Raw genomic sequence first — 115,343 nt, forward strand, 5'->3', positions numbered from 1 at the left:
ATGTCCCGACTCAATCCCCGGCAGCAAGAAGCCGTGAGCTACGTCGGCGGCCCTCTTTTGGTGCTCGCCGGCGCAGGCTCCGGCAAGACCAGCGTGATCACCCGCAAAATTGCTCACCTGATCCAGAACTGCGGCATCCGCGCCCAGTACATCGTCGCCATGACCTTTACCAACAAGGCCGCGCGCGAGATGAAGGAACGAGTCGGCACCCTGCTCAAGGGCGGCGAAGGCCGTGGCCTGACGGTGTGCACGTTCCACAACCTGGGCTTGAACATCATCCGCAAGGAACATGTTCGCCTGGGCTACAAGCCGGGCTTCTCGATCTTTGACGAAACCGACGTCAAAGCCTTGATGACCGACATCATGCAGAAGGAATACTCGGGCGACGACGGCGTCGACGAGATCAAGAACATGATCGGCTCGTGGAAAAACGACCTGATCCTGCCGCCCGAAGCCCTGGAAAACGCGCGCAACCCCAAGGAACAGACCGCCGCCATCGTCTACACCCACTATCAGCGCACGCTCAAGGCGTTCAACGCGGTGGACTTCGACGACCTGATCCTGCTGCCGGTGAAGCTGTTCCAGGAACACGCCGACATCCTCGAAAAATGGCAGAACAAAGTCCGCTACCTGCTGGTGGACGAATACCAGGACACCAACGCCAGCCAGTATTTGCTGGTGAAGTTGCTGATCGGCACGCGCAACCAGTTCACCGTGGTGGGCGACGATGACCAGTCGATCTACGCCTGGCGTGGCGCCCGTCCGGAAAACCTGATGCTGCTCAAGGACGATTACCCGTCGCTGAAAGTGGTGATGCTCGAGCAAAACTACCGCTCCACCAGCCGCATCCTGCGCTGCGCCAACGTGCTGATCTCGAACAACCCGCACGAATTCGAGAAGCAGCTGTGGAGTGAGATGGGCCACGGCGACGAAATCCGCGTGATCCGTTGCCGCAACGAAGACGCCGAAGCCGAGCGCGTGGCCGTGGAACTGCTGACCCTGCACTTGCGCACGGACCGGCCGTACAGCGATTTCGCGATCCTGTATCGCGGTAACTACCAGGCCAAGCTGATCGAGCTGAAGCTGCAGCACCACCAGATTCCGTATCGTTTGTCCGGCGGCAACAGTTTCTTCGGACGTCAGGAAGTGAAAGACCTGATGGCCTACTTCCGCCTGATCGTGAACCCGGATGACGACAACGCCTTCCTGCGGGTGATCAACGTGCCACGCCGGGAAATCGGTTCGACCACCCTGGAGAAGCTGGGCAACTACGCTACCGGGCGCAAAATCTCGATGTACGCCGCCACCGACGAAATCGGCCTGGGCGAGCACCTGGACGCGCGCTTCACCGATCGCCTGTCGCGCTTCAAGCGCTTCATGGACAAGGTTCGCGAGCAGTGCGCCGGCGAAGACCCGATCTCGGCGCTGCGCAGCATGGTCATGGACATCGACTACGAGAACTGGCTCCGCACCAACAGCTCCAGTGACAAGGCCGCCGACTACCGCATGGGCAACGTGTGGTTCCTGATCGAGGCGTTGAAGAACACGCTGGAGAAGGACGAAGAAGGCGAGATGACCGTGGAGGACGCCATCGGCAAACTGGTCCTGCGTGACATGCTGGAACGTCAGCAGGAAGAGGAAGATGGCGCCGAAGGCGTGCAGATGATGACCTTGCACGCCTCCAAGGGTCTGGAATTTCCCTACGTGTTCATCATGGGCATGGAAGAGGAAATCCTCCCGCACCGCTCCAGCATCGAAGCCGACACCATCGAAGAAGAACGCCGCCTGGCCTACGTCGGGATTACCCGCGCACGTCAGACCCTGGCCTTCACCTTCGCCGCCAAGCGCAAGCAATACGGCGAGATCATCGATTGCGCACCGAGCCGATTCCTTGATGAGCTGCCGCCGGACGATCTGGCGTGGGAAGGCAATGACGACACCCCTGTTGAAGTCAAAGCCGTTCGCGGCAATACCGCATTGGCCGATATACGGGCGATGTTAAAGCGCTAGAATTGAGCACTTTTTAACCGAATATTTTTTTCCCAAGCATTTTTGACAAGCTAGGCGCGTACGGCGCCAGTAGAGGAACGCTTCATGGAAGCACTGCACCAGAAAATTCGCGAACAAGGCATCGTGCTTTCCGATCAGGTCCTGAAGGTCGACGCCTTTTTGAACCACCAGATCGACCCGGCCCTGATGAAGCTGATCGGCGATGAATTCGCTGCGTTGTTCAAGGACTCGGGCATCACCAAAATCGTTACGATCGAAGCCTCGGGCATCGCTCCGGCGATCATGACCGGCCTGAACCTCGGCGTACCGGTGATCTTCGCGCGCAAGCATCAGTCCCTGACCCTGACTGAAAACCTGCTGTCGGCGACCGTTTACTCGTTCACCAAACAGACCGAAAGCACCGTGGCGATCTCCCCGCGTCACCTGACCAGCAGCGACCGCGTGCTGATCATCGATGACTTCCTGGCCAACGGTAAGGCATCGCAAGCGCTGATCTCGATCATCAAACAGGCCGGCGCCACCGTGGCCGGTTTGGGGATCGTGATCGAGAAGTCGTTCCAGGGCGGCCGTGCGGAACTGGATGCCCAGGGTTATCGCGTGGAATCGTTGGCTCGGGTGCAGTCGCTGAAGGATGGCGTTGTCACCTTCATCGAATAACCCGCAGCACCGCATTTCCCCTGTGGGAGCCAGCCTGCTGGCGATGGCGTCATGTCAGTCAACATATTCATGACTGACAGACAGCCATCGCCAGCAGGCTGGCTCCCACAGTTGTTTTGTGGTGGGCGTTATTGCGCGGTGGCTTTGAGGCCGGTGAGCAACAACCGCTGAAACAAATCCTCTTTCAGCCCTTCCGGGTTGGTCAGCTGCATCCGCTCCAGATGCTCGGGAAATTCCGAAGCCTCAGGCGCATCCAGCGCAGCCTTGCCCAACTCCAGAATCTCCGTCAGCTTGAACTTGCTCTTCAACCAGTTCAGCGCCCGCAACAAGTCCCGCTCTTCAGCCGTGAAATCACACCCCAGCGGATACTCCGGAAACAACTTCGCATGCCGCGCCTGAATCGCCTGCAAGCGCTCCGGGGTGTTGTCGGCAAAACGTGGATCGATACGGAAACCCTTCGGCAACTTGCCAACGTTTTGCGCCTGCTCGATCAGGCCGGACTGGAACCGTGAGTCGCTGATATTCAGCAACGCTTCGATCACCGCCGCATCGGTCTTGCCGCGCAGATCGGCGATGCCGTATTCGGTGACTACAATGTCCCGCAAATGCCGCGGGATCGTGCAGTGGCCGTATTCCCAGACGATGTTCGAACTGACCTCACCGCCCGCCTCACGCCAACTGCGCAGCAGCAGCACCGACCGCGCGCCCTCCAGCGCATGGCCCTGGGCGACGAAGTTGTATTGCCCGCCGACACCGCTGAGTACACGCCCGCTCTCCAACTGATCGGCCACGCCGGCACCGAGCAGGGTCATGGTGATCACGGTGTTGATGAAGCGCGCATCCAGGCGCTGCAAGCGTTTGAGTTCTTCCTGACCGTAGAGCTCGTTGATATAGCTGATGCGGGTCATGTTGAATTCGAGCCGCTTGCTTTGCGGCAACTCACGAAGGCGCTCGTAGAAACTGCGCGGCCCGAGGAAAAACCCACCATGCACGCTGATGCCGTCGGTTTGCGCAGCTTCGTCGAGGGTGCCGGCATTCGCTTGTTGCTGGGTCGGCACGTCCGGGTAGACCTTGCGCCGAATGATCCCGGCGTCGGCCAGCACCAGCAGGCCGTTGACGAACATCTCGCTGCAACCGTAAAGGCCTTTGGCGAAGGGGTCGGTGCCGCCCTCGCGGTCGATCAACTGCGCCCACTGGCTCAGGTTGATCTCCGCCAGCAATGCCTTGTAACCGGCATTGTTGGCCTGGCGCGCCAGCAACGCTGCGGTCAAGGCATCGCCCATGGCACCAATGCCGATCTGCAAGGTGCCGCCGTCGCGCACCAGTGTGCTGGCGTGCAGGCCGATGAAGTGATCCTGGAAACCCACGGGCATGTTCGGCGTGGAGAACAGCGTGGTGTTGTCCTTCTCGTCGATTAAAAAGTCGAACGCGTCGATGCCGATTTCGGCGTCACCGGGCATGTAGGGCAAATCGTTGTGGACTTGGCCCACCAGCAGGATCGTCTCCCCCGCCTCCCGGCGCTTGGCGATCATCGGAAACAGGTCGAGGGTGATGTCCGGGTTGCAGCTCAGGCTCAGGCGATCCGGGTGCTCGGAATAGCTGGCCACCAGCTGTGCAACCAGGTTCAAACCGGCGGCGTTAATGTCCCGCGCGGCGTGGCTGTAGTTGCTGCTCACGTAATCCTGCTGGGCCGACGCGCTGTGGAGCAGGCTGCCGGGCTGCATGAAAAATTGCTGGATATGAATGTTCGCCGGCAGGCTGTCTTTGTGCAGGTCGGCAAGGAAATCCAGCTCCGGATAATCGCCAAAAACCCGCTCGATAAAGGGTTCGAGAAAGCGCTTTTGCAAACCGTCGCCCAAGGCAGGACGGCCCAGGCACAGGGCGGTGTAGATTGTCAGCTGCCGTTCGGGCAATTGCGCGATGCGCTGGAACAACGCGTTGACGAAGTGGTTGGGTTTGCCCAGGCCAAGGGGTAAGCCCATGTGAATATGCGCCGGCAACCGCGCCAATACGTCATCGACCGCTTGCTCGATAGAACACAGCTGCACCATCTGATCCTCCCTTACATTCCGTGATTTGGGGTTGGACCGAGCTTGCCGGGCCTTTACTGCAAAGAATAGTCCCCAAGGCAAATCGCAGGCACAAAAAAGCCGCTCGTAAGCGGCTTTTTCGCTGTAGATGAACGCTTATTTCAAGCCGGACATCTTCTCGATGGCGCCTTTGAGATCAGCGTCTGTGCAATCGGCACAGGTGCCTTTCGGTGGCATGGCATTGATGCCGGAGATCGCCTTGGCGAGCAGACCATCAACACCCCCCTCCTTCTTGGAACGCTCGCCCCAAGCGGCGGCATCACCGACTTTCGGTGCGCCCAACAGGCCGGTACCGTGGCAAGCGTTGCAATGTTTCGCAATCACGGAGTCAGGGGTCTTGGCATCACCGCCACCCGCCGAAGCAGCGACTTCCATGCCCTTGCACTCTTGCCCCGTCACACAGACCTGGCCGACGGGCTCAAGGCGTTTTGCAATATCGTCGTTGGTCGCAGCTTGAGCGCTGACAGCCCATAGGGCCAATACGGTTGCTGGTGCAGCCAGCATTTTCATAATTAGATTCACGCGTTCACCCTCAATGGTGGCTAGTCACGCCCACGGCCACGGTTCGCAGGCGGGCGCAAGTATAACGGTAAGCCCGCCGCACTGAAACAACCCCAAAGTCGAAGGGGTCTTGTTGTGCGGCGGAAAAACGCTTCGGGTGCCTCTGCCGTGCTGGCAGGACGCCTCTTCTCTTAGAAATTCGCGGGCGTGGCTGCGCTGATTAGTCGCGCCGGCGCATCGAACGGATTACGGAAACGGTGTGGCTTGGTACTTTCAAAGTAGTAGCTGTCGCCGGCTTCGAGCACAAAAGTTTCGAGCCCGACCACCAGTTCCAGTCGCCCTTCCACCAAAATGCCGGTTTCCTCGCCCTCATGGGTGAGCATCTCGTCACCGGTGTCGGCGCCAGGCGGGTAGATTTCATTGAGGAACGCGATAGCCCGGCTCGGGTGCGCCCGGCCGACCAGTTTCATGGTCACTGCGCCATCGGAAATATCGATCAGCTCGTTGGCTTTGTAGACGATCTGCGTCGGTTTTTCCTGCAGGATTTCTTCGGAAAAGAACTCGACCATGGACATGGGAATCCCGCCCAGTACCTTCCTCAGCGAACTGATCGAGGGACTGACGCTGTTCTTCTCGATCATGGAAATCGTGCTGTTGGTGACACCCGCGCGTTTGGCGAGCTCACGCTGGGAAAGACCTTTGAGCTTACGGATGGATTGCAGTCGTTCACCGACGTCCAAGCTTGCGCCTCCAAGATTCAGGTTGTAGAAATATTGAGCGTTATCATGGCGACAGCGTTCAGTATTTACAACACTTTGGCCTGAATCCTGTTCAGCCCGGCGACTTTCGGTACGGAGCGCTGACCGTTAACCCTCGGAATAGAGCTTTGGCACCCGGCGCAGGTTGCAGAAGATCTGATAGGGAATCGTGTCTGCGGCGGCCGCCACCTCGCTGGCGAGGATGTTCTTGCCCCACAACTCGACGGTCGAGCCCAGGCCGGCCTGCGGCACATCGGTCAGATCAATGCAGAGCATGTCCATCGACACGCGGCCGATCAACTGGCTAGGCTGCCCAGCGACCAATACTGGCGTGCCGGTTGGTGCCTGACGCGGGTAACCATCGGCATAACCCATGGCCACTACGCCCACACGCATCGGCTTGGGGGTGATGAATTTGGCGCCGTAGCCGATCGGCTCACCGGCCGGCAGTTCACGCACGCAAATCACTTTCGATTCCAGGGTCATCACCGGTTGCAGACGGGAAGCCACGGCGTTGGCTTCTTCAAACGGCGTGGCACCGTAGAGCATGATGCCCGGGCGCACCCAGTCGCTCGGAATCTGCGGCCAACCGAGTACCGCCGGCGAATTGCGCAGGCTGATCTCGGCCGACAAACCTTTGCGCGCCGCTTCAAACACCGCAACTTGCTCGGCGCTGGTCTGCTCGTGCAGCTCATCGGCCCGGGCGAAGTGGCTCATCAAGACAATCTTCGAGACTTTGCCGCTGGCCAGCAGCCGTTGATAGGCCGCCTGATAATCCTTTGGATGCAAGCCAACCCGGTGCATGCCCGAATCGAGCTTGAGCCAGACCGTGAGCGGCTTGCTCAACGCGGCGTTCTCGATGGCTTCGAGCTGCCACAACGAATGCACCACGCTCCAGAAATCATGCTCGACAATCAGCGACAGCTCATCAGCTTCGAAAAAACCTTCCAGCAACAACACCGGTGCACGAATGCCAGCGGCCCGCAGCTCCAAAGCCTCTTCGATACAGGCAACGGCAAACCCGTCCGCCTCGGCTTCCAGCGCCTGGGCGCAACGCACCGCGCCATGGCCGTAGGCATCGGCCTTGATCACGGCGAGGGCTTTGGCCCCCGTGACTTCACGGGCGATCTGGTAGTTGTGACGCAGGGCTTGAAGGTCGATCAGGGCACGGGCTGGACGCATGGCGGCAGACTTCTAGGCGGTCATGGGAATAAAAACCGGCGCTGGCTGACGGCGTGAACCGCCAACAGCACCGGGAGAGGGATCTTTCTGACAGGCTTACGGCAGAGCGGCTACAACCGACAGCTCAACCAGGATTTCCGGTTCGCACAGTTTCGACTCAACGGTTGCACGGGCCGGGGCGACGCCTTTTGGCAGCCACTTGTCCCACACCGCGTTCATGCCTTCGAAATGTGCGTCGATGTCTTTCAGGTAAATCGTCACCGACAGCAAACGGCTCTTGTCGGTGCCTGCCAGATCGAGCAAACGCTCGATGTTGGCCAAGGTTTCACGAGTCTGCTGTTCAATCCCGGCACTCATGTCGTCGCCGACTTGCCCTGCCAGATAGACGGTGCCGCTGTGGACAACGATCTGGCTCATGCGCTCATTGGTGAGCTGGCGCTGGATTGACATGTTTTGCGGACTCCTGGGTTTTGTTTCCATAGCGAGAAATATCGAGGCCTTCGGCGCTGATTTGCGGCGTTTTCTTCGCCATCAGGTCAGCCAGCAAACGACCGGAGCCGCAGGCCATGGTCCAGCCGAGTGTGCCGTGACCGGTGTTCAGGAACAGGTTCTTGAACGGCGTGGCGCCAACGATCGGCGTGCCGTCCGGGGTAGTCGGACGCAGACCGGTCCAGAAACTCGCCTGGGCCAGATCGCCGCCCTGAGGATAAAGGTCGTTGACGATCATCTCCAGGGTTTCGCGCCGACGCGGGTTCAGCGACAAGTCAAAACCGGCTATCTCAGCCATGCCGCCGACGCGGATGCGGTTGTCGAAACGGGTGATCGCGACCTTGTAGGTCTCGTCGAGAATGGTCGACGTCGGGGCCATCGCCGGGTTGGTGATCGGCACGGTCAGGGAGTAACCCTTGAGCGGATACACCGGGGCCTTGATGCCCAGCGGCTTGAGCAGTTGCGGCGAGTAGCTGCCGAGTGCCAGGACGTAGCGGTCAGCGGTTTCCAGCTTGCCGTCGATCCACACACCGTTGATGCGATCACCGGCGAAGTCGAGTTTCTGAATGTCTTGACCGAAGCGGAATTCCACGCCCAGTTTCACGGCCATTTCAGCCAGTCGAACGGTGAACATCTGGCAGTCGCCGGTCTGGTCGTTCGGCAGGCGCAAGGCACCGGCGAGGATATCGGTGACGTTGGCCAGGGCCGGCTCAACACGGGCAATGCCGGCGCGGTCGAGCAGTTCGAACGGTACGCCGGACTCTTTCAATACGGAAATGTCTTTCGCGGCGCCATCCAGTTGAGCCTGGGTGCGGAACAGTTGCGTAGTACCGAGGCTGCGGCCTTCGTAAGCAATACCGGTTTCGGCGCGCAATTCGTCGAGGCAGTCACGGCTGTACTCGGACAGACGGACCATGCGTTCCTTGTTCACCGCGTAACGGCTGGCGGTGCAGTTGCGCAGCATCTGCGCCATCCACAGGTATTGGTCGATGTCGGCGGTGGCCTTGATCGCCAGCGGTGCATGGCGCTGCAACAGCCACTTGATGGCTTTCAGCGGCACGCCCGGCGCGGCCCACGGCGAGGCATAACCCGGCGATACCTGCCCGGCGTTGGCGAAACTGGTCTCCATGGCAGCGGCTGGCTGACGGTCAACCACCACCACTTCGAACCCGGCACGCGCCAGATAATAAGCACTGGTGGTACCGATGACGCCGCTACCCAAGACCATAACGCGCATTTTCATATCCCTCATCGCGGCTTGCCGCTGACGTTCGTAGTTGTAGAGCATTGATGTGCGCAGTGTAAAAAAGATTAGGCAGTGCTTTTCACTATATAACTGCCTATATTTGGCGAGAATTCTCGGCAAAAACCCTTTTCACGGAGGCGCATCCCCTATGCGTACCAACACTCAAACCAAACGTGAGCTGGACAAGATTGACCGCAACATCCTGCGGATCCTGCAAGCGGACGGGCGCATCTCTTTCACCGAGCTTGGGGAAAAGGTCGGGCTCTCGACCACGCCGTGTACCGAGCGGGTCCGGCGGCTGGAGCGCGAAGGGATCATCATGGGCTACAACGCCCGCCTCAATCCGCAGCACCTCAAGGGTAGTCTCCTGGTGTTCGTCGAGATCAGTCTCGACTACAAATCCGGCGATACTTTTGAAGAGTTCCGACGTGCGGTGCTGAAACTGCCCCACGTGCTGGAGTGCCATTTGGTGTCAGGGGATTTCGACTACCTGGTGAAGGCGCGGATTTCCGAGATGGCGTCGTACCGCAAGTTGCTGGGCGACATTTTGCTCAAGTTGCCGCATGTGCGCGAATCCAAGAGCTATATCGTGATGGAAGAGGTGAAGGAGAGTTTGTGCCTGCCAATTCCGGATTGAGGCTTTGTGGTGTCTGTTCAGACCCCATCGCTAGCAGGCTAGCTCCCACAGTTGATCTTCGGCGGACATAGATTCAGTGGGAGCTAGCCTGCTAGCGATTACAGGCGACTCGGTCTTCCCTCAGACGAGGACCTGCCGAGTAGAAGCCATGTACTCATGAATCTGCTTCTCCACCCGCGGATGGATCAGCTCCACCGGCCCCCGACCGTTCGGGCACGGCAAGGTCTTGGTGGTGCCAAACAGCCGACAGATCAGCGGCCGCTCGTCATACACCGTGCAGCCGTTGGGCCCCAAGTGCACACAGTTGAGTTCATCCATCGCCGCGTCCTGCTCGGCGCGGGTCTTGCGCGGCAGGCGGGACATTTCTTCCGGCGAGGTGGTCACCGGCCCACAGCAGTCATGGCAGCCGGGCACGCACTCGAACGAGGGGATCTGCTGGCGCAGCGTGCGGATTTTCTGACTGTTGCAGCTCATCGAAGCGGTAACCAAAAGCGGAATAGACCGGGAGTCTGACGCAAAAGCCGCGATCCAGACAGCATCAACCGACCAATGTTGCCGCTGCCGGAAGGTCCGGCTTATGCTCCGTCACATTTTCCAGACACATGAATCAGGGACGCTCACATGAATGCCCGTGCCCAGCACACCGCCTCTTACTACGCCGCCAGCAGCCTGTCGCAGCCTGATCATCCGGTGTTGCAAGGCGACTTGGTGGCGGACGTGTGCGTGGTCGGCGGCGGGTTTTCCGGGCTGAACTCGGCGCTCGAACTGGCAGAACGTGGCTTCAGCGTGGTGCTGCTGGAAGCGCACAAGATCGGCTGGGGCGCCAGCGGACGCAATGGCGGGCAGTTGATTCGCGGCGTCGGCCATGGCCTCGATCAGTTCGCCAATGCGATCGGCACCGACGGCGTGCGCCAGATGAAACTCATGGGCCTGGAAGCCGTGGAAATCGTCCGTCAGCGCGTCGAGCGTTTTCAGATCCCTTGCGACCTGACCTGGGGTTACTGCGACCTGGCAAACAAGCCCCGCGACCTCGAAGGCTTTGCCGAAGACGCCGAAGAGCTGCGCGGCCTCGGCTACCGCTACGAAACCCGGCTGCTGCAAGCTAATGAAATGCACACGGTGGTGGGTTCGGACCGCTACGTCGGCGGCCTGATCGACATGGGTTCGGGCCATCTTCACCCGCTTAACCTGGCACTGGGCGAAGCGGCCGCCGCGCTGCAGCTGGGCGCGAAGCTGTTCGAGCACTCGGCGGTGACCCGCATCGACTACGGCCCCGAAGTCACCGTCCATACCGCCCAAGGCTCGGTTCGCGCCAAGACGCTGGTGCTGGGCTGCAACGCCTACCTCAACGAACTCAACCCCGAACTCAGCGGCAAAGTGCTGCCCGCCGGCAGCTACATCATTGCCACCGAGCCCTTGAGTGAAGAATTGGCGCACTCACTACTGCCGCAGAACATGGCGGTCTGCGATCAACGGGTGGCGCTGGATTACTACCGGCTCTCGGCGGATCGACGTTTGCTGTTTGGCGGTGCTTGCCATTATTCAGGCCGCGATCCGAAGGACATCGGTGCGTACATGCGGCCGAAGATGCTGGAAGTCTTCCCGCAACTGGGCGGGGTCAAGATCGACTATCAATGGGGCGGGATGATCGGCATCGGCGCCAATCGACTGCCGCAGATCGGCCGGCTCAAGGACCAGCCGAATGTGTATTACGCCCAGGCTTACTCGGGCCATGGGGTGAATGCCACGCATTTGGCGGGCAAGTTGTTGGCTGAGGCTATTAGTGGTCAGCAGGGAGGAGGGTTTGATCTGTTTGCCAAGGTGCCGCATATCACCTTCCCGGGCGGCAAGCATTTGCGTTCGCCGTTGCTGGCGTTGGGGATGTTGTGGCATCGGCTTAAAGAGTTGGTCTGAAGGATTTCAGTGCCTGTACCGACGCCTTCGCGGGCAAGCCCGCTCCCACAGGGTTAGGTGGTGAACGCAAATTTTGTGAACAACACCAACCCTTGTGGGAGCGGGCTTGCCCGCGAAGACAGCCGCAAGAACACCGCAAAACTCAGATCCGCCAGAATGGCTTGAGCCCCTCCTCCCGCGCCTGCTCCCGACTCAAACCGACATCCCTCAGTTGCTCCGGCGTGAGCGTCAGCAACGCCTTGCGCGTGTGCAGACGATGCCAGAACAGGCCCCAGCGACTCAGGCCGGACGGCGCGTTGCGCATGACCGCCTCGCGTGCACCGTTTATTTGCCCTGCCGCCAGTTCCTGACTGTGAATCGTCAGCCGCACATCACTCAAGCCGTTCATTTTGATTACTCCTGTTTACTTGGGTAGCCAGAGCTTTCATGATGCGCGGACGGCGAAAAGCATTACAGATTCAACAAGTCTGTATTAACTCCATACAGATTTACCGATTTAGCGTCTGAATCGTATATTTTCACTCGATCTGTATTGGTTAACCGAATCACCCACACCGAGACTGCGCCATGACCCTTTACGTCAACCTCGCCGAATTGCTCGGCACACGTATTGAACAGGGCTTCTATCGCCCCGGTGACCGGCTGCCGTCGGTGCGGGCGTTGAGTGTCGAGCACGGGGTCAGCCTGAGCACGGTGCAGCAAGCGTATCGAGTGCTGGAAGACAGTGGGCTGGCAACCCCGAAACCCAAATCCGGCTACTTCGTACCGGTGGGTCGCGAACTGCCGGAGCTGCCGGCCATCGGCCGCCCGGCCCAGCGCCCGGTGGATATTTCGCAGTGGGATCAGGTGCTGGAATTGATTCGCGCGGTCCCGCGCAAAGACGTCGTGCAACTGGGCCGCGGCATGCCGGACATCACCACGCCGACCATGAAACCGCTGCTGCGCAACCTCGCGCGAATCAGCCGTCGACAGGACATGCCCGGTCTGTATTACGACAACATCTACGGCACCCTCGAACTGCGCGAACAGATCGCCCGCCTGATGCTCGATTCCGGCTGCCAGTTGACGGCCCACGACCTGGTGGTGACCACCGGTTGCCACGAAGCGCTGTCCACCAGTATTCGCGCCATCTGCGATCCGGGGGATATCGTGGCGGTGGACTCGCCGAGCTTTCACGGCGCCATGCAGACCCTCAAGGGGCTGGGCATGAAAGCCCTGGAAATCCCTACCGACCCAATCACCGGGATTAGCCTCGATGCCCTTGAACTGGCCCTGGAGCAGTGGCCAATCAAGGCCATACAGTTGACGCCCAACTGCAACAACCCGCTGGGCTACATCATGCCGGAATCGCGTAAACGCGCGTTGTTGACGCTTGCACAGCGGTTCGACGTGGCGATTGTCGAAGACGATGTGTATGGCGAGCTTTCCTACAGCTACCCGCGCCCGCGCACGATCAAATCCTTCGACGAAGACGGCCGTGTCCTGCTGTGCAGTTCGTTTTCCAAGACCCTGGCGCCTGGCTTGCGTATTGGTTGGGTTGCACCCGGCCGGTATCTGGAGCGGGTGCTGCACATGAAATACATCAGCACCGGCTCCACGGCACCACAACCGCAGATCGCGATCGCCGAATTTCTCAAGGCCGGGCATTTCGAACCGCATTTGCGGCGAATGCGCACGCAATACCAGCGCAATCGCGACCTGATGATCGACTGGGTCACGCGCTACTTCCCCGCCGGCACCCGCGCCAGTCGCCCGCAAGGCAGCTTCATGTTGTGGGTTGAACTGCCGGACGGCTTCGACACCCTGAAACTGAATCGTGCCCTGCACGATCAGGGCGTACAGATTGCCGTCGGCAGCATCTTTTCCGCCTCGGGCAAATACCGCAATTGCTTGCGGATGAACTACGCTGCCAAGCCAACACCGCAGATCGAAGAGGCTGTGCGCAAGGTCGGCGCCGCGGCGATCAAACTGCTGGCGGAAACGGATTACATCACTGACTGACCTTTCTCAGGAATCCAGCGTCCATATGCCGACATTTTCCGCCAATCGGAACGATCCCACGTGAGAGTCAGACAGCCCCTGCTCGCTCTTCTGCTACTCGCCTCGTTCCTGGGCGGTTGCGCCAGCTTCGATGTTCAGCGCGAACCGAGCCAGGCGCTGCCCGCCAGCGATTCGGCATTCGGTCGTTCAATCCAGGCCCAGGCCGCACCCCATGAGGGCCGGTCCGGCTTTCGTTTGCTGTCCAATAGCAGCGAAGCCTTCATGGCCCGCGCCGAGCTGATCCGCAACGCCCAAAGCAGCCTCGACTTGCAGTACTACATCGTGCACGACGGCATCAGCACGCGGATGCTGGTGGACGAATTGCTCAAGGCCGCCGACCGCGGCGTGCGCGTGAGAATCCTGCTTGATGACACCACCAGCGACGGCCTGGACTGGATCATCGCAACCCTCGCCGCGCATCCGCAAATTCAGATCCGCCTGTTCAACCCACTGCACCTGGGCCGCGCCACGGGCGTGACGCGCACCATGGGCCGCTTGTTCAACCTGTCGTTGCAACACCGACGCATGCACAACAAGCTGTGGCTGGCAGACAACAGCGCGGCCATCGTCGGCGGTCGCAACCTCGGCGACGAATACTTCGATGCCGAGCCCAACCTGAATTTCACTGACATCGACATGCTCGGCGTCGGGCCAGTGGCCGAGCAGCTTGGCCATAGCTTCGATCAGTACTGGAACAGCGCGCTGAGCAAACCGATCGACGAATTCCTGTCGAGCAGACCGACGCAAAAGGACCTGCAAAATACCCGCACGCGTCTGGAAGAATCGTTGGAAGAGACCCGCAAGCAGAATCATGCGCTGTATCAGCAGTTGATGACTTACACCACAAAACCACGCATGGACATCTGGCGCCGGGAGCTGATCTGGGCGTGGAACCAGGCGTTGTGGGATGCACCGAGCAAGGTCTTGTCGGACGGCGAGCCTGACCCGCACTTGCTGCTGACCACGCAACTGGCGCCTGAACTGACGGGCGTCAGCAAAGAATTGATCATGATCTCGGCTTACTTCGTACCGGGTCAGCCGGGGCTGGTGTACCTCACCGGCCGGGCCGACGCCGGGGTGTCGGTACACTTGTTGACCAACTCGCTGGAAGCCACGGATGTGCCGGCCGTGCACGGCGGTTATGCGCCTTATCGCCGGGCGCTGCTGGAACATGGTGTGAAGCTGTACGAACTGCGCCGCCAGCCCGGCGAAGGTGGCGGCAGCGGGCCGCATATTTTTTACAGCAAGTCCTTCCGGGGTTCTGATTCCAGTTTGCACAGCAAGGCGATGATCTTCGACCAGCAGAAATCCTTCATCGGCTCGTTCAACTTCGACCCGCGCTCGGTGCTGTGGAACACCGAAGTCGGGGTGCTGGTGGACAGCCCCGAACTTGCCGCGCATGTGCGCAAAGCGGCCATGGAAGGTATGGCGCCGACCTTGAGTTATCAGGTGAAACTGGAAAATGACCGGATCGTCTGGCAGACCGAAGACAACGGCAAAATGCACACGCTGACCAAGGAACCAGGAAGCTTGTGGCGCCGCTTCAATTCCTGGTTCAGCACGGCGGTCGGGCTGGAGCGGATGCTCTGACCGACGATGAACACCCCTGTGGGAGCGGGCTTGCTCGCTCCCACAGGGGTATGTGATTGGTTGGCAGTTTGGGTTTAGGCAGGCTCGACCACCGTGCCAAACGCGCCTTGACGCATCAGCAAAATCACCAACCCAAACGCCCCCGCCGCCATCAGCAACGGCAACGCATGCCCGCTGATCCACTGGCTGCCAGCACCGGCGGCCAACGGCCCGATCAGACAACCGATGCCCCACAGCTGCGCAATGTGCGCGTTGGCCCGCACCAGCGCATCGTCGCGATAGCGTTCGCCGATCAGGATCAGCGACAAGGTGAACAATCCCCCGGCGCTGGCGCCGAACAGCACCCACAACGGCCAGATCAGCAACGTGTCGATGAGCAACGGAATCGCCAGGCTCGAGACCAGCAACACCACCGCACAACCGGTGAACAGCGTGCGACGCGACAAACGATCCGCCAGCGCACCAATCGGCAGCTGCAGCAAGGCATCCCCCACCACCACGGTGCTGACCATTGCCAGCGCGATGTCTGTGCTGAAGCCCTGACGCAGGCAATACACCGGCAACAAGGTCAGGATCATCGCTTCAAACGCCGCGAACAACGACACCGCCCAGGCAATCGCCGGCAGACCTCGGCAAAAGCCCCACAAGTCGCTGAAGGTCACGCTGCAGGCTTCGCTGGTCGGTGCGCCGCTGCGGCCCAGCAACAGGAACGGCGCCGCCGTCAGCAAGCCGACGCCGACCCAGAAGCCGTAATCGTGTTCGGTGCCCAGAACCCCCAGCAGCAACGGCCCGGCGAGCTGACTCAGCGCATAACTGCTGCCGTACAGCGCCACCAATCGCCCGCGCCATTGTTCGACCACCAACTGGTTGATCCAGCTTTCGCCGAGGATGAAGACCAGGGTCAGGATCACCCCGATCATCAGGCGCAACAGCAGCCAGATCGGGTAACTCGGTAACAGCGCCAGCAAGCCGATGGACACCGCCCCGGCCCACAGGCACAGACGCATCAGATTGGCCGTGCCAAGGCGCGAGGCCAGATGGCTGGAGATCTTCGCCCCCAGCAATACGCCAATCGCCGGCATGGCGGCCATCACGCCGATGGCGAACGAACCGTAACCCCAGCCTTCCAGGCGAAACGACACCAGCGGCATGCTGACACCCAGGGCCAGGCCGACACTCAAGACAGACGCCAACACGGCGAAATAAGTCGCCCAACGCATTGCCCACGCTCCTGTGGATATTTTTTTTCACAGACGACACAAAACAAATGTGGGAGCGGGCTTGCTCGCGAAGAGGCCATCACATCCAACATCATCGTTGGCTGTTACGGCGCCTTCGCGAGCAAGCCCGCTCCCACAGGGGATCTGCGTCGCTCAGGAGCCCGGTTGATTGCCGGACTCCTTCACTGACTTACAACTTGATCCAGGTCGCCTTCAGCTCGGTGTACTTGTCGAACGCATGCAGCGACTTGTCGCGACCGTTGCCGGACTGCTTGAAGCCACCGAACGGTGCGGTCATGTCGCCGCCATCGTATTGATTGACCCAAACGCTACCGGCACGCAACGCGCGGGCGGTCAGGTGCGCCTTGGAGATGTCCTTGGTCCACACCGCTGCGGCCAGGCCGTAAGGCGTGTCGTTGGCAATCGCAACGGCCTCTTCGGCGGTGTCGAAAGTGATGACCGACAGCACTGGGCCAAAGATCTCTTCCTGAGCGATTTTCATCGCGTTGGTCACGCCGTCGAAAATCGTTGGCTCAACGTAGGTGCCACCGGATTCCTGCAGCGTACGCTTGCCGCCAGCCACCAGTTTGGCGCCATCGCTATGGCCGGATTCGATGTAGGACAGCACGGTGTTCATCTGCTGGGTATCCACCAGCGCGCCGACGTTGGTCGCCGGGTCCAGCGGGTTGCCCGGCTTCCAGGTTTTCAACGCTTCGATCACCAGCGGCAGGAAGGTGTCCTTGATCGAACGCTCGACCAGCAGACGCGAACCGGCGGTGCAGACTTCGCCCTGGTTGAAAGCGATGGCACCGGCCGCCGCTTCGGCTGCGGCTTGCAGGTCCGGGGCATCGGCGAACACGATGTTCGGGCTCTTGCCGCCGGCTTCAAGCCAGACGCGCTTCATGTTCGATTCGCCCGAGTAGATCAGCAATTGCTTGGCGATCTTGGTCGAACCGGTGAACACCAGGGTGTCCACGTCGTTGTGCAGGGCCAGGGCCTTGCCGACGGTGTGACCGTAACCCGGCAGCACGTTCAGCACACCTTTCGGGATGCCGGCTTCAACGGCCAGCGCAGCGATGCGGATGGCGGTCAGCGGGGATTTTTCGGACGGTTTGAGAATCACCGAGTTACCGGTGGACAGCGCCGGGCCGAGTTTCCAGCAGGCCATCATCAACGGGAAGTTCCACGGCACGATGGCGCCGACGACGCCAACCGGCTCGCGGGTCACCAGACCCAGCTGATCGTGCGGGGTGGCCGCGACTTCGTCGTAGATTTTGTCGATGGCTTCACCGCTCCAGCTCAGGGCTTGCGCCGCGCCGGGAACGTCGATGTACAGGGAATCGCTGATCGGCTTGCCCATGTCCAGGGTTTCAAGCAGGGCCAGCTCCTCGGCGTGCTGCTTGAGCAGGCCGGCGAAACGGATCATGGTGGCTTTGCGTTTGGTCGGCGCCAGGCGCGACCAGATGCCGGAATTGAACGTGGTACGGGCGTTTTCAACAGCGCGTTGGGCGTCGGCGGCGTCACAGCTGGCGATCTTGCCCAGCAGACGGCCATCGACCGGGCTGATGCACTCGAAGGTCTCGGCGGAGACGGCATCGGTGTATTCGCCATTGATGTAGGCGCGGCCTTCGATCTTCAGATCGAGAGCCCGTTGCTCCCAATCGGCACGAGTCAGGGTGGTCATTCGAGTGTCCTCCTCTTGGTGAATACGAGCGCCCTGCGGTCTTCGCGGGCGCTGTCAGGAATTCTGCCCAGCCAGCCTGATTTTTCGGCCAAAGGCAACCGCCACCCTAAACCAGCGGCCGGTGAAGTTTCAATATATTTGACATAAGGCCGGCAAACGGCCTTGCGATGTTCATTTTAATAAACATAGACTTTGGGTCTTTCCAGCCATCGCGCCGCAATCACGGGGACTTACAACAATGAATATCCAGGATGTCGTCGACTTCAGCCTCGCCACTACCGAGCCCGAGCGCTATAAGCCGGACCAGGCAAAAATCCTGAAGGGCGATCCCGAGCAAGTGGTCTACAACCACTACAACAGCCCTTGCGGCCAGTTGAATGCAGGCGTGTGGGAAGGTGCTGTTGGCCAGTGGCATGTGAACTTCACCGAGCATGAGTACTGCGAAATCATTCAGGGCGTTTCCGTGCTGCGCGACAACGAAGGCAACGGCAAGACCCTGCGCGCGGGCGATCGCTTCGTGATCCCGGCGGGTTTCCGCGGCACTTGGGAGGTGCTGGAAACGTGCCGCAAGATCTATGTGGCGTTTGAACAGAAGGCCTGAAGATTTTTTGCTGTTTGGGCTGGCCCCTTCGCGAGCAAGCCCGCTCCCACAGTTGACCGCATTCCGATGTGGGGGCGAGCCTGCTCGCGATGAGGCCCTGACAGGCGCTTCATAATCAGGCAACAAAAAAGGCCCGTATCTCGCGATACGGGCCTTTTTCGTAAGGAGGAAAAATCAATTACTTGATTTTGCCTTCTTTGTAGATCACGTGCTTGCGAACAACCGGATCAAATTTCTTGATCTCGATTTTGTCCGGAGTAGTACGCTTGTTCTTGTCGGTAGTGTAGAAGTGACCAGTACCGGCGCTCGAAATCAAACGAATCAATTCACGCATGATTAGCTCCCTTAGATCTTGCCGGCTTTGCGGATTTCGGCCAGCACGACAGTGATGCCACGCTTGTCGATGATACGCATGCCTTTGGCAGATACGCGCAGACGCACGAAACGTTTCTCTTCTTCAACCCAGAAGCGGTGATGCTGCAGGTTCGGCAGGAAACGACGACGGGTTTTGTTGTTTGCGTGGGAAATGTTATTCCCAGTCACCGGACCCTTACCGGTAACTTGACATACTCTCGACATGCCTCAGCCCTCTAAAACCACATGCCCAACCCGGCATGGGTTGGCCGCTTAATCTCTCAGTCATTTGGCGCCAGGCGCCGCGTTTCTTTAGAGGTCTTACCGGCTACACCTACAGTGAAGGAACCGGGCCCCTAGAAAAGAGCGCTGCTTTATACCAGAAAGACTGAAGAGCAACAACATTCCGTGTGCGCGGACTTGATAAATTCCCCATTTTTCCGGCGCCGGGCGCCTTGGATAAAGGCTGTCGTCGATTAAGACCGCTCGTCGCAGAGAATCGGCCAATCGACCGATTCCGGGTTTTCCTCGGCCCGCATCACCGAAAACAAGCGCACATAGTCCCCTTAAAATGAAAAAGGGGATAGTCATTTGCAAAAGAGCCCACTAGGGTAAGCCTTTTCCAGACTGCACTTGCAGATGGGCCTTCGATCTGTAAAGGAATCCGACCATGCGCCTCGCTGCCCTACCGCTGTTGCTCGCCCCGCTCCTGCTGAGCCCGCTGGCCCATGCCGCCGCCCTGAGCGTCTGCACCGAGGCCAGCCCGGAAGGGTTCGACGTGGTGCAATACAACTCGCTGACCACCACCAACGCCTCGGCCGACGTGCTGATGAATCGCCTGGTGGACTTCGACACGGCCAGCGGCAAAGTGGTCGCCAGCCTCGCGGACAGCTGGGAAGTCACGCCCGACGGCCTGACCTACGTGTTCAAGTTGCACCCGCAGGTGAAATTCCACCGCACCGAATATTTCAGCCCTACCCGCGAGCTGACCGCCGAAGACGTGAAGTTCAGCTTCGACCGCATGCTCGACCCGGCGAACCCGTGGCACAAAGTCGCCCAGAGCGGCTTCCCGCACGCCCAGTCGATGCAGTTGCCGGCGCTGATCAAGAAGATCGACGCACTGGACCCGCTGACCGTGCGCTTCACCCTTGATCACCCGGACTCGACCTTCCTCGCGACCCTGAGCATGGGCTTCGCCTCGATCTATTCCGCCGAATACGCCGACAAGCTGCTGAAGGCCGGCACACCCGAGAAGCTCAACAGTCAACCAATCGGCAGCGGCCCTTTCGTGTTCACGCGCTTCCAGAAAGACGCGTCGATTCGCTACAAGGCCAACCCGGACTACTTCCGTGGCAAACCATCGGTTGACCCGCTGATTTTCGCCATCACGCCGGATGCCAACGTGCGATTGCAGAAATTGCGTCGCAACGAGTGCCAGATCGCCCTGTCGCCAAAACCACTGGACGTACAGGCCGCGCTGAAAGAACCGACCCTGAAAGTCGAAAAGACTGACGCCTTCATGACCGCGTTCGTCGGCATCAACAGCCAGCATCCACCGCTGGACAAACCTGAAGTGCGCCAGGCCATCAACCTCGCGTTCGACAAAGCCAACTACGTCAAAGCCGTGTTCGAAGACACCGCCGAGGCCGCCAACGGCCCGTACCCGCCCAACACCTGGAGCTACGCCAAAGGCTTGCCGGGTTATCCGCATGACGTCGAGAAGGCCAGGGCCTTGATGGCCAAGGCCGGACTCAAGGATGGCTTCCAGACCACTATCTGGACCCGACCTTCCGGTAGCCTGCTCAACCCGAACCCGAGCCTAAGCGCGCAAATGCTGCAATCGGACCTCGCGGAAATCGGCATTCAGGCCGAGATTCGGGTGATTGAATGGGGCGAACTGATTCGCCGCGCCAAGGCCGGTGAGCACGATTTGCTGTTCATGGGCTGGGCCGGCGACAACGGTGACCCGGACAACTTCCTCACGCCGCAGTTTTCCTGCGCCGCGGTCAAGTCCGGCACCAACTTCGCCCGTTACTGCAACCAGGAGCTGGACAAGCTGATCAGCGCCGGCAAGACCACTGGCGAGCAAGGTGTGCGCACCAAGCTCTATGAACAGGCCCAGGCGCAGATTCAGCAGCAAGCGTTGTGGCTGCCGCTGGCTCACCCAACTGCCTTCGCGCTGACGCGTAAAGGCGTTGAGGGTTACTCAGTCAGCCCGTTTGGTCGCCAGGACTACTCCAAGGTCAATCTCAAATAACAGCCACACCACAAAACCCTGTCGGAGCGGGTTTGCTCGCGAAGACGGTGTATCAGGCAGCAATGATGGTGACTGACACTCCCTCTTCGCGAGCAAGCCCGCTCCCACAGGGGATTTTTGTTCGCCCCGCTACATCCACCCGTACTCAGCCATCGACAGCGGATCGCCATCCCCGATGATGAAATGGTCAAGCACTCGCACATCGATCAGATCCAACGCCTCTTTCAGGCGCTTGGTCAGCGTTCGGTCGGCTTGACTGGGATTGGTATTCCCCGACGGATGGTTGTGGCAGAGGATCAACGCTGCGGCGTTGTGGGCCAGTGCGCGCTTGACCACTTGCCTCGGATAGACACTGGTGCTGTCGATGGAGCCGCGAAACAGCACTTCAAAGGTCAGTACTTGATGCCTGGAGTCGAGAAAAAGACAGCCGAACACCTCGTGGGGTTCGTGGCGCAACATTGATTTCAGGTAATCCCGAACGGCCTGTGGATTTTCCAGCGCCGACTTCTGGCGCGCACGCTCAGCCAAATGCCGCCGGCCCATCTCCTGTGCCGCTTGCAACTGCGCAAATTTCGCGGGCCCGAGCCCCAATTGCCTGCTGAATGCTTCCTGATCGGCCTCGAGCAGTGCGCGCAGACTGCCAAACTGATTCAACAGGTGTCGCGCTAGATCTACCGCGCTTTTACCCGATACGCCGGTTCGTAAAAAAATCGCCAGCAGCTCGGCGTCCGAAAGGCTTCCCGAGCCCAACTCAAGCAACCTCTCCCGCGGCCGCTCGGCCGCCGGCCAATCACGAATACTCATAGCACCTCCCTGGAATATGGGCGCCGCTGTTCCATAGCGGTCGCTGTGATATCGTAGCCCATCTTTTTTGCGGGCGATTTCATCCCTGGGGAGGGGGTATCGCCACGCAGTCATCAACGAAATGAAAGGCAGACCTATGCAGCGGCTGTATCGGAAACGCATCGTTCTGGGCGTCGGCGGCGGTATTGCTGCCTATAAGAGCGCCGACCTGGTTCGCCGCCTGATCGACCAGGGTGCCGAAGTGCGCGTGGTCATGACCCGTGGCGGCAGCGAGTTCATCACCCCGTTGACCATGCAAGCCTTGTCCGGCCACCCGGTTCATCTCGACTTGCTGGACCCGGCGGCTGAAGCTGCCATGGGCCATATCGAGCTGGCCAAGTGGGCCGACATGGTGCTGATCGCCCCCGCTACGGCGGACCTGATCGCCCGCCTCGCCCAAGGCATTGCCGACGACTTGCTGACCACGCTGGTGCTGGCCACCGACGCTGTGGTCGCCGTTGCCCCGGCGATGAACCAGGCCATGTGGCGCGACCCGGCGACCCAGGCCAACCTGCAAATCCTCGAAAGCCGCGACATCAAAGCTTTTGGCCCGGCCTCCGGTAGCCAGGCCTGCGGTGACGTCGGCCTGGGCCGCATGCTTGAAGCCGTCGAACTCGCCCAATGCGCAGCGGACTGCTTCAAGCGCCAGGCATTGACCGGCAAACACGTGCTGATCACCGCCGGCCCGACCCAGGAAAACATCGACCCGGTGCGCTACATCACCAACCACAGCTCCGGAAAAATGGGCTTTGCCCTGGCCGAAGCGGCGGTGGAAGCCGGCGCCCGCGTCACGCTGATCACCGGCCCGGTGCACCTGCCGACCCCGGATCGCGTCACCCGCATCGACGTGGTCAGCGCTCGCGACATGCTCGCCGCCTGCGAAGCCGCAATCCCTTGCGACCTGTTTATCGCCTCGGCAGCGGTCGCGGATTACCGTCCGGAAGTCGTCGCCCCACAGAAACTAAAGAAAGACCCTACGAACGGCGACGGCTTGTTGCTACAGATGGTGCGTAACCCGGACATCCTGGCCACCATCGCCACACGCCCTGACCGTCCGTTCAGTGTCGGTTTCGCCGCCGAAACCGAGCACCTGCTCGACTACGCTGCCCGCAAGTTGAAAGACAAAAACCTCGATCTGATCGTCGCCAACGACGTCGCCAACCCGAGTATTGGCTTCAACAGCGAGGAAAACGCCTGCAGCGTGATCGACCGTGAGCTTCACGCCACACTTTTCGCCCAGACCAGCAAGAGCAAGATTGCTCGCCAGCTGATCACTTTTATCGCCGAACGTCTGAACCAGGTTTAATTTACATGCACGCTTTGCAAGCCAAGATCCTCGACCCCCGCATCGGTACCGAATTCCCGCTGCCGCAGTACGCCACGCCAGGCTCCGCCGGCCTCGACCTGCGCGCCATGCTGGAAAAAGACATTGTGATCAAGCCGGGTGAAACCGTGCTGATCCCGACCGGCCTGTCCGTCTACATTGGCGATCCAGGCCTGGCCGCGCTGATCCTGCCGCGCTCCGGCCTGGGTCATAAGCACGGCATCGTGCTGGGCAACCTGGTCGGTTTGATCGACTCCGACTACCAGGGCCCGCTGATGGTCTCGTGCTGGAACCGCGGCCAGACGGATTTCAACATGGTGGTCGGTGAGCGTCTGGCTCAACTGGTTTTGGTGCCGGTGGTTCAAGCGCACTTCGAGATGGTCGAAGAGTTCGTTGAAACCGAACGCGGCGCCGGTGGTTTCGGGCATTCCGGCAGCCATTGATCCGATAAAGAACCCTGTGGCGAGGGAGCTTGCTCCCGCTGGGCTGCGAAGCGGCCCCAAGATTTTGTGAGTGCCGCGCACCCAAGCGCAAGCAAGCCTCCTCGCCACAATTCGCACAACGTTCATCTGGAAGGTTTGCCCCCAAAATCAAGGCATTGACCGGTCATTACCCCGCAAACGCAGGTGGCATGGCCTTTACACACCACGAACTCTCAGTGGAAAACGCCGTCATACCCTTCAGTTTGCGCCTGCTGACGAGTTCTTCGCAGACAGGTCCAGCCACCTTCGAGATGGAGCATTTCCAGTAATGAGCACCCCAGCCCAAGTCGCACCCAAGTTCCCCGACAGCATTTTCCGCGCCTACGACATTCGCGGCACCGTCCCGGAATTCTTGAACGCTGAAACCGCTTATTGGCTCGGTCGCGCCATCGGTGCCCAGAGCCTGGCCCAGGACGAACCGAACGTTTCCGTTGGCCGCGACGGCCGTCTTTCCGGCCCGGAACTCGTTGAACAATTGATCAAAGGCCTGGCCGACAGCGGCTGCCACGTCAGCGACGTCGGCCTGGTGCCAACCCCGGCCCTGTACTACGCCGCCAACGTCCTGGCCGGCAAATCCGGCGTGATGCTGACCGGCAGCCACAACCCGTCGAACTACAACGGCTTCAAGATCGTGATCGCCGGCGACACCCTGGCCAACGAACAGATCCAGGCCCTGCACGACCGCCTCAAGACCAACAACCTGAGCAGCGGCAAGGGCAGCATCACCCAGGTCGAGATCCTCGATCGCTACAACACCGAAATCGTCCAGGACATCAAACTGGCTCGTCGCCTCAAAGTCGTGGTCGACTGTGGCAACGGCGCGGCCGGCGTGATCGCTCCGCAACTGATCGAAGCGTTGAACTGCGAAGTCATCCCGCTGTTTTGCGAGGTCGACGGCAACTTCCCGAACCACCACCCGGATCCGGGCAAGCCTGAAAACCTCGTCGACCTGATCGCCAAGGTCAAGGAAACCAACGCCGACATCGGCCTGGCCTTCGACGGCGACGGCGACCGTGTCGGCGTGGTGACCAACACCGGCAGCATCGTCTACCCGGACCGCTTGCTGATGCTGTTTGCCCGCGACGTACTAGCGCGCAACGCTGACGCGGAAATCATCTTCGACGTCAAATGCACCCGCCGCCTGACGCCACTGATCAAGGAATACGGCGGTCGTCCGCTAATGTGGAAGACCGGTCACTCGTTGATCAAAAAGAAAATGAAACAAACCGGCGCCCTGTTGGCCGGCGAAATGAGCGGGCACATCTTCTTCAAGGAGCGCTGGTTCGGTTTTGACGACGGCATTTACAGCGCCGCGCGTCTGCTGGAGATCCTCAGCAAGGAAAAATCCACCGCGGAAGAGCTGTTTGCGACCTTCCCGAACGATATTTCTACGCCGGAAATCAATATCCATGTGACCGAAGAGAGCAAATTCAGCATCATTGATGCATTGCACGACGCGAAGTGGGGCGAAGGCGCCGACCTGACCACCATCGACGGCGTGCGAGTCGACTACGCCAAAGGCTGGGGCCTGGTGCGCGCGTCCAACACCACACCGGTGCTGGTGCTGCGCTTCGAGGCTGATGACGAGGCGGAATTGCAGCGCATCAAGGACGTTTTCAAAGTCCAGTTGAAGCGTGTTGCACCTGATCTCCAACTACCGTTTTGATTTATTGAAGCGCCTTTTATCGAAGTGCCGGAGCCCTGAATGACCCTCGAACGCGAAGCCGCCGCCAACACCGCCAAGGTCCTGTCCGAAGCGTTGCCTTACATTCGCCGCTATGTCGGCAAGACGCTGGTGATCAAATACGGCGGCAACGCGATGGAAAGCGAGGAGCTGAAAACCGGCTTCGCCCGCGACATCGTGCTGATGAAAGCTGTCGGCATCAACCCGGTGGTGGTTCACGGCGGCGGCCCGCAAATCGGCGATCTGCTCAAGCGTCTGTCGATCGAGAGCCACTTCATCGATGGTATGCGCGTGACTGACGCGCAGACCATGGACGTGGTGGAAATGGTCCTCGGTGGCCAGGTCAACAAGGACATCGTCAATCTGATCAACCGTCATGGCGGCAGCGCCATCGGCCTGACCGGTAAAGATGCCGAGCTGATCCGTGCGAAAAAGCTCACCGTGACACGCCAGACGCCAGAGATGACCCAACCGGAAATCATCGACATCGGCCAGGTGGGCGAAGTGGTCGGGATCAACACTGACCTGCTGAACCTGCTGGTCAAAGGCGACTTCATCCCGGTGATCGCGCCAATTGGTGTCGGTGCCAACGGCGAGTCGTACAACATCAACGCCGACCTGGTGGCCGGTAAAGTCGCCGAAGCGCTGAAAGCTGAAAAGCTGATGTTGCTGACCAACATCGCCGGCCTGATGGACAAGTCGGGCACGGTCCTGACCGGCCTGACCACCCAGCAAGTCGACGATCTGATCGCCGATGGCACCATCTACGGCGGCATGCTGCCGAAGATCCGGTGTGCGCTGGAGGCGGTTCAGGGCGGCGTCGGCAGCTCGTTGATCATTGATGGCCGGGTGCCGAATGCAATTCTGCTGGAAATCTTCACCGATACCGGTGTGGGCACATTGATCAGCAATCGCAAGCGTCCCTGATTCAAGAACGGCAAAAGATCGCAGCCTTCGCCGGCACCTACGAATGTACGAAAATTCTGTAGAAACTGACGAAGACTGCGATCTTTTTTATGCGTGCGGGAAACGTCCGACCTGAATCAGCGAAACGTCCGACATCTTGCCGGCATCCATCCGCTTAGGATCTTCCGTGAATCCACAGGAGAACTCCCCATGCAAAAAGATTACGTTCCTTACGGCAGTGATGTTGCAGCAGGCACCTTTGAATGTGTGGACTGCGGACATCGGTATTCGAATCAGGCCAAAACCTCGATTCCGCCGTGCCCTCAGCACCAGAAATCGACGCACACGCGTAATGGCTGGAAGGTTCTGACCGGTCAGGGCGACGCGGAGAAAGATCCATACCCAAGCAGATAAGCACAGCCGTTTTGTCCGATAAAAAAAGGCCCTGTTCTCACAGGGCCTTTTCTTTAGACGCCGAACTGAGCCCTATAGGCTTCAACGGCTGGCAAATGCTGCTTGAGCTGCGGATCATCCGCCAGGAATTCCAGCACCTGGCTCAGCGACACGATGCTGATCACCGGAATGCCAAAGTCACGCTCCACTTCCTGGATCGCCGACAACTCGCCGTTGCCACGCTCCTGACGGTTCAGGGCAATCAGCACGCCCTTGGCCTTGGCGCCGTCCTGGGAAGCGATGATCTGCATCACTTCGCGGATGGCGGTGCCGGCGGTGATCACGTCGTCGATGATCAGCACTTCACCGGTCAACGGCGCGCCAACGAGACTACCGCCTTCGCCGTGGGCCTTGGCTTCCTTGCGGTTGAAGCACCACGGCAAATCACGGTCGTGGTGTTCGGCCAGGGCCACTGCAGTGGTCGCCGCTAACGGGATGCCTTTGTACGCAGGGCCAAACAGTACGTCGAACGAAATACCGCTCTCGACAATGGCTGCCGCGTAGAAACGCCCCAGCTGCGCAAGGGCCGAACCCGAGTTGAACAGCCCGGCATTGAAGAAGTAAGGACTGGTGCGCCCGGACTTCAGGGTGAACTCGCCGAAGCGCAAAACGCCGCGATCGATGGCAAAACGAATGAAATCGCGCTGATACGCTTGCATGAAAAAAACCCCAAATACCACGGATTTAGCTAATTAGGTTGACGCCGTGTATCATACACGCACGCGATTTTTGGGGCCATTTATGCGGATCATCAGTGTGAACGTCAATGGTATTCAGGCTGCAGTGGAGCGAGGTTTGCTCAGTTGGCTGCAAGCACAGAATGCCGACGTCATCTGCCTGCAGGACACCCGCGCCTCCGCCTTTGAACTGGACGATCCAGCCTTCCAACTGGATGGCTACTTCCTTTATGCCTGCGAAGCCGAAGTTCCCGCCCAAGGTGGCGTGGCTTTGTATTCGCGGCTGCAACCGAAGGCAGTCATCAGCGGTCTCGGCTTCGAGACAGCCGACCGCTACGGGCGCTACCTGCAAGCCGATTTCGACAAGGTCAGCATCGCGACCTTGCTGCTCCCTTCGGGGCAGAACGGCGATGAAGACTTGAACCAGAAGTTCAAGCTAATGGACGATTTCGCCCGTTATCTGGATAAACAGCGACGCAAACGTCGCGAGTACATTTATTGTGGCTCGCTGTACGTGGCGCAACAGAAGCTGGATATCAAGAACTGGCGCGACAGCCAGCAATCCCCGGGCTTCCTGGCACCTGAACGTGCCTGGATGGACGAGATTGTGGGCAACATGGGCTATGTTGATGCCCTGCGTGAAGTCAGCCGTGAAGGCGATCAGTACAGCTGGTGGCCGGACAACGAACAGGCGGAAATGCTCAACCTCGGTTGGCGTTTCGACTATCAGTTGCTGACCCCTGGCCTGCGCCGTTTTGTTCGCAGCGCACGCCTGCCACGCCAGCCACGGTTCTCGCAACACGCACCGCTGATCGTGGACTACGACTGGACGCTGACCATCTAAGCGTCTTTTCGCAGACACAAAAAAGCCGACATCGCTGTCGGCTTTTTTGTGCGCGCTGATTTTCTACTGTGGGAGCGGGCTTGCTCGCGAAGGCGGCTTAACATTCAACATTGAAGTTGACTGACCCACCGCTTTCGCGAGCAAGCCCGCTCCCACATAGATATCTGCGTCGTGGCTACTTGATCAACCGCCAGGTGAACGGATACCGATACGGCACCCCCTCATTGGCTTTCACGCCACCTATGATCGTCAGCACCAACGCGCCAATCGCCACCAGACCAAACAGGAAGAACCCGATGATCACCAACATCAGCAAGAAGCAGATAGCGGAGGCAATGGCGACGGTGATCTGAAAATTCAGCGCCTCCTTGCCCTGGGCATCGACAAACGGGTCCATCTCGCGCTTCATCTGCCAGAGAATCAGCGGGCCGATCAACGTGCCGAATGGAATCCAGATCCCCAGCAAGGCGGACAGGTGACAAAACATCGCCCACTGCCGAACGTCTTTGCTCGGGATGGGAAGTAGCTGCTGCTCGTCACTCATGGTGTCCTCCTTGCGTGGAACATCCGATCAGTCGGCCAGTGCGGCCTTTTGCAGTTCGAAGATCTCGGACATGCCTTTCTTCGCCAGTTCAAGCATAGCGTTCAGCTCTTCCGGCTGGAATGGTGCGCCTTCGGCAGTGCCCTGGACTTCGATGAAGCCGCCAGTGCTGGTCATTACCACGTTCAGGTCAGTCTCGGCAGCCGAGTCTTCCAGGTAGTCGAGGTCGAGCACAGGCTCGCCCTGGTACATGCCAACGGAAACAGCAGCGATCATTTGCTTGAGCGGGTCGCCGCCTTTCAGGCCGCCGCGCTTCTTGATCACTTTCAACGCGTCGACCAATGCGACCATGGCGCCGGTGATGGAGGCGGTGCGGGTGCCGCCGTCAGCCTGGATCACGTCGCAGTCGACGTAAAGGGTGACGTCGCCCAGCTTGGACATGTCCAGCGAAGCACGCAGGGAACGACCGATCAGACGCTGGATTTCCAGGGTACGGCCGCCTTGTTTGCCCCGGCTCGCTTCACGCTGGTTACGCTCGCCGGTGGCGCGCGGCAGCATGCCGTATTCGGCGGTCAACCAGCCTTGGCCCTGACCTTTAAGGAAACGTGGCACGCCGTTTTCGACGCTGACGGTGCAGATGACTTTGGTATCACCGAACTCGACCAGTACAGATCCCTCGGCGTGTTTGGTGTAGTTGCGGGTAATGCGGATCGAGCGGAGCTGATCGGCAGCGCGACCACTTGGACGTTTCATAGGGAATACCTGTACGGAGGACGGAAAACTGCCGAGCATTATAGAGCCGCGCGCCAAGACTGGGCACTTCTAAAAAATCCGCCCGACGATTGAAGGCCCTGAGTAGAGCGTAGAACAGCGCTTTACCGACGGCCTGCAGCCCTTTGTCACACCGTGTGTTTGGGCGCATCCGCCCCACTGCGCTACAATCCTGCGCCTTTGCTGCCTGTCGGCTTTTATTCACATATATCGGGTTTCGCGAAACCTTTGGTAACGCAAACCTGAATTGCGAGGTACCTCCATGGTGCACAGCATGACCGCCTTCGCCCGCGTTGAAAAAGCCGGCGCCCAAGGCACCCTGAGCTGGGAATTGCGCTCGGTCAACAGCCGCTACCTGGAACCCCACCTGCGCCTGCCAGAGTCGTTTCGCGACCTCGAAGGTGCGGTCCGCGAAGCGCTGCGCCAGGGAATCTCCCGGGGCAAGCTCGAATGCACCCTGCGCTTCACCGAAGAAAACACCGACAAACCTCTGCAAGTGGACCGCGAGCGCGCCGCACAATTGGTCGCTGCCGCCGAGACCATCGCCGGCCTGATCAAGAATCCGGCTGCGCTGAACCCGCTGGAAGTCCTGGCTTGGCCCGGCGTGCTGGTGGGCGACGCCACCGACCCGCAAGCCCTGAATGCTGAAGCACTGGCTTTGTTCAACGAGGGCTTGAGGGAACTCAAGGCCGGCCGCGAGCGCGAAGGCGCGGAGCTGGCGCGGCTGATCAACGATCGCCTGACCTCCATTGAAGGAGACGTGGTGACCCTGCGCGAACTGGTTCCGCAGATGCTCGCCACCCAGCGCCAGAAAGTCCTCGACCGTTTTGCGGACATGAAAGCCGAGATGGACCCGCAGCGGCTGGAACAGGAAATGGTCATGCTCGCGCAAAAGAGCGACGTCGCCGAAGAACTGGATCGCTTGAGCACACACATCATCGAAGTTCGCCGGGTGCTCAAGTCCGGCGGCGCTGCCGGTCGGCGCCTGGACTTCCTGATGCAGGAGCTCAACCGCGAAGCCAATACACTGGGCTCCAAAGCCTTCGACCCGCGCAGCACCCAGGCGGCGGTCAACCTCAAAGTGTTGATCGAGCAGATGCGCGAACAAGTGCAGAATATTGAGTAAGGCAAACCTGACATGACCCACAGCACCGGCACCCTGTACATCATTTCCGCCCCTTCGGGCGCGGGCAAGAGCAGCCTGGTCAAGGCCCTGACCGACGCTGACCAGGAGATCCGCGTCTCGGTCTCCCACACCACCCGCGCCATGCGCCCCGGTGAAGTCAACGGCGTGAACTATCACTTCGTCGAACGCGGCGAGTTCGTGAAGATGATTGAGCACGGGGACTTCCTCGAGCGCGCCGAAGTGTTCGGCAACCTCTACGGCACTTCGCAAAGCCACCTGCAGCAGACCCTGGACGAAGGCCACGACCTGATTCTGGAAATCGACTGGCAGGGTGCCGAGCAAGTGCGCAAGCTGATGCCGCAGGCCCGCTCGATCTTCATTCTGCCGCCGTCGTTGGAAGCCTTGCACCAGCGCCTGAACAATCGCGGCCAGGACAGCAACGAAGTCATCGAAGGCCGGATGCGCGAAGCCGTCAGCGAAATGAGCCACTACGTCGACTACGACTACCTGATCATCAACGACGATTTCGCCCACGCGCTGAAGGATTTGCAGGCGATTTTCCGTGCCAATCAGCTGCATCAGAAGCGTCAGCAGCAGCGTAACGGAAAACTTTTGGCTGAATTGCTTGGCTAAACAGCCCTTCCAAAAACCGCTGCAAGGGCTTTACATTGGCACTTGCAGCGCGTTGAAGGGCTTGGTCAAAAAATCAGCGCTTCCCTAATCGCTGGTGATTTTTTAAACTGTTGAGTCCGCTCGCCCACCCGGGCAGCGCGCATATTGCATTCGCTCCGAGGAATACCATGGCCCGCGTAACCGTTGAAGACTGCCTGAACCACGTGGAAAACCGTTTTGAGCTGGTCATGCTGTCCACCAAGCGTGCCCGTCAACTGGCCACCGGCGGCAAAGAGCCACTGGTTCAGTGGGAAAACGACAAGCCTACCGTTGTAGCCTTGCGTGAAATCGCTGAAGGCCTGATGAGCTACGAGTTCATCGCCAATGCTGAAATCGTCGAAGACGAACCGCTGTTCGCAGCGTTCGAGGACGAGTCCAACGAGGCCGTCTAAGCCTATGCCTGGTCGACGTAGCACGGCGCGGGGTCACAGCGAACGGCAGGAGTCATCATGCCGAGCATAGACGCCCTCGCCGATCGCTTATCGACCTACCTCGGCAAGGACCAGGTCAACCTGGTCCGCCGAGCGTACTTCTACGCCGAACAAGCACACGACGGTCAACGCCGCCGCAGCGGTGAGGCGTATGTCACGCATCCTCTTGCCGTGGCGAATATTCTTGCCGACATGCACATGGACCATCAGAGTTTGATGGCTGCAATGCTGCATGACGTGATCGAAGACACCGGTATTGCCAAGGAAGCGCTGCAAGCGCAGTTCGGCGAAACCGTGGCCGAACTGGTCGATGGGGTCAGCAAACTGACCCAGATGAATTTCGAGACAAAAGCCGAAGCCCAGGCCGAAAACTTCCAGAAAATGGCCATGGCCATGGCGCGCGACATTCGCGTGATCCTGGTCAAACTGGCCGACCGCCTGCACAACATGCGCACGCTGGAAGTCCTGTCCGGTGAAAAGCGCCGGCGGATCGCCAAGGAAACCCTGGAAATCTATGCGCCCATCGCCAACCGGCTGGGCATGCACGCCATCCGCATAGAATTCGAAGACCTCGGCTTCAAGGCCATGCACCCGATGCGTTCCGCGCGGATCAACCAGGCGGTCAAGCGCGCCCGGGGCAACCGCAAGGAAATCGTCAACAAGATCGAAGAATCCCTCAGCCACTGCCTGGCCATCGACGGCATCCAGGGCGAGGTCAGCGGTCGTCAGAAACACCTCTACGGCATCTACAAGAAAATGCGCGGCAAGCGTCGGGCCTTCAACGAGATCATGGACGTCTACGCGTTCCGGATCATCGTCGACAAGGTCGACACCTGCTACCGCGTGCTGGGTGCTGTGCATAATTTGTACAAACCGTTGCCGGGGCGCTTCAAGGATTACATCGCGATCCCCAAGGCCAACGGCTACCAGTCGCTGCACACCACGCTGTTCGGCATGCACGGTGTTCCGATCGAGATCCAGATCCGCACCCGTGAAATGGAAGAGATGGCCAACAACGGCATCGCCGCGCATTGGTTGTACAAGTCCAGCGGCGACGAGCAGCCGAAAGGCACGCATGCCCGCGCCCGCCAGTGGGTCAAAGGCGTGCTGGAGATGCAGCAACGGGCCGGCAACTCGCTGGAGTTCATCGAGAGCGTGAAGATCGACCTGTTCCCGGACGAGGTCTACGTGTTCACGCCCAAAGGCCGGATCATGGAGCTGCCCAAAGGCTCCACGGCGGTCGACTTCGCTTACGCGGTGCACACCGATGTGGGCAACAGCTGCATTGCCTGTCGGATCAATCGTCGTCTCGCACCGCTGTCCGAGCCGCTGCAAAGCGGCTCCACGGTCGAGATCGTCAGCGCCCCGGGCGCGCGGCCAAATCCGGCGTGGCTGAACTTCGTGGTCACCGGCAAGGCGCGGACCCACATCCGCCACGCGCTGAAACTGCAACGCCGCTCCGAATCCATCAGCCTTGGCGAGCGCCTGCTGAATAAAGTGCTCAACGGTTTCGACAGCACCCTGGAGAAAGTCCCGGCCGAGCGCGTCAAGGCGATGCTGACCGAATACCGTCTCGAACTGATCGAAGACTTGCTGGAAGACATCGGCCTGGGCAATCGCATGGCCTACGTGGTCGCCCGCCGCCTGCTCGGCGAAGGCGAACAGTTGCCAAGCCCGGAAGGCCCGCTGGCGATTCGCGGCACCGAAGGCCTGGTCCTCAGCTACGCCAAGTGCTGCACGCCGATCCCGGGCGACCCGATTGTCGGTCACCTGTCTGCGGGCAAAGGCATGGTCGTGCACCTGGACAACTGCCGCAACATCAGCGAAATCCGCCACAACCCGGAAAAATGCATCCAGCTCTCGTGGGCCAAGGATGTCACCGGCGAATTCAACGTCGAGCTGCGCGTCGAACTGGAACACCAGCGCGGCCTGATCGCCCTGCTGGCCAGCAGCGTCAACGCGGCCGACGGCAATATCGAGAAAATCAGCATGGACGAACGCGATGGTCGCATCAGCGTGGTCCAACTGGTGGTCAGCGTGCACGACCGTGTGCACCTGGCCCGCGTGATCAAGAAACTGCGCGCACTGACCGGGGTGATTCGCATCACCCGCATGCGCGCCTAAGCCCACTATTACAAGGAGTCATTCATGACCAAGACTGTTATCACCAGCGACAAGGCCCCGGCCGCCATCGGTACTTACTCCCAGGCGATCAAGGCTGGCAACACCGTCTACATGTCGGGTCAGATTCCCCTGGACCCAAAAACCATGGAACTGGTTGAAGGCTTCGAAGCCCAGACCGTCCAGGTGTTCGAGAACCTCAAAGCCGTGGCCGAAGCCGCTGGCGGTTCGTTCAAGGACATCGTCAAACTGAACATCTTCCTCACCGACCTGAGCCACTTTGCCAAGGTCAACGAGATCATGGGCAAGTACTTTGACCAGCCATACCCTGCCCGCGCCGCCATCGGCGTAGCTGCCCTGCCAAAGGGTTCGCAGGTTGAAATGGATGCCATTCTGGTCATCGAGTAATAAATCCGGCGCAGCCCCAAGGGTTGCGCCGATTTCGTCTTGAAAGGATTCCACCATGCGCCAAGCGCTAGCTCTCTCGCTGGTCGCCCTACTCTTGGGCGGTTGTGCCAGCAACCCTGCCGATCGTGATATCAGCGGCACCTGGATCAATCAGGTGGCGATTGACGCTGCATCCAAAGGCGGCCCCCTGCGCGAAGCGCTTCAGGCTTATGGCCCGAACCTGGAATGGGACGTCAACACCAAGGCCGGCCAGGCCCGCTACACCAACGGTTTTGAAAACGTGGACGGCAAGCTGCTGGGCGAAGAGTCCGGCGCCTGGAAAGTCGACTTTTATGGCAGCTCCGCCAGTGAGCTGAAGCGTGACGGCAAGCAATTGGCCCAGGCCGCCTCCGACAACGAACCGGAACAGGTTTTTGATCGTGCGCTGATCCCCGTGCCGGACGGTGCACCGATGGGCGCCAGCTTCGAACGCGCGCTGTACACCGCCTACATGGGCGGCAGCTGGAAAATCGTCAACGGTCCGGGCGAAGGCAATACCGTGCAATTCCAGGCCGATGGCCAGGTTGCCGGCCTGCCGGGTGCCGATCGCTATGCCCTGTGCCTGGCGGGCGATTGCGCGTCGATGAGCGGCGGCAATGACAATATGTGGCTGCAAGTGAACGGCCAGGGCAATACCTGGATCTTTGCGCGCAAGGGCAAGGAACTGGAGATTGTGCAGGCGGTGAACACGGCTCAGGCAGACGAGATGCCTCAGTTCACGCCGGGCGAGCGCAAGTGGTTGCTGGAAAAGCAGTAACCCGGCCCTGAAGCCAACGCAAAACCAATGTGGGAGCGAGCCTGCTCGCGATGAGGCCATAACAGCCAACGATGATGTTGAATGTTATGCCACCATCGCGAGCAGGCTCGCTCCCACATTTGGTTTGTGGTGATGGGAAGTCAGCAGCGGCCTTCGAGAATGGCGGCGTAGCCTTCTCGATAGCTTGGGTACTTTGACGTCCAGCCTAGGGCCTTCGCCCGTGCATTGCTGCATTGCTTGCTGCCTGTGCGCCGCACGCTCGCGTCGTCAGCCCACTCGGTCACGCCCAGATACTCGCGCAACCACCCCACCACTTCGGCCAGCGGCGCTGGCGCGTCGTCGACACCGATGTAAACGTCATCCAACGCCACCCCGCGCCGATCCGCTTCAAGCAGAAACGCCATCAACCCCGCCGCGTCATCGGCGTGGATGCGGTTGCCGTAAAGCGGCGGGTCAACGGCCACTCGATAGCCACGACGCACCTGGGTCAGCAGCCATTCGCGGCCGGGGCCGTAAATGCCGGTCAAGCGCACGATGCTTGCAGGGATGCCGCTCTGGAGTGCCACTTGCTCGGCCTCCAGCATCAATCGACCCGAGTAGCCTGATGCAATGGTCGGCGAAGTCTCATCGACCCACTCGCCATTCTGCTGGCCATACACACTGCTACTGGAAACGAAAAGCAGGCGATTAGGCACCTGGCCGTAGTCGTTCAGCCATTCCAGTACATGCTGCAAGCCTTCGACATAGGCAGCACGGTAACCGGCTTCATCGTGATCGGTAGCGGCCGCGCAATACACGAGGTAATCCACCGCACCGATGGGCCACGTCTCAGGACAGTCCTTATTGAACAAGTCGCCGGCAACGCCAATGACCCCGTCGGGCAGACGTGAAACGTCACGTCTCAGGCCATGAACTTCCCACCCGGAAGCCACCAATTGCGTGGCCAGACGACTGCCGACATCACCACAACCGGCAATCAAAACAGAAGGCGCAGACATCAGAAAACTCCCATCAGAAAGGCACAGACTAGCGCCGGCAAAGGACGAGCGGCTAGCAATGAAGGAAAAAAAGATACTCTATTACTTTTGTTAACAAGAATTACTTGCAATAATGCACGCCACTTTTGTTCTCGGCCTTACGAGGCCTGGAAGAACATTCACCCTATTTTTCTCTCAGGTCCGGCCAGCATGACACGCAATCAATTCCCCGCTTCGCCAACCAAACGACCTCGCGCCTGGAGCGCAGTGGCTGCCCTGCTGCTCAGCCTGATGCTGGCACCGACCGCCGCTTTCGCTGACGCACAGGCGCCAGCCACTCCGGCGACTCCGGCCGCCGCCGCTGCTCCAGCCCCGGCTGATCATGCCGCCCCCGCCGTAGCGCCAGCCGCAACCGACCCGGCCCAGGCAGTAGACGCCGACGACGTTCCTGAAGTCCTCGAAGCCGACAACACCCTGGGCATGGCCCACGACCTGTCGCCGTGGGGCATGTACCAGAACGCCGACATTATCGTGAAAATCGTGATGATCGGCCTGGCCATCGCCTCGATCATCACCTGGACCATCTGGATCGCCAAGGGCTTTGAGCTGATGGGCGCCAAGCGTCGTCTGCGCAGCGAAATCGTCCATCTGAAAAAAGCTACCACCCTTAAAGAAGCCAGCGCGTCAGCGACCAAGCAAGGCACCCTCGCCAATTTGCTGGTGCATGACGCCCTGGAAGAGATGCGCTTGTCGGTCAACAGCCGCGAGAAAGAAGGCATCAAGGAACGTGTTGCCTTCCGTCTCGAGCGCTTGGTTGCAGCTTGCGGTCGCAACATGAGCAGCGGCACCGGCGTCCTCGCCACCATCGGCTCCACCGCGCCGTTCGTAGGTTTGTTCGGCACCGTGTGGGGCATCATGAACAGCTTCATCGGCATCGCCAAAACCCAGACCACCAACCTCGCCGTCGTAGCGCCGGGCATCGCCGAAGCCTTGCTGGCCACCGCGCTGGGTCTGGTTGCGGCGATTCCGGCCGTGGTGATCTACAACGTCTTCGCTCGCTCCATCGCTGGCTACAAGGCCCAAGTGTCCGATGCCTCGGCTGAAGTCCTGCTGCTGGTCAGCCGTGACCTCGATCACCTGCCGACCACCGAGCGCTCCACGCAACCCCACGTGGTCAAAGTAGGGTAATCAGCCATGGGCTTGCATTTGAAAGAAGGCGCAGACGACGATCTGGCCGAGAACCACGAAATCAACGTCACGCCGTTCATCGACGTGATGCTGGTGCTGCTGATCATCTTCATGGTGGCGGCTCCGTTGGCCACCGTGGACATCAAGGTCGACCTGCCCGCCTCCAGCGCCAAGCCGGCCCCGCGGCCGGAGAAACCGGTGTTCCTCAGCGTCAAGGCTGACCAGCGCCTGTACCTCGGCGAAGAAGAAGTGAAGGCCGAAGCACTCGGCGCCACCCTCGACGCCAGGACTCAAGGCAAGAAAGACACAACGATCTTCTTCCAGGCCGATAAAGGCGTGGATTACGGCGACCTGATGAGCGTGATGGACAACCTGCGCTCCGCCGGTTACCTGAAGGTAGGTCTGGTCGGGCTCGAGACGGCAGTCAAGAAATGATCACGACGCGCCATAAGCTGACGCGTTACAGCGGGAGCCTGGCCGTGGTGCTGGGTGTCCATGCGCTGGCCATTGCGCTGGCGATGAACTGGACTGCGCGCCCACCCATCGAGCTGCCACCGCAGGCGATGATGGTCGAGTTGGCGCCGGTTCCGGCCCCGCCACCACCGGCACCGCCGAAGGTCATAACGCCGCCACAGCCACCGGCCCCGGTGGAAGAACTGCCGATCCCGAAACTGGCCGAAGTGCCGAAGGCCGAGATCGTTGCGCCGAAGCCGGTTAAACCCAAGCCCAAGCCGAAGCCGCAACCGCCCAAGCCTGTGGAGAAAAAGCCGGAGCCGCCGAAGGAGAAGCCGTCCGAGGAGAAGCCTAGCGACGCGCAACCGACCCAGGCGCCGACGGAGAAGTCCGCGCAACCGGCGCCGGGACCATCGCCGGCGCAACAGGCTGCCAAGGCCAGCTGGGAAGGCACTTTGCTTGCGCACTTGGGCAAGTACAAAAAGTACCCGGCGAGCGCACAGAATCGGGGCAAGCAAGGCACCAACCGTCTGCGCTTCATCGTTGATGGCGAAGGTAATGTGTTGTCGTACGAACTGGTGGGCCGTTCAGGCGTTGCCGATCTGGACCGGGCCACCCTGGAAATGATCCGCCTCGCCCAACCGCTGCCCAAGCCGCCGGCCGACATGCTGACCAATGGCACCATCGAAATCACGGCGCCGTTTCTCTACTCCCTGGAAAAACGCCGCCGCTAAACGCAACACCGCCCCCCCCTGTGGCGAGGGGGCTTGCCCCCGTTGGGTCGCGAAGCGGTCCCAAAGCGGCGTCCGTGTTACCGCATTTGCCCTCTGGGACTGCTACGCAGTCCAACGGGGGCAAGCCCCCTCGCCACGGACGATCACCTGATACAGATACAGCGCGAAAAATGAAGGCACCCGAAAGGTGCCTTTTGCATATCCGCCAGCGGCAAACCGGCATTACCCGGTGTCACTCAACGCATGCACTCTGATAACGTGCGTCTATCGATTGCAGCCGGTATGCTTGGCTCGCAACTTCATGGACGCTTGCTATGACTCTCACAGAATTACGCTACATCGTTACCCTCGCCCAAGAGCAGCATTTCGGCCACGCGGCCGAGCGTTGCCATGTCAGCCAGCCGACCCTGTCGGTGGGCGTGAAAAAGCTTGAAGACGAACTCGGTGTGCTGATTTTCGAGCGCAGCAAGAGTGCCGTGCGCCTGACCCCGGTCGGTGAAGGCATCGTTGCCCAGGCACAGAAAGTCCTGGAACAGGCCCAAGGCATTCGCGAACTGGCCCAGGCTGGCAAAAACCAGCTGACCGCCCCGCTGAAAGTCGGCGCGATCTACACCGTCGGCCCATACCTGTTTCCGCACCTGATTCCACAACTGCACCGGGTCGCCCCGCAGATGCCGTTGTACATCGAAGAAAACTTCACCCACGTGTTGCGCGACAAACTGCGCAACGGCGAGCTCGACGCGATCATCATCGCCCTGCCGTTCAACGAAGCCGACGTGCTGACCCTGCAGCTCTACGACGAGCCGTTCTACGTCCTGATGCCGGCCCAGCACCCGTGGACGCAAAAAGAATCCATCGACGCCGCCCTGCTCAACGACAAGAGCCTGCTGCTGCTCGGCGAAGGCCACTGTTTCCGCGATCAAGTGCTGGAAGCCTGCCCGACCCTCGCCAAAGGCAACGACGGCGCCAAGCACACCACGGTGGAATCCAGCTCTCTGGAAACCATTCGCCACATGGTCGCGTCCGGCCTCGGCATTTCGATCCTGCCGCTGTCGGCAGTCGATAGCCATCACTACGCCCCCGGCGTGATCGAAGTGCGTCCGCTGTCGCCGCCAGTGCCGTTCCGCACCGTGGCCATTGCGTGGCGTGCGAGCTTCCCGCGGCCGAAGGCAATTGAAATCCTCGCTGACTCCATTCGCCTGTGCTCGGTGGCCAAGCCGCCGGTGCCGGTGGTTGCGGCGTAAGTCGCTGTCATGACCGAGTTGTCGCAAGTGTCGGTAACGGCACTCAAGGGTGTCGGCGAGGCCATGGCCGAGAAACTGGCCAAGGTCGGCCTGGAGAATCTCCAGGACGTGCTGTTCCACCTGCCGCTGCGTTATCAGGACCGCACTCGCGTGGTCCCGATCGGCCATTTGCGACCGGGGCAAGACGCCGTGATCGAAGGCACCGTCAGCGGCGCCGACGTGGTCATGGGCCGGCGCCGCAGCCTCGTCGTGCGTCTGCAGGACGGCACCGGCGGGCTCAGTCTGCGCTTCTACCATTTCAGCAACGCCCAGAAAGAAGGCCTCAAACGCGGCACGCGGATTCGCTGCTACGGCGAAGCGCGGCCCGGTGCGTCGGGACTGGAAATCTACCACCCGGAATACCGCGCCATCACCGGCGACGAGCCGCCGCCAGTGGATGAAACCCTGACCCCGGTCTACCCGCTCACCGAAGGCCTGACCCAGCAGCGTCTGCGCCAGTTGTGCATGCAAACCCTGACGATGCTCGGCCCGACCAGCCTGCCCGACTGGCTGCCGACCGAACTGGCCCGGGACTATCAACTGGCGCCGCTGGCCGATGCGATCCGCTACCTGCATCACCCGCCCGCCGATGCCGACGTCGACGAACTCGCCCTCGGTCATCACTGGGCGCAGCACCGTCTGGCCTTCGAAGAACTGCTGACCCATCAGCTGTCCCAGCAACGCCTGCGCGAGAGCATGCGTTCCCTGCGCGCGCCGGCCATGCCGAAAGCGACCAAACTGCCGGCCCAATACTTGGCCAATCTCGGATTTACGCCAACCGGCGCCCAGCAACGGGTCGGCAACGAAATCGCCTACGACCTCAGCCAGCACGAACCGATGCTGCGCCTGATTCAGGGCGACGTCGGCGCGGGCAAAACCGTAGTCGCCGCCCTCGCCGCGCTTCAGGCGCTGGAGGCCGGTTATCAGGTCGCTTTGATGGCGCCCACCGAGATCCTCGCCGAACAGCACTTCATCACCTTCAAGCGCTGGCTCGAACCGCTGGGCATCGAAGTCGCATGGCTGGCCGGCAAGCTCAAGGGCAAAAACCGCGTGGCCGCGCTGGAGCAGATCGCCAACGGCGCACCCATGGTGGTCGGCACTCACGCACTGTTTCAGGAGGAAGTGCAGTTCAAGAACCTCGCGCTGGCGATCATCGACGAACAGCACCGCTTCGGTGTGCAGCAGCGCCTGGCCTTGCGCCAGAAAGGTGTTGGCGGACGGATGTGTCCGCATCAGCTGATCATGACCGCCACGCCGATTCCGCGAACGCTGGCCATGAGCGCCTACGCCGACCTCGACACCTCGATCCTCGACGAACTGCCGCCCGGCCGAACCCCGGTCAACACGGTATTGGTCACCGATACCCGGCGCGTCGAAGTCATCGAGCGCGTACGCGGCGCCTGTGCTGAAGGGCGTCAGGCCTATTGGGTGTGCACGCTGATTGAAGAGTCGGAAGAGCTGACCTGTCAGGCCGCCGAAACCACTTACGAAGACCTCACCGCCGCCCTCGGCGAGTTGAAGGTCGGCCTGATCCACGGCCGCATGAAGCCCGCCGAAAAGGCCGCCGTCATGGCCGAATTCAAGGCCGGCAACCTGCAGCTGCTGGTCGCGACCACCGTGATTGAGGTCGGCGTCGACGTCCCGAATGCCAGCCTGATGATCATCGAAAACCCCGAACGCCTCGGTCTCGCGCAGCTGCACCAATTGCGCGGCCGTGTCGGTCGAGGCAGCGCCGCGAGCCATTGCGTGCTGCTCTACCATCCGCCGCTGTCGCAGATCGGCCGTCAGCGCCTGGGCATCATGCGTGAAACCAACGACGGTTTTGTCATCGCCGAAAAAGACCTCGAACTGCGCGGCCCCGGCGAAATGCTCGGCACGCGCCAGACCGGCCTGCTGCAATTCAAGGTCGCCGACCTGATGCGCGATGCCGATTTACTACCCGCCGTGCGCGACGCCGCCCAGGCTTTGCTGGAGCGCTGGCCGGACCACGTCAGCCCATTACTGGACCGCTGGCTGCGTCATGGGCAGCAATACGGCCAAGTGTGAGCACCGTCGCAGTTTGTCGGCGATGCTTTTAAACAAGCTGGTTATACTCCTGCAATTGTTTGAATACGGATACAGACCATGACAGAAGCTGCCCTCGCCCCCGACACCCTGCACGCTCCGTCTGTTATTCGGTTGCTGCTGGGCAAAATGGGCATTGCCTACGAAGAAGTCCTCGACCACCACGGCCTCAACGCCTCGCGCAAAGTGCAGGCGGTGCTGGTGGACGACGCGGTCGGCGCCCTGATGGTGCTGTTCCCGCAAAGCCAGTTGCTGGACCTCAATCGCCTCGCCGAACTGACCGGTCGCCGCCTCACCGCCGTGCCCACCGAACGCCTGGTGAAAATGCTCGGCAAGCACAACCTGAGCCTACTGCCCGGCCTGCCGGCGCTGACCAGTTCGCCGTGCCTGTACGAAGAAAGCCTGCTGCGCGAACCGAAGTTGCTGATCAACTCGGGCGAGCCGGGCCTGCTGCTGGAAATCACCAGCGAAGATTTCAAGAGCATGCTGACCAAGGCCAGCGCCGCCAACTTCGGCGAGAACCTGACCAGCATCCGCCCGAACCTCGACCGCCCCGACGATGACCGCCAGGAAATCACCCAGGCCGTCCAGGCGTTCACCGCGCGACGCATCCAGCAACGTCTGGAAGAGACCATCGAGATTCCGCCGCTGGCCGAGACCGCGCAGAAAATCATCAAGTTGCGCGTCGACCCCAACGCCACCATCGACGACATCACCGGCGTGGTCGAAACCGACCCGGCGCTGGCCGCCCAAGTCGTCAGCTGGGCCGCGTCGCCGTACTACGCCTCGCCGGGCAAAATTCGTTCAGTGGAAGACGCGATCGTGCGCGTGCTGGGTTTCGACCTGGTGATCAACCTCGCGCTAGGCCTGGCCCTGGGCAAAACCCTGAGCCTGCCCAAAGACCACCCGCAACACACCACGCCGTACTGGCAGCAATCGATCTACACCGCCGCCGTCATCGAAGGCCTGACCCGCGCCATGCCCCGCGCCCAGCGCCCGGAAGCCGGCCTGACCTACCTCGCCGGCCTGCTGCACAACTTCGGCTACCTGCTGCTGGCCCACGTCTTCCCGCCGCACTTCTCGCTGATCTGCCGTCACCTGGAGGTCAACCCGCACCTGTGCCACAGCTACGTCGAGCAACACCTGCTCGGCATCAGCCGCGAACAGATCGGCTCCTGGCTGATGCGCTACTGGGACATGCCCGACGAACTGGCCACCGCCCTGCGCTTCCAGCACGACCCGAGCTACGACGGTGCCTACGCTGAATACCCGAACCTCGTGTGCCTTGCCGTACGCCTGCTGCGCAGCCGCGGCATCGGCTCCGGCCCCGACGAAGACATCCCCGACGCCTTGCTCGAACGCGTCGGCCTGACCCGCGACAAAGCCAACGACGTCGTCAGCAAAGTCCTCGAAGCCGAAGTGCTGCTGCGCGAACTGGCTTCGCAATTCAGCCAGGCCTAAAGCACGACGGGCAAGCCCACTCCCACAGGATTCACGCAATCCCTGTGGGAGCGGGCTTGCCCGCGATGAATCCAACTCAATCCACCTGAATGACACTGAACCCTGTGGCGAGGGGACTTGTCCCCGTTCGGCTGCGCAGCAGTCGCAAACCCCGCCAACACGGTACGCCTGATACAACACAGTCTCAGGCTTTAGGGCCGCTTCGCAGCCCAACGAGGATAAATCCCCTCGCCACAGGGTTAACCATCAACCTCAAGCCTTGGCTTTAGCCTTCGCCTTGCGCGGCTTCAAATACTTGGTCAACCCCTGAAACCAGATCACCAGCGCCGGGTTGCCCTTGATCTGAATCGACTTGTCCTGAATCCCCGTCATAAACGCCAGCTGCTTGTTCTTCGCCTGCATCGTGGCAAAGCCATACGCCGCATCTTTGAACGCAATCGCAAACGCCGGCTCGGCATACACGCCGGACTTGCTGGTAATGCGCTGATCCTTCACAAAGAAATGCCGCGCCACTTTCCCGTCCTGGGTCTGTAATTGGAATACAAGCTCCTTGTCACCCAACTGCTGTTGAAATGCAGGATTAGTCCGACTGGCTTTACCCATCAACAAACCCAGCATCCACAGAAGAAAACGAAATTTCATGCGCACAGCCTCAAAAGGAAAATGAACGGCCGGCGCAGTGTAGCGGCTTCAAGCGAGAACGCCACTGTTGTGCAGCGATAGGAGAAGATGCCGGGGTTTTTGACGCTGATGACTACCAAGTCATTGACGAAACTCGAGTGTTTAAAAGCGTGAATATTTTGATCTTTCTACGCTCGACTCCATAGGACATTTCCTTCAACACGTGGCGCTGTTCATGAACTAGGCAGCCCTCGGCTTCATCGATAGTCTTTTCTCGTCGCCGCAAAATCGGTGACACGGACGTGCAAGTCCGGTCTGGAACACTTTCGTTATGGCTATTGACCGAGCATTTTCTTATGCTCGCGAATCGTTATGGCGACTGTGTGTGGGAGACCTTCGGGTCTGCCGGAGTTCCGGACCGGTCTTGCACACCTATACACAGTTGCCACCTCTTTCGAAGTGCGAGCGAAACGGTGTCAGCTCCAATTTCCGGAAGATACCTAATGATCAAGCCAACACCGAATCCACCTGAACACGAAGACACATCTCCCTACGAATCCTTCGATTCGAAAAAACTCCACGAAGCCGCTGAGCGCGCCCTCGATCTTCACCTCGGCACACCTCCGGATAAAAATTCCAAACGTCGCAATGGCGGTCTCTTCATCGTCGCTCCCGACCTCCACACCGAAACCCTCCTGGCCAACGCTTCGGAAGACCTGCTATCCATCAGCGCTATCGCCGCTGACCTGGCCGACGGTGTTGAAGGCTCACGCCGCTCCGTCGCACTGGCACTCAGCAGAATGGCGGACGGTGTGCATCTGTTAGTGGAACGAGCGCTGGATCACATTGATTCGCCGAATCCGGCGGAGCATCGGGCCAAGGTGTAGAAGGAAATGAGGGGATGGGTTTAGTCTTAAAACTCATCCCCTTTTATCTAGTTCGCCAACTTCAAAAGCCGATGCACCAACATCTCGCCGGGACTCCAATCACGCAGGGTCGGCAATAACCCCTTGTTCCGACTTTTTTCGTAATCGTCCGCGCCCTCCGGAACGACCAGTTCATCCCACACAAAGTAGACCTTCGCAACAATGCCCGTTTGCACGTAATACTCGGGCGACTCTCCTCGCGCATCCGTTTCAAAATAGGCGGGAACCGGGTTATTTGAGAACACCATCGCCATGTTTACGTGCTTCACAGGTGAGTCCGGGCCAGCGAGAATCCTGACTTGAACAACTGAAGTCGGAGGAAACACCGACATCCAAAGGTCATCGACTTGGCCAAGGTCCACGATGCCCGGTAGAACTGGAGCAAGCAGACTGAGATTCACCAAATCCCAATCGTCTCCACCCGCACGCAGAGAAACAATGGGCTCTTGATCAGAAAAATCGGCGATCTCCTGGCTGACCAGCGCAATGTCATTCTCGATATGGTTTTCTACGACACCGCTCAGGGTACCGCTATCGCGACTGGCATCACCGCATGCGCAGAGCAGAAGAAAAGAAAGTAACCAAAAAAGCTTCATTAGCATTACAACTCCTGACCATCAACTTAAATTTTGGAGACTGGTAGCTCTCTTCAATATCTACCCCCGTAAAAACAAAGAAAAACAAAGGGGACGGATTTATTTACTGATGAGCGCCCCACAAAACAATAAGGTCAGTTAATAAATCCGCCCTCTTTTCCCTCCAATTAAATAAATACAGCCACTTTCATAATTAGTTAAGCGCTTGAATGGTAGGATCCTTATAACTTGAATCAACCTCTATACCCGCATCCGCTGCTTTCTCCTCAAGGTCGCGCCGCTGTTTCTTATATTTTAAAAGAAGACCAGGTAGCAGCTCTTTCCAGCGTTTCTTATCTTCTTCCTTACCAAACGCAGACCTCCAGTATGCACTTTCACTTTTAAATGTCAGCGTAATGAGATACGTCGCGCGATCATTTGGCGCATCGTCAGAGTCTCGTCGCCAAGCCCTTAGCGTCAGGTAGGTACCGTCGTTATAAAAATGCCAATTGTAGAATTTACCTATCTCCAGCCACTTATCCAGGCTTATTTCGTAATCGGGATCTAACCATGGATGACTCATCACATAGCTGCCTAATACCTCGGCCGGAGAGGCTATTTTTTCAAGTTGAGAGCCTGATATTCGCGGATCAGATGGCGCGTAATAATTGGACCACCCGGAATTCTTAATCACCTTTATAAAATCATATATAAAAGCCTGATACTCTTCATGCCGACTATTGCTTGGAATACTTCTAATAGTCAATTCCAGATTTTCAACGGCCTCACTCACATCTTGATTGACAGCTATCTTTACGCCGACAACCTGATCAATGTGCAAGGTCTTATTCACAACGACTGATGGAAGATCATCATCACCAAATGATTTGTCAAATTTGTAAAAACACATATTTGCTTGAAGCAAACAATCCTGAAGAAACGTTACAGGACTATTGGACATTACGTCCTTGACAGTCTCACTCATTTGAATTTCAATTAACGGTTTTTTTGACATGGAGTCACTCCCGGCGTCACTAGCATCGCCACACGCGCCAAGTAAAAGAAAAGAAAGAAGCCAATATTTTTTCATGTTGCGGCCTTCCAGGTTGCGATAGTCTCTATCTCACCTTCCATATAGACCTGCTTTTCTTCCATTAATAAATGGTATTGACTAGCGATATCGCCAATAAACTTCATCCGATCATCTTCACTGTATAAACTTCCCTTTTCCATTTGGACGCGTAGCTCTGGCGCTTTAACATCACAAGCAGTACTAAAAGCAGCTACTCGCACAGGAACAAACGGGGCCCATTCAAACCCTGCTTGCATCCACAGTGTCGCCTGAAATAAATAGTCATTATAAATAAGCGGCTGCAGAATTCTACGCTGCTCATGATCAGCAATAGAAAGAAGGGATTGCAACTGCAAGTCTCTTTTGGCCACAAGGTTAGTAGTCGTTTCAAATCGTTTAATGTACCCGAACCCATCCATTACGTCAGGTGTCGATTTAAGGTTTTTTAATATGGGCAACGCCTCATCTGCCCAAGGCAAACTGTCCATATTCATCTGCACTTGTGCATCACAACTTTTCGCATTGCGAACGGGCGCACAGCTCTCAAACTGCTCCGGATATTTCTTATAAAACCAATGCCAGACAAAGATATCTTGAAATAACCAGAAATTGCCTTTCCCTAGCCCTTTCTTGCCAATCCTCAATGGCGGCTGGCCAACAGGTGGCACTCCAATCGTCAGGTAAGGTTCTGCCGGAATAAAATCCAAACCGCACTTAACCTGTTTACTGGCAAAAGCTGCCAATCCCATCCAATAAAACCGACCTTTTAAATCTGGCTTTCCGTCTTCACCGCGCTCCAAATAAAACTCAGCATAAGCAGCAGCGATCCGCGCAGCTCGAGCACCAAAATCCGAAACCAAAACCGTTTTTGTCGACTTAGAAAAAAAGGTTTTTTCCGGAATACTTAAACGGCTAATCGCTTCCTGCTGCCCCATCGTCCACAGCTTGTCGCACTTCAACGCGATCTCTTGAATTGAACAACTCTGGGTGTTCGTTTTAAAAGTAGCTACGGGTGCACTCATTTATTTCTACTCGCTTCGTAATCGTCAGAGCCTGGCGGAACAATCAGTTCGTCCCACATAAGGTGGACTTCAGCCGTTTCTTCAACGTCGGTTTCGATCCGCGGGTGAAGGCCGTCTGCATTACTTCTGGAAATTTTTGGTGCGACCGACGAAGGCACAATAATTGCTGCTTTCACAGACTTGATTGGTTTCCCGGTCCCGGTCACAAAACGAATCTGCTCATCGAATTTTTCACTGTTTGCCGTACCGGATTTAAGCGTGTTCCCCGCCCGAGCCTGATCCGCAATCAACGGCAAACCCGGTATCAAAATACCAATCCCCGTCCCACTCCCCGCCGAACCGCCAGCATTGATCTTGATCACCGGTCCAACAACCGTAATCCCGCCAGCGTCGAGTTTGATAAAGCTCCCACCCGCCTTCACGGTGAGCTCCATCCCAGCCTCAATCACAATCTTGTCCCCAGCCTTCAGATGAATCTCTTTCCCAACACTAGTCAGCTGCGCAGTCCCCAACTTCACATGCTGGTTCTGCCCAATCGTCAGGTGGTCATCCATCCGCGCTTCAGTCTTGCGATCCGCAATCGTGGTCCGATGCTCTTCCGCCTTCAACTCGGTGTAAGTGTTCTTCACCACCGTATCGTGACGTTCATTGCCGACCCGAATCTTCTGATCATGCTCAATGTTTTCATCCCAATCCCGCTGGGCATGGATGAAGATCTGCTCGGCGCCTTTCTTGTCTTCAATGCGCAGTTCGTTGTACCCACCACCGCCCGGTGAGCTGAGGGTTTTGAACACGGTGCGAGTCTTGTTCGCCGGCAGTTCGTAGGGAACCTGGTTTTCCTTGTGATACAGGCACCCAGTCACCAACGGCTGATCGGGATCACCCTCAAGGAACGTAACGAGCACTTCCATGCCGATACGCGGAATGACGATGGCGCCATACCGATCCCCGGCCCAACTCGAAGACACGCGCATCCAGCAGCTGGTTTTGTCGTCCGCCAACCCTTCGCGGTCCCAGTGGAATTGCACTTTGATGCGGCCGTATTGGTCGCAGTGAATCTCTTCGCCTTTGGGCCCGGTGACCATGGCGGTCTGGCTGCCGAGTACGCGGGGCTTTGGATGTTCCAGCGCGGGGCGGTAGAACACGGTCCATGGGGTGGCGAGGAAGCGGTTGCGGTAGCCCTGGTGGAAGTCGTCTTTGTTGTCGGTGGTGTCGCTGGTCACGGACTCTTCGAGGACTTGCGGTTGTTTGCCTTCGTGGACGATTTCGGTGAGCAGCCAGAGGTCGTTCCACTCGGTGCGCGGGTGGTCGGACATTTCCAGGAAGTGGCCGCTGACCAGAGTGGTCTGATCGCTTTTCCCTTCGGCTTGCTGGTAGTCGGCGCGGTGGCGTTCGAGGGCGCGTTGGCTGAGGAATTTGCCGCGCGCGCGGTCGAGGAAGCGGCCGGGGTAGTCGTAATCTTCGAGGTCGGGCTCGGTACTTTCGCCGTCGGGTTTGTACGCGGCTTCAAGTTGCAGGCGCGGCTTTTCGAAATCGTAGTCGCGGCGGGTGACGCGGCCGGTGCGGGTTTCGAGGCGCAGTTTGAAGCCTTTGATCACCGGTTCGTCAGCGACCATGCCGCTGCCTTGCACGTAGGCCGTTGGCTGGCCGAGTTTGGGGAATACGGTCTGGTCGTCGCCGAAGACCAGCAGATGACCTTTCTCGCTGTGCTGGAAGTGGTAGTGAATGCCTTCCTCTTCGCACAGGCGCTGGACGAAGTGCAGGTCGGTTTCGTCGTATTGCACGCAGTAGTCGCGGTCCGGGCAGGGCTGGCTGAGCTGGAAGCGGTAGGCGTTGCCCTTGATGCCGTGCTCGTCGAGGATCAGCGCGATGATTTTCGGCGCGGACATCTGCTGGTAGATGCGCTGGTTGGTGCGGTGATGCAGGTATTGCAGTTGTGGCACCAGGGAGACTTTGTAGCGGGTCAGGCGCTTGCCGGCATCGCCTTGGGCGACGCGGTAGATCTGACCGTGGATGCCGGAACCCTGCGGATCGAACGCCAGGAACGCCTGTTTGTGCAGGAGTTTTTCCAGGTCCAGATCGGGGTTTTCGCTGACCAGTTCGAGGTCGAAGCGATACGGCTGGCTGATGCCTTCGGTGCCGGTGAACGACAGCACTTGCAGGTCGCCGACGTAGTCTTCGACGGTCAGGCTGAAGTGGGTTTCGTTAGCGGAGTTGAACATTGCTTGCTCCCTGTTCGGTAGTCATCCGTTACGCCCGCAGTCGCAGGCGTTGCAGCAAAGACGAAGTGGCGCCCAGGGCGTCACGCAATTGGGCGGCGGTGATGGTGCGCTTGGCCGCATCGAAAGCCAGCGCCGTTCGCAGCGCTGGCCAGCAGTGTTTCGGTAGATTCCGTGGAGCGTGCAGCTCGCGTTCGAGGTGGCCGTCGCGGGCTTCGGTCGAGGGCAAGCGGCGGAACGGGTGTTTGCCACCCGCCAGTTCGTAGAGCACGCAGGCCACGCCGTAGACATCTGCACTGGCCGACAGCGGTTGGCCTTCAAGCAGTTCGGGGGCGGCGTAGCCGGGGGTCCAGGCGTTGAAGCGATCGCGGCTCAGGTGTGGCAGGCCGGGCAGGATGCCTTCTTCGGCCTGGCCGAGGCCGAAGTCGAACAGGCGCACGCCTTCTTCGCTGAGCATCACGTTGCTCGGCTTCATGTCACCGTGCAGCACGCCGCGAGCGTGGGCGTAGGCCAGCGCGTCGAGCAGCGGCAGCGCGATGTCGCGCAGTTCTTTCCACGGCAGGCCCAAGGGGCGCTCGCAGAGTAATTTATCCAGGGTCAGCCCACGCATGAGTTCCATGGTGATGAAGGCGCGCTGGCAGTCGGTGTCCACTTCAAAGGTGTGAAAGCGCAGCACGTTGTCGTGGCGCAATCGTCGGGTCAGGGCGAACTCGCTGTAGAGCAAGGCGCTGGCGTCCGGCGATTCGGCAAATTCTTCGCTGAGGATTTTCAGCGCGATGTAAGGGTCGGGATCGCCGAACTGTTCGCTCAGCAAGTCCCGTGCGCGGTAAACCGCGCCCATGCCGCCGGCACCGAGCAGACGCTCGATGCGGTAACGGCCTGCGAGCACGTCGGGCATTTCGCCGACGCTGGCCTTGGTTGGCGCCAGCGCAGGTTCCGCCTGATGAGATTTGGCAAACGCAAAGTAAGTCAGGTTATTGGCTTCCTCGTCGGTCACCAGCAGGTCGTCGAGCGGCGGCATGAGTTGGGTCATTGTCGGATCACCACGGCAGTCAGGTTGTCCCGGGCCGAGCCACGCAGGGCGCCGTCGAACAGACGCTCCAGCGCAACGTGCGGCGCGGTCAGGCTCAGGGCATTGCCCAAGGCATCGCTGCTGAGCCCTTGGTACAAACCGTCGCTGCACAACAGAAACGTATCGCCGGGGTAAACCTCGAGCTCGAGCACGTCCAGCGTCAGCACATCAGCCGCCCCGACCGCGCGGGTCAGGGCATGGGCCGACGGATGCGCACGGGCGTCTTCGAGGCTCATGTTTTGCTCGTCGATCAGTTGCTGTTGCAGCGAATGGTCCTTGGACAGCTGATACAACCGCTGGCCACGCCACATATAGCAGCGGCTGTCGCCGGCCCAGATGCAGGCCGCGCGATTGCCGTCCACCAGCAGCGCCACCACGGTGCTGCCCATGATGCTGTCGTGGCGCCCGGCGGTGACGGTCAACTCCTGACCCAAGCGGCGATTCAACCAGTGCAGGCACTGGCGAATGCCTTTGAGTCGTTCGTCGAAGTCATCCTGCACCGGCAATTCCGCCAGGCTGGCGACGATCAACTGGCTGGCGATGTCGCCCCCCTGATGACCGCCCATGCCGTCCGCGACCACCCACAGCCCCTGCTGTGGACAGTCGAGAAAAGCATCTTCGTTGCGCGCCCGAACCTTGCCGGCGTCGGTACGCGCAGCGCTGCGCCAGGGACTGGCAACCAGCATCAGAGCTGCACCGGCATACGGAAGGTGCGCAGCACGCCCATGTCGAACGGGTTCGGCGTGCGCTGGCTGCTGAGCAGGTAATTTGCGCGCAGGCCGCCCACGTCCGCCTTGAGCACCATGACGTCGCGACCGTTCAGGTATTCGGTCTGCATCAGGTCGAACAAGCGGAACAGCGACCATGGGCCGGTGTTCTTTTCGATACCGATCGGGCGGCCGGCCATTTTGTCGAGGACCAGGCTGGTGCGTCCGTCTTCAGCGTCGGTCGGCCATTTGAACGACACCGGCACGATCGGGCCGTGGCGGTATTCGATGGTCTTGTCGCCAAACTTGAACTCGGAACGGCTGACGGCCGGGTCGAGGGTGTACGGCTCCAGTTTGAACTGCACTTGCGGCTCGGCCGGGTTGACCGAGAAGAAGCTCTGGCGGATCACTTGGGCCGCGGCCATCTGGTCGAGGTAGACCTTGGAGATCGGCATGCTGTGACCGTCGATGCTGCGCAGGCGGTAGTTACCTGGGTCGCCACTGACGAACGGACGCATGTAGGTCTCGAAGAAGCGATCGTTGATGCCCTGCGCCTTAAAGAACTCGCGGAAATCGCTGATCGCGACGTCGCTGGTGCTGTGGGCGCTGAACGGGTAACGCTTGTTGATCGCCTTGCCATAGAAGCTGTACAGCTCGCTCTGATAACGCTGGTTCAGGTACTGGTAGGAATCGTTGAGCACCAGACGCCAGGTGTCTTCGGCCAACACGTTGAACCACACGCTCACCGGACGCGGCAGGCGATTGGAGGCATTGCGCAGGGCGCTCAGCGCATCACGCTGGCCGCTCATGCGGGTCTTGGCCATTTCGAACGCGGCCTGATCCGGGGAACTGGCACGCGCCAGGCTCGCCAGTTGCAGTTGCAGGTCGTTGAGCGCCGCGAGTGCCGGGGTCAGATCAGCGGCCGGGCCGTTGTTGTCATCCAGCAAACGGTGCAGCGGTTCGAAGCGACGTTGCAGTGATTTCTTCGCGGTGTCCGGCAGGTTTTTCATCGCCGCCATTTCCGAAGCCTGGTCCGCTGCGGCCGACGCCAGTTTGCCGATTTTGCCCAACTTGCCTTTCTGATCGGCCAGTGCGCCAGCGGCATCAGCCGCTTGATCAGCCGGTTCGGCGTCTGCCGGGAACCGGGTATTCTCGCGCACTTCCACCAGCAGTTGCAGCACCGGGGAATTGGCAGAAGTCAGGCCCGCCAGTTGCTCGGCGCCCTCGCCCGCATCGTTGATCGGTGGCAAGGCCACCTGGCCGACCGCTTCACTCCAGAAGTTGGCGTAGTCGCGGAAGTACAGTTGCTCCAGTTCGACCATCAGGCGACGCAAGTCCATGCCGCTGATGCCCGTGCCTTCGCCCAGCACCCAGTTGTCACGCAGGATATCGGTGACCAGCGCACTGCCCTGGACCGAGAAATACTGCTGATAACCCTGTTGGGTGTAGAAGCCCGGGATCACGTAATCGGTGCCGACAAACAGTGAAGCCTGCGGCCCCATGTGTTGGCTCAAACGGTATTCCGGCAGGTTGCGAGCCTGCTCGCGCAGCATCCGGTAAACCACGTTGGCCAGCGATTCGCTGCGCAGCACCTGACGCGCTTGCGCCACCAGTTGATCGTTCAGCGGGTAGATAAACGGCTGCTTGAGCAAACGCTCGAAGTGCGTGTTCAAACCGTTCTGCACCGCGGTGTTGCCGGCGTAGCGCTGGGACCACTCGGTGGCGACCCAATCCTTGAGCCACGGCCCGTCGCGACGATCCTTCATGTTCAACATCAGGTACGCGCGCAGGCTGTTGAGCAGGCGCTCGCGGTCCTTCATGTTGGCGCGGATCTGCGCTTCCAGCAGGGTCGCGACCTTCGGCAGCAGTTGCGCTTCAAGCTCACGCTCGTAGGCGTCCTTGACCACCGGGTTGACCTCTTCACCTTGGAACAGGCCGCCACGTTCGTGGTACGACACATCACCTTTTTTCGGGAAGACCTGGGTCGCCGCGTAACTGCTATCGAGCGGTTTGAGCACCGCCATGGAATCATCGCGTGCGGTCAGGGCCGAGCGCTCTTGAGTCCAGTTGGTGGCCAGGTTGCGCAGGTTTTCCAGACGCTCGTAGTTGGCGGAGAAACCGCCCGCCCAGAGCATGCCGAACAGCGCCAGTGCCGCCAGTGCGCCCACGTACAGCGCACGTTGGCCCCAATGGATGCGGCTGCGTTCGCGCTTGTCCAGACCGGCCAGGTCGGCCTCGGGGAAAATCACCCGACTGAGCAAATGGTGAATGAACCGCGAACGGCCACTGCGCAAGGTCGGCAGCATGCCGGCGCTCATGCCCAGGCTCGCGCCGATGCCGGCGGTGGTCTGGTCCATCTCTTGAGTCAGGTGCGGTGCGCTGGTCAGGTAGAAACCGCGCAACTGGCTGACACGCTGGTAGCGGTTGCCGGTGAACGCCATGTCGACGAACAGGCACAGGCGCTCGCCGATCTGCCCCAGTTGATGCGGGAAGTCGAGAATGCGACCACGGCGCTGGGTGTCGCGCTCCTGGTGCATGCGCATGATCACCTGGCTGTTCAGGCGACGCAGCAGCTCTTCGAACTCGGCGCGCAGGACGGCGACGTCGGTGCCGCTCTGCTCTTTACGGAAGCTGGTGCCAAGCACCTGATCGCTTTCTTCGCGGGTAAGCTGATCGAAGAACTCGTCGAAACCGAGCAGCTTGTCCGCCTTGCTCAGCACCAGATAAACCGGCACATCAACGTGCAGTTTCTGATGCACGTCTTGCAGACGCGCACGCACCTGGCGAGCCAGGGTGTCGAGGTCCTGCTCGGTGTTGCCCAGCAGTAATTCAACCGGGATGGTCACCAGCACGCCGTTCAACGGACGGTTGCGGCGACGCTTGCGCAGCAGGTCGAGCAAGGTGCTCCAGGCACTGCCATCGACTTCGGCATCCGGCTGGGTCAGGTAACGCCCGGCGGTGTCGATCAGCACACCGTGGTCGGCGAAATACCAGTCGCAATGACGGGTGCCGAGGGTGTCCCGGGTCAGTTTGCGGTCGATCTTGTTGATCGGAAACTCAAGGCCCGAGAAGTCCAGCAGGCTGGTCTTGCCGCTGCCCTGCGGGCCGATCAGCAAGTACCACGGCAAATCACTGCGCCAGCGTTCGCTGCGACCGCGATACAGGCTCGAGGTCTTCAGGGTTTTCAACGCATCCTTGAAGCGCACACGAAGCTCTTTCTGCTCTTCGTCGATCAGCTCTTCACGGCGAATACGATCCTGGCCGTCTTCCGTGTCTTCAATGGCTTTCTTGCGTACGCCCGCGCGCCAGCTGACGAAGACCATGGTCAGGCCCCAGATCAGGAACAGCACACTGATGGTCAGCAGACGGGAGGTCGAACCTTCCCAGAACTTGTAGTCATCCACCGCCAGCAGCGGCCCGACGAACCACACCAGCAGCGCCAGAAACAGCACCACCAGCAAGGTCCAGACCCAGGTCTTGCGCAAGAATGCGCCGACTTTCTTGAAAAACTTTTTCATCACACGTCCCTGTTTACGGCTGCGACTGCGGCTGGACCGCGGCCGGATCTAGCTGCTGAAAAGGTTGCAGAACGGTTTCGCGTTGCTCGCCCAAGACCCAGGCGAAACCCGAATACATCACCACCAGGCAGACCACGGTGAACAGCACCACCATCCACGCCGGCACGATGCGCACCAGGCTGCGGCGCTGATCGTTCAAGCCTTCCCAGTGCGGCGAAAGCTCACGTGGCACGTCGCCGCGCAACTGACGAATCTGGCGATACAACGCGTCGCGGATGCCTTCGAGTTCGAGCATGCCGCGCGCTTGCACGCGGTACTTGCCTTCGAAACCGAGGGACAGGCACAGGTACATCAGCTCCAGCATCGGCAGGTGCTTGACCGGGTTTTTCGACAAGCGATCCAGCAGCTGGAAGAACTTCTCGCCGCCGAAGGTTTCGTTGTGGAAGCTGCTGAGCAGGCTCATCTGCGACCATTCGCTTTCGTTGCCCCACGGTGTGGTCACAACGGCTTCGTCGACCACGGTGCAGAGCACGTAACGCGCGGCCATCACCTGGCTGCTTTCGGCGCCGTTGTGCAGCGCGCGCACTTCAAACAGTTTCAGCCCGGCGGTCAGTCGCTCGTTGAGCGCGTACATGTCTTCGCGGGTGTCGCTGTGCTTGAGGCGCACCACTTCCGACAACAGATCGGACGCGGCGGCCACCAGCGAATTGAGGCTGATGTTGAAGGATTCCGCCGGGCGCAAACGCGCGGCGTAGATCATCCGTTCTTCGAGCTGTTCGAAACGCGGCGGTGCGGCGAAATCGGTTAGCGGGCTCGAAGCAGGGCCGTGGCCCTGACGGTCGAGCAGGACGGTTTTGTCGTCCTGGTTGTGTTCCATGTCCTTGATCATGTCAGTCAGTTCCTGATGGCCCAGAATTTCAGTTCAAGCTCGGCGAATTCGCCGGACACGTGGAACGCGAAGCCGCCGGAGCGCTCGAGTTGTGCCAGGTCTTCAGAACTGAGTTCGAGAATGAAATAGGTTTTGTTGGAGTGGAACGCGATCTGCCGTGGTGCCACCGGCAACGGTTTGACCTTGATGCCCGGCAGATGCAGGTTGACCAGTTGGCGGATGCGCTCCACCGGGCCGACCTTGAGGTGCGCCGGCAAGCGGTGGCGCAGTTCTTCGGAGTCGCAGTTGGCACTGGCCGCGAGCACGAACGAGGCCGAGCCCAGCAGTTTGTGGTCGTGCAACGGCGAGACGATGATGCCGTACTGACGCGCTTGCAGAACCAGTTCGATGGCGTGCTGTTCGAGCACCATCGACAGCACCTGACGAATCGCTTCCATCAGTTTGCGGAAGCTCGCACCCTGGTCGCTGTGCTGGTAACGGCTGTCCAGGCGCGGGCGTTTGCTGTCGCTTGAAAACGTCGCCAAGTCGCCGAGCATGGTCAGCAGCGTGCGGTACAACTCTTCCGGGTGAACCTGTTCCAGGCCGAGGTAGTGACGCAGCAGCAGTTCGGTGCGGTTGATCAGTTGCAGCATCATGAAGTCGCCGACTTCCGCGCCACCGACCTTGCCGTTGGAACGAATGCGCTCGGCGATGGTGTCACCACGGTGACCGAGCATGCTGATCACTTCTTTCAGGCACGACAGCAGGTAGCTGGAGGCATGCGCCTGAATGTAGGTCGGCACGAAATCCGGATCGAGGCTGATCACGCCATCGGGCGTGGTGTCCAGCACGTCGCAGATCTTCAGCTTCACGTAAGCCTGGTCGCTCTGCTGCTCGCCGAGCAACAGTTTGAAGTCCGGGCGACCGCAACTGACCTGGCTGGCGGAATCATCGCCCGCGTTGGAGTCGGCCACTTCCGCTTCGTACGCGGTGTAGCGCGCCAGCACGTCGGATTGCTCCGGGCGACGGGCCTCGATGTGGTTGCCGGTGACCAGCGGCAGTGCCAGGTAGATCGGCGTGTTGCCGGTGTTCGGCGGCACGTCGAGGGCCAACGGCTCGGTGTTGCCGCCGAGTTCGAACAGGCTGCCGTCCGGCAGAATCCCCGAGGCCTGGCTGATCACCAGTTTGCCCATGTTGAGGAACTGCAAATCGATTTCCAGGTTGAGGAAGCCCCAAGTGTAGCTGCCCAGCAACTGGGTGCGGGTCTTCATCTGGTGGTCGTAATAGCGGTCGTTATGCTGGAAGTGCTGCGGACGCAGCAGCATGCCTTCCTGCCAAATGACTTTATGGGAATTCATGTTCAGTCATCCGCCTTGGCGAGCGTTTCGTTGCTGTTGCGAATACCGGCCTGATCGAGGGTCAAGTCTGCGTCGGTGACTTCCACCGGAGTGACTTGCACCGTGTAGCGCCATTTGGTTTCCGGCAGATCGCGGTAGGCGGCGAGGATGCCGACGTAGCGGCTGCCCTCCTCCACGCTGAGCTTGAGTTCGACGGTTTCACCCGGGCGCAACTCGAGTTCTTCGCTGGCCACCAGGTCCGGGGCCAGGGATTCCTTGGCGCGCTCGTACAGGCTGAAGAAGTCGGCATTCTCGAAGGTCACCGGGTGCTTGAGCTCGAACAGACGCACGACGATCGGCGACGGACGACCGTTGAGGTCCGGGTTCAACTGATCGCTGGCGGTGAGCTTCAGGTTGAGCTTGGTGACGTGGGAATACGGCGACAGCGACGAGCAGCCGGCCAGCAGCACCAGGGCCGCGAACGCCGTCAGCGTCTTGAAAAAAGCGGTCGAGCAGCGAGACATGCGCATCATCCTTGGTGGTCGGTGTGAAGGGTGGAAATCAGACGGATCTGTTCTTCGTAGGCCTGAGCAAAGTCTCGGGCAAGCAGGCGCTCGCTCCAGTCATCGTCTTGGCGCAATGCCTGGTGATAACGGCCGTACGCTCTCCAACGGCTGCCGGACGTGGCCATAATCGGCTTGTTGTCGCGCTCGAAACGCAGGGTCAATTGCTCAGGCGAGAAGTGCTCCAGCGTGCCGCGAACGGCGGCGCGGCTGGCGGTCAGCAAGGCCACCTGGTGCGCCTGCAAATCACGGAACGAGCGAGAGATCGCCTGCTCGGCCGGCAACTGGCCCGGCTTGTTCGGCTGCAACAAAATGCCCAGCGCTTCACCGGCATCAACGGCGAATTTCAGCGGGTTTTTATTCGTGCCTTGAACGATGGTCTGGGCCAGGCGCAGTTCGTTTTTCAGCTCACTGCGGGTGCGCAGGCTCTGCTGCAAACCGCCGACGCTCTGCTTGAGCAGGCGTGCGGCGTTCAGCGCCAGGGCTTCGCGGGCGTCGTGGTCGAGGCCTTTGAGGTCCACGCCCAGTGCCGCGCCGAAGTGCTCCCAGAAACCTTCGCTCTGACGCTCGACGGCTTTCGGTGCCGGGGCTGGCTCGGGTTCTGCCGGGGCGTTGATCAGCTCCGGAACCATCAGGCTTTCCATGTCGATGCGCGCGTAGTCGGCGCGCTGACGGGTGTCCTGTGGAGCATTGTTTGGCGAGATCAGCTCGTCGATTTCCGAGTACACGCGCTCTTGCTGATCGAGGGCGTTCAACGGGTCGAGGTCGAGGAACGCATCGTCCGGGATGATGCTCCCCGCCGCTTGCGGACGGCCGACTTCCACGTCGAAGGTCGCCGGGTCACGCACCAGTCGCGCACGGATCTCGAAATCACCCAGCACGTACACGCTGCCGTGCTCGATGCGCATCGCTTCACCCTTGCGCAGGCGCGCGCCGCTTTCGCTGTCCTGGATACCGTTGCTGCTGGTATCGGTCAGGAAAAACGTGCCTTCGCGGTAGCTGATCACCGCGTGGTGGTTGGACAGGTGACGCTTGCGATCAGGAATGATCCAGTCGCAGTCCTCGCCACGCCCGATCACGCCACCGGCCTGCTTGAAGGTCTTCTGGCACAAATCCGTGGGCACGAACTGCTTGGTGTTCAGCATTTCGAAAACCAGTTCCATGGTGATACTCCTTGCGGTCACTTGCCGCGATTGACCGCCTGCGGATCACCCAATGGGCGATAGGTGTTGTCGTTGAATTTGTAATTGCCGCTACAGCCGCCGAGGCCGCATAGAACGACGAGGGTCAGCAGGACGGCTTGCCAGTGACGAACAGGCATCAGAGGGTCTCCATGGGTAGACAAAGCACAAAGCGCCGACCCGGTTGGGCGGCGCTGTTAGAAGCGGATGAGGTAGGTTTCAAGGCTCTAGTCAGGGACTTTGAGCCGAACACCTGTGGTGAGGCTTGCCTTTGTGGCGAGGGGACTTGTCCCCGCTGGGTCGCGAAGCGCCCCCAAAACCGGCTACCCCGTTTATTCAGGCAAACCGAGTTGGCCGGATTGCGACTGCTGCGCAGCCGAACGGGGATAAATCCCCTCGCCACAGGGAATGCGCTGGCCACAGGGGGCATTCCAACCTGAGTGGTCGGGTTGTAGAAATTGAGATCAACCATCGAAATCACCCAGGTTGATATTCAAACGGCCGAGGCGGTACAGAAGCGTGCGGCGTGGCAGGCCGAGTTCGCGGGCGGCGAGGGTCTGGTTACCGTCGTTTTTGCGCAGGCAATCGAGCAGCAGACTGCGCTCGACCTGCTCCAGGCGTTCGCGCAGGTTCAGGCTGTTGTCTTCGGGCATGGCTTCCATGCGCAGGGAGAAGTGCTCGGCCAGCAACTCGCCGCCCTCGCACAGCAAAACGGCACGTTCGACCAGGCCTTTGAGTTCGCGCACGTTGCCGGGGAAGGCATAACCGGACAGGTGATCCAGCGCCGCATCGGACCAACGCACCGCATCGCGCTGCAAGAACGAGCACGCCTTGTCGGCGAAGTGCCGGGCCAGGTCGAGGATGTCGCCTTCGCGCTGACGCAAGGCCGGCAACTCGATCGGGAATTGCGCGAGGCGGTAGTACAAGTCCTCGCGGAATTTGCCTTCGCTCACCAGCACCGACAAATCCCGGTGCGTCGCGGCGATGATGCGCACGTCGATCTTGTGGGTGTCGTTGGAGCCCAGCGGACGGATCTCGCCTTCCTGCAAAACCCGCAACAGCTTGGCTTGCAGGGACAACGGCATGTCGCCAATTTCATCCAGCAACAAGGTGCCGCCATTGGCCGCATCAAACAGCCCGGCGCGGTCGCGATCAGCACCGGTGAACGCGCCTTTGCGGTAGCCGAACAGCTCGCTTTCCAGCAGGTTCTCGGGGAACGCCGCGCAGTTCTGCACGATGAACGCCTGGGAGCGGCGCGGGCCACAGTCGTGAATCGCCCGTGCGACCACTTCCTTGCCGGTGCCGGTTTCGCCGCGCAGCAGTACGGTGTACGGGCTGTGCAGGACTTTGCTGATCAGCGAGTAGGTCTGGCGCATGGCCTTGCTCTTGCCGATCAAGCCGTAACCGCTGGCGCTCGGGACACTGACCTTCATCGGTCGTACGTCACCGCTCGGCTGACGCAAACGCTGAAGCAAATGCAGTTGACCCAGCACGAACGAACCCAGTTGCCCGAGGGAATCGGCGAAGCCTTGCAGGTCGATGTGCCGGCGACTGGCGCACAGCAGCAAGCCTTCGACGGCTTTCTGCTGATTGACCAGCGGCACGCACAACAGCGACTGCCAAGGCGTGGCCTGCGGCGGCAGGAAACTGGTTTCGTGCAGGCTGCCGCTCAGTTCGCTGAGGCTCACCACGCGGTTCTGGCACAGGGCGAATTGCAGCAGTTGTTCACCGTTGTAATCCGCCGGCAGGCTCTCCGCTTCACGGGGTTGCAGGATGCCGTTGAGGCACTCGGCGTTCATCCCCAGGCACGTGTGAGTGGCGTCCAGCAGGTACAACTGAGTCAGCTCGCAACCGCTGAGCTCGGCCAACCCGCGTACGAAGTCACCCAGCAGCGCAGCACCGTCCGCCGCGCGCGACAGGCTGGCGAACTGCGCCAGCAAGGCTTCGGCATAGACCAGCGGTTGCGGCACTTGAGTGAACATCACACCCACCTCAGGCGAACTCGCACGTCACGCTGGCGCCGCCATCGAGCGTCGCGTGGACTCGCTTGAGGCTTTCACCGGTGGCCATCGCGTCGAGCAAGCGGTCGGCCACCAGCGGCAGCACGTGCAGGTCGAGCAAGTGGTCGATCAGGCGCGCGCCGCTGTCGCTTTGAGTGCAGCGTTCGGCCAGGTGATCGACAAGGTCTTGCGAGTAGGTGAAATCCAGCTGACGACGGTTCAGGCGTTCGCCCAGACGACCGAGTTTGATCTCGATCAGCTCGCGCAGCACCGGGCCGCCCACCGGGTAGTAAGGCACCACACGCATCCGCGCCAGCAGCGCCGGCTTGAAGTGTTTGCTCAGCACCGGGCGGATGGTTTCTTCGAGCACTTCAGCCGATGGCCGTGCGCCGTTTTCGCAGAGCTCGCTGATGCGGTCGCTGCCCAGGTTCGAGGTCATCAGGATCAACGTGTTGCGGAAGTCGATCTCGCGTCCTTCGCCATCGTTGGCCACGCCTTTGTCGAAGATTTGGTAGAACAGGTTCAGCACGTCCGGATCAGCCTTCTCGACTTCATCGAGCAACACGACCGAGTACGGCTTCTGGCGCACGGCTTCGGTGAGCATGCCGCCTTCGCCGTAACCGACGTAGCCCGGTGGCGCACCGATCAGGCGTGAGACGGTGTGCTTCTCCTGGAACTCGGACATGTTGATGGTGGTGATGAAACGATCACCGCCGTACAGCAAATCCGCGAGAGCCAGCGCGGTTTCGGTCTTGCCGACGCCGCTCGGGCCGACCAGCAGGAACACGCCAACCGGCGCGTCAGGTTTGTTCAGGCCGGCAGCGGTGGCGCGCATCGAGCGGTCCAGGGCATGGACGGCTTGTTCCTGACCACGGATGCGCGTGCGCAGGTCGGTGGCGAAACTCGCGACCTTGGCATTGTGCTCACGGGCCAGTTGCGCCAATGGCACGCCGGTCCAGGCGCTGATCACTTCGGCCACCAGACGCGGGCACACTTCGAAGCTCACCAGGCGTTCTTTGACCTGAAGTTCGGTCAGCGCCTTGTGAGTTTCGTTGAGTGCGGCTTCCAGGGTTTCGACGCTGTGCGCTTCGTCTATGGGCAGCGTTTCGATCACGGTGCCTTCGGCGTCTTCTTCCACGGTGACGATTGGCTCGACGGCAGCGGCTTCGCGCGCCTTGGCCAGTTGCTGACGCAGATCCAGCAAGCGTTCGGCCAGTTCTTTCTGTTCGGTCCACAGGGTTTCCAGCGCGACCATTTCCTCTTCGGCAGCGGCCAGGCGATCTTCCAACGCGTCCAGCGCTTCGTGATCGATCAGCAAACCGGCCTCGGCATCCCGGCGCAGGGCCTGACGCTGACGGCCACCTTCAGCCAGTTCGCCACGCAGGCGCTCAAGGCTTTCCGGGGCGGCGGCGAGGCTGATGCGAACGCGAGCGCACGCGGTGTCGAGCACGTCGACGGCTTTGTCCGGCAGCTGACGGCCCGCGAGGTAGCGAGCGGACAACTCGGCCGCCGCAACCACCGCGTCATCGCGCAGGTAGATGCCGTGGCTCTTCTCGTAGACCTGAGCCAGGCCACGGAGGATGGTCACCGCTTCGCTGACGGTCGGTTCGTGCAGTTGCACCGGCTGGAAACGACGGGCCAGGGCCGGGTCTTTTTCGAAGTATTTTTTGTACTCCGCCCACGTGGTGGCGGCGATGGTGCGCAATTCACCTCGAGCCAGGGCTGGCTTGAGCAGGTTGGCCGCATCGGAACCGCCGGCATTGCCGCCCGCGCCGATCAGCGTGTGGGCTTCGTCGATGAACAGAATGATCGGTTTCGGCGAGGCTTTGACTTCGTCGATCACGCCTTTGAGGCGACGTTCGAATTCACCTTTGACGCTGGCGCCGGCTTGCAGCAAGCCCATGTCCAGCGACAGCAGCTCCACGCCTTTGAGCACTTGCGGCACTTCACCGGCGGCGATGCGCGAGGCCAGGCCTTCGACGATCGCAGTCTTACCGACGCCGGCTTCACCGACCACGATCGGGTTGTTCTTGCGGCGACGGGCGAGGATGTCGACCATCTGGCGGATCGCGCCATCGCGGCACAGCACCGGGTCGAGTTTGCCGTCGCGGGCTTGTTGAGTGAGGTTATGCGTGAAGCGCTCCAGCAGCGATTCACCCGGTACAGCCGGTTTGCCGGTAGCCGGTTGCTCTTTCTGCGACAGGGCGAATTCTTTCAAGCGTTCGATGTTCAGCTTGGCCAGCAACGACTGGTAGCGGCTGCCGGCGTAGCGCATCGGGTTGCGCAGCAGCGCGAGGATCAACGCGGCTTGCTCGACCTGGCTCTGGCCCAGTTCAAGGTTGGCCACCAGCAACGCGTCTTGCAGCCACTGCACCAGTTCCGGGGCGAACACCGGGTTGCGCGAGGCGCTGTGCTCGACCCGCGATTGCAACGCGGCGCTCAGTTCGCCGGCATCCACTTCGGCGTCTTGCAGCGCGCGTGCGAGCAAGCCTTGAGGGCGCTCCAGCAGGCCGAGCAGCAAGTCTTCGACGAGGATTTTGCTGCCGCCACGGGCGACGCAACGCTCGGCAGAACTTTCCAGATCACGACGGGTTTCGGCGTCCAGCGCCTGGATAAGTTGTTGCAGGTCTACGTTGATCATTGGTCATCTGTCCTTAATGAATTTTGCTGCCCAGGGTCACCACGCCGTCCGCTTTTTCGCGGCCCAGCCAACTGGTCCATCCCAGGCGACAGGCGTTTTGCTCACCGATGCGCAGTTCGCGGATTTCTTCCTGGCGCAACACCAGGCGAATGTCGTAATCGAGCGGGTCACGCAGGGTGAACCGCACCAGCGCGCACAGCGGCTGATAGCCGAAACCGATCGGCAGGAATTCGTGGAAGCGTTGCCAGTCGAGCTCGCGGATGTGGATGCGGAATTTGCCGCTGCGGTCGCGCACGTGTTCGCCCAGCACCAGGTCTTCGCCGAGCAGGCTGTTGGCGCGGCCCAAACGATTGCGTTGTTCGTCGATAATTTCCACGCGGCGCTCGATGCACTGCTCGATGGTTAGTTCGGCGTGCTTGAAGTAGTAACGCAACACCGCTTCGATCAGCGCCGCCGAGTGCGCCCGCAAGCTGAGCAAACCGAGGTACGGCAGCAAGCGCTTCCAGTTCAGTTCCTGGGCCTTGCGGATCTCTTCGCCGCCCAGGCCGATCAAGGCAAACAGCTGCGCCGAGAACGGGTCGAGGGCGCCGCTCTCGAAACTGGCGCGGTAGCGGTACTTGCGCCAGATCGGCAACATCAACCGTTGCAGGCGATGGTGGAACAGGTCGAGGAAGTTGCGGGTCGGGTTGCCGTCTTCGCTGTCGCCCAGGGCTTGTTCACCGTAGAACGCCGGCAGCGGCGAACCGGAACCGACCAGGCCGATCAGGTTGAAACGCAGGCGCGCGCGCATCTGCCCGTGCTCGTGGAAAAACTCCACGCGATCGACGTCACTGCCCGGGAAACCCAGGCTCGGGTTGGCCTGGAATTCGAGCTGGTCGTACAGATCGTCCTGGCTCAGGTGCGGGTGGGCCTCGCGCAGCCGGTCAACCACCAGCAGCACGGCCTGAAACAGCGAGTACTCGCGTATTCCTCGGGTCAGTCCGCTTAAAGAAGCGGCTGAAGGCCCATACGTGGTGTCCATTGGTACACCTCTCCCTGTGTGCTTTTTACCCGCAGCTCGTGGTACGAATTGAGACTGGCGTAAAGCGCGAAAAACTCGTTAAGAACCGAGGCGAAAACGAACAGGTCGCCCTCGCCGATATACCCTTCCGGGTCGATGGTCAGCTCGGTGCGCAACCCGCGAACCGGCAACCCTCGGTGCAACCGGTCGACGTGTTGGTGTTTGATCGACTTGAGCCCGCCCAGCAGGCGTTTGCTGACTTTCTCAGCGTGTTGGTCGTAGTAGCGCGGCAGGTCGTAGGTTTCCAGAATCACCTTCAACGCATTGACGTCGGCCAGTGACAGGTAGTTGAGCGACATGTTGCTGATCAGCTTCCAGAGGAAGTCACGATTCAGCGGCGGCGCATAACTGGGCGTGGCCGGGGTGATGTTGCGGAAACTCAGGAACTCCGGCGTGTCTTCGCAGGCCTGGCTGATGTCGCCGAGCTTGAGCTTGCGCGGCAGGTTCTGGTTGGTGCACATCAGCTCGATCGACAGGGTTTCGTGGGCTTCGGTGTGGCGGATGCCGAAGCTCAAATAAGTGTCGAGGCCGTCGTGCAACAGCGACGAACGCTGGCGGATGCTGTAATGCGGACGGCTGTTGGGCACGTCGAAACTCGGGTCGTGCTCGAACGATTCGAACGGCACGTATTCCTGATACCCGAGGCCACCGGGCTTCCATCCCGTGACCGTTTCCACCGAGAACACGCCGCAGTTCTGCAGGTCGAATTCGGCGGGCAACAGCATGTATTCGTCTTGCTTGCCGTCGAGGCGGATCGGCAGCGCGTCGTGCTTGAACAGGTTGACGATCGGCGTGCAGTAGAGCTTCACGTTGTCCAGCGTCGGGCGCATGCGCATGATGCCGCTCTTGCGAATGTCGAAGCGCAACTCGAGGCCGCGCATTTGCTTCAACGTGTCTTCCGGCAATGCCTTGAGCATGTCCAGACCGTTGACGTCGACGAACAGGAACTTGTCCTGGAAAGCGAAGTATTCCTGCAAGTAGCGATAGCCACGGAAGGTATTCAGCGGATACGGGATCAACGCTTCTTCTTCGGCGAAACCCACCGGCTGCACGCGGTCGCCGGGCATCTTGAACGCCATCGGCATGCCGTTGACGCCGTTGATGGGCTTGCCGGCGCCGTCCAGCGGGATCAGCTCGATGCCTTCCAGATTGCGCAGCAGGCTGAGGTAGAGCATCTGGCTGATGTAACGCTCGCCGGCGAAGTGCAGGCGCAGGCGGCTCAGCTCCAATTCACCGAGATGACCGTCAGCGCTCATCTCCAGACGCAGGCTCAACAGCGAGCCGTCGCCCTTCACCGAGTAATTCAGCGCAGCCAGATCCAGCGGCAAGACTTCGGTCGGGTAGCACGTGCGGAAACGGCAACGCACGTCGTCGATTGGCACACTCTCGACTGGCGTGTCGCGCTCGACCATCAACGCAGGACCCGAACGCTTCAACGGATCGAACTGCAAAATGCTGAACGCCGGCAACGGCCGCATGTAGTTGGGCCACAGCAGGTGCATCAGGGAATGGCTGAGTTCTGGCAGTTCGTCATCGAGCTTCTGGCGCAGGCGCCCGGTCAGGAACGCGAAGCCCTCAAGCAACCGCTCCACGTCCGGATCTCGCCCGGCCTGGCCAAGGAAAGGCGCCAATGCCGGGCTACGCTCGGCGAATCGACGACCTAACTGGCGAAGTGCGGTGAGTTCGCTTTGGTAGTAGTGGTTAAAGGACACGGGGTACCTTCCTGGTGGTGGATCTCATGAAAAAACTGTCCTGTAGAGCGCAACCGTCAGACCGGCAACTACGTAGCCGGCGATGAGCAGGTACGGTAAAAAAGCCAGCCAGCCCAACATCATCGGAAACCCGGAAAAACTCCCCAAAAACACATGGGCCAATCCAAAAATTAACCAAGGGACGGCGTAAAAAGGGATGAACGTCAGCGGTGCGCGCCACACACTTTTCAAAATTTGCTGTTCGGTTTTTCCGTTCATTACTCGCGTTGCCCACAGAGCAAAGGCGATGTAGGCCGGGATTCCGAATGAGAGAACGTAGATCAACAGCATTTGTTGCCGGTCCAGAACCGCCGCGTATTCGTTGCCCTGCTCAACCAGTGTCAAAGTCAACATCACCAAGAGCGGAGACCAGAGTGCTGCCCTGAAAAAATTTTGATGAGGGCAGCCTTCACTTTTCCGAATGCCCTGCGCCGAATCGTTAGTAAATTTCACTGAACACCCAGTGATTAAAACTGTAAAGAGCAACAACACCCACAACAGTGGACGCCAATAACAAAAACCCATCGCGAGAGTTTTTATATTTAAAAAATCTTGTTAACGCTTTTACAAAATAATAAAAAGAGAGCGCCATCATCGGAATATAAAGAGCCATACAAAAAACAAACAAGCTCCCATAAACATCAAATCCGTCTATTGACCATTGGGTTTTCGGGTCAGTGCACGACATCAGCAGCAATACCGCAGCCACAAAAAAATAAAAATAACGAAGCATCTAGCGCAGCCCCTTTGAATAGAGAAGCTTGGCGAGCTCTCGACGCCTTGCTTTTCCTTCTGCACTGTCGCCGGAATAGTAAAAGTGCCCTTCCGCCGTTGGCATCTGCCTACCAAGTTCAAGAGCCGAGTCGACAAGTTCCTTATCAGTCATGCCCGCATAGATAGGGTCGCCCTTATCCTTCAAGTCGATAATTATTGCGCTACCGATGTTTGGATGATTACTAACAGCTTCTTTCAAACTTTTATTGATCGGAGCACCAATGAGGACAAGGTGGTCTATTTTGGTGCCCGAACGAGCATAGTGCATAGCAGTACGGGCCGCGACTACGCTGCCCCAAGAGTAACCCACTATATTGAATTGCCCGATCTTTGGAATTGGCTTGGTGATTTCCAATGCGCTCAACGGAAACTCCGTTGTTTTGATTTTTGAAATATCCCGCCCTATCTTGATCGCCAACATATCGCTTGTCGGGGTACATTCCACTACGCTATTGCTTTTGATAGTAATCAAACCATAGATATACTTTTTCTCTATGTATTCGCCGCCATATTTGCACTTCTGAATTTCGCCATACTCAAATACGACTGGATCACTTTCGTCTTGGTTGTAGAGCACCACAGACGCAGCATCACTAAGCATGTCGACCAGATCGGGCACATGCTTATCCCATCCAGTTATTAGAGATGAGTAGTTCCCATAAACGGCATTTAAAATTCCAGCCTCTTTGAACGCAGCCACCATATCTGCGTTATAAGCACCAATCATCCCGGCGCCGCCCAAAAATACTGTCAGCCCTTGTTCAACAACAATCGGTTTAGGCGTCAGATCCTTAGTCGGTGTACTTTGCATCGCAGCGACTTTTGTAAAAGCACCACTTGAAGTATTGATGACATCGGCGCCCATCTATCAATCTCCTTTTGCAACATAGATTTCAACTTGCTCTGCACTTTCGTGACGAGCTAGTCGGTGAGTGAAACCTTTTTCATTAGTAACACCCTCTTCCTGCGTACCGTCTTGGCGAACGAGCAGATATCTACGATTGGCAATGGGCATACCAGCTTCATCTGTCAAAGCAAACTGCTCATCAAATCCAGGAAAAATCAAAGGCAACGGCGCCACAAACGGCACCGGCGAATGCGAATTCCCGATAATCACCGTCCCGGAACCCGCCGTAACCTTGTTGCCATGAGTGCCAACAGAACCCACGGTGGCCGCCGGTTTCCCATTAATCAAAACCGTCGTCGCAAGATCGCCAACCATCGCACCACCACACGCCGAGGCATCGCCTTGGCGGGCGGCCGCGAGGCCGTCGAAGAAGACGTCGCCGGAACCGGCGGCGATCGGGTTGGTGCCGTGGCCGGGGAGCGGGCAAGCGGTGGGGTCGGATACGCGTGCTGCTGGTTTGCCGGACATACGAATCTCCTTAGTTGACCTTGACTTGACCGCTGCCATCCAGGCGCGCGGCGAAACTGACCTGGCGCTTGAAACCATCAACTTCCAGCAAGCCTTCGATGCTGAAGGACAGGCGAAGCTGATCGTGATCACGCGGCAGGGAGATGACACGCACATTGCTCAGGCGTGGCTCGTAGGCTTCGATGAAATTTTCGATGGCCAGACGGGCCTGACTCAGGGAGTCGTGCAGGCTCAGACGCATGTCATTGAGATCGGGTAGCCCGTAATCGGACAGCGTTTGCACGCTGCCCGCACGGGTGCTGAGCATCTTGGCCAGATGGGCAGCCACGGACGCCATGGCGGAGACCTCGCGGCTCCAGCCGACGCGTTTGTCCGCGTCGCCACCCAGACGTTCGAAAAGGCTGCCGTATCCAGTCATGACTCAGGCTCCTCTTACTCTTTGTCCAGCTTGCCAACCAGCGACAGGGTGAAATCGGCCCCCATGTACTTGAAGTGCGGACGCACGTTCAGGCTGACGCGGTACCAGCCAGGCTCGCCTTCAACATCGCTGACGATGATCTGGGCAGCGCGCAGTGGACGACGACCACGCACTTCGGCGCTTGGGTTTTCCTGGTCGGCCACGTACTGGCGGATCCACTTATTGAGTTCCAGCTCGAGGTCGGTGCGTTCTTTCCACGAACCGAGTTGCTCGCGCTGCAGCACTTTCAAGTAGTGAGCCAGACGGTTAACGATCATCATGTACGGCAGTTGGGTGCCGAGCTTGTAGTTCAGCTCTGCCGCCTTGCCTTCTGCGCTGATGCCGAAGAACTTCGGCTTCTGCACCGAGCTCGCGGAGAAGAACGCCGCGTTGTCGGAGCCTTTGCGCATGGTCAGGGAGATGAAGCCTTCCTCGGCCAGTTCGTATTCACGACGGTCGCTAACCAGAACTTCCGTAGGAATCTTGGTTTCGATTTCGCCCATGCTTTCGAAGTGGTGCAACGGCAGGTCTTCAACTGCGCCACCGCTCTGCGGGCCGATGATGTTCGGGCACCAGCGGAATTTGGCGAAGCTGTCGGTCAGCTTGGTGCCGAACGCGTAGGCAGTGTTGCCCCACAGGTAGTGCTCGTGGCTGTTGGCGACGGTTTCTTTGTACACGAACGATTTGACCGGGTTTTCTTCCGGGTCGTACGGGTTACGCAGCAGGAAACGCGGCACGGTCAGGCCAACGTAACGGGAGTCTTCCGACTGGCGGAAGCTCTGCCATTTGGCGAATTGCGGGCCTTCGAAGTGATCTTTCAGATCCTTCAGGTCCGGCAGGCCGGTGAAGCTTTCCAGGCCGAAGAATTTCGGGCCGGCGGCAGCAATGAACGGTGCGTGCGACATGCAGGCAACGCTGGACACGTACTGCATCAGTTTCACGTCCGGCGAGCTTGGGGACATGAAGTAGTTGGCGATGATCGCGCCCACAGGCTGACCACCGAACTGACCGTATTCAGCGGTGTAGATGTGCTTGTACAGACCCGATTGCATCACTTCCGGCGAATCGTCGAAATCGTCCAGCAGGTCTTCTTTGGAGACGTTGAGGATTTCAATCTTGATGTTTTCGCGGAAGTTGGTGCGGTCGACCAGCAACTGCAGGCCACGCCACGACGATTCCAGGGACTGGAAGTCAGGGTGGTGCAGGATTTCGTCCATCTGGCGGCTGAGCTTGGCATCGATCTCGGCGATCATGCGGTCAACCATGGCTTTCTTGACCGGCTCACCGTTGTTCTGCGGCTTGAGCAGCTCTTCGATGAAGGCCGACACACCGCGCTTGGCGATGTCGTAGGCTTCGTCGTCCGGCGTCAGGCGGGTTTCGGCGATGATGCTGTCGAGAATGCTGTATTCGCCGTTCTCTTTGCTCTTTTGCTGTGCTGCGCTAGTGCTCATGGTGTTGGCTTCCTTAGGCTGATGGAGACTCAGGCGTCCTGGGCTGCGGCGTTCAGGCCCAGCTCACCCAGTACGCGACCGCGGGATTCGTCGTCGGCGAGAACGCCTTCGATGGCTTTGCGGAACGCAGGCGCGTTACCCAGTGGGCCTTTGAGGGCCACCAGCGCGTCGCGCAGTTCCATCAGTTTTTTCAGCTCAGGCACTTGCTCGACCAGCGAGGCCGGGTTGAAGTCCTTCATCGAATTGACGCGCAGTTTCACGGCCAGTTCTTCAGTGTCACCTTCTTCCTGAAGACGGTTCGGTACGCTCAGTGTCAGGCTCAGCTCTTGCTTGGCCAGCACTTCGTCAAACGTCATCTTGTCGATGCTGATCGGCTTGCGATCTTCGACTTTGCGTTCGTCCTTGCGGTGGGTGTAGTCACCGATTGCCAGTAGTTTCAACGGCAGTTCGATCTCTTCCTGTGCACCACCGGTGGCAGGTTTGAAGGTGACGTTGATGCGTTCCTTGGGGGCTACCGAGCCTTCTTTGGCCATGGCTTTTCTCCTTGCGGTTGTGGCCCTGGGGCCTATTCGAGTACCACTTCGAGATCGAGGTGGCACAGCCTGCGATAAATCTCTTCCTTGCGTTCACGTACGGCATGGTTCTGCGGCAACAACTCGCAGCAGCTATGCAGTAAATGCAGCACTTCCAGCGCAAGATCGGGCTCCCAGGCGTTCAGGCCTGAGTCCTGTAATGTTTGGTCGAGTGTTTCGAGTTGGGTCTTGGCCAGTTCGTATTTCTTGGCCATGAAGCACAGCCGCGCGAGGGCGAACTGCCAGAAAAACCGGACGCGTCCGCCGTGGGCACTTTGCAGGCCCTGCTTGAGGATCTGCACGGCGGCCTTGAGGCCGTCCTTGCGCAGGATCGGCAAGACTTCTTCGAGGGCCACTTCCCAGGCCGGCTGGGTGTCGGCGACTTCGACCTTGCGCGGCGCACTGGCGCTTTGCAGGTGCGGCATGACGTTGGCGCTGATCCAGGCGCGGGTGGCCGGATCGGCGAACGGCGCACCGTCGTGAAAACGCAATTCGATGATGCCGGGCAGGCGCTGAATCAAAAGCGCGAAGTGGATTTCCACTTCGCGCATTGCCATCTCGGCGTTCAGGCCCTGGAGGCATTCCCAGACCATTCGCTGGCCATCGAACCAGAACGGCGCCTTCGCCAGGCTCGCCTCCAGTTCCACCAGCAGGTCGGCGTATTTGGCTTGATCGTAGCGGTCCTGATAAGCCTTGAGCTTATCGGCGGGCAAGCCGCGCAGCACGGTGATTTGCTCGGCGTTGCGCTCAGGCACCGCGTCGATGGGCAGCCACAGCAGCGTGCGATTGAGGCGCAGGGCGCGCAGGTCGGTGGCTTTCTGCTTGAGCCACCAGGCACACAACGGACGAGCACTTTCCTGCTGGGCGCGCAGAGCCTTGTGGGCTTCTTTTTCGTTATCGATCGGTGCGCCGGGGGTGAACAGCTGCGTGGCGGCTTGTTTGACCTGCGCCACCGCAGCGCCCACCACGCCGGGCTCCGGCTGGTTGTCGGCGGCGCGTTGCACCATGTTTTTCAGGCGGCGGGAGATCGGCAGCAGCAGCGGCGCATCGTCGCCCAAGTGCTCGGTGCAAGCGGCATCGAGCCCTTCAAGGTGTTCGACCAGCCGCCGGAACATCGGCAACTGCTCTTTTATCGCGACGTTTTCGGTCAGCACCTGCTCGAGACGCGGCACCAGCCAACTGATCGCAGCGGAGCGGGTGCGGGCCTTGCTCGGGTGAACGTCGGCCCAGTGGTTTTCGCACAAGTGGTGCAGCAATCCGAGGCCGGCCAGCAGGCCCTGGAACGACTCGCGCTGGTACAAGGCCCACGTCAGCCAGGCGCCAACCCGCAAATCCTTGGACTGGGTGCGCAGCAGGTTTTCGCTGTTTTCACGGATTTTCAGCCAGTCGATCTGACCGCTTTCGTGCATGGACGAGGCTTTCGCCAGCTCGCTTTCCAGTGCCTCATATTCGCTCGAGAAGCGAACGTCCTCGCCCGCGAAATTCTCTTTGGAAACAGAGGCTTTTGCGAGTTCGAGGTAATGAGCGGAAAGTTTGCTTGAGTAGGACATCCATGGCCTTTAATTAGGATTACGGTCGAACGCCAATTGCAGTTGCAGCGACGCGGGACAGTATCAAAGAGCTGCGATGAGTCTCATCCAATTGAGTTCGTGCTCTTTCAAGTGGGCGCATCGTAATCACAATGATGGCCACTAGCAAGCATCTGATTAAACAACAAGACGAAGTGTTGTTTATTACGTGTAGGAGATATCCCTATATGTGTAAGGGGATTCCCTGATGTCGATTTAATATTCCCCCCTCCAGCCAACAGCCCTGAAACCGTTGAGGCAGAGCGGCGGGTGAAACCATCATCAAGTCGTGGCCGGCACCTCCCCAATGGAGGACGTGAAGCATGCCAACAATAAAGCAGGATGAATGTAGGAACGATCCGAAAGATTAGTGTCATCTGTGAACAAAACGAATCTGGACAACGGAGGATTAAGAAAGTGCCACCAAAATGATGGCACTTTATATTAAGCGGTATTTTTGTAAGGTCATCGCAAACAATGGGATCTGTGGACGGTTATTTTCCAATCTGTATTAATCAGTCCACGAAACATATACAGAACTAAACGTTGCCCATAAAAAATGGGCACCCGACTCAATCGGTGTGCCCATTTTTCAATACGGTTCTCCCCGTTATTCAGGGAGTTCGCCGCAATTACGGATTAACGCTGTCTTTCAACGATTTGCCTGGCTTGAATGCAACGGTGTTGCTGGCCTTGATTTTGACGGGCTCACCGGTTTGCGGGTTTTTGCCGGTGCGGGCACCGCGATGGCGTTGCAGGAAGGTACCGAAGCCCACCAGCGTGACGCTGTCCTTGCGGTGCAGAGCGCCGGTGATTTCTTCGAGAACGGCGTTGAGAACGCGGTTGGCCTGCTCTTTGGTGAGGTCTGCTTTTTCAGCAATTGCAGCGGCGAGTTCTGGTTTACGCATTAGTGAAGCCCCTTTGACGGTTTTTTGTTGTTATGTCCGTGCTGTTCTCGTTGGAACAGCGCCCAAAGCGCCGCAGGTGCTCTACTCTGCGGCAGACGGGAGTGAGGATGGCACGCAGCGAAGAGCCGCGCCAGTCTCGGCGCGACCTTTGTATGGGCAAAAGAGGGGTGATTCCGACAGAACGACCGGTATTTACGCCAGCAGTGCCGGAAGCTCTTTGTTCAGGGCCAGTTTTTCCATCACCGCCGCGCCTGTCAGGGCATAACCCAGCAGTTTGCCGCTGGCATCGCGACACAATGCCTTGATGTCCGCGCCCTGCCCTTCGACGGTCCAGACGCCCTCGGCGCCCCGTGGTGGCGGCGAAACCACCAACGGGCAGACCGGGGTTTTCACGGTGATCGGCATCGGACCGTAATTCACGGCGGTGAGGTTACCGGCGAGGGTTTGCGCCAGCGCTCTCGCACAGCTCATGAGGGGCATGACGTACAACAGATTCAGCCCATCGACCTCGGCGCAGTCGCCCAGGGCGTAGATATTGGCGTGAGAGGTTTTCAGGTGTCGGTCGACCATCACGCCGCGATTGACCTGCACACCGGCGGCAGCCGCCAGATCGATACGAGGGCGCAGGCCAATGGCCGAGACCACCACGTCACAAGGAATCACCTGACCATCGGACAGATGCGCTTCCAGACCGTCCGCAACGCGCTGCAAGCGGTTGAGCACCGGCCCAAGGTGGAAACGCGCGCCCAGGCTTTCCAGCCCGGCCTGAACCGCAGCGGCTGCCGCCGGGTGCAGCAGGGTCGGCATGACTTGCTCGCACGGTGCAACCAGTTGCACCTCGTAGCCGCCGAGGATCAAGTCGTTGGCGAATTCACAGCCGATCAGGCCGGCACCGAGCAACAACACCCGGCGTTTGCCCGCCGCGGCGGCACGAAAGCGTGCGTAATCTTCCAGGTCGTTAATCGGGAAAACCGCATCCGCCCCGTCGCCTTCGATCGGCACCCGCACGGTTTCCGCGCCCCAGGCCAGGATCAGGTCGCGATAGATCACCGATTCCTCGCCGATCCACAGGCGTTTGTGGCCCGGATCGATGCCGCTGATGCGCGTGTGGGTACGCACTTCGGCCTTCAATTGCTCGGCCATGGCACCCGGCTCGGCCATGCTCAGGCCATCGGCGTCTTTGTTCTTGCCGAAACCGGTGGAGAGCATCGGCTTGGAGTAGGAGCGTCCGTCATCGGCAGTAATCAACAGCAACGGGGTTTCGCCATCGAGTTTGCGAAACTCGCGGGCCAGGTTGTAGCCCGCCAGCCCGGTGCCGACGATCACGACAGGTGCGTTCATTCCTTACTCCTCTGGTGTTCTGTTAGTTGATTTCGATCATTTCGAAATCCATCTTGCCTACGCCGCAGTCCGGGCACAGCCAGTCTTCCGGTACGTCTTGCCACAGCGTGCCGGGCGCAATGCCGTCGTCCGGCCAGCCGTCGGCTTCGTTATAGATCAGGCCGCAGACCACACATTGCCACTTTTTCATTCAGGTACTTCCTCAGGATTCAGGCTTATTGCCGGCGCGAACGGTCGATGGTTGGAGCGCTGCCGTCGGGCTCAGGGGCGTTTTGTACTGATCGGGCCCGGCAGATGCAAGCGTGTTCGGCGTAACGGCGGCCCGGATCAATCAAAATCACTGGCTGACATGGTAAGCTCGCCGCCTCATTTGCTGCCAATAATGACTCACTGTGCCGCACTCAAAATCCCCCTCCGCAACCCCGCTGTGGCTTCCTCAAAGCCAACTGACGCCCCTCCCCGACACGTCTACCCTCGACTGGCTGTTCGACGAAGGCTCCCTGACCCGACGCCTGATCCGTTTGTCGAATGACGGCTTCAGCGTCACACCGCTGTTTGAAGGCTGGCAATCGCTGCGCGCCGACGAATGTGCTGCCCTGGAGCTGGCCGAAGGCAGTGAAGGCTGGGTGCGCGAGGTGTATCTGCGCGGTCACGGTGAAGCCTGGGTGTTTGCCCGCAGCGTGGCGGCGCGTAGTGCGTTGCAGGGCGATGGATTGCATATGGACGAACTGGGCAGCCGATCGCTGGGCGAACTGCTGTTTTGCGATCATGCGTTCCAGCGTCGCGCCATCGAGGTTTGTCACTATCCTCAGGAATGGCTGCCGCTGGAGTCCCGAGCTCCCGAACTCTGGGGCCGTCGCTCGCGGTTCGACCGTGGCGCCTTGAGCGTGCTGGTGGCCGAGATCTTCTTGCCGGCCTTGTGGCTCGCCACCCGCGCCCACCCGGAGAACTGCTGATGTACCAGAGCCTGCTCAAGTCCCTGAACCGCGTGAACCCTCGGGCCTGGGATTTCATTCAACTGACCCGCATGGACAAGCCGATCGGCATTTATTTGCTGCTGTGGCCAACGTTGTGGGCACTCTGGATTGCCGGTGAAGGTTCGCCTTCGTTGGCCAATATTGTGATTTTCGTGCTCGGCGTGGTACTGACCCGCGCCGGTGGTTGTGTGATCAACGATTGGGCCGACCGCAAGGTCGATGGCCACGTGAAACGCACCGAGCAGCGGCCGCTGGTGAGCGGCAAGATCAGCTCGAAAGAAGCCCTGGTGTTCTTCGCGGTGCTGATGGGCGTGAGCTTTTTGCTGGTGCTATGCACCAATGCGAAGACGGTCTGGTTATCGCTGGGTGGTTTGGCGCTGGCCTTCAGCTACCCGTTCATGAAGCGCTACACCTATTACCCGCAAGTGGTGCTGGGCGCAGCGTTCTCCTGGGGCATGCCAATGGCGTTCACCGCCGAAACCGGTGAACTGCCGGCCGCCGCGTGGCTGCTGTGGATTGCCAACCTGCTCTGGACCGTGGGCTACGACACTTATTACGCGATGACCGATCGCGACGACGACTTGAAGATCGGCGTGAAATCCACCGCGATTCTGTTTGGGGATGCGGACCGGGCGATCATCCTGACCTTGCAGGGGTTGGCGCTGGGCTGCCTGTTGCTGGCCGGGTCGAAATTCGAGCTGGGAGGCTGGTTCCACTTGGGACTGCTGGCGGCGGCGGGCTGTTTTGCGTGGGAGTTCTGGTACACCCGTGGCAAGGACCGGATGCGCTGCTTCAAGGCGTTTTTGCACAACCACTGGGCCGGGTTGGCGATATTTGTCGGGATTGTGCTGGATTACGCTACTCGCTGATCGCCCAAGCCGTTGCCGAAGCCCTGTTTCGGCAACGGCTTGGGGCGTTGAGTCGCTTACTTTTGCGACTCGTGAACAACGTGCCAGACGTCCTTCATCTTGTCGCCCTTCATTTCTCCGGGCTTTTCATCCTTCACAAAGGTGTACAGCGGTTTACCGTCGTAAGCATACTGACTCGTGCCGTCATCGCGCTTGATGACACTCCACTTGCCAGCGGCCGTGGCACCCGCCGGCGCCATCATCGGTGGCCAGTTTTTGGCGCAATCGTCATTACACATCGACTTGCCGCCGCTGTCCTTGTCAAACGTGTACAAGGTCATGCCCTTGTGGTCGACCATCATCCCGTCCTTCATCATCGCCGGGTCGGCGGCGAAGGCCATGGTCGGCAGCGTTAGCGCTGCAGTCATTAACAATGCCTTCCAGGATTGAGCAATGTGATTCATGGAAACCTTCCTTTTGTGGTTGTCAGGATTCGGACTTAGAGCTTAGTTCAGGATCACGACAATCGCAGGGCGGCTAAAATACTGTCACACGACTGCAATAATTCCGTTATCTAATGCGGCGCAAGACAGTTAAATGACAAGAGGATTAACGCATGGTTGGCAGGAGCATTCTGATCGTCGACGACGAAGCGCCCATTCGCGAAATGATCGCCGTTGCGTTGGAAATGGCCGGCTATGACTGCCTGGAGGCGGAAAACTCCCAGCAGGCCCATGCCATCATCGTCGACCGCAAGCCGGACCTGATCCTGCTCGACTGGATGCTGCCCGGCACGTCCGGCATCGAGCTGGCCCGTCGCCTTAAGCGCGATGAGCTGACCGGGGACATCCCGATCATCATGCTCACCGCCAAAGGCGAAGAGGACAACAAGATCCAGGGCCTGGAAGTCGGCGCTGACGATTACATCACCAAGCCGTTTTCCCCGCGCGAGCTGGTGGCGCGTCTCAAAGCCGTGCTGCGCCGTGCCGGTCCTACCGATGGCGAGGCGCCGATCGAAGTCGGCGGCCTGCTGCTCGACCCGATCAGCCACCGCGTGACCATCGACGGCAAACCCGCCGAGATGGGCCCGACCGAATACCGTCTGCTGCAGTTTTTCATGACTCACCAGGAACGCGCCTACACCCGTGGCCAGTTGCTGGATCAGGTCTGGGGCGGCAATGTGTATGTCGAAGAACGTACTGTCGACGTGCACATCCGTCGTCTGCGCAAAGCCCTCGGTGATGCCTACGAGAATCTGGTACAAACCGTGCGCGGCACCGGTTACCGCTTTTCGACCAAAGCCTGACCAAGACCTTTCCCGCCCGACAAGCTGACAAGGACGCGTGTTCAATTGAACCAAAACTGGCATGGCACCCTGATTCGCCACATGTTGTTGCTGGTGACCGGCTGTTTGGTGATCGGCTTGATTACCGGCTACTACGGCTGGAGCCTCGCCGCGGGCCTGGGCCTTTACCTGGCCTGGACCCTCAAGCAATTGCTGCGGCTGCACGAATGGCTGCGCCTGCACAAACCCGATGAAGCACCCCCTGACGGCTATGGCCTGTGGGGTGAAGTGTTCGACAGCATCTACCACCTGCAACGTCGCGACCAACGCGTGCGCGGACGCCTGCAAGCGGTGATCGATCGGGTCCAGGAATCCACCGCCGCACTGAAAGACGCCGTCATCATGCTCGACAGCGAGGGCAACCTGGAATGGTGGAACCGCGCCGCCGAAACCCTGCTCGGCCTCAAGACGCCGCAAGACAGCGGTCAGCCGGTCACCAACCTGGTGCGTCATCCGCGCTTCAAGGAATATTTCGAGCAGGACAGCTACGCCGAACCGCTGGAAATCCCGTCACCGATCAACGATCGCCTGCGCATTCAGCTGTACATCACTCGCTACGGCAATAACGAACACCTGATGCTGGTGCGCGACGTGACGCGCATCCATCAGTTGGAACAGATGCGCAAAGACTTCATTGCCAACGTGTCCCACGAATTGCGCACACCGCTGACGGTGATCTGCGGCTACCTGGAAACCCTGCTCGACAATGTCGAGGAAGTGAACCCGCGTTGGACCCGTGCCCTGCAGCAAATGCAGCAGCAAGGCGGGCGCATGCAGACCTTGCTCAATGACTTGCTGTTGCTGGCCAAACTGGAAGCCACCGATTACCCGTCGGACAACCAGCCCGTGGCCATCGACGGCCTGCTGCAATCGATCACCAGCGATGCCCAGCAGCTGTCCGGCCAGAAAAACCAGCGCATTACCCTGGAAGCCGACCCGACGATTCTGCTCAAGGGCAGCGAAGCCGAGTTGCGCAGCGCGTTTTCCAATCTGGTGTTCAACGCGGTGAAATACACCCCGGCCGAAGGCAATATCCGCATTCGCTGGTGGGGTGATGAGCAAGGTGCACACCTGAGCGTGCAAGACTCCGGAATCGGCATCGACAGCAAACACCTGCCGCGCCTGACCGAACGTTTCTACCGCGTCGACTCCAGCCGCAACTCCAACACCGGCGGCACCGGGCTGGGCCTGGCGATCGTCAAACACGTACTGTTACGCCATCGTGCACGGATGGAAATCAGCAGTGTGCCGGGGCATGGCAGCACGTTTACCTGCCATTTCGCGCCTGCCCAAGTCACCAAATCGCGGGTCATCAGCACCGCCGACTGATACCGGCCAGCACTCGCCACTAGGCAATCGCCCGGTCAGCCGCTACATTGGCTGACTTGTGCCTGCCCTTCAGGCACCGCATTTCCCCCTTTTTTGAATACACGGAACCCGCAAAACTCCATCATGGACCCATCCCCTGGCTTGACCCTCGCGACACTCTTCGCCGATTTCGGCATGATTCTTTTTGCTCTGATCCTGGTTTTGCTCAACGGCTTTTTCGTTGCGGCGGAATTCGCCATGGTCAAATTGCGCTCGACCCGGGTCGAGGCCATCGCTGAAAAAAACGGCTGGCGCGGACACATCCTGCGCACCGTTCACAGTCAGCTCGATGCGTACCTCTCGGCGTGCCAATTGGGTATCACCCTTGCCTCCCTGGGCCTTGGCTGGGTCGGTGAACCGGCGTTCGCGCACATCCTCGAACCGGTGCTGAGCGCCGTTGGCGTCGAGTCCGCCGAAGTGGTCAAAGGCGTGTCGTTCTTCACCGCGTTCTTTATCATTTCGTACCTGCACATCGTCGTCGGTGAGCTGGCCCCGAAATCCTGGGCCATTCGCAAACCCGAGTTGCTGTCGCTGTGGACCGCGGTGCCGCTGTACCTGTTCTACTGGGCCATGTACCCGGCGATCTACCTGCTCAACGCCAGCGCCAACACGATCCTGCGGATCGCCGGCCAGGGTGAACCCGGCCCCCATCACGAGCACCATTACAGCCGTGAAGAACTTAAACTGATCCTGCACTCCAGCCGTGGCCAGGACCCGAGCGACCAAGGCATGCGTGTGTTGGCTTCCGCCGTGGAAATGGGCGAGCTGGAAGTGGTCGACTGGGCCAACTCCCGGGAAGACCTGGTGACGCTGGAGTTCAACGCGCCGCTCAAGGAAATCCTGGCGATGTTCCGTCGCCACAAGTTCAGCCGTTATCCGGTGTACGACAGCGATACCCAGGAGTTCGTCGGCCTGCTGCACATCAAGGATCTGCTGCTGGAACTGGCGGCTTTGGACCACATTCCCGAATCGTTCAACCTCGCCGAGTTGACCCGCCCGCTGGAACGCGTGTCGCGGCACATGCCGCTGTCGCAGTTGCTGGAGCAGTTCCGCAAGGGAGGCTCGCACTTCGCCCTGGTTGAAGAAGCCGATGGCAACATCATCGGCTACCTGACCATGGAGGACGTGCTTGAGGTGCTGGTCGGCGACATTCAGGACGAACACCGTAAGGCTGAGCGCGGGATCCTCGCGTACCAGCCGGGCAAGCTACTGGTTCGGGGCGATACACCGCTGTTCAAGGTCGAACGCCTGCTGGGCATCGACCTGGACCACATCGAAGCCGAAACCCTCGCCGGGCTGATCTACGAAACCCTGAAACGGGTACCGGAAGAGGAAGAAGTGCTGGAAGTCGAAGGCTTGCGGATCATCATCAAGAAGATGAAAGGGCCGAAGATTATTCTGGCCAAGGTGTTGATGCTGGATTAACCGCGATACCTGTGGCGAGGGAGCTTGCTCCCGCTGGGTCGCGAAGCGGCCCCAAATCCTGCAACCGCAATCTTCCAGGCACACCGCATTCACAGGTTCACGACTGCTGCGCAGCCGAACGGGAGCAAGCTCCCTCGCCACACTAATCGCGCTGATCCGGCTATTGCTTGCCGAGCGCAAAGTTCGGCAGGCTGCCCACCGGTTGATTGAACTGGTACGGAATCGACACCAGCCCCAACCCCGTATTGCGCTGCACCACGAAGTGCAAATGCGGCCCGCTGCTGTTGCCGGTATTGCCCGACAGTGCCAGCGCACTCCCCACCGCGACCCGTTGCCCTTCGCGAACGCCCACCGAACCTTGCTTGAGGTGAAGGTACACGCCCATGGTGCCGTCATCGTGCAGCACCCGCACGAAATTGCCCGACGGATCAGTGCCGCGCCCGGTCTGGGCATTCTCGGTTTTCACCACCACCCCGCCACGCGCGGCAATGATCGGCGTGCCTTCGGGCATGGCGATGTCCATGGCGTAGCGGTTCTTCGCGCCGAAATGGCTGTACTGGCCGTTGTTGCCCTGACTCAAGCGAAACGGCCCACCACGCCAGGGCAACGGATACCGATAGGCCATGGCGGCCCCTGAAGGGTCGCCCAGGGAATATTCGAACCTTGGGGTATACGCCAGCGGCCTTCCGGCCTTCGTCGCCGTGAGCAGCGCCAGACGGATGTTGCTGCGCGCCGGCATCACCCGGCGGATCGGCCGGCTCGGCGCGCCGCTGACATTCTGCAGCCCGGTAAAACTCAGCTCGATCTCGACCGGTGCGTACAGGTCGTTGCGCACGAACACCCTGTCCACGCCCTTCTGCTTTTTGATATCGAGGTACACCTGACGCTCAAGGTGCTCGACCATGCGATCTCGAAAAACGAACACCTGGGAGCCTTTGCTGGGGCGGTCGCTGTAGGAGACCACGCCATTGGCGTCTTTGGACTTGTAGATCGTCATGGCCACCGCCGAGGTGGCGGCCATGAAGAGACCACAGAAAAACAGCAAGCGCGCGAGCATGGGCAAGAGTCTGTCGAGTAAGGCCTGGGGAGGAGCCTAGCAGCTGCAATGGACCCGGGTAGTCGGCAGATGTTTCAAAATGGGCAGCGAAGGGGATGTGCGGTGAATTTGAGGGCCCATCGCTAGCAGGCTAGCTCCCACAGGGGAACGCATTCCAATGTGGGAGCTAGCCTGCTAGCGATGACGGGCTGTCAGGCGACGAAGGTTACGCGCCTGGAACGAAGTGCTTCTGCGCCGTACCACGGGCAATCAGGCGGGAGATGTAGTCGAGCTTCTGCGCATCCTGATCCACAAAGCGGAAGGTCAGTTGCAGCCAGTCGCTGTCGGGTTTTGGTTCAAACGCGACGATGGCGTGCAAGTAGCCATTGAGGCGGGCGACTTCAGCGTTCTCGCCCTGCTCCAGGTCAAGCACCGCGCTGTCGAGGACTTGCGGCAGTGTGTCGGTGCGCTTCACCACCAGCAGCGCTTCCTTGATGCTCAAGGCTTTGATCACGCATTGCTGAATGCCGCTAGGCAAACGCAGCTGGCCTTGACCCCGACCGCTGGACGGTGCGGAAGCAGGGACCGGCGCCTTGACCGGCGGGCTGTTGAGCAAACCGCGCGACGGTGCCGCCGCCGGTGTCGGAGCCGCTACCACGGCAGCCTTGCCGCCGGTCAATGCGCTCAGGGAGTCGTTGCCGAAAGCCGAGTTCATTTTGGTCGGCGCACCGCTCATCAAGGCGTCGAGCTTGCCGACCTTGTTCAGCGCCTGCTTGACCTTGGTCAGCAGTTGTTCGTTGGTGAAGGGCTTGCTGACGTAGCCGGAAACGCCGGCCTGAATCGCCTGGACCACGTTCTCCTTGTCGCCACGGCTGGTCACCATCACGAAAGGCATAGTCTTGAGGTTGTCCTGCTCGCGGCACCAGGTCAGCAGTTCCAGGCCGGACATTTCCGGCATCTCCCAGTCGCACAGCACCAGGTCGAACGCTTCCTTGGCCAGCATGGCCTGGGCCTTTTTGCCGTTAATGGCATCTTCGGTCCGGATACCCGGGAAGTAGTTACGCAGGCACTTCTTTACCAGGTCACGAATGAACGCCGCATCGTCCACCACCAACACACTGATCTTGCTCATCCATCACCCCTCGAAAAAATCCCGGCAAGCATACCGTTTTGCTGATGGCACATTGCCAAAAACCTTCAGTCACGCCGGGACTTTTCGTTCGCGGGTGCTGCTGTTGAAGTCGAAAACCACACAAAAAAACGCCCGGCCAAAGGACCGGGCGTTTTTCTTGGGCAGTCTTACTTATCGTCAGCTTTGCCCGGAACATTAGCGGTTTCGCCACTTGTGCCTTCAACTTCTTCTTTCATGCGCTTGAGGCCCAGGTGACGCACGTCCGTGCCGCGCACCAGGTAAATCACCAGTTCCGAGATATTGCGCGCGTGGTCGCCGATCCGCTCAAGCGAACGCAGCACCCAGATAATGCTCAAGACCCGCGAGATAGAGCGCGGGTCTTCCATCATGTAGGTCGCCAGCTCACGCAGCGCGGTCTTGTATTCGCGGTCGATGATCTTGTCGTACTGAGCCACCGACAACGCCAGGTCGGCGTCGAAACGGGCAAAGGCGTCCAGCGCATCGCGGACCATGTTGCGCACCTGGTCACCGATGTGGCGAACCTCGACGTAACCGCGCGGCGCCTCGCCTTCTTCGCACAGCTGAATGGCGCGGCGGGCGATCTTGGTTGCTTCGTCTCCGATGCGCTCCAGGTCGATTACCGACTTGGAAATGCTGATGATCAGACGCAAGTCGGATGCGGCCGGCTGACGGCGGGCCAGAATGCGCAGGCATTCTTCGTCGATGTTGCGTTCCATCTGGTTGATCTGGTCGTCGATCTCGCGAACCTGCTGGGCCAGGCCGGAGTCAGCCTCGATCAGCGCGGTCACCGCGTCATTGACCTGCTTTTCCACCAGACCGCCCATGGCCAGGAGGTGGCTGCGAACTTCCTCCAGCTCAGCGTTGAACTGCGCGGAGATGTGATGGGTAAGGCCTTCTTTACTAATCATGTTGGCGTCCTTGGAGCGTCCGGTAAGGTGCGGTGGACCGCAGCGTCAGTTCAGTAGCAACTACAGCTTCCTAGCCGTAACGACCGGTGATGTAGTCTTCGGTCTGCTTCTTGGCCGGATTGGTGAACAGGGTATCGGTGTCACCGAATTCCACCAGTTTGCCCATGTACATGAACGCCGTGTAATCGGAAACCCGCGCGGCCTGTTGCATGTTGTGGGTCACGATGACGATGGTGAATTTCGATTTCAATTCGTAGATCAGTTCTTCTACTTTCAACGTCGAGATCGGGTCGAGTGCCGAGCACGGTTCGTCGAGCAGCAGTACTTCCGGCTCTACGGCGATGGTGCGGGCGATCACCAGACGTTGCTGCTGACCACCGGACAGGCCGAGTGCCGACTCGTGCAGACGGTCTTTGACTTCGTCCCACAGCGCCGCGCCTTTCAACGCCCACTCGACCGCTTCGTCGAGGACGCGCTTCTTGTTGATGCCCTGGATGCGCAGGCCGTAAACCACGTTCTCGTAAATGGTTTTCGGGAACGGGTTCGGCTTCTGGAACACCATGCCGACGCGACGACGCAGCTCGGCCACGTCTTCGCCCTTGCGGTAGATGTTGTGGCCGTACAGGTTGATTTCACCTTCTACGCGGCAGCCGTCGACCAGGTCGTTCATGCGGTTGAAGGTACGCAGTAGCGTGGACTTGCCGCAGCCGGACGGACCGATGAAGGCGGTCACGCGCTGTTTCGGGATGTTCAGGCTGACGTCGTACAGCGCTTGTTTGTCGCCGTAGAACAGGTTCAGGCCCGGCACTTCGATGGCCACGGTTTCCTGTTCAAGGCTCAGGCTCTGTTTGTCGCGGCCCAGGGCAGACATGTTGATGCCGTGGGTATGTGCTTCGTGCTGCATGGGAGGCTCCCTGTGCTAACAAATTCAGTTCGGTTTTTGTGGGAGCCAGCCTGCTGGCGATTCAGGCAACGCGGTCAGTCTGTAAACCGCGGTGATGCCATCGCCAGCAGGCTGGCTCCCACATAAGAAATCAGCTATCCAGCGCTTTGTATTTCTCGCGCAGGTGGTTCCGGATGTAGACCGCCGACAAGTTCAACGTGGCGATCACCAGCACCAGCAGCAGCGCCGTCGCGTACACCAGCGGTCGTGCGGCTTCGACGTTCGGGCTCTGGAAGCCGACGTCATAGATGTGGAAACCCAAGTGCATGATCTTCTGGTCCAGGTGAAGGTACGGGTAGTTGCCATCCAGTGGCAGCGACGGCGCCAGTTTCACCACACCCACCAGCATCAGCGGCGCCACTTCACCGGCGGCGCGCGCCACGGCGAGGATCATCCCGGTCATCATCGCCGGGCTGGCCATCGGCAGCACGATCTTCCACAAGGTTTCAGCCTTGGTCGCGCCGAGGGCCAACGAGCCTTCACGCACGGTGCGAGGAATCCGCGCCAGGCCTTCTTCGGTGGCCACGATCACCACCGGCACTGCCAGCAGCGCCAGGGTCAGGGACGCCCAGAGCAGGCCCGGCGTACCGAAGGTCGGTGCCGGCAATGCTTCAGGGAAGAACAAGCGGTCAACCGAGCCACCGAGTACATAAACGAAGAAGCCCAGACCGAACACGCCGTAAACGATGGCCGGAACGCCCGCCAGGTTGTTCACCGCGATACGGATAATCCGGGTCAGTGCGTTCTGCTTGGCGTATTCACGCAGGTAAACTGCCGCCAGTACGCCGAATGGCGTCACGATCATCGCCATGATCAGGGTCATCATCACGGTGCCGAAAATCGCCGGGAAGATCCCGCCTTCGGTGTTCGCCTCACGCGGATCATCGCTGAGGAATTCCCAGACCTTGCTGAAGTAGAAGCCGATCTTGGTAAAGGTGCCCATGGCGTTCGGCTGATAGGCGCGAACCACTTTGCCGATGTCGATCACGATCTCTTTGCCGTTCGCATCGCGGGCCGTCAGGCTGTCGCGGTTGAACTGGGCGTGCAGGTCGTTCAGGCGCGCCTCAATGTCCTGATACCGCGCGTTCAGCTCGGCGCGCTCGGATTCCATGTCCGCTTGCGCGGTGGCATCGAGCTTGCCCGCCAGTTCCAGTTTGCGACCGTGCAGACGCACGCGTTCGAGACCGGCGTTGATCGCGCCGATGTCGACCTTTTCCAGGGTCTTGAGCTGCGCCGCGAGCTGGTTCACGCGCGCGACACGCTCCTGCAATTCCGGCCATGCGGCTTCGCCTTCCGCGATGACCTTGCCTTCCTGTTTGACGTTGACCAGGTAGCCGTAGAAGTTGCCCCACTCGCGACGCTCGATGGCCATGAGTTCTGGCGGGGTCTTCTGGTTAGTCAGCCACTCGCCGACGATCCAGGTGAAGTCGTTACCGTTCAAGTCACGGTTGCCGACCTTGATCAGCTCGCGGGTCATGAACTCCGGACCCTGATCGGGCACCGGCAGGCCAGCGCTTTTCAGGCGCTCGCGCGGCACTTCTTCTTTCTGCACCACTTCGCCGATGACGAGGTGGTTGGCCTGGCCCGGCACGTCGTAACTGGCGTGCACCAGGTCTGCCGGCCAGAAGTGGCCCAGACCGCGCACGGCAATCACCGCCAGCAAGCCAATGGTCATGATGACCGCGATGGACACCGCGCCACCGCTGATCCAGACGCCTGGGGCGCCGCTCTTGAACCATCCATTCAGGGAGTTCTGTTTCACAGACTTCTACCTTTCTTAAAGCGACGAGTATTTCTTGCGCAGACGCTGACGAATCAGTTCTGCGAGGGTGTTCATGACGAAGGTGAACAGCAACAGCACCAGCGCCGAGAGGAACAGCACGCGGTAGTGGCTGCCGCCGACTTCCGATTCGGGCATTTCCACCGCGACGTTGGCGGCCAGCGTTCGCAGACCTTCGAACAGGTTCATTTCCATGACCGGGGTGTTACCGGTGGCCATCAGCACGATCATCGTTTCACCGACCGCACGGCCCATGCCGATCATCAGTGCCGAGAAGATGCCCGGGCTGGCGGTGAGGATCACCACGCGGGTCATGGTCTGCCAAGGCGTAGCGCCGAGGGCCAGGGAACCGAGGGTCAGGCCGCGAGGCACACTGAACACGGCGTCTTCGGCGATGGAGTAGATGTTCGGGATCACCGCGAAGCCCATGGCCAGACCGACCACCAGAGCGTTGCGCTGGTCGTAGGTGATGCCCAGGTCGTGGGAGATCCACATGCGCATGTCGCCGCCGAAGAACCAGGTTTCCATGTACGGGCTCATGTACAGCGAGAGCCAGCCCACAAACAGGATCACCGGAATCAGGATCGCGCTTTCCCAGCCGTCCGGCACTTTCAGACGGATAGACTCAGGCAGGCGACTGAAGACGAAACCCGCCACCAGAATGCCGATCGGCAGCAGCATCAGCAGGCTGAAAATGCCCGGCAAATGCCCTTCGACATAAGGTGCGAGGAACAGGCCGGCGAAGAAACCGAGGATCACCGTCGGCATCGCTTCCATCAACTCGATCACCGGCTTGACCTTGCGGCGCATGCCCGGAGCCATGAAATACGCGGTGTAGATCGCCGCAGCGACGGCCAGAGGCGCGGCCAGCAGCATGGCGTAGAACGCGGCTTTCAAGGTGCCGAAGGTCAGTGGCGACAGGCTCAGCTTGGGTTCGAAGTCAGTGTTGGCGGCGGTCGATTGCCAGACGTATTTAGGCTCGTCGTAGTTCTCGTACCAGACCTTGCTCCACAGCGCGCTCCAGGACACTTCCGGGTGCGGGTTGTCGAGCAGCAACGGTTGAATCTTGCCGCCCGCTTCGACGATCACGCGGTTGGCCCGTGGCGACAGGCCGAAGATGCCTTGGCCTTCGACCACCTGATCCACCAGCAAGGTGCGGTGGGCAGTGCTGTGAAACACGCCGAGCTTGCCGGAGGCGTCGAGGGCGATGAAGCCTTTGCGACGTTCTTCGGCGGAGATTTCAACGATCGGCGTGGTGCCCATCTGGAAGGTGCGGATTTGCTTCAGGCGCAACTCGCCATCCGGGTCACGGGCCATGAACCACTGGGCCAGGCCACCTTTGGAGTCGCCAAGGATCAGCGAGATGCCGCCCACCAATTGAGTACTGGCAGTGATTTCGGCATCGCCGTTTTCAAGCAGTTTGTAGCGACCGTTGAGGCTCTTGTCGCGCAGGCTGAACACGTCGGCCTGGGCGCGCCCGTTGATCACGTACAGCCATTGCTGACGCGGGTCGACGAAGATGTTCTTCACCGGTTCGGTCATCTGCGGCAGATCGATACGCTTCTGCTCGTTGGTGACTTCGCCGGTCATCATGTTTTCTTCGCTGGTCAGCGAGAGCACATTGAGTTGCGAACCGGTGGAGCCGACCAGCATCAGGGTGGTGTCGGTGGCGTTGAGGCTGACGTGTTCCAGCGCACCGCCCGCCTCGTTCAGCGCAATCGGAGTTTCGCCGTACGGGTATTCGACCGCTGGCGAGATGGTTTTCTTGCCGTCCGGGTAGCTGACTTTATACGTGTGACGGAACACCAGCGCCTGACCGTTGGACAAACCGACCGCCACCAATGGGTGACCGGGTTGGTCTTCACCGATGGAGGTGACGGTAGTGCCGGCCGGGATCGGCAGATCGACGCGCTTGAGTTCGGCGCCACTGTCGATGTCGAAGAACAACGCCTGGCCCTTGTCGGAAACCCGCATGGCGACCTGGTTCTGCTCTTCCAGGGAGATCATCAGCGGCTTGCCGGCGTCTTGCATCCAGGCAGGCGTGATGGCGTCCTTGGCGGTCAAGTCGGCACCCTGGAACAGCGGCGCGACGACGTAGGCGAGGAAGAAAAAGATCAGCGTGATCGCGCCGAGAACGGCGAGGCCGCCCACGAGAACGTACCAGCGGGTCAGGCGATCCTTGAGCGCGCGGATGCGGCGCTTGCGTTGCAGCTCAGGCGTATTGAAATCAATTCGCTTGGGGGGATTAGTAGTCATGGTGGAATTGGCCAGATCATTCATGCGCACACCCTAGCGATCCTGTATGACAGAAAGATGACAATGCAGTGACGCAACAAATCCGCCGCCAGCGGGAACTGGCAGTGGACCGGAAATTTGGGGGTATGTGGGAGCGGGTTGTGGCGAGGGAATTTACCCCCTCACCACAAGCCCGATCCCACATTGAACCCGGGGATTACCCCGGGCTCAGGGTTTTACTTTTTTGCGACTTCAGCGCCGCCTTCCTGCAGACCCAGGTCAGCCAGTGCTTTGGCAGCAACCTTGGCCGGCAGTGGGATGTAGCCGTCTTTCACCACAACTTCCTGGCCCTGCTTGGACAGGATCAGCTTCACGAACTCGGCTTCCAGCGGGGCCAGAGGCTTGTTCGGGGCTTTGTTGACGTAAACGTAGAGGAAACGCGACAGCGGGTACTTGCCGTTCAGGGCGTTTTCTTCGCTGTCTTCGATGAACTCGGTGCTGCCTTTCTTGGCCAGAGCTACCGTTTTCACGCTAGCAGTTTTGTAGCCGATACCCGAGTAACCAACACCGTTCAGCGAAGAGCTGATCGACTGCACGACCGAAGCCGAACCTGGTTGTTCGTTGACGTTTGGCTTGTAGTCGCCTTTGCACAGCGCTTCTTCTTTGAAGTAGCCGTAGGTGCCGGATACCGAGTTACGGCCGAACAGTTGAACCGGCTTGTTGGCCAGGTCGCCCGTCACGCCCAGATCACCCCAGGTTTTCACGTCGGCTTTGGCGCCGCACAGACGAGTGGACGAGAAGATCGCGTCGACCTGTTCCATGGTCATATGCTGGATCGGGTTGTCCTTGTGCACGAACACTGCCAGGGCATCCACGGCAACCGGGATAGCGGTTGGCTTGTAGCCATATTTGGTTTCGAAGGCTTGCAGTTCGTTGTCCTTCATCTTGCGGCTCATCGGGCCCAGGTTAGCGGTGCCTTCAGTCAGCGCAGGTGGCGCGGTAGAAGAACCAGCGGCCTGAATCTGGATGTTGACGTTCGGGTATTCTTTTTTGTAGTTCTCAGCCCACAGGGTCATGAGGTTGGCCAGGGTATCGGAGCCGACGCTGGACAGGTTGCCCGACACACCAGTGGTCTTGGTGTAGCTCGGGATAGCAGGGTCAACAGCGGCAACCGCGTTGGCAGTCGCAACGCCAGCAGCGACAAAAGTCATTGCCGCCATCAAACGCTTCAGTTTCATGCCTTACTCCTAGCAGATAGGGTGTGTTAGTCGGGGCCAAGTATCAGCAGGCCGTGTGAACACTCTATGGCTGAAATATGACAATTGGATGAAAGGCCAGCATTCGGGTTTTTACAGGATGATTCATGCGCCCCAATCGCCAGCAGGCTAGCTCCCACATTGGAATGCATTTCAATGTGGGAGCTAGCCTGCTGGCGATTGGGGCCGGTTCAGCTACAGACAATTTCGGGATCAGCGCCCCTTCTTCCAGAGGTATGCACCCACCAGAATCCCGACACCGCAAAGAACCGCCACGTAATACGACGGCCCCATCGGGCTTTCCTTGAGCAACAGGCTGACGATCATCGGCGTCAGACCGCCAAAGATGGCGTAGGCGACGTTGTAAGAAAACGACAGACCACTGAAGCGCACCACGGGCGGGAAGGCTTTCACCATCACGTAGGGCACGGCGCCGATGGTGCCGACCAGCAGCCCGGTCAGGGCATACAGCGGGAAGAGCCAGTCGGGATGCGCGGCCAGGCTGTGATAGAAGGTCCAGGAGCTGAGCAACAGCGCCGCACACCCGAACACGAAGACCCGCCCTGCGCCGAACCGGTCAGACAGCGCACCGGCAATGATGCAGCCAAAACTCAGAAACACGATCGCCAGGCTATTGGCTTGCAGCGCCGTGGTTGCCGAGAAGTGGTACACCGTCTGCAGCACGGTCGGCGTCATCAGGATCAACACCACGATGGCGGCGGACAGCAGCCAGGTCAGCAGCATGGAAATCAGAATCGCACCGCGATGGTCACGCAGCACCGCGCGCAGCGGCACTTCTTCGGCCAGAGCCTTGCGCAATTGCAGCTCGGCGAACACCGGGGTCTCGTGCAACCAGCGGCGCAAGTAGACCGAGAACAAACCGAACACGCCGCCCAACAGGAACGGGATCCGCCAGGCGTAATCGGACACTTCAGCCGGGGTGTAAAAGCTGTTGATCGCGGTGGCGACCAATGAACCCAAGAGGATGCCAGCCGTCAGACCGCTCGTCAGAGTGCCGCAGGCATAACCGATATGACGCGCAGGCACGTGTTCGGAAACGAATACCCACGCGCCCGGCACTTCACCACCAATCGCCGCGCCTTGAATCACCCGCATCAACAGCAACAGGATCGGCGCCCACATGCCGATCTGCGCATAGGTCGGCAGCAGGCCCATGATCAGGGTCGGTACCGCCATCATGAAGATGCTCAGGGTGAACATCTTCTTGCGACCCAACAGATCGCCGAAGTGCGCCATGACAATGCCGCCCAACGGACGAGCGAGGTAGCCGGCGGCGAAGATGCCGAACGTCTGCATCAGGCGCAGCCACTCGGGCATGTCCGCCGGGAAGAACAGTTTGCCCACCACCGTGGCGAAGAACACGAAGATGATGAAGTCGTAGAACTCCAGGGCACCGCCCAAGGCAGACAGCGATAACGTCTTGTAGTCGCTACGGGTCAACGGGCGAGCGGGCTGGGTCGGCTGCGCGATGCTAGAGGGCGCTGTGGTCATGGCAAGGGCTTCTCTTATAGTCGGATCTGCAACCCCAACAACGCTGGCTGAGGCTTGGGCAGGTCCGGCACGATAGCAAATTGTTCGAAAAAGCACATAGAGGTGCGTATTTGACGGTCAAAATGAGAACCGGACGGTCGTCTCGGAGTCTACCGATCGATATACTCGCTGCATTGCGGCATTTGTAAGGGGTTGCTGTGCGAAAACGCGCTGGCTGTCAGGCAAGGTCATTGCGTGGTTCAGTCGCTTTCGCAGAGTTTCCCTTTAGGCGCCTTACGAAAAACGTGACGAACGTAGTATGTTCGGGCTGAATCGTTTTTCCTTGAGACGGCTATTCACCCGCTACACCTACGATGAGTCACGGGTCAGAGGCACCCCCGGCATGATAGAGCTCGAACAAGAAGATCCAATCCCGCAAGGCGACCTGGCCCTGCAAATCACCGCGCTTCCACGTGAAACCAACGGCTTCGGCGATATTTTCGGCGGCTGGCTGGTGGCACAGATGGATTTGGCCGGCACCGCCATGGCCAGCAAAGTCGCTGGCGGACGCGTGGCCACCGTTGCGATCGATCGCATGGCGTTCCTGGTTCCGGTAGCGGTGGGCGCTCAGCTCTCCTTCTATACCCAGGCACTGGAAATCGGCCGCAGCTCGATTCAGATGATGGTCGAAGTCTGGAGTGACGATCCGCTGTCCAGCGAGTGGCGTAAAGTGACTGAAGCCGTGTTTGTGTTTGTCGCGATCGATGGCAGCGGCCGTACCCGCTCGGTTCCGCCACGCGCGCGTTAAACACTGCGGCCTTTCTGCGGTCCATTGCAGTCATTGTTCCTGATCGAGAGTTGCCCCATGAGCACGCCCAACGTTGAAGCCGTGAAACTGGATGAACTGAACTGCTGGCGCATCCGCCACGGTCAGGCCGAATTGCTGGTCGCCCAGCAAGGCGCGCACATCCTCAGTTATCAAGTGGCCGGCCAACCGCCGGTGATCTGGCTGAACGACGAGGCCGTGTTCAAGACCGGCAAAAGCATCCGCGCCGGCGTGCCGGTGTGCTGGCCGTGGTTCGGCAATTTCCCGCGCAACCCGCAGAGCGTCCAGGCGATGCGCGTCAGCAACGAATCGCCGACCGCCCACGGTTTTGTCCGGGCGATGGATTGGGAACTGGGTGGTATCGAAGCCGAGGGTGAAAGCCTTAAGGTTGAGTTTCTCCTGCCCTACCCCGAAGGCGGCTTTCCGGGCTGGCCGCATCAGGTGGATCTCAAACTGAGCATTCGTCTGGATGATCAACTGCACATCAGTCTGACCAGCCACAACCAGGGCACGGATAAAGTCACCATCAGCCAGGCGCTGCACAGTTACTTCGCGGTCAGTGATGTGCGCAATGTGCACGTTGAGGGGCTGGATGGCTTGAGCTACATCGAGACGCTGGAGGACTGGAAAACCGTCACTCAGAGCGGCGATTTGCGTTTCACTGGCGAAACCGACCGCATCTACCTCAATACCCCGGCGAAGCTGAGCATTGTCGACCCGACTTGGGAACGGCGTATCGAGCTGACCAGCTGTGGCTCGCGCTCGGCAGTGATCTGGAATCCGTGGATAGAACGCGCGGCCGCGTTCAGCGACATGGCCGACGATGGCTGGCAGAAGATGCTGTGCATCGAGACGGCGAATGTGATGGATGATGTGGTGACATTGGCGCCGGGTGCGTGCCATACCTTGGGTGTCAGCGTCGGCGCAAAACCGCTCTAAGCCCTACCGCAATACGAAATGTGGGAGCCAGCCTGCTGGCGATGGCGTCGTGTCAGTCAACTTGAAAGTATCTGACACACCGCTATCGCCAGCAGGCTGGCTCCCACAGTTATTTCGAGTGGCTGTTAGAGATCGGACTCCTGCACCACTCGCACCTTCGCCGCATCCAGCGCATACGCCGCGTCAGCCAGATCATTGTTGACCTTCTCGATCTTCAACGTGCCGGTCACCCACAGCGGCGTGTAGATGTCATCCAGCTTCAAACCTTTCGGATAACGCACCAGCACCAACTGATTAGGCGGCGGTGGCGGCACGTGGATGCAGGCGCCCGGGTACGGCACGAGGAAGAACAGCGTACTGCGCCCCTTGGCATCGGACTCCAAAGGCACCGGATACCCCCCGATGCGGATGTTCTTGTCGTTCATCGACGGCACGGTTTTGGTCGAATACATCACCGCCGGCAAGCCTTTGCTCTGCTTCATGCCACCTTTTTCGGTAAAGGTACCATCGCCTTCGGGGGAGTTATGGTCGATTTCAGGCATGGCCTCGAGGGCTTTCTGATCCGACTTGGGCATCAGCTCGAGCCAGTCGGTTTCCGGCAGTTCGCCGGCATGGGCCAAGCCGCTGCCCAAAAGGAGGAGAGTCAAAAAAAGACGGCGCATGGAGGTGCTCGGTAAGGAAAGGACGGTGTAACGCCGAGCATTCTAGCCCTCCCCGCCTGCGGCGCGGAGAGGAGAGGACTTCGTCGCATGAATCAGTTCTTTCTGATCAAACCGTAGATCACCAGCAACACCACCGCGCCGACCAGCGCACCGATGAAGCCTGCACCTTCGCCCGCGTGATAGATGCCCAGAGCCTGGCCGCCATAAGTGGCCGCCAGCGAACCGCCGATACCGAGCAGGATAGTCATGATCCAGCCCATGCTGTCATCGCCCGGTTTCAGGAACCGGGCCAGCAGGCCGACGATCAAGCCGATAAAGATGGTTCCGATAATTCCCATGACATTTCCCTCTGAGTAAGTGGCTATGCGAAAGCCTAGTCAGACTTTCGCATCCTGCCATGAGAGAACGGCGGACCTTGAATGGTTCCGCCGCTGCCACATGAAACTGTTTATTCGGCGATGAGCGCTTCGACCTTGAGGATCTGCGCGGCCAGTGTTTCGCGGTTTGCACAACGCAGGTTGGCGTGACCGACCTTGCGGCCGACCTTGAACGCCTTGCCATAGTGGTGCAGATGGCAATCGGCGATGGCCAGGACTTTCTCGGTGTCCGGCACTTTACCGATGAAGTTGAGCATTGCGCTCTCGCCGACCTTGGCCGTCGAACCCAGCGGCAGACCGGCAACGGCTCGCAAGTGGTTTTCGAACTGGCTGCACTCGGCGCCTTCGGTGGTCCAGTGCCCGGAGTTGTGCACGCGCGGGGCGATTTCGTTGGCCTTGAGGCCACCGTCGACTTCGAAGAACTCGAACGCCATCACGCCGACGTAATTCAACTGCTTGAGCACGCGGCTGGAGTAGTCTTCGGCCAAAGCCTGCAGCGGGTGGTCGGTGCTGGCCACGGACAGCTTGAGGATGCCGCTGTCGTGGGTGTTGTGAACCAGTGGGTAGAACCTGGTTTCACCATCGCGAGCACGCACGGCGATCAGCGAGACTTCACCGGTAAACGGCACGAAGCCTTCCAGCAGGCAGGCCACGCTGCCCAGTTCGGCGAAGGTGCCGACCACATCTTCCGGTTTGCGCAGGACTTTCTGGCCCTTGCCGTCGTAACCCAGGGTGCGGGTTTTCAACACGGCCGGCAGACCGATGGAAGCGACAGCGGCGTCCAGATCGGCTTGCGATTGAATGTCGGCAAACGCCGGGGTGGGAATCCCCAGGTCCTTGAACATGCTCTTCTCGAACCAGCGATCACGAGCGATGCGCAGGGCTTCGGCGCTTGGGTAGACCGGGACGAATTGCGACAGGAACGCCACGGTTTCAGCCGGGACGCTTTCGAACTCGAAGGTCACCAGATCAACTTCATCGGCCAGCTGGCGCAAGTGATCCTGATCGCCGTAATCGGCCCGCAGGTGTTCGCCCAACGCAGCTGCGCAAGCATCCGGCGCCGGGTCCAGAAAAGCGAAGTTCATGCCCAGCGGAGTGCCCGCCAACGCCAACATGCGACCCAACTGGCCGCCACCGATTACACCGATCTTCATCGTCAACAACCTCAGGCGATGCGTGGGTCTGGATTTTCCAGGACGCTGTCTGTCTGCTCAGCACGGAATTTTTTCAGCACCGCGTGGAATTGCGGGTGCTTGGCGCCGAGGATACTCGCCGACAGCAGGGCAGCGTTGATCGCGCCGGCCTTGCCGATGGCCAGGGTGGCAACCGGGATGCCCGCAGGCATCTGCACGATCGAGAGCAGCGAATCGACGCCCGAAAGCATCGACGACTGCACCGGAACGCCCAGCACCGGCAGGTGGGTCTTGGCCGCACACATGCCAGGCAAGTGGGCCGCGCCACCGGCACCGGCGATGATCACCTCGATGCCACGCGCCTCGGCCTCTTCGGCGTACTGGAACAGCAGGTCCGGGGTGCGGTGGGCGGAGACCACTTTCACCTCGTAAGGGATGCCGAGCTTTTCCAGCATATCGGCGGTGTGGCTAAGGGTGGACCAATCGGACTTGGAGCCCATGATCACGCCAACCAGTGCACTCATCGTCGTGCCTCTTCTCTCTGGGCGCCCGCAGGCGCGTCAAAAAACAACAAGCCACGCAAAATGCGTGGCTTGATTGTACGAATTATGGCCAGTCAAGCCGGCCGAAGGCCGCGCAGTATACCTTAATGAAGCAGATAAACAGCCCCTGAAACGACCATCCGTCATACGGCGCAAAGTGCCGGTTTTATTGACTTGAAGGTCAGTCAATTACACCCCCAATCCCTCGTGGGAGCGGGCTTGCTCGCGAAAGCGGTGGGTCAGTCGATATCAATGTTGTCTGACCCACCGCATTCGCGAGCAAGCCCGCTCCCACATTTGATCGTCAGGGTCTCAGGAACCGGTTGTGCCTTGGGCCGCGCCGCCTTCCAGCTTGCGCCACAACAACCGCACATTCGCCTTGCGCACCAGCGCGCAGCGATACAGACGAATCTCCAGCGGCACATGCCATTGCGGGCCGCCGCACACCACCAGCTCACCGCGCGCCAGCTCGGCGCGCACACTCAATTGCGGCACCCACGCAATCCCCAACCCCTCCAGCGCCATGCTTTTCAAGCTGTCGGCCATGGCGGTCTCATAGATGGTGGTGAAGCGCAGCGCACGCTGACGCAGCAGCATGTTCACCGAACGCCCGAGAAACGCACCCGCGCTATAGGCCAGCAGCGGCACACTGCCCTCGCCCTCCAGATCAAACAACGGCTTGCCATCGGCATCCGCTGCGCAGACAGGAAGCATTTCGGTGTCGCCGAGGTGCAGGGACGGGAAGATTTCCGGGTCCATCTGCAAGGCTGCGTCCGGGTCATAGAACGCCAGCATCAAGTCGCAACCGCCTTCTCGCAGCGCATGCACCGCATCGCCGACGTTAGTCGCCACCAACCGCGTGGCGATGTTCAAACCTTCATTACGCAATTGCGCGATCCAGCGCGGAAAAAAGCCCAATGCCAGGGAGTGAGCGGCAGCCACTTGCATCACTTCACCCTGCCCGCCTTCCAGATGATGAAGGTGGCGCAGCACTTCGCCGAGCTGTTCGACCACGGTTCGTGCGGTCACCAGGAACAACTGCCCCGCCGCCGTCAGTTCGACGGGCGTGCGCGAGCGATTGACCAGCGTCAACCCCAGCGCGGCTTCAAGGCTGCGGATCCGGCGGCTGAACGCCGGCTGAGTCACGAAGCGTCGTTCCGCAGCCTGGGAGAAGCTACGTGTCGCGGCCAGAGCGCTGAAGTCCTCGAGCCATTTACTTTCCAGATTCATCACGTCCTCCCAGACACGCACCAAATTAGGTCACACGCTCGCCGCACACGCGGCGTCACATGGGCATTATGCCGAATGTGCATAGGCTAGTGTTTAACAGCATTGGCCGAAAATTCTCCACAAGCCTAGCATTTGCAGCGTTCCGGCACAGACCGGGTCCTTATCGAGATGATTTCTATCATGTCCTCCGCTGCATCTTTCCGCACAGAAAAAGACCTGCTTGGCGTACTCGAAGTACCTGCTCAAGCGTATTACGGCATCCAGACCCTGCGAGCGGTGAACAACTTCCGTCTCTCCGGCGTTCCGATTTCGCATTACCCGAAGCTGGTTGTCGGTCTGGCGATGGTCAAACAGGCCGCCGCTGACGCCAACCGCGAGTTGGGTCACCTGAGCGAAGCCAAGCACGCTGCCATCAGCGAAGCCTGTGCACGTTTGATCCGCGGCGATTTCCACGAAGAGTTCGTGGTGGACATGATTCAAGGCGGCGCTGGCACTTCGACCAACATGAATGCCAACGAAGTCATCGCCAACATCGCGCTGGAGGCCATGGGTCACCAGAAGGGCGAATACCAATACCTGCACCCGAACAACGACGTGAACATGGCGCAGTCGACCAACGACGCCTACCCGACCGCGATCCGTCTGGGTCTGCTGCTGGGTCACGACGCGCTGCTGGCCAGCCTCGACAGCCTGATCCAGTCGTTTGCTGCCAAGGGTGTTGAATTCAGCCACGTCCTGAAGATGGGTCGTACCCAGCTGCAAGACGCCGTGCCGATGACCCTGGGCCAGGAATTCCGCGCCTTCGCCACCACGCTGAGCGAAGACCTGGCGCGCCTGAAGACCCTGGCGCCTGAGCTGCTGACCGAAGTGAACCTGGGCGGCACCGCGATCGGCACCGGCATCAACGCCGACCCGCGCTACCAGCACCTGGCCGTTGAGCGTCTGGCCCTGATCAGCGGTCAACCGCTGGTTCCGGCGGCCGATCTGATCGAAGCCACCTCCGACATGGGCGCCTTCGTGCTGTTCTCCGGCATGCTCAAGCGCACCGCGGTGAAGCTGTCGAAGATCTGCAACGACCTGCGCCTGCTGTCCAGCGGCCCACGCACCGGCATCAACGAAATCAACCTGCCGGCGCGTCAGCCAGGCAGCTCGATCATGCCAGGCAAGGTCAACCCGGTAATCCCGGAAGCGGTTAACCAGGTGGCGTTCCAGATCATCGGCAACGACCTGGCCCTGACCATCGCGGCCGAAGGCGGTCAGTTGCAACTGAACGTGATGGAGCCGCTGATCGCGTTCAAGATTTTCGACTCGATCCGCCTGCTGCAACGCGCCATGGACATGCTGCGCGAGCACTGCATCGTCGGCATCACCGCCAACGAAGAGCGCTGCCGTGAACTGGTCGAGCACTCGATCGGCTTGGTCACCGCGCTGAACCCGTATATCGGCTATGAAAACGCCACCCGCATCGCTCGTATCGCGCTGGAAAGCGGCCGCGGCGTGCTGGAACTGGTGCGCGAAGAAGGCTTGCTCGACGATGAAATGCTCGCCGACATCCTGCGCCCGGAAAACATGATTGCTCCGCGTCTGGTGCCTTTGAAGGCATAACCAGACGCAACATCGGCTCTTGCTCCTTTAACGAAGAGCACCAAGGGCCACGCTCACCAGGTCGAGGGACTAGACACCTCTCACCTTTTGAGGGCTTGGGGATCTATTCCCCAGGCCCTTTTTTTTAACTCTTTGAGCAACACGCAGAACCTGTGGGAGCGGGCTTGCCCGCGATGAACGATAACGCGGCGTACCTGAAAAACCGCGGTGACTGCATCGCGGGCAAGCCCGCTCCCACAAGAACCGGACCTCCAAAGGGTCAGGCGTTTCAAGGCTTCGTTTCGTCGCTTGCACCACAACCGTGCAGACGGACGGCACTCTCCTAGGTATAGTGCCGCCCCTCTTCGCGTGAGCGGTCGTCGGTAACGAGGCCCAAACCCATGCGAAACCCGAACTAATAACAAACCTGCGATATGGGCCCGGGACGAACACACGCCTCACTGTTGTGCCATGTGCACTCCGGTGTAACGCGATGTTTCTACCTGCCCAGCATTTGCCTAAACAAAAAACAGCGAGGAATAATCCATGCTCGAAGTCATTAACGACTTCCTCTCAGGGAAAGTACTGATCGTGCTCATTGTCGGGCTCGGTAGCTACTTCACGATCCGCTCGCGTTTCGTTCAATTGCGCCACTTCTTCCACATGTTCGCGGTGTTCCGCGACAGCCTGAAAAGCAGCGCCGGGCAACTCAGTTCGTTCCAGGCCCTGATGCTCAGCCTTGCGGGACGTGTCGGCGCGGGTAACATCGCCGGTGTCGGTATCGCCGTGACCCTGGGTGGCCCAGGTGCGGTGTTCTGGATGTGGGTGACCGCACTGGTCGGCATGTCCAGCAGCTTCTTCGAATGTTCCCTTGGTCAGCTCTACAAACGTACGGATGCCGACGGCACCTACCGTGGCGGCCCGTCCTACTACATCCAGCACGGCCTGCAGAAGCGCTGGCTGGGTATGGTCATGGCGTTCCTGCTGCTGGTGACCTTCGGCTTCGCCTTCAACGGCCTGCAAGCCCACGCCGTGACTCACTCGCTGAACAACGCCTTCGGCCTTGACACCACCTACACGGGCCTCGCCCTGGCGGTGTTGCTGGGCCTGGTGTTCATCGGCGGGATCAAGCGCATCGCCAAGGTCGCTGACCTGCTGGTGCCGGTCAAAACCCTGGTGTACATCGGCGTGACCATTTACGTGATCGTGCTGCAATTCGACCACGTTCCAGCGATGTTGATGACCATCGTCAAAAGCGCCTTCGGTCTCGACCAGGCCTTCGGCGGCCTGATCGGCAGCGCCATCGTCATGGGCGTGAAGCGTGGCGTGTTCGCCAACGAAGCGGGCCTGGGCAGTGCGCCGAACGTGGCCGCAGTCGCTTCGGTCGAGCACCCGGTGGCACAAGGCGTGGTCCAGGCGTTCAGCGTGTTCCTCGACACCTTCGTGATCTGCACCTGCACCGCGCTGCTGATCCTGCTGTCGGGCTTCTACACCCCGGGCTTCGAAGGCGACGGCATTGCTCTGACCCAGAACTCGCTGGCCGCCGTGGTTGGTGACTGGGGCCGCAGTTTCATTTCCGTAGCCCTGTCGTTGTTCGTGTTCACCTCGATCCTCTACAACTACTACCTGGGCGAGAGCAACCTGCGCTTCATGATCGGTGAAAACCGCAAGGCGCTGATCGGCTATCGCGTGCTGGTACTGGTGTTGATCTTCTGGGGTGCGATCGAAAACCTCGGCACGGTGTTCGCCTTCGCCGACATCACCATGACCTTGCTCGCGTTCGTGAACCTGATCGCACTGTTCCTGCTGTTCAAAGTCGGCATGCGCATCCTGCGTGACTACGATGACCAGCGTGCTGCCGGGATCAAGACGCCAGTGTTCGACTCGAGCAAGTTCCCGGATCTGGATCTGGACCTGAAAGCCTGGCCAGCCAATCCGCCAGCGGCTGCTCCAAAGGCTGAAGCCGAGCCGCAAGGCGTACCCGCAGCGCAACGCTGATCGTTAAACGAAGGGTGCACAAACCTGTGGGAGCCAGCCTGCTGGCGATGACGGACTGTCAGTTGACACATTAGTGTCTAACATACCGCCATCGCGAGCAGGCTCGCTCCCACATGTCATCTCTTGCGGAGGCTTCCCCATGGTTCCCAATTCCTTTCCTGCCGCTCAGCACGTCATGGTGCTCTACACCGGTGGCACCATCGGTATGCAGGCCAGCGCCAATGGCCTGACTCCGGCGTCCGGTTTCGAAGCGCGGATGCGCGAATACCTGCACAGTCAGCCTGAACTCGTGGTACCGCAGTGGCGCTTTCGCGAGATGTCGCCGCTGATCGACAGTGCCAACATGAGCCCGGCGTACTGGCAGCAACTGCGTGAAGCGGTGGTCGACGCCGTTGATGTCCAGGGCTGCGACAGCGTATTGATCCTGCATGGCACCGATACCCTCGCCTACAGCGCCGCCGCGATGAGTTTTCAATTGCTCGGTCTGAATGCCCGCGTGGTGTTTACCGGTTCGATGCTGCCGGCCGGCGTGACCGACAGCGATGCCTGGGAAAACCTCAGTGGCGCGTTGGTTGCTCTGGGCAACGGCCTGGCACCGGGCGTTCATTTGTACTTCCACGGCGAACTGCTGGACCCGACTCATTGCGCGAAGGTTCGTAGTTTCGGTCGCCATCCGTTCAAGCGCCTGGAGCGTCAGGGCGGTGGTGTAAAAGCCACTTCGCTGCCGGCTCAATTGAATTACAACCAGAGCAAGCAATTGGCGAAAGTTGCTGTGTTGCCGTTGTTTCCCGGTATCGGCGCCGAGCAACTGGATGGCGTGCTGAATAGCGGCATTCAAGGTTTGGTGCTGGAGTGCTACGGCAGCGGCACTGGGCCGAGCGATAACCCTGAGTTTCTGGCCGCTCTGGAGCGGGCGCGGGACAAAGGTGTGGTTGTTGTCGCCGTCACCCAATGCCATGAAGGTGGCGTTGAGCTGGATGTCTACGAGGCCGGTAGCCGGTTGCGCGGCGTTGGCGTGCTTTCGGGCGGCGGCATGACCCGTGAAGCGGCGTTCGGCAAGTTGCATGGGTTGCTGGGTGCCGGGCTGGACACCGCCGAAGTGCGGCGCCTGGTCGAGCTCGACCTTTGCGGTGAACTCAGCTGACCTTGAGGCCGGACACAAACCCTGTGGCGAGGGAGCTTGCTCCCGCTGGAGTGCGAAGCGCTCCTGAAATCGACGACGGAATATGTTCAGGAATGTTGCGTCAGCCGGATTGCGGCCGCTGCGCGCCCGAGCGGGAGCAAGCTCCCTCGCCACAGGTAATGGTCGTCACACGATGGGCACATAACTTGCTGCCGTTCCAGCATTCCCAAGGCTGGAACATCCCATGCTCCACTCCCACCTCACCACCCTCAACGCCGTCTCCCTGGTGCTCAACACCTTCAAGGCCGAAGGCTTGTCCAGCGAAGCACTGCTGGCGGGAAGTGGCATCAGCGCGGCGGATCTGAGTCGGGCGGACACGCGCATCACCACCAATCAGGAGATGCAGGTCTGCGCCAACGCCGTCGCGCTCAAGCGTGATATCGGCCTGGAACTGGGTCGGCGGATGCACGTTTCGTCCTACGGCATGCTCGGTTATGCGCTGCTCACCAGTGCCACCTTCGGTGACGCTTTGCGCTTGGCGATGCGTTATCCGGCGCTGTTGGGAACACTTTTCGAGTTAAGCCTGGAAGATGACGGCGAGCGTGTGTGGTTCGTGGCTGCCGATTATCGAGAGAACCCGGCGCTGGCCGTGTTCAACGCTGAATTCTGTCTGGTGTCGTTGAAAGTCATCTGCGATGACTTGCTCGGGCACCCGCTGCCCTTACTTGCAGCTCGCCTGGAACATGCGGCACCGGACTATCAGGCGACCTACGCCGAACACTTCAATTGCCCGCTGCACTTTGAGGCGCGGGACAACGCCTTCGCCTTTGACAAGCGTTGGCTCGACCAACCCTTGCCGCTCGCCGATGTGATAACTCATCAGGCGATGGTCGAACGCTGCCGCAAGCAGAACACCGAATTCACCGGACGTCAGGCGTGGCTGGGGCGGATTCGGCAGTTGCTCCGCGCGCAACTGAATGCGGCGCCGGGGCTGGAAGGTTTGGCGTTACAGATGAATTGTTCGGCGCGCACCTTACGTCGCCACCTCAAGGATCTGGGGTGCAGCTATCAGGAATTGCTCGACGAACTGCGCTTCGATCAGGCCAAGCAGATGCTTTGTGAGGATCAGCTGCCGATCTACCGGATCGCCGAGGCGCTGGGCTTCAGCGAAACCGCGAGTTTTCGCCATGCGTTCGTGCGCTGGAGCGGCGTGGCGCCGAGTCAGTTCAGACCCTGACCCGCCCCTGTGGCGAGGGAGCTTGCTCCCGCTGGTCTGCGCAGCAGACCCAAACCAAACACCGCATTCCTCTCTTCAGATAGCATTTGCCGGGTTGCGGCTGCTACGCAGCCGAGCGGGAGCAAGCTCCCTCGCCACAGAGGGGCGAATTTCGGTCAAATCTTTTGGCCACATAAATCCCCTTTTGGCCTTTCCTGCCGTTCTCTCAAACGCCGCGTCCCGCAAGACTGTGTTCAACCGAATCAGCCTGCGGAGAACAAGAAATGCTGACGATCTACTCGGACGATCACCACCTGCACCACGGCCGTTGTGAATTGATGGATGGGCAATTGATGCCCTGCTTCGAAATGCCCTCACGTGCCGACCATGTGCTGCAACGGGTGCAAACGCAGAACCTCGGCCCGGTCGAAGCGCCGCAGGATTTTGGCCTGGACCCGATCGCGCGCATCCACAGCCGCGCCTACCTCGACTTCTTCAAAGGCGCCTGGGCACGCTGGACCGAATTCAACACCGACGGCGACTTGCTGCCCTACACCTGGCCGGCCCGCACCCTGCGTCGGATTATCCCCACCAGCCTGCACGGCCAGCTCGGCTATTACAGCTTCGACGGTGGCGCACCGATCACCGCCGGCACCTGGAAAGCGGCGTACAGCGCAGCGCAAGTGGCCCTCACCGCACAAGCTGCGATCCAGCGCGGCGCCCGCAGTGCTTTCGCGCTGTGCCGTCCACCGGGACACCATGCCGCCAGCGACTTGATGGGCGGTTATTGCTACCTCAACAACGCCGCCATTGCCGCTCAGGCCTTCCTCGATCAGGGCCACAAAAAGGTCGCGATCCTCGACGTCGACTACCACCACGGCAACGGCACCCAATCGATTTTCTACGAACGCAGCGACGTGCTGTTCACCTCGATTCACGGCCATCCGGAAGCCGAGTTTCCGTTCTTCCTCGGCTATGAAGACGAACTCGGCGAAGGGGCCGGCGAAGGCTTCAACTTCAACTACCCTTTGCCGGCCGGCAGCGGCTGGGACAGCTGGAGTGCAGCGCTGGAACAAGCCTGCAAAGAGATCGAGCAATACGGCGCGGACATCGTTGTCGTGTCCCTGGGCGTCGACACGTTCAAGGACGATCCGATCTCTCAATTCAAGCTCGACAGCCCGGATTACCTGGCCATGGGCGAGCGCATCGCGAAGCTCGGCAAACCGACGCTGTTCGTGATGGAAGGCGGATACGCGGTCGAAGAAATCGGCATCAATGCCGTGAACGTTCTCGAAGGTTTTGAAAGCGCCCAATGAGGAATTAGAACAATGAACAGACTCAAGCGTTTTATTGCACCGGTGCTGTGCGCCACGGTGCTCGGTGGCGCCGCCCATGCTGAAGAGCGAACGTTGCGCGTCTACAACTGGTTCGACTACATCACCCCCAAGGCGCTGGAAGACTTCAAGGCACAGAACACCCAGACCAAACTGGTCTACGACATCTTCGACACCAATGAAGCACTCGAAGCCAAGCTGCTGACCGGCAACTCCGGCTACGACGTGGTGGTGCCGTCCAACGTGTTCCTCGCCAAGCAGATCGAAGCCGGCGTGTTCCAGCCGCTGGACCGCAGCAAACTGCCGAACTGGAACCACCTCGATCCGAAGCTGATGAAGCTGCTGGAAGGCAACGATCCGGGTAACAAATTCGCCGTGCCGTACATGTACGGGACCATCCTGATCGGCTTCAACCCGGACAAGGTCAAAGCCGCCCTGGGCGACAACGCGCCGGTTGACAGCTGGGACCTGATCTTCAAGGAAGAGAACATCAGCAAGCTCAAGCAGTGCGGCGTCGCCCTGCTCGACTCGCCGTCGGAGATCCTGCCGCTGGCCCTGCAACACCTCGGCCTGGACCCCAACAGCAAGAAGCCGGCGGACTACGAAAAGGCTGAAGCGCTGTTGATGAAAATCCGGCCGTACATCACCTACTTCCACTCCTCCAAATACATGGCTGACATCGCCAACGGTGACATCTGCGTCGCGGTCGGTTATTCCGGCAGCTTCTCCCAGGCGGCCAACCGCGCCAAGGAAGCCAAGAACGGTGTGATCGTCGACATGCGCCTGCCGAAAGAAGGCGCGCCGATCTGGTTCGACATGCTCGCCATTCCCAAAGGTGCGAAGAACCCGGAAGACGCCTACACCTTCATCAACTACCTGCTGCAACCGCAAGTGATCGCGCCGGTCAGCGACTTCGTCGGCTACCCGAACCCGAACAAGGACGCCACGGAAATGGTCGATCCGGCGATCCGCAACAACCCGAACCTGTACCCGACCGAAGCGGCGATGGGCACGCTGTATACCCTGCAACCGTTACCGCGCGATGCTGAACGTGCGCGGACCCGGGCCTGGACCAAGATCAAGTCCGGGACCTGATTCCCCGCCAAATAAAAGACCCGCGTGATGGCGGGTCTTTTTTGCCTGCGATACATATCTACCACCTTCAGCCCTCGACGGCCCTCTACCTTGCCCGAACACAGCGCTGTCCCATCGGCGCTTCACCGGCAACAGGAAACGGCCATGCCCGAGACTCCCTCCAACATCTCTGAAGACATACTGACCCAACTCGTGACCGGCCCTTCGATCAGGGAAGTCGCTTCAGCCTCATTGCGCTCCGCCCTCGACACCGCGTATCCACACCTGCACATCGACCCGAACCTGGCTGTGGTGGTGACGCCCGTCTGGACACTCGCCGGCGAACAGGCCAGGCCGGGCAGCAACCGGATCGAGTCCCTCACCGACGTGCTGGTGCGGCTCGCTTTATCCGGAACGACGGTGACCTACATCGACGGTGAACATTTTCTGACCCTGCCATCGGCTGTCGACTCGGCCATTCATCTGCCGGTAAAGATCGATACCCTTGGGTGCCAGCTCAACAAACTGGCCAGGCTGCTGTTCGTGGCCTATCAGGAACAGCAACTCGAGTACTGGAACCAGCCCACAGCGGCCTCGACACCTCGCTGGCATCAACTCTGCGGTGCGCTGCGCAACATCTGGAACGTCGACGAAAAGGCCGGCTGGGACGAAGACCAGCGGGCCATTGCCCTCGCCGTCTACGGTTACCCACAACAGACCGAACGGCAACCTCATGACAAATACTCAATCAAGGCCTGCCTGATTGACGTCGACTGTCTCGACAATCAGACCACCCATCACTTGAGACTGCTGGACACCGCGGTGGTGGTGGGCACCCACGATGAACGCACAATTGTCGTGACCCATTCGATCGCAGAAGGCTTCAGGCACTACAACTCACTGGCGTCATTGGGCGAAACGCTGGCCAGGCGCATTGCTGCCTCGAAGGGTGATAGCACGCTGAAATGGCGCCTGTACGAACCCACCGGAGATTTTTTTGATCATCAGGCCTGTGCACTGATTGCGCTCGAGGTCGATGCCATCGGTTTACTCGGTGGCGCTGTTGCCGCACTGACGCCATCCCTTGCGCCGCAGGTGAGCGCCGCAGCGAAACATTTCACGGACTATCACGAGCAGCCCTCTTCACGTTTCAGCCAGATCCAGGGTCTGTTGCCAGACTGGCTGACCAATGCGTCACCCACAGACCTGACCCGCTACAGCCGACACTTGATGGACCTCGCGCTGCTACGGGAACAGGACGCCGGCAAATCCTTCGATGAGGGCATCCCCTCTCTTCCTGACTTTGCCTTGCAAGCGCTGACCGATCAGATGATCAAGGACAACAAGATCGAGAATCAGGCGGCCGCGACAAAGCTGAAACTGAAGGACATCGAAGTCACTATCACCAGTCTCGTCGTCCTCGGCGCGATCATCGTACCCGGCAAAACCCGGACCCTCACGCTGACGCTGGTGGAGTTGGCACTGCAAAACCTGATTGACTCGCCACCAGGCAACAAGACGGTGCAATACAAAAACGGTGACGCGGCGCCCGCGTGGATGACACCGTCCTACCTGGAAGACTTGGTCACCACAGTGAATATCGGGCAAACCTACCCCAGCCTGATCAAAAACAAACTCCTCGCCGCCCCCACGGAAAGCCTGCGCCGACAGAACCTCTACACCCGCCACCTGCGCATACAACTGCCGCTTCAGGCACTCCAACTCAAGGTTCGTGGCGAGGCTGGCATCGACGAACAGGGCTACCGTTATGCAGTCGCGGCCATGCAGGAAAAGGCGGCAGATCGATACGTCGACGGGCTGGAAATCGTCATTCGTCCGCTGGCATTCATTCCCGGGGGACGTACCGACAGCAAGGCCGACGTTGTGGCCAATATGTTTGTGATCGGACCGCGACTGGCTGATAAAGGACCCTGCCTCCTGTATCGGCCGCTGCTGGATCTTCCGCTGGTTCAATATGGCGGCGAGGCGAACCTGTTATATGCGATCAAGCACAACAAGGCGCTGCGCCAGTCAGTCCTGGCCTGGCTGCCGGAAGACGTGCACTTCAACTACTCGCAATATGTGTTTCCTGGTCAATTGCCTTCTGTCTGGACGCTGTCGCAATGGTTGACCGACCCCACCTCGGCACTGGGCATGATGGGCGCGCTTAGCTTGAGTGCGACGCCTGTCGTCGAACCGTCTGCGCAGGCACTGTTCACCGACAACGCCAATGCGCTGGTCACCCTGGCCGACCGCCAAGCGGTCTCCAATGCTGAACGTCGCTGGGCCACGCTCAAGCAGGGCGCATGGATGCTGTTCAATGTGGCACTTCCCTTTTTCGGGCGCACGGGCGCAACGGCTGCCTGGATATGGCAAATCATGGACGATTTGCACCAGGCCAATGAAGCCGGGCAAGCGGATGACAACGATCAGGCATGGGCCGCACTGACGGATCTGTTTCTGTCCCTGGGCATGGTGCTTGCCCATCGCGCGGCCACTCGCAACAAACCCGCGGTGCGCGCTGTGGAAAAGAGCCCGATACTCGCTGTAACGCCGCTGCCGACGCCAAAGATTACCGTGACGCAGCTACCCGATCTCGCCGCCGATTATTTACCCGCCAACCATGAAACATCCGTGCATATCCACGGCGTGCTGATGCCGGATTCATTGGCCACCCTGCTGGACGGACTGGCGATTGAAAAACCTGCGGCGTTGAAAGAGTCCTCGACCGAAACCGGCCGTCACCGATTCCTGAGCCCACTGAATCAGAAATGGTATGCCAAGGTCGGTCAGCGCTGGTTCGAAGTCATGCTGGACGACAACGATGATGTGCAGATCATCGACTCACGGCAAACGCCCGCCACAACAGGCCCTCTCTTGATCCATTCGGCGAAGGGTGAATGGTTCATCGACACGCGCCTGAGACTGCGCGGCGGCGGCAGGAATCGAAGGGAAATCGAACGCAAAAACCAACAGCACAAGGACGACTTGAAACGGCAACTGACCGCATTCGATGTCCGTAAGCCGGGCTTGAAAAAAGAGCTCGATGCCGTGGAAAAAGCGGCCGACGCCAATCGCCAGCCCTTGATCGACGTATTGAATTCACAGCTGACGGAATATGGCGCCTATATCGAGCAGCTCAAGACTTACAACGCCCTCGAGACCATCTCCAACTACCGCCCGGTAATGGTCAGCTGCCTGGATTATCAACTGTCACTGACGCAGAAATGGTTCGAGCGGCAAAACCGTGAGTTCGGTGAGCGTATGCGCCAATCCCTCGCCCTTCCGGGCAACGAGACAACCGCAGGCGCCCAGTCGCCCCGCCAGACACATCAACTCACCAGCGACATGACCCAGGGGGTTATCGACAAGATCGAGTTCGCCCATGCGCGCATCGAAGAACTGCTGCGACTGGGCAAAGAAGGGGCAGAAGCGGCGCGGGAATACAGGGCTCTGCTACCGTCGTTCAGTCTGCACGACTTGAAACTGTTCCAGATCAGCCTGGCTCAGGAGCTATGCCTCAGCGACAGCGGTACTGTCGCCACACCGCTGGCTCGCCAGGCCATGCAACAGATAGTCGAAGATGCCGGCCTCACCATCCAGTCCTCGCTGGACCTTGCTGCCGAAGACAGTGCGCTACCACTGCTCGAACGGATCGACGGTTTCAATGATCTGGTGGAACAGTTCGCGACCCTGGACCTACGGATTCTCGATCTGCCCGAAGAATATCCGCAACAGCTGCTGCAGCCGCCACTCAATCTCATGCGCCAGCGAATCGAAACGTTCAAGGAACAGAGCATGAATCATCTGGTGGGCCTGTTGCATGAGCGCAGATTGCTGGAGCCGACTCCGGGGCCTTCCCGCCCTGCTCCGTCCACCAGACGCCTGATCAAAACTCGCTTCAAGGGCACGGTGGTCGGCAAGCTCCGCGACCGCGCAGCCGCGGATGACACCGACCTGATCGACGTCACTTCGCCGCTCACCCACAAAGTCATCGCGACCTTTCACGAAAAAACCCCCGGTGTGTGGCTCGAACATGTGCCGCTCGCGACAAAAGTGCCGACAACGCCACGCCCGGATTTGGCTGCCAGCATTCAGGCGGGTCAGTCACTGCTGGATCGATCAGGGGCATTTACCCGCCGCACCGAGGCAATTGCACAACGGGCAGGGCGTATCCCGGTGGAAATCGAAGACATGTTTCATCAACAGGCCCGCCAGTTGGAAGCCGCCGCCGATGCCATCGAAAGGGCCCTGACCGATAAAAACCTCACCGACAGCGGGCCGGGTTCTGGTGCCAACATTGCCAAGAGCCTCAACGAAGAGGCGACCCGCTTTTACGAAAAGGGCCGCGCGACCCGGATCGACATGATCAAGCGACAACTCCCCACTGCGCCTCGCGTTGATTGGCTGCACGAAAGAGGCTTGGTGAATATCGTCAAGAACGCCGGTCGAAAACAGACAAAGCGCAGGAAGGACTATTTCGACGAGTATGAAATTCGTGACTCTGCCACCGGGAATGTACTTTGGTACGCCCACTTTCATTACCCCAAGCCCGACACAGCAGTCGGAGGGTATACCGCTGCCCATCTGAAAACTGTCGCGCAACGAACACTGGGTGGTGCATTTGATTGGCAAACAGCCCGTACCAACAACGAATTGATCGCGATCAATCGCAGCGAAATCAGCTCTCAACTGGCCAAATCGCTGTTTTTGCCAAAGGTAAAACCCACGGTCTCCAGAACGTGAGCGCTCGAAAACGATGACCTGCGCAAACTGTTTCTGGAGCTGGAACCTCAGGCCAGGAACTGAGGTGCAATGCGCTTAACGCCAGACCTTTTCCAGACGCCCGAGTGCGGCACGGATCGCAGCCTCGGGCACCGCCGCGAAACCCAGGACCAGCCCGGCGCGCTGGTCCGCTGGTAGTGTCGAATCCGGCAACCAGTAGCTGCTCAGCGCATTGATCTCGACATCGACGCTGGCCGCTTGCTCCACCAACTCGCGCTCACGGGCCTGCGAGCCGACCGCCACCGTCAGATGCAGCCCTGCCGCGACACTCGGCAAGCTACCGATGCCGGGGATGTTCTGCGGCCAACCGGCCAATAAGGTATTGCGTCGGCTCAGGGCCGCACGGCGCATGCGGCGGATATGCCGCTGGAAATGCCCGGCGGCCATGAACTCGGCCATGACCGCTTGAGTGCTCACCTCAGAATGCCGTACGTCCACCGCTCGCCGTTGCGAGAATGCCTGAACCAAACCGGGCGGCAGCACCAGATAACCCAGCCTTAGGGCCGGGAAAGCAACTTTGCCAAACGTCCCGACATACAAGACCCGCCCCTGCCGATCGAGAGCCGCCAACGGGGCCAGCGGCGCGCCGCTGTAGCGGTATTCGCCATCGTAGTCATCCTCGACAATCCAGCCTTGGGTGCGCTCGGCCCACGCCAGCAATTCGAGGCGACGCGCCAGACTCATGACCACCCCGGTCGGGTATTGATGAGAAGGCGTGACATACGCCAACCGACAATCGCTGAGGCCATTCAATTCGTTGCAGTTAATGCCCTCGCTGTCCACCGCCACGCCATGCAGTTTCGCACCGGCCACGGCGAACGCATGACCTGCCGCCCGATACCCCGGATTCTCAATCGCCACCCCATCGCCCGGCTCCACCAGCAGCTGTGCACAAAGGCTAATCCCCTGCTGCGCGCCACTGGTGATCACTATTTGCTCAGCCGAGCACTGCATCCCTCGCGAACTGCGCAAATACGCGGCGATCATGCCGCGCAAACGCTCATCACCCGCCGGATCGCCATAACACAGTTGCTGTAAATCCGGTTTGCGCCAGAAAGCCGCATTCAGCTTGGCCCACACCTCGAAAGGAAACAGATCGAATGCCGGCACGCCGACCCGAAAGGCCTTGGGCGGACCACTCGGTGGGGTCGGCAAATGGTTGCTCTCGACTCGTCCCAACGCACCGCTGTGGATAACTTTACTGGATGAAACCACAGGCAAATCAAGCCAATTTGTGGATAAGGCTGTGGGTAACCCTGTTGACAACCCTGTGGATACTTTTGTGGATAATTTTTTTGCTGAGACCGAGGTCTGGGGCAATTGCGCAACGTAAGTCCCGTCGCCGACACGCCCCTCGATAAACCCCTCGGCATAGAGTTGATCGTAGGCCCGCACCACGCTGTTTCGAGAAATCGCCAGCGCCGCCGCCAGATCCCGGCTGGCCGGTAATCGCGTGCCACTGGCCAGGCGTCCGTCCAGTACGCGCAGGCGCAATGCCTGATAGAGCTGGCGACTCAAGCCCTGACGACGATCCAGTTCGATACCGGCGGGATTGAATGACAAGGAAAGCGGCGCTTCGCTCATGACAATGGACCTATGAAATTGGTCATTAATGGCTCTTACAACAGACCAATAGCCTGCCTAGGATGGACGCATTCGCCAAGGAATAATTCCATGTACAACCCCAGCGGCTTTGCCATCAAAGATTTGTCTGAACTGCAGCAGCAGATACTCGATACCCGTCTCGCCATGGTGGTCACCCACGGCGAGCAAGGTCTGCAAGCCAGTCATTTGCCATTGTTATTCAACCCTGAGCAGGGCCCGAATGGCACCCTCTTTGGCCACTTCGCCCGGGGTAATCCTCAGTGGAAGGAACTGCAGGATGGCGCCGAAGCGCTGGTGATTTTTGCCGGCGCCGATGCCTACGTCAGCCCGGGGTTTTACCCGAGCAAAGCCGAGCACGGCAAAGTCGTACCGACCTGGAACTACGTCGCCGTACATGCATACGGCACGGCCGAAGTGTTCACCGACGCTGATCGTCTGCTTAACCTGGTCAGCGCGCTGACCGATCGCCATGAAGCTGGCCGCGCTCAGCCATGGAAAGTGGCAGACGCACCCGCTGATTACATCGACGGCATGCTCAAGGCCATCGTCGGATTCGCCCTGCCGATCCACCGTCTGGAAGGCAAGCGCAAGCTCAGCCAGAACCGCAGCACCGCAGACATCGCCGGTGTGCGCGAGGGGCTCGCCGCCAGCCCTGATGTGCACGACCAGGCCCTCGCCCACTTGATGCGTTAAGGAATGAACATGAGTCAGATTGAAATTCGCCAGGTCAGCGCCGACGATCACGCCGCCTGGTTGCCGCTGTGGCAAGCCTACCTGCGCTTCTACAACACCGAATTGCCAGATGCAGTCACTGACAGCACCTGGCAGCGCATGCTCGACCGCAATGAACCGACTCATTCGGCGCTGGCGTGGGTCGATGGCAAAGCGGTGGGCATGGTGAACTTCATCTACCATCGCTCGAACTGGAGCATCGAAAACTCCTGCTACCTTCAAGACTTGCTGGTAACGCCGGAAACACGGGGCACCGGCATCGGCCGCAAGCTGATCGAATTCGTCTATGCCACCGCCCAGGCGGACGGTTGCTGCAAAGTCCACTGGCTGACCCACGAAACCAACGCCACCGCGATCCAGCTTTACGAGCGCATCGCCGAACGCCCCGGTTTCATCCAGTTTCGCAAAGCCCTTTAAGGTTCAAGGAGAACAGCATGTCGACTTCACTCGCAGACTGGAAAGGCGTCCCGGCGCCGTCGGTTAAAACCATTGAAGGGCGTTTCATCCGCCTGGAAAAACTCGACCCGGCACGTCACGCCGAGGGTTTGTGGAAAGCCCTGCAAGGCCCGGGAGCGGACCCGAAACTCTGGGACTATTTGCCGTACGGCCCTTTTCCGGAACGCAGCGCTTTCAACGATTGGCTGAACAATCACGCGGCCAACAGCGACCCGTATTTCTTCAGCGTGATCGACCGTGCCAGCGGTGAAGTGCAGGGCCTCCTGAGTCTGATGTCGATCGTCCCGGCCCAAGGTCGCATCGAAATCGGTCACGTCACCTTCGGCGCATCGATGCAGCGTTCGCCGAAAAGCACCGAAGCGGTTTATTTGCTGGCCAAGGAATCCTTTGCGCTGGGCTACCGGCGCCTGGAGTGGAAGTGCAACAACGGCAACGCCCGCTCCAAGTACGCGGCAGAGCGGTTGGGGTTCAGTTTTGAAGGCGTGTTCCGACAGCACATGGTGGTCAAGGGACAGAACCGGGACACCGCGTGGTATTCGATTCTGGATTCAGAATGGCCGGCGATTGGCGCAGGTTTTGAGCGGTGGCTATCCGATGAAAACCAGACGGATTCCGGGCAGGTGAAAACACTGGCTGAGTGCCGCGGGTAATTTGTCGACTGTACTGACGTCTTCGCGAGCAAGCCCGCTCCCACACTTGACCTGCGACGACCACGGCATTGTGGCCAACCGAAGATCCTGTGGGAGCGAGCCTGCTCGCGATGGACATCACGCTAACTTTTGGGCAAGCACCGCAATATGCTCCGGCCCAATCCCGCAGCATCCGCCCAAATGACTGGCGCCGCGCGCTTTCCAGTCAGCCGCCCATTGGAGATACCCCGGCGGATCGAGGTCTTCACGCAACGGGTCCAGACCATCGTTGGCCGTGGCCTCTTTCGGTTGTGGCGGGAAGGCATTGGCGTACGCACCGATGTGGATCTTCACCCCCAAACGCTGGAAGGTTTGCCGCGCCGCATCAATCGCAGCGCCGATCACTTCTGGCTGACTGCAGTTGAACAGCAACGCCTCGACACCCAGCTCGGCAGCCACCGTTGCGGCCTCAGCGACAGGCTCACCCGAACGCAAACGCGGCACTTCGTCCGTGTCTTCATCCTTCAAGGTAAATGACAGCCAGAACGGTTTTCCGTCCTTGGGCAGTCCGGCGTGGATTGCTCGCGCCTCGACGATGGAGCTTTGTGTTTCGGCTAGCCACAGGTCGACATGAGGCGCCAGCCCGTTGACCAACGGCGTCAGCAATTCTGTCACCCGAGCAGCATCAAACAGGTCAGGACGATAGGAGCCGAACAGCGGTGGCAACGAACCGGCCACACGCACAGCCTTGCCCGAAGCTTCTACTGCCCGGCGCGCCAGCTCACCGGCCAGCGCCGCGAGGGCCTGCCCTTCTGCTGCAAAACGCTCTTCGCCGATGTGAAACGGCACCACCGCATAACTGTTGCTGGTGATCACGTTGGCGCCACTGTCGATATAAGCCGCGTGCACCGCCTCTACCGCCCGCGGCGCTTCGCTCAAAGCCAGCGCCGACCATTCGGGCTGTCTGAACGGCGCTCCTGCGCGCTGCAGCTCACGACCCATGCCGCCATCCAGAATTACCGTGCTTCCTGCGCCCATATGCTTTTCACTCATATGCTTATGAAAATAACTCACTACCAAGGTAGTTCTTATAACTATTTAATACGCACCATCCGGTTAATAACAACCACTTTTTTTTCAGGGATCGACTGTGAAATTTCAACCACTCCTGGCCCTGGGCCTGACGATTCTGGCTGTCTCCGGCCAAGCCTTCGGCGGAGCGACACTGGACCGCATCGAGCAGAAGAAAGAACTGGTGGGCGTGTTGATGGAAAGCTATCCACCG

105 protein-coding genes and 1 pseudogene (1 of these 106 running past the window's edge) are annotated in these 115,343 nt (G+C 59.8%); 45 read left to right on the forward strand and 61 right to left on the reverse strand.

Annotation, left to right across the window (positions count from 1 at the left end; all coding sequences use genetic code 11):
• Both rep and DJ564_RS00010 read left to right on the forward strand, forming a co-directional pair.
• The gene (rep, locus tag DJ564_RS00005; RefSeq protein WP_109626691.1) at positions 1–2,010 is read left to right on the forward strand and encodes a DNA helicase Rep; all 2,010 of its coding nucleotides are present in this window, start codon (positions 1–3) and stop codon (positions 2,008–2,010) included.
• Positions 2,011–2,094: 84 nt separating this feature from the next.
• The gene (locus tag DJ564_RS00010) at positions 2,095–2,667 is read left to right on the forward strand and encodes a xanthine phosphoribosyltransferase (protein WP_109626693.1); all 573 of its coding nucleotides are present in this window, start codon (positions 2,095–2,097) and stop codon (positions 2,665–2,667) included.
• A 128-nt stretch (positions 2,668–2,795) separates the two neighbouring features.
• Here DJ564_RS00010 and DJ564_RS00015 read toward each other — a convergent pair whose 3' ends face one another.
• From DJ564_RS00015 to dadA, 6 genes are all read right to left on the reverse strand, one after another.
• The gene (locus DJ564_RS00015) at positions 2,796–4,718 is read right to left on the reverse strand and encodes an acetyl-CoA hydrolase/transferase C-terminal domain-containing protein (RefSeq protein WP_109626695.1); all 1,923 of its coding nucleotides are present in this window, start codon (positions 4,716–4,718) and stop codon (positions 2,796–2,798) included.
• 135 nt (positions 4,719–4,853) lie between these two features.
• Positions 4,854–5,279: a cytochrome c5 family protein gene (locus tag DJ564_RS00020; RefSeq protein WP_178082276.1), complete on the reverse strand. Its 426-nt coding sequence runs from the start codon at positions 5,277–5,279 to the stop codon at positions 4,854–4,856.
• 170 nt (positions 5,280–5,449) lie between these two features.
• Entirely contained in the window at positions 5,450–5,998 is a 549-nt protein-coding gene (locus DJ564_RS00025; RefSeq protein WP_007947433.1) for a cupin domain-containing protein, read from the reverse strand.
• Positions 5,999–6,124: 126 nt separating this feature from the next.
• A complete protein-coding gene (alr, locus tag DJ564_RS00030) occupies positions 6,125–7,198 on the reverse strand; it encodes an alanine racemase (RefSeq protein WP_109626697.1) in 1,074 nt (357 codons plus the stop codon).
• 96 nt (positions 7,199–7,294) lie between these two features.
• Complete coding sequence (locus tag DJ564_RS00035; RefSeq protein ID WP_109626698.1) at positions 7,295–7,648, reverse strand: RidA family protein; 354 nt, start codon at positions 7,646–7,648, stop codon at positions 7,295–7,297.
• Positions 7,620–8,924, reverse strand: coding sequence for a D-amino acid dehydrogenase (gene dadA, locus DJ564_RS00040; RefSeq protein ID WP_109635905.1), 1,305 nt, complete (start codon positions 8,922–8,924; stop codon positions 7,620–7,622). Before dadA ends, DJ564_RS00035 begins: the two co-directional genes overlap by 29 nt.
• A gap of 157 nt (positions 8,925–9,081) precedes the next feature.
• Here dadA and DJ564_RS00045 point away from each other — a divergent pair, with 157 nt between their 5' ends.
• Positions 9,082–9,570, forward strand: coding sequence for an Lrp/AsnC ligand binding domain-containing protein (locus tag DJ564_RS00045; RefSeq protein WP_010465173.1), 489 nt, complete (start codon positions 9,082–9,084; stop codon positions 9,568–9,570).
• Between the two features lie 120 nt (positions 9,571–9,690).
• On the opposite strand, the gene DJ564_RS00050 is transcribed toward DJ564_RS00045, so the two are convergent.
• Positions 9,691–10,044: a YkgJ family cysteine cluster protein gene (locus DJ564_RS00050; RefSeq protein ID WP_007947437.1), complete on the reverse strand. Its 354-nt coding sequence runs from the start codon at positions 10,042–10,044 to the stop codon at positions 9,691–9,693.
• 147 nt (positions 10,045–10,191) lie between these two features.
• Here DJ564_RS00050 and DJ564_RS00055 point away from each other — a divergent pair, with 147 nt between their 5' ends.
• Positions 10,192–11,484 carry an FAD-binding oxidoreductase gene (locus DJ564_RS00055; protein ID WP_109626700.1) on the forward strand — a complete coding sequence of 431 codons (1,293 nt, stop codon included), beginning with the start codon at positions 10,192–10,194 and terminating at the stop codon, positions 11,482–11,484.
• Between the two features lie 142 nt (positions 11,485–11,626).
• On the opposite strand, the gene DJ564_RS00060 is transcribed toward DJ564_RS00055, so the two are convergent.
• On the reverse strand, positions 11,627–11,872 hold the full coding sequence (locus DJ564_RS00060; RefSeq protein ID WP_109626702.1) for a DUF1127 domain-containing protein: 246 nt from the start codon (positions 11,870–11,872) through the stop codon (positions 11,627–11,629).
• 179 nt (positions 11,873–12,051) lie between these two features.
• Here DJ564_RS00060 and DJ564_RS00065 point away from each other — a divergent pair, with 179 nt between their 5' ends.
• Positions 12,052–13,485, forward strand: coding sequence for a PLP-dependent aminotransferase family protein (locus tag DJ564_RS00065; protein ID WP_109626704.1), 1,434 nt, complete (start codon positions 12,052–12,054; stop codon positions 13,483–13,485).
• Between the two features lie 60 nt (positions 13,486–13,545).
• Positions 13,546–15,114, forward strand: coding sequence for a phospholipase D family protein (locus DJ564_RS00070; protein WP_109626706.1), 1,569 nt, complete (start codon positions 13,546–13,548; stop codon positions 15,112–15,114).
• Positions 15,115–15,188: 74 nt separating this feature from the next.
• On the opposite strand, the gene DJ564_RS00075 is transcribed toward DJ564_RS00070, so the two are convergent.
• Both DJ564_RS00075 and DJ564_RS00080 read right to left on the reverse strand, forming a co-directional pair.
• Positions 15,189–16,334, reverse strand: a complete 1,146-nt coding sequence (locus DJ564_RS00075) for an MFS transporter (protein ID WP_109626708.1) — start codon at positions 16,332–16,334, stop codon at positions 15,189–15,191.
• A 190-nt stretch (positions 16,335–16,524) separates the two neighbouring features.
• Complete coding sequence (locus DJ564_RS00080) at positions 16,525–18,018, reverse strand: aldehyde dehydrogenase (protein ID WP_109626710.1); 1,494 nt, start codon at positions 18,016–18,018, stop codon at positions 16,525–16,527.
• Between the two features lie 238 nt (positions 18,019–18,256).
• Between DJ564_RS00080 and DJ564_RS00085 the strand changes: the two genes are divergently transcribed.
• Positions 18,257–18,619, forward strand: coding sequence for a cupin domain-containing protein (locus tag DJ564_RS00085; protein ID WP_109626712.1), 363 nt, complete (start codon positions 18,257–18,259; stop codon positions 18,617–18,619).
• A 178-nt stretch (positions 18,620–18,797) separates the two neighbouring features.
• Here DJ564_RS00085 and rpmG read toward each other — a convergent pair whose 3' ends face one another.
• Complete coding sequence (gene rpmG, locus DJ564_RS00090) at positions 18,798–18,953, reverse strand: 50S ribosomal protein L33 (protein WP_007894709.1); 156 nt, start codon at positions 18,951–18,953, stop codon at positions 18,798–18,800.
• An 11-nt stretch (positions 18,954–18,964) separates the two neighbouring features.
• Positions 18,965–19,198 (reverse strand): 50S ribosomal protein L28, encoded by a 234-nt coding sequence (gene rpmB, locus DJ564_RS00095; protein WP_007894701.1) that lies wholly within the window; start codon positions 19,196–19,198, stop codon positions 18,965–18,967.
• A 445-nt stretch (positions 19,199–19,643) separates the two neighbouring features.
• Between rpmB and DJ564_RS00100 the strand changes: the two genes are divergently transcribed.
• Complete coding sequence (locus DJ564_RS00100; RefSeq protein WP_109626714.1) at positions 19,644–21,230, forward strand: ABC transporter substrate-binding protein; 1,587 nt, start codon at positions 19,644–19,646, stop codon at positions 21,228–21,230.
• Between the two features lie 129 nt (positions 21,231–21,359).
• On the opposite strand, the gene radC is transcribed toward DJ564_RS00100, so the two are convergent.
• Positions 21,360–22,034: a DNA repair protein RadC gene (gene radC, locus DJ564_RS00105; protein ID WP_109626716.1), complete on the reverse strand. Its 675-nt coding sequence runs from the start codon at positions 22,032–22,034 to the stop codon at positions 21,360–21,362.
• A 136-nt stretch (positions 22,035–22,170) separates the two neighbouring features.
• On the opposite strand from radC, the gene coaBC reads away from it, so the two are divergent.
• The 5 genes and pseudogenes from coaBC to DJ564_RS00130 all read left to right on the forward strand — a co-directional run bounded on the left by coaBC (position 22,171) and on the right by DJ564_RS00130 (position 26,883).
• The gene (coaBC, locus tag DJ564_RS00110; RefSeq protein ID WP_109626718.1) at positions 22,171–23,379 is read left to right on the forward strand and encodes a bifunctional phosphopantothenoylcysteine decarboxylase/phosphopantothenate--cysteine ligase CoaBC; all 1,209 of its coding nucleotides are present in this window, start codon (positions 22,171–22,173) and stop codon (positions 23,377–23,379) included.
• A 5-nt stretch (positions 23,380–23,384) separates the two neighbouring features.
• Complete coding sequence (gene dut / locus DJ564_RS00115; RefSeq protein ID WP_109626720.1) at positions 23,385–23,840, forward strand: dUTP diphosphatase; 456 nt, start codon at positions 23,385–23,387, stop codon at positions 23,838–23,840.
• Between the two features lie 301 nt (positions 23,841–24,141).
• Positions 24,142–25,545 (forward strand): annotated as a pseudogene (locus DJ564_RS00120) (phosphomannomutase/phosphoglucomutase); the annotation flags it as partial.
• Between the two features lie 39 nt (positions 25,546–25,584).
• Positions 25,585–26,490: an acetylglutamate kinase gene (gene argB / locus DJ564_RS00125; RefSeq protein ID WP_109626724.1), complete on the forward strand. Its 906-nt coding sequence runs from the start codon at positions 25,585–25,587 to the stop codon at positions 26,488–26,490.
• A gap of 189 nt (positions 26,491–26,679) precedes the next feature.
• Positions 26,680–26,883, forward strand: a complete 204-nt coding sequence (locus tag DJ564_RS00130; RefSeq protein WP_109626725.1) for a hypothetical protein — start codon at positions 26,680–26,682, stop codon at positions 26,881–26,883.
• A gap of 53 nt (positions 26,884–26,936) precedes the next feature.
• Here the strand turns inward: DJ564_RS00130 and pyrE are convergent, their stop codons facing one another.
• Entirely contained in the window at positions 26,937–27,581 is a 645-nt protein-coding gene (gene pyrE, locus DJ564_RS00135; RefSeq protein ID WP_109626729.1) for an orotate phosphoribosyltransferase, read from the reverse strand.
• Positions 27,582–27,663: 82 nt separating this feature from the next.
• On the opposite strand from pyrE, the gene DJ564_RS00140 reads away from it, so the two are divergent.
• On the forward strand, positions 27,664–28,443 hold the full coding sequence (locus tag DJ564_RS00140; protein WP_007934608.1) for an exodeoxyribonuclease III: 780 nt from the start codon (positions 27,664–27,666) through the stop codon (positions 28,441–28,443).
• Between the two features lie 175 nt (positions 28,444–28,618).
• On the opposite strand, the gene DJ564_RS00145 is transcribed toward DJ564_RS00140, so the two are convergent.
• Both DJ564_RS00145 and rph read right to left on the reverse strand, forming a co-directional pair.
• Complete coding sequence (locus DJ564_RS00145; protein WP_109626731.1) at positions 28,619–28,987, reverse strand: DUF4870 domain-containing protein; 369 nt, start codon at positions 28,985–28,987, stop codon at positions 28,619–28,621.
• A gap of 27 nt (positions 28,988–29,014) precedes the next feature.
• Positions 29,015–29,737: a ribonuclease PH gene (rph, locus tag DJ564_RS00150; protein ID WP_046045041.1), complete on the reverse strand. Its 723-nt coding sequence runs from the start codon at positions 29,735–29,737 to the stop codon at positions 29,015–29,017.
• Between the two features lie 280 nt (positions 29,738–30,017).
• Here rph and DJ564_RS00155 point away from each other — a divergent pair, with 280 nt between their 5' ends.
• From DJ564_RS00155 to DJ564_RS00180, 6 genes are all read left to right on the forward strand, one after another.
• On the forward strand, positions 30,018–30,881 hold the full coding sequence (locus tag DJ564_RS00155) for a YicC/YloC family endoribonuclease (RefSeq protein WP_109626733.1): 864 nt from the start codon (positions 30,018–30,020) through the stop codon (positions 30,879–30,881).
• 12 nt (positions 30,882–30,893) lie between these two features.
• Positions 30,894–31,514 (forward strand): guanylate kinase, encoded by a 621-nt coding sequence (gene gmk, locus DJ564_RS00160; RefSeq protein ID WP_109626734.1) that lies wholly within the window; start codon positions 30,894–30,896, stop codon positions 31,512–31,514.
• Between the two features lie 167 nt (positions 31,515–31,681).
• Positions 31,682–31,945 carry a DNA-directed RNA polymerase subunit omega gene (gene rpoZ / locus DJ564_RS00165; RefSeq protein ID WP_007894670.1) on the forward strand — a complete coding sequence of 88 codons (264 nt, stop codon included), beginning with the start codon at positions 31,682–31,684 and terminating at the stop codon, positions 31,943–31,945.
• A gap of 57 nt (positions 31,946–32,002) precedes the next feature.
• On the forward strand, positions 32,003–34,108 hold the full coding sequence (gene spoT / locus DJ564_RS00170) for a bifunctional GTP diphosphokinase/guanosine-3',5'-bis pyrophosphate 3'-pyrophosphohydrolase (RefSeq protein ID WP_109626735.1): 2,106 nt from the start codon (positions 32,003–32,005) through the stop codon (positions 34,106–34,108).
• Between the two features lie 24 nt (positions 34,109–34,132).
• The gene (locus DJ564_RS00175) at positions 34,133–34,513 is read left to right on the forward strand and encodes a RidA family protein (protein WP_003229509.1); all 381 of its coding nucleotides are present in this window, start codon (positions 34,133–34,135) and stop codon (positions 34,511–34,513) included.
• A gap of 55 nt (positions 34,514–34,568) precedes the next feature.
• The gene (locus tag DJ564_RS00180) at positions 34,569–35,309 is read left to right on the forward strand and encodes a hypothetical protein (RefSeq protein ID WP_109626736.1); all 741 of its coding nucleotides are present in this window, start codon (positions 34,569–34,571) and stop codon (positions 35,307–35,309) included.
• 140 nt (positions 35,310–35,449) lie between these two features.
• Here DJ564_RS00180 and DJ564_RS00190 read toward each other — a convergent pair whose 3' ends face one another.
• A complete protein-coding gene (locus DJ564_RS00190; protein ID WP_109626737.1) occupies positions 35,450–36,307 on the reverse strand; it encodes an SDR family oxidoreductase in 858 nt (285 codons plus the stop codon).
• Between the two features lie 189 nt (positions 36,308–36,496).
• Here DJ564_RS00190 and exbB point away from each other — a divergent pair, with 189 nt between their 5' ends.
• The 6 genes from exbB to DJ564_RS00220 all read left to right on the forward strand — a co-directional run bounded on the left by exbB (position 36,497) and on the right by DJ564_RS00220 (position 43,469).
• Positions 36,497–37,474, forward strand: coding sequence for a tonB-system energizer ExbB (gene exbB / locus DJ564_RS00195; RefSeq protein ID WP_109626738.1), 978 nt, complete (start codon positions 36,497–36,499; stop codon positions 37,472–37,474).
• A 6-nt stretch (positions 37,475–37,480) separates the two neighbouring features.
• On the forward strand, positions 37,481–37,909 hold the full coding sequence (gene exbD, locus DJ564_RS00200) for a TonB system transport protein ExbD (RefSeq protein ID WP_109626740.1): 429 nt from the start codon (positions 37,481–37,483) through the stop codon (positions 37,907–37,909).
• A complete protein-coding gene (locus DJ564_RS00205; RefSeq protein ID WP_109626742.1) occupies positions 37,906–38,661 on the forward strand; it encodes an energy transducer TonB in 756 nt (251 codons plus the stop codon). Before exbD ends, DJ564_RS00205 begins: the two co-directional genes overlap by 4 nt.
• A gap of 314 nt (positions 38,662–38,975) precedes the next feature.
• The gene (locus DJ564_RS00210; protein WP_109626744.1) at positions 38,976–39,905 is read left to right on the forward strand and encodes a hydrogen peroxide-inducible genes activator; all 930 of its coding nucleotides are present in this window, start codon (positions 38,976–38,978) and stop codon (positions 39,903–39,905) included.
• Between the two features lie 9 nt (positions 39,906–39,914).
• Positions 39,915–41,990: an ATP-dependent DNA helicase RecG gene (gene recG, locus DJ564_RS00215; RefSeq protein WP_010465238.1), complete on the forward strand. Its 2,076-nt coding sequence runs from the start codon at positions 39,915–39,917 to the stop codon at positions 41,988–41,990.
• A 78-nt stretch (positions 41,991–42,068) separates the two neighbouring features.
• The gene (locus DJ564_RS00220) at positions 42,069–43,469 is read left to right on the forward strand and encodes an aminoacyl-tRNA deacylase and HDOD domain-containing protein (RefSeq protein WP_109626746.1); all 1,401 of its coding nucleotides are present in this window, start codon (positions 42,069–42,071) and stop codon (positions 43,467–43,469) included.
• A gap of 252 nt (positions 43,470–43,721) precedes the next feature.
• On the opposite strand, the gene DJ564_RS00225 is transcribed toward DJ564_RS00220, so the two are convergent.
• Positions 43,722–44,111 (reverse strand): helicase, encoded by a 390-nt coding sequence (locus DJ564_RS00225; RefSeq protein ID WP_109626748.1) that lies wholly within the window; start codon positions 44,109–44,111, stop codon positions 43,722–43,724.
• Positions 44,112–44,593: 482 nt separating this feature from the next.
• Between DJ564_RS00225 and DJ564_RS00230 the strand changes: the two genes are divergently transcribed.
• Positions 44,594–44,977 (forward strand): DUF6124 family protein, encoded by a 384-nt coding sequence (locus DJ564_RS00230; protein WP_109626750.1) that lies wholly within the window; start codon positions 44,594–44,596, stop codon positions 44,975–44,977.
• Positions 44,978–45,024: 47 nt separating this feature from the next.
• Here DJ564_RS00230 and DJ564_RS00235 read toward each other — a convergent pair whose 3' ends face one another.
• The 27 genes from DJ564_RS00235 to DJ564_RS00370 all read right to left on the reverse strand — a co-directional run bounded on the left by DJ564_RS00235 (position 45,025) and on the right by DJ564_RS00370 (position 75,238).
• The gene (locus tag DJ564_RS00235; RefSeq protein ID WP_109626752.1) at positions 45,025–45,618 is read right to left on the reverse strand and encodes a hypothetical protein; all 594 of its coding nucleotides are present in this window, start codon (positions 45,616–45,618) and stop codon (positions 45,025–45,027) included.
• A 187-nt stretch (positions 45,619–45,805) separates the two neighbouring features.
• A complete protein-coding gene (locus tag DJ564_RS00240) occupies positions 45,806–46,681 on the reverse strand; it encodes a hypothetical protein (RefSeq protein WP_109626753.1) in 876 nt (291 codons plus the stop codon).
• Positions 46,678–47,685, reverse strand: a complete 1,008-nt coding sequence (locus DJ564_RS00245; protein WP_109626755.1) for a DUF2515 family protein — start codon at positions 47,683–47,685, stop codon at positions 46,678–46,680. The genes DJ564_RS00240 and DJ564_RS00245 overlap by 4 nt, the downstream gene beginning before the upstream one ends.
• Positions 47,682–49,907, reverse strand: a complete 2,226-nt coding sequence (tssI, locus tag DJ564_RS00250; RefSeq protein WP_109626757.1) for a type VI secretion system tip protein TssI/VgrG — start codon at positions 49,905–49,907, stop codon at positions 47,682–47,684. Before tssI ends, DJ564_RS00245 begins: the two co-directional genes overlap by 4 nt.
• A gap of 28 nt (positions 49,908–49,935) precedes the next feature.
• Positions 49,936–50,937 (reverse strand): serine/threonine-protein kinase, encoded by a 1,002-nt coding sequence (locus tag DJ564_RS00255; RefSeq protein WP_162556155.1) that lies wholly within the window; start codon positions 50,935–50,937, stop codon positions 49,936–49,938.
• Positions 50,934–51,662 carry a PP2C family serine/threonine-protein phosphatase gene (locus tag DJ564_RS00260; RefSeq protein WP_109626759.1) on the reverse strand — a complete coding sequence of 243 codons (729 nt, stop codon included), beginning with the start codon at positions 51,660–51,662 and terminating at the stop codon, positions 50,934–50,936. The genes DJ564_RS00255 and DJ564_RS00260 overlap by 4 nt, the downstream gene beginning before the upstream one ends.
• Positions 51,662–55,201, reverse strand: coding sequence for a type VI secretion system membrane subunit TssM (gene tssM / locus DJ564_RS00265; RefSeq protein ID WP_109626761.1), 3,540 nt, complete (start codon positions 55,199–55,201; stop codon positions 51,662–51,664). Before tssM ends, DJ564_RS00260 begins: the two co-directional genes overlap by 1 nt.
• 13 nt (positions 55,202–55,214) lie before the next feature.
• On the reverse strand, positions 55,215–56,090 hold the full coding sequence (gene icmH, locus DJ564_RS00270; protein WP_010465262.1) for a type IVB secretion system protein IcmH/DotU: 876 nt from the start codon (positions 56,088–56,090) through the stop codon (positions 55,215–55,217).
• A gap of 5 nt (positions 56,091–56,095) precedes the next feature.
• A complete protein-coding gene (tssK, locus tag DJ564_RS00275) occupies positions 56,096–57,427 on the reverse strand; it encodes a type VI secretion system baseplate subunit TssK (protein WP_109626763.1) in 1,332 nt (443 codons plus the stop codon).
• Between the two features lie 2 nt (positions 57,428–57,429).
• Positions 57,430–57,930 carry a type VI secretion system lipoprotein TssJ gene (tssJ, locus tag DJ564_RS00280; RefSeq protein WP_094469961.1) on the reverse strand — a complete coding sequence of 167 codons (501 nt, stop codon included), beginning with the start codon at positions 57,928–57,930 and terminating at the stop codon, positions 57,430–57,432.
• A gap of 5 nt (positions 57,931–57,935) precedes the next feature.
• Entirely contained in the window at positions 57,936–59,132 is a 1,197-nt protein-coding gene (tagH, locus tag DJ564_RS00285) for a type VI secretion system-associated FHA domain protein TagH (RefSeq protein ID WP_109626765.1), read from the reverse strand.
• Positions 59,133–59,149: 17 nt separating this feature from the next.
• The gene (locus DJ564_RS00290) at positions 59,150–59,290 is read right to left on the reverse strand and encodes a type VI secretion protein (RefSeq protein ID WP_092276060.1); all 141 of its coding nucleotides are present in this window, start codon (positions 59,288–59,290) and stop codon (positions 59,150–59,152) included.
• A gap of 324 nt (positions 59,291–59,614) precedes the next feature.
• Positions 59,615–61,132: a sigma-54-dependent Fis family transcriptional regulator gene (locus DJ564_RS00300; RefSeq protein ID WP_109626768.1), complete on the reverse strand. Its 1,518-nt coding sequence runs from the start codon at positions 61,130–61,132 to the stop codon at positions 59,615–59,617.
• A 10-nt stretch (positions 61,133–61,142) separates the two neighbouring features.
• Positions 61,143–63,791: a type VI secretion system ATPase TssH gene (gene tssH / locus DJ564_RS00305; RefSeq protein WP_109626770.1), complete on the reverse strand. Its 2,649-nt coding sequence runs from the start codon at positions 63,789–63,791 to the stop codon at positions 61,143–61,145.
• A 13-nt stretch (positions 63,792–63,804) separates the two neighbouring features.
• Positions 63,805–64,812: a type VI secretion system baseplate subunit TssG gene (gene tssG, locus DJ564_RS00310; protein WP_109626772.1), complete on the reverse strand. Its 1,008-nt coding sequence runs from the start codon at positions 64,810–64,812 to the stop codon at positions 63,805–63,807.
• Positions 64,776–66,563, reverse strand: coding sequence for a type VI secretion system baseplate subunit TssF (gene tssF, locus DJ564_RS00315; protein WP_109626774.1), 1,788 nt, complete (start codon positions 66,561–66,563; stop codon positions 64,776–64,778). The genes tssG and tssF overlap by 37 nt, the downstream gene beginning before the upstream one ends.
• A gap of 24 nt (positions 66,564–66,587) precedes the next feature.
• A complete protein-coding gene (locus DJ564_RS00320) occupies positions 66,588–67,055 on the reverse strand; it encodes a hypothetical protein (protein ID WP_256597462.1) in 468 nt (155 codons plus the stop codon).
• A complete protein-coding gene (locus DJ564_RS00325) occupies positions 67,042–67,335 on the reverse strand; it encodes a hypothetical protein (protein ID WP_109626776.1) in 294 nt (97 codons plus the stop codon). The genes DJ564_RS00320 and DJ564_RS00325 overlap by 14 nt, the downstream gene beginning before the upstream one ends.
• Positions 67,336–68,241 carry a hypothetical protein gene (locus DJ564_RS00330; protein WP_109626778.1) on the reverse strand — a complete coding sequence of 302 codons (906 nt, stop codon included), beginning with the start codon at positions 68,239–68,241 and terminating at the stop codon, positions 67,336–67,338. It abuts the gene before it with no gap.
• Positions 68,242–68,244: 3 nt separating this feature from the next.
• Positions 68,245–68,751, reverse strand: a complete 507-nt coding sequence (locus tag DJ564_RS00335; protein ID WP_109626780.1) for a PAAR domain-containing protein — start codon at positions 68,749–68,751, stop codon at positions 68,245–68,247.
• A 10-nt stretch (positions 68,752–68,761) separates the two neighbouring features.
• Positions 68,762–69,169: a type VI secretion system baseplate subunit TssE gene (gene tssE / locus DJ564_RS00340; protein ID WP_008150080.1), complete on the reverse strand. Its 408-nt coding sequence runs from the start codon at positions 69,167–69,169 to the stop codon at positions 68,762–68,764.
• A gap of 14 nt (positions 69,170–69,183) precedes the next feature.
• Positions 69,184–70,659 carry a type VI secretion system contractile sheath large subunit gene (gene tssC / locus DJ564_RS00345; RefSeq protein ID WP_109626782.1) on the reverse strand — a complete coding sequence of 492 codons (1,476 nt, stop codon included), beginning with the start codon at positions 70,657–70,659 and terminating at the stop codon, positions 69,184–69,186.
• Between the two features lie 29 nt (positions 70,660–70,688).
• Positions 70,689–71,192 carry a type VI secretion system contractile sheath small subunit gene (gene tssB / locus DJ564_RS00350; protein WP_010465292.1) on the reverse strand — a complete coding sequence of 168 codons (504 nt, stop codon included), beginning with the start codon at positions 71,190–71,192 and terminating at the stop codon, positions 70,689–70,691.
• Positions 71,193–71,224: 32 nt separating this feature from the next.
• Positions 71,225–72,781, reverse strand: a complete 1,557-nt coding sequence (tssA, locus tag DJ564_RS00355) for a type VI secretion system protein TssA (protein WP_109626784.1) — start codon at positions 72,779–72,781, stop codon at positions 71,225–71,227.
• A 650-nt stretch (positions 72,782–73,431) separates the two neighbouring features.
• The gene (locus DJ564_RS00360; RefSeq protein ID WP_003213368.1) at positions 73,432–73,707 is read right to left on the reverse strand and encodes an HU family DNA-binding protein; all 276 of its coding nucleotides are present in this window, start codon (positions 73,705–73,707) and stop codon (positions 73,432–73,434) included.
• 192 nt (positions 73,708–73,899) lie between these two features.
• Positions 73,900–75,048 carry an NAD(P)/FAD-dependent oxidoreductase gene (locus DJ564_RS00365; protein ID WP_109626785.1) on the reverse strand — a complete coding sequence of 383 codons (1,149 nt, stop codon included), beginning with the start codon at positions 75,046–75,048 and terminating at the stop codon, positions 73,900–73,902.
• Between the two features lie 22 nt (positions 75,049–75,070).
• The gene (locus DJ564_RS00370; protein ID WP_007954349.1) at positions 75,071–75,238 is read right to left on the reverse strand and encodes a rubredoxin; all 168 of its coding nucleotides are present in this window, start codon (positions 75,236–75,238) and stop codon (positions 75,071–75,073) included.
• 202 nt (positions 75,239–75,440) lie between these two features.
• Here DJ564_RS00370 and DJ564_RS00375 point away from each other — a divergent pair, with 202 nt between their 5' ends.
• Positions 75,441–76,004: a chorismate lyase gene (locus DJ564_RS00375; protein ID WP_109626787.1), complete on the forward strand. Its 564-nt coding sequence runs from the start codon at positions 75,441–75,443 to the stop codon at positions 76,002–76,004.
• Complete coding sequence (gene ubiA, locus DJ564_RS00380; protein ID WP_109626789.1) at positions 76,004–76,894, forward strand: 4-hydroxybenzoate octaprenyltransferase; 891 nt, start codon at positions 76,004–76,006, stop codon at positions 76,892–76,894. The genes DJ564_RS00375 and ubiA overlap by 1 nt, the downstream gene beginning before the upstream one ends.
• A 56-nt stretch (positions 76,895–76,950) precedes the next feature.
• Here the strand turns inward: ubiA and DJ564_RS00385 are convergent, their stop codons facing one another.
• Positions 76,951–77,337, reverse strand: coding sequence for a hypothetical protein (locus tag DJ564_RS00385; protein WP_109626791.1), 387 nt, complete (start codon positions 77,335–77,337; stop codon positions 76,951–76,953).
• A 152-nt stretch (positions 77,338–77,489) separates the two neighbouring features.
• Between DJ564_RS00385 and phoB the strand changes: the two genes are divergently transcribed.
• The 3 genes from phoB (at position 77,490) to DJ564_RS00400 (ending at position 81,011) form a co-directional block, all read left to right on the forward strand.
• Positions 77,490–78,179 (forward strand): phosphate regulon transcriptional regulator PhoB, encoded by a 690-nt coding sequence (gene phoB, locus DJ564_RS00390; RefSeq protein ID WP_007896474.1) that lies wholly within the window; start codon positions 77,490–77,492, stop codon positions 78,177–78,179.
• Between the two features lie 81 nt (positions 78,180–78,260).
• Positions 78,261–79,547 carry a phosphate regulon sensor histidine kinase PhoR gene (phoR, locus tag DJ564_RS00395; protein ID WP_256597535.1) on the forward strand — a complete coding sequence of 429 codons (1,287 nt, stop codon included), beginning with the start codon at positions 78,261–78,263 and terminating at the stop codon, positions 79,545–79,547.
• Positions 79,548–79,670: 123 nt separating this feature from the next.
• The gene (locus DJ564_RS00400) at positions 79,671–81,011 is read left to right on the forward strand and encodes a hemolysin family protein (protein WP_109626795.1); all 1,341 of its coding nucleotides are present in this window, start codon (positions 79,671–79,673) and stop codon (positions 81,009–81,011) included.
• Positions 81,012–81,171: 160 nt separating this feature from the next.
• Here the strand turns inward: DJ564_RS00400 and DJ564_RS00410 are convergent, their stop codons facing one another.
• From DJ564_RS00410 to DJ564_RS00445, 8 genes are all read right to left on the reverse strand, one after another.
• Entirely contained in the window at positions 81,172–82,068 is an 897-nt protein-coding gene (locus DJ564_RS00410) for a M23 family metallopeptidase (protein ID WP_109626799.1), read from the reverse strand.
• 205 nt (positions 82,069–82,273) lie between these two features.
• Positions 82,274–83,179 (reverse strand): response regulator, encoded by a 906-nt coding sequence (locus DJ564_RS00415; protein WP_109626801.1) that lies wholly within the window; start codon positions 83,177–83,179, stop codon positions 82,274–82,276.
• Between the two features lie 167 nt (positions 83,180–83,346).
• Positions 83,347–84,108 (reverse strand): phosphate signaling complex protein PhoU, encoded by a 762-nt coding sequence (gene phoU, locus DJ564_RS00420; protein WP_008150055.1) that lies wholly within the window; start codon positions 84,106–84,108, stop codon positions 83,347–83,349.
• Positions 84,109–84,178: 70 nt separating this feature from the next.
• A complete protein-coding gene (gene pstB / locus DJ564_RS00425; RefSeq protein ID WP_010465315.1) occupies positions 84,179–85,012 on the reverse strand; it encodes a phosphate ABC transporter ATP-binding protein PstB in 834 nt (277 codons plus the stop codon).
• Positions 85,013–85,142: 130 nt separating this feature from the next.
• Positions 85,143–86,813, reverse strand: coding sequence for a phosphate ABC transporter permease PstA (gene pstA / locus DJ564_RS00430; protein ID WP_109626802.1), 1,671 nt, complete (start codon positions 86,811–86,813; stop codon positions 85,143–85,145).
• 15 nt (positions 86,814–86,828) lie between these two features.
• Positions 86,829–88,862 (reverse strand): ABC transporter permease subunit, encoded by a 2,034-nt coding sequence (locus tag DJ564_RS00435; protein ID WP_178082331.1) that lies wholly within the window; start codon positions 88,860–88,862, stop codon positions 86,829–86,831.
• A gap of 440 nt (positions 88,863–89,302) precedes the next feature.
• Positions 89,303–90,304, reverse strand: a complete 1,002-nt coding sequence (locus DJ564_RS00440) for a phosphate ABC transporter substrate-binding protein PstS family protein (RefSeq protein WP_109626806.1) — start codon at positions 90,302–90,304, stop codon at positions 89,303–89,305.
• Positions 90,305–90,535: 231 nt separating this feature from the next.
• Positions 90,536–91,834: an MFS transporter gene (locus tag DJ564_RS00445; protein WP_109626808.1), complete on the reverse strand. Its 1,299-nt coding sequence runs from the start codon at positions 91,832–91,834 to the stop codon at positions 90,536–90,538.
• A 382-nt stretch (positions 91,835–92,216) separates the two neighbouring features.
• Here DJ564_RS00445 and DJ564_RS00450 point away from each other — a divergent pair, with 382 nt between their 5' ends.
• Positions 92,217–92,621, forward strand: coding sequence for an acyl-CoA thioesterase (locus DJ564_RS00450; protein ID WP_007896491.1), 405 nt, complete (start codon positions 92,217–92,219; stop codon positions 92,619–92,621).
• 57 nt (positions 92,622–92,678) lie between these two features.
• Positions 92,679–93,578, forward strand: coding sequence for a D-hexose-6-phosphate mutarotase (locus DJ564_RS00455; RefSeq protein WP_109626810.1), 900 nt, complete (start codon positions 92,679–92,681; stop codon positions 93,576–93,578).
• A 125-nt stretch (positions 93,579–93,703) separates the two neighbouring features.
• Here the strand turns inward: DJ564_RS00455 and DJ564_RS00460 are convergent, their stop codons facing one another.
• From DJ564_RS00460 to DJ564_RS00480, 5 genes are all read right to left on the reverse strand, one after another.
• Positions 93,704–94,240, reverse strand: a complete 537-nt coding sequence (locus tag DJ564_RS00460) for a DUF3299 domain-containing protein (RefSeq protein ID WP_109626811.1) — start codon at positions 94,238–94,240, stop codon at positions 93,704–93,706.
• Between the two features lie 92 nt (positions 94,241–94,332).
• Positions 94,333–94,578: a GlsB/YeaQ/YmgE family stress response membrane protein gene (locus tag DJ564_RS00465; protein WP_010465333.1), complete on the reverse strand. Its 246-nt coding sequence runs from the start codon at positions 94,576–94,578 to the stop codon at positions 94,333–94,335.
• A gap of 110 nt (positions 94,579–94,688) precedes the next feature.
• Entirely contained in the window at positions 94,689–95,771 is a 1,083-nt protein-coding gene (locus DJ564_RS00470) for a 5-(carboxyamino)imidazole ribonucleotide synthase (protein ID WP_109626813.1), read from the reverse strand.
• 11 nt (positions 95,772–95,782) lie between these two features.
• Positions 95,783–96,274, reverse strand: a complete 492-nt coding sequence (purE, locus tag DJ564_RS00475; protein ID WP_008150032.1) for a 5-(carboxyamino)imidazole ribonucleotide mutase — start codon at positions 96,272–96,274, stop codon at positions 95,783–95,785.
• Between the two features lie 330 nt (positions 96,275–96,604).
• Positions 96,605–97,522 (reverse strand): LysR substrate-binding domain-containing protein, encoded by a 918-nt coding sequence (locus DJ564_RS00480; RefSeq protein WP_109626815.1) that lies wholly within the window; start codon positions 97,520–97,522, stop codon positions 96,605–96,607.
• A gap of 180 nt (positions 97,523–97,702) precedes the next feature.
• On the opposite strand from DJ564_RS00480, the gene aspA reads away from it, so the two are divergent.
• From aspA to DJ564_RS00520, 7 genes are all read left to right on the forward strand, one after another.
• A complete protein-coding gene (gene aspA, locus DJ564_RS00485) occupies positions 97,703–99,127 on the forward strand; it encodes an aspartate ammonia-lyase (RefSeq protein ID WP_109626817.1) in 1,425 nt (474 codons plus the stop codon).
• Positions 99,128–99,652: 525 nt separating this feature from the next.
• Positions 99,653–101,104, forward strand: a complete 1,452-nt coding sequence (locus DJ564_RS00490) for a sodium:alanine symporter family protein (protein ID WP_109626819.1) — start codon at positions 99,653–99,655, stop codon at positions 101,102–101,104.
• Between the two features lie 139 nt (positions 101,105–101,243).
• Positions 101,244–102,248, forward strand: coding sequence for an asparaginase (locus DJ564_RS00495; RefSeq protein WP_109626821.1), 1,005 nt, complete (start codon positions 101,244–101,246; stop codon positions 102,246–102,248).
• A gap of 223 nt (positions 102,249–102,471) precedes the next feature.
• The gene (locus DJ564_RS00500; protein ID WP_109626823.1) at positions 102,472–103,464 is read left to right on the forward strand and encodes an AraC family transcriptional regulator; all 993 of its coding nucleotides are present in this window, start codon (positions 102,472–102,474) and stop codon (positions 103,462–103,464) included.
• Between the two features lie 263 nt (positions 103,465–103,727).
• Entirely contained in the window at positions 103,728–104,759 is a 1,032-nt protein-coding gene (locus tag DJ564_RS00510) for a histone deacetylase family protein (RefSeq protein ID WP_109626827.1), read from the forward strand.
• 12 nt (positions 104,760–104,771) lie between these two features.
• Positions 104,772–105,872 carry a polyamine ABC transporter substrate-binding protein gene (locus DJ564_RS00515; protein WP_109626828.1) on the forward strand — a complete coding sequence of 367 codons (1,101 nt, stop codon included), beginning with the start codon at positions 104,772–104,774 and terminating at the stop codon, positions 105,870–105,872.
• 144 nt (positions 105,873–106,016) lie between these two features.
• On the forward strand, positions 106,017–110,597 hold the full coding sequence (locus DJ564_RS00520; RefSeq protein WP_109626830.1) for a DUF6543 domain-containing protein: 4,581 nt from the start codon (positions 106,017–106,019) through the stop codon (positions 110,595–110,597).
• Positions 110,598–110,672: 75 nt separating this feature from the next.
• On the opposite strand, the gene DJ564_RS00525 is transcribed toward DJ564_RS00520, so the two are convergent.
• Complete coding sequence (locus DJ564_RS00525; protein WP_109626832.1) at positions 110,673–112,220, reverse strand: PLP-dependent aminotransferase family protein; 1,548 nt, start codon at positions 112,218–112,220, stop codon at positions 110,673–110,675.
• 90 nt (positions 112,221–112,310) lie between these two features.
• On the opposite strand from DJ564_RS00525, the gene DJ564_RS00530 reads away from it, so the two are divergent.
• From DJ564_RS00530 to DJ564_RS00540, 3 genes are read left to right on the forward strand one after another with little or no spacing between them, the layout of a single operon-like run.
• On the forward strand, positions 112,311–112,934 hold the full coding sequence (locus DJ564_RS00530; RefSeq protein WP_109626833.1) for an FMN-binding negative transcriptional regulator: 624 nt from the start codon (positions 112,311–112,313) through the stop codon (positions 112,932–112,934).
• 9 nt (positions 112,935–112,943) lie between these two features.
• Positions 112,944–113,390 carry a GNAT family N-acetyltransferase gene (locus tag DJ564_RS00535; protein ID WP_109626835.1) on the forward strand — a complete coding sequence of 149 codons (447 nt, stop codon included), beginning with the start codon at positions 112,944–112,946 and terminating at the stop codon, positions 113,388–113,390.
• A 17-nt stretch (positions 113,391–113,407) separates the two neighbouring features.
• Positions 113,408–114,079 (forward strand): GNAT family N-acetyltransferase, encoded by a 672-nt coding sequence (locus DJ564_RS00540; RefSeq protein ID WP_109626837.1) that lies wholly within the window; start codon positions 113,408–113,410, stop codon positions 114,077–114,079.
• Positions 114,080–114,196: 117 nt separating this feature from the next.
• On the opposite strand, the gene DJ564_RS00545 is transcribed toward DJ564_RS00540, so the two are convergent.
• Positions 114,197–115,096: a homocysteine S-methyltransferase family protein gene (locus tag DJ564_RS00545; protein WP_109626838.1), complete on the reverse strand. Its 900-nt coding sequence runs from the start codon at positions 115,094–115,096 to the stop codon at positions 114,197–114,199.
• A gap of 112 nt (positions 115,097–115,208) precedes the next feature.
• Here DJ564_RS00545 and DJ564_RS00550 point away from each other — a divergent pair, with 112 nt between their 5' ends.
• A protein-coding gene (locus tag DJ564_RS00550; RefSeq protein ID WP_109626840.1) for an ABC transporter substrate-binding protein crosses the window boundary here: on the forward strand, positions 115,209–115,343 show its 5' end (the start). Its footprint extends 687 nt past the window's final position; the window shows 135 of its 822 coding nt (coding positions 1–135); the start codon lies at positions 115,209–115,211; the stop codon falls past the right edge of the window.

The organism is Pseudomonas sp. 31-12 (genome assembly GCF_003151075.1).
Taxonomy (GTDB): Bacteria; Pseudomonadota; Gammaproteobacteria; order Pseudomonadales; family Pseudomonadaceae; genus Aquipseudomonas.

Bases quoted from the DNA above. Each gene is read 5' to 3' on its own strand.
- rep (WP_109626691.1), top strand. From the start codon at position 1: ATGTCCCGACTCAATCCCCGGCAGCAAGAAGCCGTGAGCTACGTCGGC.
- DJ564_RS00010 (WP_109626693.1), top strand. From the start codon at position 2,095: ATGGAAGCACTGCACCAGAAAATTCGCGAACAAGGCATCGTGCTTTCC.
- DJ564_RS00015 (WP_109626695.1), bottom strand. From the start codon at position 4,718: ATGGTGCAGCTGTGTTCTATCGAGCAAGCGGTCGATGACGTATTGGCG.
- alr (WP_109626697.1), bottom strand. From the start codon at position 7,198: ATGCGTCCAGCCCGTGCCCTGATCGACCTTCAAGCCCTGCGTCACAAC.
- DJ564_RS00035 (WP_109626698.1), bottom strand. From the start codon at position 7,648: ATGTCAATCCAGCGCCAGCTCACCAATGAGCGCATGAGCCAGATCGTT.
- dadA (WP_109635905.1), bottom strand. From the start codon at position 8,924: ATGCGCGTTATGGTCTTGGGTAGCGGCGTCATCGGTACCACCAGTGCT.
- DJ564_RS00045 (WP_010465173.1), top strand. From the start codon at position 9,082: ATGCGTACCAACACTCAAACCAAACGTGAGCTGGACAAGATTGACCGC.
- DJ564_RS00050 (WP_007947437.1), bottom strand. From the start codon at position 10,044: ATGAGCTGCAACAGTCAGAAAATCCGCACGCTGCGCCAGCAGATCCCC.
- DJ564_RS00055 (WP_109626700.1), top strand. From the start codon at position 10,192: ATGAATGCCCGTGCCCAGCACACCGCCTCTTACTACGCCGCCAGCAGC.
- DJ564_RS00060 (WP_109626702.1), bottom strand. From the start codon at position 11,872: ATGAACGGCTTGAGTGATGTGCGGCTGACGATTCACAGTCAGGAACTG.
- DJ564_RS00065 (WP_109626704.1), top strand. From the start codon at position 12,052: ATGACCCTTTACGTCAACCTCGCCGAATTGCTCGGCACACGTATTGAA.
- DJ564_RS00075 (WP_109626708.1), bottom strand. From the start codon at position 16,334: ATGCGTTGGGCGACTTATTTCGCCGTGTTGGCGTCTGTCTTGAGTGTC.
- DJ564_RS00080 (WP_109626710.1), bottom strand. From the start codon at position 18,018: ATGACCACCCTGACTCGTGCCGATTGGGAGCAACGGGCTCTCGATCTG.
- DJ564_RS00085 (WP_109626712.1), top strand. From the start codon at position 18,257: ATGAATATCCAGGATGTCGTCGACTTCAGCCTCGCCACTACCGAGCCC.
- rpmG (WP_007894709.1), bottom strand. From the start codon at position 18,953: ATGCGTGAATTGATTCGTTTGATTTCGAGCGCCGGTACTGGTCACTTC.
- rpmB (WP_007894701.1), bottom strand. From the start codon at position 19,198: ATGTCGAGAGTATGTCAAGTTACCGGTAAGGGTCCGGTGACTGGGAAT.
- DJ564_RS00100 (WP_109626714.1), top strand. From the start codon at position 19,644: ATGCGCCTCGCTGCCCTACCGCTGTTGCTCGCCCCGCTCCTGCTGAGC.
- radC (WP_109626716.1), bottom strand. From the start codon at position 22,034: ATGAGTATTCGTGATTGGCCGGCGGCCGAGCGGCCGCGGGAGAGGTTG.
- coaBC (WP_109626718.1), top strand. From the start codon at position 22,171: ATGCAGCGGCTGTATCGGAAACGCATCGTTCTGGGCGTCGGCGGCGGT.
- dut (WP_109626720.1), top strand. From the start codon at position 23,385: ATGCACGCTTTGCAAGCCAAGATCCTCGACCCCCGCATCGGTACCGAA.
- argB (WP_109626724.1), top strand. From the start codon at position 25,585: ATGACCCTCGAACGCGAAGCCGCCGCCAACACCGCCAAGGTCCTGTCC.
- DJ564_RS00130 (WP_109626725.1), top strand. From the start codon at position 26,680: ATGCAAAAAGATTACGTTCCTTACGGCAGTGATGTTGCAGCAGGCACC.
- pyrE (WP_109626729.1), bottom strand. From the start codon at position 27,581: ATGCAAGCGTATCAGCGCGATTTCATTCGTTTTGCCATCGATCGCGGC.
- DJ564_RS00140 (WP_007934608.1), top strand. From the start codon at position 27,664: ATGCGGATCATCAGTGTGAACGTCAATGGTATTCAGGCTGCAGTGGAG.
- DJ564_RS00145 (WP_109626731.1), bottom strand. From the start codon at position 28,987: ATGAGTGACGAGCAGCAGCTACTTCCCATCCCGAGCAAAGACGTTCGG.
- rph (WP_046045041.1), bottom strand. From the start codon at position 29,737: ATGAAACGTCCAAGTGGTCGCGCTGCCGATCAGCTCCGCTCGATCCGC.
- DJ564_RS00155 (WP_109626733.1), top strand. From the start codon at position 30,018: ATGGTGCACAGCATGACCGCCTTCGCCCGCGTTGAAAAAGCCGGCGCC.
- gmk (WP_109626734.1), top strand. From the start codon at position 30,894: ATGACCCACAGCACCGGCACCCTGTACATCATTTCCGCCCCTTCGGGC.
- rpoZ (WP_007894670.1), top strand. From the start codon at position 31,682: ATGGCCCGCGTAACCGTTGAAGACTGCCTGAACCACGTGGAAAACCGT.
- spoT (WP_109626735.1), top strand. From the start codon at position 32,003: ATGCCGAGCATAGACGCCCTCGCCGATCGCTTATCGACCTACCTCGGC.
- DJ564_RS00175 (WP_003229509.1), top strand. From the start codon at position 34,133: ATGACCAAGACTGTTATCACCAGCGACAAGGCCCCGGCCGCCATCGGT.
- DJ564_RS00180 (WP_109626736.1), top strand. From the start codon at position 34,569: ATGCGCCAAGCGCTAGCTCTCTCGCTGGTCGCCCTACTCTTGGGCGGT.
- DJ564_RS00190 (WP_109626737.1), bottom strand. From the start codon at position 36,307: ATGTCTGCGCCTTCTGTTTTGATTGCCGGTTGTGGTGATGTCGGCAGT.
- exbB (WP_109626738.1), top strand. From the start codon at position 36,497: ATGACACGCAATCAATTCCCCGCTTCGCCAACCAAACGACCTCGCGCC.
- exbD (WP_109626740.1), top strand. From the start codon at position 37,481: ATGGGCTTGCATTTGAAAGAAGGCGCAGACGACGATCTGGCCGAGAAC.
- DJ564_RS00205 (WP_109626742.1), top strand. From the start codon at position 37,906: ATGATCACGACGCGCCATAAGCTGACGCGTTACAGCGGGAGCCTGGCC.
- DJ564_RS00210 (WP_109626744.1), top strand. From the start codon at position 38,976: ATGACTCTCACAGAATTACGCTACATCGTTACCCTCGCCCAAGAGCAG.
- recG (WP_010465238.1), top strand. From the start codon at position 39,915: ATGACCGAGTTGTCGCAAGTGTCGGTAACGGCACTCAAGGGTGTCGGC.
- DJ564_RS00220 (WP_109626746.1), top strand. From the start codon at position 42,069: ATGACAGAAGCTGCCCTCGCCCCCGACACCCTGCACGCTCCGTCTGTT.
- DJ564_RS00225 (WP_109626748.1), bottom strand. From the start codon at position 44,111: ATGAAATTTCGTTTTCTTCTGTGGATGCTGGGTTTGTTGATGGGTAAA.
- DJ564_RS00230 (WP_109626750.1), top strand. From the start codon at position 44,594: ATGATCAAGCCAACACCGAATCCACCTGAACACGAAGACACATCTCCC.
- DJ564_RS00235 (WP_109626752.1), bottom strand. From the start codon at position 45,618: ATGCTAATGAAGCTTTTTTGGTTACTTTCTTTTCTTCTGCTCTGCGCA.
- DJ564_RS00240 (WP_109626753.1), bottom strand. From the start codon at position 46,681: ATGAAAAAATATTGGCTTCTTTCTTTTCTTTTACTTGGCGCGTGTGGC.
- DJ564_RS00245 (WP_109626755.1), bottom strand. From the start codon at position 47,685: ATGAGTGCACCCGTAGCTACTTTTAAAACGAACACCCAGAGTTGTTCA.
- tssI (WP_109626757.1), bottom strand. From the start codon at position 49,907: ATGTTCAACTCCGCTAACGAAACCCACTTCAGCCTGACCGTCGAAGAC.
- DJ564_RS00255 (WP_162556155.1), bottom strand. From the start codon at position 50,937: ATGACCCAACTCATGCCGCCGCTCGACGACCTGCTGGTGACCGACGAG.
- DJ564_RS00260 (WP_109626759.1), bottom strand. From the start codon at position 51,662: ATGCTGGTTGCCAGTCCCTGGCGCAGCGCTGCGCGTACCGACGCCGGC.
- tssM (WP_109626761.1), bottom strand. From the start codon at position 55,201: ATGAAAAAGTTTTTCAAGAAAGTCGGCGCATTCTTGCGCAAGACCTGG.
- icmH (WP_010465262.1), bottom strand. From the start codon at position 56,090: ATGATCAAGGACATGGAACACAACCAGGACGACAAAACCGTCCTGCTC.
- tssK (WP_109626763.1), bottom strand. From the start codon at position 57,427: ATGAATTCCCATAAAGTCATTTGGCAGGAAGGCATGCTGCTGCGTCCG.
- tssJ (WP_094469961.1), bottom strand. From the start codon at position 57,930: ATGTCTCGCTGCTCGACCGCTTTTTTCAAGACGCTGACGGCGTTCGCG.
- tagH (WP_109626765.1), bottom strand. From the start codon at position 59,132: ATGGAACTGGTTTTCGAAATGCTGAACACCAAGCAGTTCGTGCCCACG.
- DJ564_RS00290 (WP_092276060.1), bottom strand. From the start codon at position 59,290: ATGCCTGTTCGTCACTGGCAAGCCGTCCTGCTGACCCTCGTCGTTCTA.
- DJ564_RS00300 (WP_109626768.1), bottom strand. From the start codon at position 61,132: ATGTTCACTCAAGTGCCGCAACCGCTGGTCTATGCCGAAGCCTTGCTG.
- tssH (WP_109626770.1), bottom strand. From the start codon at position 63,791: ATGATCAACGTAGACCTGCAACAACTTATCCAGGCGCTGGACGCCGAA.
- tssG (WP_109626772.1), bottom strand. From the start codon at position 64,812: ATGGACACCACGTATGGGCCTTCAGCCGCTTCTTTAAGCGGACTGACC.
- DJ564_RS00325 (WP_109626776.1), bottom strand. From the start codon at position 67,335: ATGCTTCGTTATTTTTATTTTTTTGTGGCTGCGGTATTGCTGCTGATG.
- DJ564_RS00330 (WP_109626778.1), bottom strand. From the start codon at position 68,241: ATGGGCGCCGATGTCATCAATACTTCAAGTGGTGCTTTTACAAAAGTC.
- DJ564_RS00335 (WP_109626780.1), bottom strand. From the start codon at position 68,751: ATGTCCGGCAAACCAGCAGCACGCGTATCCGACCCCACCGCTTGCCCG.
- tssE (WP_008150080.1), bottom strand. From the start codon at position 69,169: ATGACTGGATACGGCAGCCTTTTCGAACGTCTGGGTGGCGACGCGGAC.
- tssC (WP_109626782.1), bottom strand. From the start codon at position 70,659: ATGAGCACTAGCGCAGCACAGCAAAAGAGCAAAGAGAACGGCGAATAC.
- tssB (WP_010465292.1), bottom strand. From the start codon at position 71,192: ATGGCCAAAGAAGGCTCGGTAGCCCCCAAGGAACGCATCAACGTCACC.
- tssA (WP_109626784.1), bottom strand. From the start codon at position 72,781: ATGTCCTACTCAAGCAAACTTTCCGCTCATTACCTCGAACTCGCAAAA.
- DJ564_RS00360 (WP_003213368.1), bottom strand. From the start codon at position 73,707: ATGCGTAAACCAGAACTCGCCGCTGCAATTGCTGAAAAAGCAGACCTC.
- DJ564_RS00365 (WP_109626785.1), bottom strand. From the start codon at position 75,048: ATGAACGCACCTGTCGTGATCGTCGGCACCGGGCTGGCGGGCTACAAC.
- DJ564_RS00370 (WP_007954349.1), bottom strand. From the start codon at position 75,238: ATGAAAAAGTGGCAATGTGTGGTCTGCGGCCTGATCTATAACGAAGCC.
- ubiA (WP_109626789.1), top strand. From the start codon at position 76,004: ATGTACCAGAGCCTGCTCAAGTCCCTGAACCGCGTGAACCCTCGGGCC.
- DJ564_RS00385 (WP_109626791.1), bottom strand. From the start codon at position 77,337: ATGAATCACATTGCTCAATCCTGGAAGGCATTGTTAATGACTGCAGCG.
- phoB (WP_007896474.1), top strand. From the start codon at position 77,490: ATGGTTGGCAGGAGCATTCTGATCGTCGACGACGAAGCGCCCATTCGC.
- phoR (WP_256597535.1), top strand. From the start codon at position 78,261: ATGTTGTTGCTGGTGACCGGCTGTTTGGTGATCGGCTTGATTACCGGC.
- DJ564_RS00400 (WP_109626795.1), top strand. From the start codon at position 79,671: ATGGACCCATCCCCTGGCTTGACCCTCGCGACACTCTTCGCCGATTTC.
- DJ564_RS00410 (WP_109626799.1), bottom strand. From the start codon at position 82,068: ATGCTCGCGCGCTTGCTGTTTTTCTGTGGTCTCTTCATGGCCGCCACC.
- DJ564_RS00415 (WP_109626801.1), bottom strand. From the start codon at position 83,179: ATGAGCAAGATCAGTGTGTTGGTGGTGGACGATGCGGCGTTCATTCGT.
- phoU (WP_008150055.1), bottom strand. From the start codon at position 84,108: ATGATTAGTAAAGAAGGCCTTACCCATCACATCTCCGCGCAGTTCAAC.
- pstB (WP_010465315.1), bottom strand. From the start codon at position 85,012: ATGCAGCACGAAGCACATACCCACGGCATCAACATGTCTGCCCTGGGC.
- DJ564_RS00435 (WP_178082331.1), bottom strand. From the start codon at position 88,862: ATGCAAGACGCCGGCAAGCCGCTGATGATCTCCCTGGAAGAGCAGAAC.
- DJ564_RS00440 (WP_109626806.1), bottom strand. From the start codon at position 90,304: ATGAAACTGAAGCGTTTGATGGCGGCAATGACTTTTGTCGCTGCTGGC.
- DJ564_RS00445 (WP_109626808.1), bottom strand. From the start codon at position 91,834: ATGACCACAGCGCCCTCTAGCATCGCGCAGCCGACCCAGCCCGCTCGC.
- DJ564_RS00450 (WP_007896491.1), top strand. From the start codon at position 92,217: ATGATAGAGCTCGAACAAGAAGATCCAATCCCGCAAGGCGACCTGGCC.
- DJ564_RS00455 (WP_109626810.1), top strand. From the start codon at position 92,679: ATGAGCACGCCCAACGTTGAAGCCGTGAAACTGGATGAACTGAACTGC.
- DJ564_RS00460 (WP_109626811.1), bottom strand. From the start codon at position 94,240: ATGCGCCGTCTTTTTTTGACTCTCCTCCTTTTGGGCAGCGGCTTGGCC.
- DJ564_RS00465 (WP_010465333.1), bottom strand. From the start codon at position 94,578: ATGGGAATTATCGGAACCATCTTTATCGGCTTGATCGTCGGCCTGCTG.
- DJ564_RS00470 (WP_109626813.1), bottom strand. From the start codon at position 95,771: ATGAAGATCGGTGTAATCGGTGGCGGCCAGTTGGGTCGCATGTTGGCG.
- purE (WP_008150032.1), bottom strand. From the start codon at position 96,274: ATGAGTGCACTGGTTGGCGTGATCATGGGCTCCAAGTCCGATTGGTCC.
- DJ564_RS00480 (WP_109626815.1), bottom strand. From the start codon at position 97,522: ATGAATCTGGAAAGTAAATGGCTCGAGGACTTCAGCGCTCTGGCCGCG.
- aspA (WP_109626817.1), top strand. From the start codon at position 97,703: ATGTCCTCCGCTGCATCTTTCCGCACAGAAAAAGACCTGCTTGGCGTA.
- DJ564_RS00490 (WP_109626819.1), top strand. From the start codon at position 99,653: ATGCTCGAAGTCATTAACGACTTCCTCTCAGGGAAAGTACTGATCGTG.
- DJ564_RS00495 (WP_109626821.1), top strand. From the start codon at position 101,244: ATGGTTCCCAATTCCTTTCCTGCCGCTCAGCACGTCATGGTGCTCTAC.
- DJ564_RS00500 (WP_109626823.1), top strand. From the start codon at position 102,472: ATGCTCCACTCCCACCTCACCACCCTCAACGCCGTCTCCCTGGTGCTC.
- DJ564_RS00510 (WP_109626827.1), top strand. From the start codon at position 103,728: ATGCTGACGATCTACTCGGACGATCACCACCTGCACCACGGCCGTTGT.
- DJ564_RS00515 (WP_109626828.1), top strand. From the start codon at position 104,772: ATGAACAGACTCAAGCGTTTTATTGCACCGGTGCTGTGCGCCACGGTG.
- DJ564_RS00520 (WP_109626830.1), top strand. From the start codon at position 106,017: ATGCCCGAGACTCCCTCCAACATCTCTGAAGACATACTGACCCAACTC.
- DJ564_RS00525 (WP_109626832.1), bottom strand. From the start codon at position 112,220: ATGAGCGAAGCGCCGCTTTCCTTGTCATTCAATCCCGCCGGTATCGAA.
- DJ564_RS00530 (WP_109626833.1), top strand. From the start codon at position 112,311: ATGTACAACCCCAGCGGCTTTGCCATCAAAGATTTGTCTGAACTGCAG.
- DJ564_RS00535 (WP_109626835.1), top strand. From the start codon at position 112,944: ATGAGTCAGATTGAAATTCGCCAGGTCAGCGCCGACGATCACGCCGCC.
- DJ564_RS00540 (WP_109626837.1), top strand. From the start codon at position 113,408: ATGTCGACTTCACTCGCAGACTGGAAAGGCGTCCCGGCGCCGTCGGTT.
- DJ564_RS00545 (WP_109626838.1), bottom strand. From the start codon at position 115,096: ATGGGCGCAGGAAGCACGGTAATTCTGGATGGCGGCATGGGTCGTGAG.